The organism is Leptotrichia sp. HMT-225, assembly GCF_030644325.1.
Taxonomy (GTDB): Bacteria; Fusobacteriota; Fusobacteriia; order Fusobacteriales; family Leptotrichiaceae; genus Leptotrichia; species Leptotrichia massiliensis.
In genome coordinates this window covers 922,740-1,038,082 of sequence record NZ_CP130323.1, presented here as the reverse complement: position 1 = coordinate 1,038,082, position 115,343 = coordinate 922,740, and the positions used below count along the sequence as shown (strand labels likewise).

Sequence of the window (115,343 nt, the reverse complement as noted above, 5' to 3'; positions counted from 1 at the left end):
TGCCCTTAAATTCATTTATATTTACTCTCATTAACAGTTTTTACAAAAGTTTTTATCAGGTATAATACAAGCCAACCTTTTACTAAAAATCCCATAGTAACCTTTCTAGAAGGATTAAATAACCTATATATTAAAAAAATTAATGTTAAATCTATTGCAATTTTAAAAATTGAATACATCAGTATAACAACTCCTATCATAGATTTTATTATATCTTGAGGTTCTGGCATTGGATTTCTTGGATCCTTTATCATATCAATCACTTCCATTCATTCTTTACTTTAAGTATACCACAAAAATTTTTAAATATATAAATTTTATCTTTCCAACTCGTCTAAAACTTCTATATCTTCCATTCTAAAATTACCACTTATACCTCCTAAATTTTTATCATAATTTGCACCATTTAAACTGTTACTTTTCTTTTTCCTGTTCCATTTTTTTATACTTACTTGTCGTTTTTCAGACAATCTTTTTTTCTTATCCAACACTTTTATGGCTTCTATATTCTTGATAATTTTTTTAACTTTTTCCCTTTCCTGAACTTTAGAATTGCCATTTTTTAAAAGTTCATCTTGTAATTTTTTTTGAATTTTTATTTCAATATTTTCTTTTCTTGCCTCACAATCCTCCTTTATTTTTACTTCTCTTTTCAACCAGTCCAAGTAATATTTTTGCTCACTTATATCCAAATTTTTGTTAAGTTCTTTTTGCAATCCTTCTATTTTAATTTTACTTTCTGCAATATTTTTCTCCAATTTTGAAAATTCATAATTTGAATATTTATCTTTTATCAAAGTTTCCTGACTGACTATTTCCTCATTTTTATTTAACTCCTTTATCAAGTTTTTAAGTTCTCTTTCAATTTTATTTATCTCTTTTAGTCCATCTTTTTCATAAATAAATTGCAAATGATTTATATTATACAGTCCATTTTTTTCATCATTATATTTAATATTTTTCTCTTTTAAATTTTCATATATCGTGTCTTTTTCATCTTCAAAATTTGAAATTTTCCTTAAATATTTTTCCCTAATATTTTCAACTCTTTTATCAAAAATATACTTCTTTTTCCAGTTATTCTGAATTTCATTTCTTAAACTTTCTAAATTTTTTAAATTCTTTTCTTTTGTAATTTTTAAATATTTTATTCTATTTTTATCTTTTGTATTTTTTAGTTCCTTGTCAATTTTTTTGTTCTCATTCAGAAATTTATAGTACTTTTTATCCGTCATCAAGTTGTACACAGTATTCTCAATTTTATCTTTTGACATCTTCTTCTTTATATCTCTTACACTCTCTTCTAACCCCCTCAGTCTTTCCAAATTTTCTAAATCTCCTATTTTATCTCTTTTTAAATCTTCATACTCCCTTTCTAGTTTTTTCAATTTTTCAAGCAGTTTTTTCATTAAATCTGTTCCAGCTTTTAAAATTCTGCTTTTAATAAATATTCTCTTCTTAACTTTTTCCTTATCACTTAATTCACTTTCTTTTCTGTATAAAATCTTTCCATCAATATTTATTGCTTTACGATTTAACTCATAAACTTTCTTATAGTCATTATTATTTTCTGCATCCCTTTTCTGATCCTTTAATGATTTTGCACTTACTTTCTCAAGTCCTTTCTTTTCAAGTTCAAAATTTAAAAATGTTTCCCATTCTTTCCTTATACTTTTTAATGTACTTCTTTCTCTCCATTTTTTATCCTTTTCCCATCCGCCTTTTTCTATATTTTTAGAATTATATCTCTTAAAATATTTATCCTTATCTCTTTTAATATCATCTATTTTTCTTTCAAAAAACACTATATGCACGTGTGGTTGCATATCCCCATCAAAACTTTTTGGATTGTGCATTGCATAGTTATACACATATTCTTTTCCAAAAAGATTTTTACAAAAATTATCCACCATCTTTTTATTTTCTTCAGGAGTAAACTCTCTCGGTAATGAAATTTCAAGTTCCCTGTACAGATTAGAATTTTTTCTTTCATAAGTTTCTGCACATTTCCAAAAGTCTTTAATATCGCCAAACTCTTCTGGAAGATTCCTTACTTCCTTAAAAAGTAAATCCTCTTTTTTACCATATTTTTCATCTCTGTTTATATAATCCAAATGTGCAGTAGGCGGAATATATTTACTACCTCTTTTACTTTTTTTCATTCTAAGATAAAATATTGCCACAATTATGCCTCCGTATTATTTTTTATAATCACGTATTTTATATATTTATCATTTATGAAAAAATTTCTATCTAATAAAATATCACAATCTTTAAAGTTTATATCAGTATCCGAAATATTTTCAATTTTATACATCCATATTTCATCATTTCTATACAGCTTCATATTATATTTTCCTATTTTATTATCACTTACCTTTATCATTTTCATAATTTTTACAAACTTTTCTTCACTTATATATTCCTTTATTTTTACATCATTTATTTGATTGTTTACTATTAATCCCACATTTCTCTTAAAAATATCTATTGTTTCATTTATCCTTTTTTTAGGTAAAGTCTTGTAAAAAAAACATATATGCTCTTTTCCTGTCGTTGTCCTTAATAATCTTATATCATATATTTTCATATATCCCTCCCAAATTATTTTTAAATATCTAAACATTCCTTTTTCTCTTTCACTTTTTTAATCTTCTCATAATTACAAAAACTAACCATAACATACATTACGATTAGTTTAGATTTTATTTTATTCTGATATACATTTTTTTGATTCAAAAATTCTTTTTAATTGCTCAAAATCATATTCACCATACTTTTCATTTTCCACTTCTAAAGTAATAACATTCCCTCCCCTCAAAAATAATTCTATTTTAGTATCATACATTCCTCTTGCTCCTCGATACATCATCAATTTTAATCCTTTCCTTAACTCTCCAATTCGCCTTATCCCTATTAACTCACTAGAAGCGATTATAAAATCTTTTAAATATATATTTCCATTTGTATATTTCACTCTTTCTTTTCTTAATTTTCCAGAAAAGTCAAATCCAGCTTCTGTTACAAATTTCTCATAATTTTTGTGCATTTCACTAAGCGATTTATATTTTTCCTGAATTACTTCTCCTGTAATTAATTTTATATTTAACTTAAATATTTTAAACGAAAACGGATTTCTTTCAATTTTTTCAATATCATTTACATCTATTATTCTATCATTAATTTTAATTTGTGTTTTATTATTTAATGTATTATTTATTATATTCATATATCATCATCCTTGTATATAATTTTGAATTTTCTCACGTGTGAGAAAACCGCTGTCTACTCTTTTTTTCTATTATTCCCTTCCTACTTTAATTTTTCCATTTTATCATCTCCCATTTTCATTTTTTCTTCAATATCATTAATATTCAATGTTCCTAATCCCAACGTTCTTAACCCTGTTCCGATTACTACGTATCGCTTTTTATTATTGATTGTAACTTCTGTTATATTTTTTGATTTTTTCATTTTATTTTACCTCAAATCTTTTATTTTCTTTTTTTCTTTTTGTTCACCCCAAGTTATCAGTGACATAATAAATATAAAAAGACCTAAAAGACTAATAATTACTATAAAAGACATATTTTTACCTATCCTTTCCTATATTTTTTTAACTTTCACAATTTATCCCAAAATCTTTTATTCATTTCTTCATCAGATACTCCATAAACTTTTTGAATAATTTTTATAAAAATGAAAATCATTATAGCAACTGTCAAATATATGGTAACTATGATAATTGTTGGTAAAAAAGTTTCAATCCAAGTAATTTTTAAATAATTATTTTTCGATATAATTAAAATTACCTGAATTAGTAAATAGACACTGTTTGAAGTATTAAATATTTTTTTATTTTTCTCTTCATTTGTTATCACTTCCTTTCATTTTTTATTTTTCTCTTCATTTGTTATCACTTCCTTTCATTTTTTATTATTGTCTTTCAACTTTTAATTTTCTCACACGTGGGAAAAACTATACTTTTGATAACTATATTTATTTACAATATTCTCCAATTGCATAATTCCCCAATTTATCTTCATCAACTTTATAAATATTTTTATTCTCAAGAACAACATAAAAATTTTCGCCGTCATTTTGACTATATATTTTCATAACTTTATTTGTTCTGCATATATCTAAGATTTCCTGCTGTCGTTTTTCCTGAACATCTTGGCTATTTTCCTTCCTTCTTCTTAATCCAGCCATTTGAAATGATATTACAACAAAAACAACTATAGATAGCCCTGATATTATTGAAATTCTAATATTTTTTTTCATTATTCCTCCCAAATTTTATTCTTCTTTTTTCACATTTCTTCTAAAATTTTTTTTAATTCTTAAATTCCAGCTAATTTTATATCAATACTTTCTATGTACATTGATACAGCTGTAAATCCAATCAATATCACTCCCATTACTCCACTTAATATAATTTTGATTACCAGATCTTCAGTTATAAAAAATGAAAACGCAAACATAATAGCCAACATATATCCTAAAACTCTGTCTATCAACTTATTTATAATTCTTTTTATCTTTTTACAATTCTTTTTCAAAATCATTATTTTCACCTTTCAGTTTCTTAATTTCAAATTCCCATTTTTCTATATTTTTGCGTGCTTTCTCAATTTTTTCACTTAATTTCTGTATTTTTTCATCAAAGTTAATTTCTGTTTCTTCCTTACCTTTTTTCTCTATTTCCTTAATTTTTTTAGCAGATTCAGCAGGATTTTCAAGAATTTCTACAATCTCCGCCTCTTCGAGCTTATCATTGTTTTTCTTTATATATTCCAATGTCCTAACACTCGCTTCTGCAATCGCAGGATTCCTATATTTTTCAAACTGTTCCCACCTATTAATTTCACGATAAACCATATTCTTATCAAGCCCTAATGAAGTAAACCAGGCTACAAATGTTCCTGTCCCGTGATTTGACAAAATCTCCTGAACTCTTTTCAACTTTCTCCCCATTTCAAGAGCCTTTTTTGCCATAAATTTCCCAATTTGCCGTATATCCTCCTCAGTCTGAGTTACTTCCCTTATAACCCTTTCATCAGTTATCTCATATTTATCAAAATCAAAATCGCTATGATAACTTTCAACTTCCATTTTCCGATTTTTATTAATATTTAACAGTTCCTGTCTATCCATAATACCTCCTATCAAAAAATTACTGACAATTCAAATAACTGTGATTTAATTTTTTACACAGTTATTAAATTGTCATTGTCCTATTGATTTTCCGACACGTGAGAAAATTCTTTCTATTCTTTATTTTTATAAACTTCATTATACAAAAATTCATTCACTAAATTTTTATAATCTATTGCCGCATTACTGCTCTTCTTAAAGCTAAATATATCTTTATGCTTTTCCATCGAATTTAATATATTTGCATCTTCTCTCACATAAATATCCGAATACATTTCTTTTAAAATCTCTTTCATTTCCAAATGTACTTTTTTAAACACTTTTGTATTTTCCTTCACTTGCACAAAAAATATTTTATAAAGTTTAATTTTCGGATTATCCATTTTTGAAATTTCCATCATTTCAAGTAAATCCCTAAGTCCATTCGTATCTATAAACGAAACTTTTGAAGGTGCAAAAACATAGTCTGCTACATTTAAAATCCCTTTGACTGTGTTATTCACAGTACCTTCTGTATCAATTACTATAAAGTCATATTCACTAAAGTTTTCAAAAAAATCCTTAAATATTTTCAGTTGCTCCTGTCCATTTTCATCCCCTTCCCTTTTGAAAAATTCATCAATTTGATTAAAGTAAATATTGCTGATTATTATATCCACTCCATTTTTTTCATTTATATACTTCTCCTTGTCTACCATTCCCAAACTGTCATAGCACTCCTTTAATGCTTCAAAAATCGTATTATCATTTTTTATGTTAAGATACGAAGCTATCGCTCCTCTTGGATCTGTATCAATTAATAAAACTTTTTTCCCTTTATTTTTTAGTGCATATGCAATATTTATTGCACTTACCGTCTTTCCTGCTCCACCTTTTGGATTTACTATACTTATTATTTTCATATTATTTCCTCCTGAATTTTTTTATTATAAATTCATTTTATTTCCATTTCTTCTAACTCTACAAGTGATTTTCTTAATTCTTTTATATATTTAACAAATCTAATTGGATCAACTACATAAAAGAAATTTTTCTGAGTTTCCTTCTTTTTAACTGCATAACCTATTGGCTCACCATCAATTAAAAGTGTTCCTTCTTGTAAATTTACCCTTACAAAATCTATTGATTCCCCTATTAAAGCCGCAACTTTTTCTAAGTCAACATTTGCACTCATTTTATTTTCCTCTCTTTCCAAAATTCTTCAAATAATTTTTTTCCTATTACCTTTCTTCTACTTTCCCACACAAATTCCAATGTATCCAATTTCTCACGAAATCTGTCTAACAATGCATCATTTCCCTGTGTATCCATAAAATCAGCAATTTCTTCCTTGCCTAAATTTGTTGATATAATAATACATTTTTCCTTTTCATAGAAAAAATTAAATATCGTATATAACTTTGACTTTCCCCAAGTTTCTGATATATTTTCTTTTCCCAAGTCATCTAGTATTATCAAATCCGCTTCAAGTAAGTCCTTAAAAACCTTTTCTTCAGTTAAATTATTAAAATTGCTGAAAGTTGACTGGATTCTTTGATAAATCCCATTCAAAGTCGTTCGGTAAACTTTATAATTATTTTTTAGCAACTCATTGAAAACACATAGACTGTAAAAACTTTTTCCAGTCCCTATCTCTCCACACAAATACAAACCTAGTCCTTTATCCTTAGCTTCTTTAAAATGTTCACAATAATACTCAAGTTTCTGTTTGATTACATTTTCTTCTTTCGATAATATTTCAGAATTTTCAAAAACATATTCTTTCCATCGGACTGGTAAACTTGAAATATTAAGAAAATATTCAATTTTTTTCCATAATTCCTGTTGTCTAAGTTGTCTACTTGCTTGTATTGTTTCTTTTAACTTTCCATCAGAATCCGTACTCTTTTTTTTCTCCTGCTGATTTTGGTTTTGATTTTGAAATTTTTTTATCCTGTTTTCTGCCAGTTGGCTTAACTTCATCATAATAAGCTCCTTCCATTATCTTTATAAACTTTTCCTCATTCAGAAAATCATCAAATGATATTTTCCAATTTGATTTATCAGTTCTTCCAAGTAAAAAATTTATATTCTTTATTTTAAACATTGTTTCTAAAATTTCCTCTTGAGTATATTTCTCAAGTAATTCAGACAATTTTTTCTTTCTGTTCTCCGTAAAAGATTTAATTAAACTTAATTCACATTCTTTTGCTAATTCATTCCACTTATCCATAAAGAGAGAATAAGTATTTAATAACTTAGTATTTAATTCTTTAGTACTTAATGTATTAGTCTTTAATTGTCCTTGTTTATCAATCTGCTGTTTTTTAGTTGATTGATAATCAGTAGGTTGATTTTTAACCTGCTGTTTATTAACTTTCTGTCTTTTATCTTCTGGTAGCGGATATTCATAAATATTATAGACATATTCAATTCGTTTAGTTTCAGATTCATTTGGTTTTATCATATCAATTCTTAAATATCCAAATATTTTCAGTTCTTTTAATGTTGTTTTTACAGCAAATTCATTTTCTTTACAGATAGACACTAATCCTGATAAAGAATAATCCCAATCTGGTGGAAGACTTAACATTACTGTTAACAATCCTTTTGCTTTCAAAGACATTTTCTTTTCTTTTAAATGAATATTTGAAATAATTGTAAAATTTTTATTTTTATTTATTCTAAATGTAGACATTTTTTATCCTTTCTAATTAATTTTGTTTTACGTTTTGCGTAACAAAATTAGTAAAAAAAATTTCAATAGGATTTTTTATCTCTAAAAATTTTACTAATTCATCCACTTCTCTTATTTCAAGTGCATTATTTTTTATTTTTCTTCTTAGTGTATTCTCTGTTATTTTAAGTCTTTTAGCTATATCTGATTGTTTTAATCCTTTAGATATATATGCAGCTTTAAAAAGATTTTTATTTATCATTTTACTTCTTCCCTCCCTTTTTTATATTTTATTACTTTTTACGTAATAAATATATCATATTTAAAAATATAAGTCAATACTTAAAACGTAATTTTTTGATTTTTTTTGTTAAAATTTATTGCATTATAAGAAAATTATAGTATAATAATAATAATAATAAATACTATGAGGTGTGATATGAAAAAAAATACTGAACTTTCAGATATTGAAATCGAACGAGCAAAAAAGTTAAAAGAAGCACGAGAAAAACAGGGTCTAAGTTTACAACAGGTTTCAGATAAATTAAAAAAGTATTCTACTTCTGTATCAGCTGCAACACTACAAAGATATGAAAGTGGTGAGATTTCAAGAATACCGATTAAAAGAATTACTGCCTTATCAAAAATATATAACACTACTCCTGAATATTTATTAGGATTTAAAGATGAGGATAACTCTATATCAAGAGATAACTTGACTAAACACAATATAGCATTTTTTAAAGATAAAGATATTAGCGATGAGGATAAAAAGAAAATGATTGACTTGATGCAAGAATTTTATTATAAGCAAAAATATGAAAATGAAGATAAATAATTTTGTAGGTGTATTGTATAATTAAGTGCAATGTCTAAATATATATAAAAAAATGTCCGATATAAGTAAAAACTATATATAATAAAAATATCTTATTATATTATTCACTTATGAAAAACTATATAAAAGAACAAATAAGAATTTTGATGCTTCTTCATAATACAAAAGATATACATTTCTTATGTAAGCACTATAAAATTCATATACTATACGGTAATTTTCTCTTTAAAGGAGCTTTTTTTATTGATAAAAATAATAAAGACTTTATTTTTTTGAAAAAAGGATTATCTTCTCAAGAAGAAATCGATATTTTAATACATGAATTTGGACATTTTATATTACATAAGCAATATCTATTAAGTCGGAGAAGCAGATAAATACAATGATTTAATGGAAAAAGAAGCCAAGTCATTCATAAAATATTTTAAAGAATATAAACTGAAATAACATTTAAATTTATTTTGGTTAATTATAATTAAGAGGAATTAATATGGGTAGAAAAAAAAGAAGAACTCGAAAATTAAATGGTGCAGGTTCAATTACTAAATTATCTGGAAAAAGAAATAAGCCTTGGATGGTTAGAACCCCAGGAGAAATCCAAATTGATGGTACAATAAAAAGAACAGTTCTTGGTTATTATACCACATCAGAAGAAGCTGAAATTGCTCTTGCCAAGTATAAAATAATGCCATTTAATATCGATGAGAAAAATACTACATTAAATGATTTATGGAAAATATGGTATGAAAAAAAACAAGCCGAAGTTACAAAAAGATCTCATGAGAGATACTATAAATCCTATAACTTATATTTGTCACATTTAAAAAATAAACCTATAAGAGAGTTGACATATCATGAATTACAACAAGCTATCTCAGTTCCTGTTAAAGGAACATCAAAATATTTAAAAACTTTATTGAACAAAATATACAAAATGGCTATGAAAAATAATATAGTTGATAAAGATATTTCTGAATTATTGGAAATTAGCCAGAAAAAATCTGTAACTAGACCTGTTAAAGTTATTGATATTAAAACCATTAAAAAAATTAGAAAATATTCTAATGAAAATAATTGTACAAATAAGTTAAAAAAAATAGCAGATATGACTTTAATAATGTTGTATACTGGTATGCGATCTGGAGAAATCAGAAGCATTAAAAAAGAAAATATTTTTTTTAATGAAAATTATATGATTGGAGGGATAAAAACAGAAGCAGGAAAAGATAGAATTATTCCAATACATCCTAAAATAAAAGATTTAATTATTTTCTATTATAATGAATTTCCTAATAAGGATTTTTTATTTTCACAAACCAAGTCTAAAAAAGCCTTTTCAGAAGTTACTTTTGTAAATAATTTTATTGAATTTCGAAATTTATTAAACTTTACTAATAATAGACATGCTTGTCGTCATACATTTATTACAGAATTAAAAAAATTAAATGTTACGGAAAGTAAAATTAAACGAATAGTAGGACATAAATCATTAGACGTTACTGATGGAGTTTACACTCATTATAGTCCTCAAGATTTATTAATTGAAGTAAAAAAACTGGACTATGGTGACTAATTTATTTGTTACCAATTTGTTACCAGTAGTCCTATTTTATCTCCATTTTTCTCAATTTATTTCAATTCAAAAGCCCCAATAAACCCTTTAAATATCGGATTTTTCTAACAACCCTACTACCTCAATGTGAGGAGTAACCGGGAACATATCCACCACCGAACACCTAACCAGCCTGTACCCAAATTCCTCAAACTTCATCAAATCTGTCATCAAAGTTTTTGGATTGCAAGACACATAAATAATATTTTTGGTATTGTATTTTACCAGCTTTGTTATAGTTTTTTCACCTACTCCAGCACGTGGCGGATCCAAAATTAAAATATCTGGCTTGATTCCATCATTATCAAACTCATCCAATTTTGCAAAAACATCTCCTGCGATAAAATGTGCATTCTGAATATTATTTAATTTTGCATTTTCATTGGCTTTTTCTACCGCCTCTGGCACTAATTCGATTCCATAAACCTGCTTTGCCTTTTTTGAAACAATTTGCCCAATTGTACCAGTACCACTAAATAAATCAAAAACTATTGCTTCATCAATTTTAATATTTTCAATTTCTTCAAGATATGTTAAGACTTTTCCATATAATTTTTCGACTGTCTGGGAATTTGTCTGGAAAAAGCTGTATGGACTGATTTTAAATTTTAATCCAAAAATTTCCTCTGTCAAATCACGTTCTCCATACAAAATCGTTTCACTTTCGGAAATAACCATATCCGAAAAATTATCATTAAATGTGTGTAAAATTCCCGTAATTTTAAAACCATCATCTAAATTTAAAGCTAACAATCCTCCCTTAAATTCCTTTTGAAATTTTTCCTTTTCTATCTCACTAATTTGCGTCGTTGTTACAATATTTACCAAAATCTGTTTTGTGAATTCTGCTTTTCTAATTACAAGATTTCTAAAAAAACCTATATGATCTAGCCTATGATAAAAATCAAAACCTGTCTTTTTACAAAATTCATTACAAAAAACATAAATTTTATTAAAATTATCATCCATTAATTTTAACCCATCAACTTCTACAATGTCGTGAAAGCTATTTTGCTTATGAAGCCCTAAAATTATAGGCCCTCCTTTTGCAGCATTTCCAAAGCTAAATTCCATCTTGTTTCTATATTTATCAGGCTTTACACTTCTAACAGGCTCTTCAAAAATATAATCATACTTAATAATCCTGTCTAAATCTTTTTTTATATACCCTGCCTTTATTTCAAGCTGTTCATCATACGTGTAGTACTGGTAGTTACATCCGCCATTTTGCCTTTCAATATCATCATAAATCGCATTTTGTCTCCCAGCAAAGTCAATAATTTTACAATGTATCAGCTCATACTTTCTCCGTCTTTTTACAAAAATTCCCTCAACAACTTGATTTTCTGCAGCATTAATATTCACATAAATTTTATTTTCATCAAAAAAGCCATAGGCTCTGCCCTTAGTATCGAGATTTACAATTTTTAACTGTATCAAGTCTCCTTTTTTCAAACTTTTCTTTTCCGTTTTTTCCATTAATTTCTCCAATTTTCTAAATTATCATTTTTACTTCTCTTTTATATACTTTTCCAACCTCTTTATAGCCTCTTCCAATACTGGAATATCATGCACAATTGAAAATCTTACATATCCTTCCACTTGAAATGTAATTCCAGGCACAATCGCAAGTTCCGTCTTTTCAAGTAAATCAAGCACAAAATCAAATGATTTCATATTTTTAAATTTTTCAATATTCTTATAAGTTGCAAAAACATAAAATGCCCCTTTAGGTTTTAAACATTCAAAACCTAATTTTTCTATCCCATTTACAAAATATTCCACTCTTTTTTTATAAATTTCAGAAATTTTCGTTGTATCGGAACATTTATCAAGGGCTGCAATCGCTCCATATTGTGACAATGTTGATGCGCTTGTCACGTTATACTGACTGACTTTCTTCACTTGGTTCTGTAATTTTTCATCGGCAATAATATAGCCTAGTCTGTAACCTGTCATTGAATGTGATTTTGAAAATCCATTAATTATAATGAGCTGTTCCTTCAATTCATCAGAAAATTTTGCAAAGGAAGTAAATTTCTCAAAAGTAATCGCTGCATAAATTTCATCACTTATCAAATAAATATTTTTATCTTTCAAAAATTTGACAATTTTAACCATTTCTTCTTCTGCAAGCGTAATTCCAGATGGATTATTTGGATATGTCAAAATTATTAATTTAGTCTTATCAGTAATATTTTTTTCTAAAATTTCTTTTGTCAAAACAAAATTATTTTCTTCCAAATCAACAAATTTAGTTTTAGCCTCAGAAATCGTAATTAATGGCTCATATCCCACATACGCAGGCGTCGGAATAATTACTTCGTCATCTTTTGCTAAAATAGTTTTCAAAACCGAAGCAAGCCCTTCTGTAGAACCAACTGTGACCAAAACATTTTGAGCATTATAATTTCCCAAAAACTGCTCATTGTAGTATTTGGCAATTTTTTCTCTTAATTCTGGCATCCCTCCTACAGGAGAATATTTTATTCTACTATTTAAGGCATGATACGCCACAGCCTCTTTAATTTCCTGCGGAACATCAATATCAGGCTCCCCAATTGTCATATTTATCACATTTTTATAGTTTACCAGTCTTTCATGAATTTTTCTAATATCAGAAATTTCAATTCCTTCAATAATTGGATTTATATACATTTAAAAACCTTCTTTCTTACTTTATATTTCAGATTTATAACCAATTATATCATATTTTCAGTTTATTTTATAATTTTTATTAAATTTTCCATTGTCATTTTACACTTTTTTTGATAAAATTAAGATGTAAATTTAATTTGAAAGGAAATAAAATGGATAATAAAAATCAGCAAATAATTGATGCTAATATGATAATCAAGATTATTTATAAAAATAAAACTTTAATTGCTTTAACTGCAATAATAGTCGTAATACTTTCTACAGCTTTTGTCTTTGTAAATAAATCTTTTAAATCAGATATTACCCTTTATGGTAATGATAAAGTTCTTACTGAAATTGGAGAAAATTCACAATTTTCACTAAACTCTTTTGATTTCTACTCTTACTTGAAAAAAAATTCAAAAACTTTGAGAAATATAAATTTGCCAGAGGATAAGTTTTTTAAAGAAATGTCAACAAGATTAACAGCACAGTCTGAAAATAACGATCCCACAGTAAAGGTAAAATTTACTACAAATAACAAAGCAGAAGGTGAAAATTTCGCAAAAGAATATCCATCACTTGCTCAAGGCTATTTGCTTGAAAGAAAAAATAACTTTCTTAATACACAAATAAAATTATTAGAACAACAATATAACTTTTTAACACAAAACATTGATGTGCGAACTACAAAAGATTCGTTAACAGACACATTAATATCAAGACTTGCATATTATCGTTTATTAAAAAATGATTCAAACCCAGTTGTTAAATATGTAAATTCAACAACAAAACCTGCATTGAATAAAAAGTTAGTTATAGCTGGTTCATTATTCTTAGGATTATTTTTAGGAATTTTGATTGCCTTTATAAAAGAATTTTCTACTACATTAGATTGGGAAGATATTAAAAAAAGACGAAATTAACAAAACTAAAGGGATTATCTCATACTTTGAGGCAATCCCTATTTTTATTTTTTACTAATTTCAATTACTAAAATTGTTAACCTATTTCAACCATCTTTCTCTTTCTTTTATCAAAAGTTACCATTTCAGTAATTCCAAATTTCTTTGCATATTCACCAGCTTCTTTTATTTTCATTCCAACATGTTCAGAATAATGCGAATCACTTGACAAAATCACAGGAATATTATATTTTTTCACATACTCCATAAAATCTCTATACGGTGTGATTTCCTTAATCGGATACCGATAAAACGTTCCCGTATTTATATCCACAACCATATCATTTTTTTTCAAGCATTTAGCCGTACGTTCAAGTAAATTATCAACATCTTTTTTTTCTGGAATATTTTTAAATAATCTCAAGTTAAACGGATGCCCTAAAATATCATACATTCCTGTATTTGCCACATCCTCAATCTCTTTTGCATAATCTTTCCAAATCTGCACCAAATTCTCATCTGTAAATTTATGCCTCAAAGCACTAAAATCAAATCCCCAGCCCTTAATAAAATGTATTGAAACAATCAGATAGTCAAAATCATATTTAGACAATATTTCCTTAACTTTCTCCTGATTTTTAAAATTACACACTTCAATCCCAAACTTTACTGGATATCCCTTTGATTTCAATTTATCTATAAAATCTCTGTATTCATCCAATGTATGGACAAATTTTGTTTTCTGCTCAAGCCATTTTTTCTGAAACTTCCCAGTTTCACTCTCATCCAAAATCAGCTCATTATAATACAAATCCTTAAATTCCTTAAATCCATGAGTGTGTTCCGTTATTCCTATTTCAAAAAGCCCCATTTCCTTTGCCTTTTCAAAAAACGGATTTACATAATCCTCATCATAACTCCCATATTCAAAATGCATGTGATAATCCACTAACATAATATTCCCTCTCTTTCTATACAATTAATTTCTTTAATTTTGAACTTATACAGTTAAGTTTAATTAACTAATTATAAATTTTAAGTCCATATTTAAAGAGTTTTATTATATTTTAAAATAAAATCACATATAAAGAAAAAAGCCATTCCAAAATTTATTATTTTGAAACAGCCTTTCTTTAAACAAAAAATTAATTAATCGATTATTGAGAAATTACATTTGTTGCTTGAGGTCCTTTTGGTCCTTCTTCTACATCAAAGCTTACTTCTTCACCTTCGTTAACTGTTTTGAATCCTTCTTTATTGATTTTTGAGAAATGCAAGAAATAATCATTTCCATCTTCTCCTGAAATAAATCCGAATCCTTTTTTGTCGTTAAACCATTTTACTTTACCTAACAAAGTATTACCTCCTAAAATTTTATACCTCAAACAACTGTTACTGTTACAAATATATATTTTTTGTTACACTTACTTGCTTTTGGTTATCTGCAATTATTATACCACACTTTTTCAAAAAATCATAGCCCTTTTTTTCAAAATTTTAATTTGTTTTAAGCAAATATTATAAAATATTTCTTAAGTATAATTTTTAACAAATATTTATCATTACAACCCTTGTAATTTATCCAAAAACAATATAAAATATATATTAAGAATTAACTGAAAAGGACGTGGTAATTTATGAATTTAAAAAAACAAATATTAATCAGTTCATTTGCAATATTGACAATAATGAGCTGTGGAAAAAAAGAAGCGGTTCAAAATGAAGATCAGGATGAAATTCAAATTGAACAGCAAAGTGCTGATGCTACAACTAATAATACTCAGTCTAACCCAAAGGAAGCACAGCCAGTTGTAGAATCTTCTGAAGCTATTGACGAAAACGCTAATAATCAGCCTCCTTCTCAAGTAAAACCTGAAGAAGTAAAAACTAGCCATACTTTACAGCATGTAGACAAACTTATTGGTAAGGAAATCCCAATGGAAGATAGAATTCTAGTCTTTTCTAAAGAAAATAACCAATATAAAATAACTTACAAAGGTGAATCTGAAAATGGAATGCAAGTAGATACCAAAAATCTGACTTTTAATGAAAAGAACGACAGTTTAACAGATGGAACATATACATTTAAGCTAAACAAGAATAAATTAGGTTTATATTCTGGAAATCAATTTATATTCACAGTCGATTAATTCCATTAAAATTAATTTTTAGAAATACACTCGAGCAGGTAAATTATATATTTAACTGTCTGAGTGTTTTTTATATTCATTTTTTAAAATTATACTCAAACCTATTTAAAATTAAACTATAAAAATTATATAAATTTAGGGTTTTAGTAAAATAATCATAACTTCTAAGTTAAGTTTTAAAACAGTTTTACTATAGAAAAGTATTGTAAACTTTTTTATAAGCTTTAGTGTTTCATTTAGTTATCTAACTACATCTTTTGAAATTAAAGTTACACTTGTAAAATTTAACTTTTTATTCAATGGTAATTTTCCTTGGAACAACTCTCTTTTTCTGAATAATTTCCCTATCTTTTCCCAAATTATCCAAAATTTTAACTAGATATTGGTAAAGCTCTTCATTACTATAATTTTTCTGTTCCATCTCCAATTTTAAATTAATATAGGCAATTATAATATCTCTTTCCACACTTTCATTTAAACAATTTACATAAAAATTTACATCATAAATATCTAAATTTGTTTTTTTGGAAGCCTCTTTACCAAATAATTCCAAAATTTTAGGATGAAGTGTCCCTAATTCATGTTTTGAAGAATATTTTGTATTTATCAGTTCCAGCAAGTTAAAATCACGCCTTAAATCTTTAAAGCTATTGTAATCATTTCTAAGTTCTGCTCCAACTCTTGTAATAAATCTCGTTATTTCAATTTCTCCGATTTTTTTTCTCCCAGTATTTTCAACATTTTCATAATTTATTTCTAATTGATTGTATAAATCAAATCCCGTTTCAACATCATCTTCATTTTTTATTTCAACATTTTCTCCATTATTTAAAATTTCTAATGAAAAATCTGCACTTCTAACATAAAATTTTCTTTTCTGAAAATCTGAAAATAGATTTAATTTCAAAATATATCTATTCTCAATCTCAGGCATATCAAATTTATAATCTTCATTCATCCAAAAAATTTTACCGCCATATTTCACAATTCCTTTTGTTACTGTCACTTGTTTGCTTTCTGCATCTGTAAAAAGATTAAATCCCGAAATTATCCCGTCTTTTCTATCCAGATATAATAGTTCTGTCAATTCTACGGGATTATCCCTCAATAAATCAAGTGCCTGCTTACTTATCACCTGCCCATGCCCAAATATTGGATACTTATTCTCAATCATCTTTCCCCCATTTTTTTATCTTACTAATTTTTATTAATTTCAACTTGTAAATTTTTCAAATTTCCTGCAAAAGTTATATTTAACTGGCAAATACCATTATCCACATCAATTATATGGGATAAGTCATCCCCTTTTTGCATAATTCCATTTACAAATTTTGTATCTTTTAACCAGACTGATTTTTGACTTTCAGGATTTGTGCTGAAAAACATATTTAACTTATCTTCCTTAAAGTCTGTCGTTGTAAATCTTAACGTTCTTTCAATATACGTCGTTGTAAGCGTCTTATAAAGCGGTTCATAGCCTCCATCCAGATTTTTTAACAAAGTTCTTGCTTTATACACAACTATATTCCGTATTTTTTCACGTGCTACATTTGCATTATCTGATGAAAATACAAATCCATAGTTAAATTGATTTATTCTATCCTTTATTGTATTTGTAAATCCTGATATTTCCTTAGACATTGTTGTTTTTGTATGATAAGAATTGTCTTTTTCCTCAATATCAAAACGTACTCCCGGATATTGCGGAGATACGTTTGCAAACCTTTCCTTTAGGTAATTTGGACATTGTGTGGCACCAATTATCCCAGCCGCCACATAAGCCGCATCAACATACACACCTTCTATCCAGAATTTTAACAAATCTTCCTGTTCTTTTGAAAGTGATACCCCTGTTTCTTCTTCAAATTTCATTTTATAATCCAGCATAACACCTGATTTATCCTTTGGAATTATAGTAAAATTAGGAATTACTGGTATTAAATATTCAGAATATTTTTGATTTTCCAACATTTGAGTCTTTTCAATATATTTATCCACACCCATTGTAGCAAGATTGTCAAACGAAGTTTCAGGCTTCCCTTCAAAATTAAAAAATACTTGAACTCTATATTCTGCCAGCACAGTCATTAAATTTGTCAAAACTTCAACTGTATTTTTCTCAGTTTTCTCATCTTTTTTACTCCCCATAAATCTTTCACGAACTTTTTTCTCAGATTTTTTCATCTCCAAATCAACATTCGGATAAATACCAAACCATACTGTATTGTCAAAATCATTCTTTTCATTAGTTGTGTTCAAAAATGCTCTCAATTTCTCTTTATTTCCAGCCTTTACAATCATTTCAGGCTTTACATTTGTAATCAAAAGCATTGGTTTCATAAGCCCCATTCTCACATCATACTGCTCAAAAAACATTTTCACACCCAATATTTTTTCTATCAGAGGTTTCGCAATTTTTATAAAATCCTCCTGTGCCGATTTATAAAACGCCAAATAATTGTTATAATTTTCAACTTCCTGCTCAGGATTAACATCCACAAATGTCTTTGCAAGCGGCACAAATGTTCTGACAACTAAATCGCTAATATATTTATTCGGCTCATCTGTCACATTTTCATAGTCATCCCTAAAAGCCTCAACTAGAGCCGTCGTATTTTTCTCTTCAATCATTGCAAGAGCCGTCTGATTTTCCTGCTTATACTCAATTACTTCAAGCTCCCCTTTTTCTCCCACTTGAAGCATTCCAAGCTTTATTTTCTCTGACTTAAAATTATTCGTATCACTTCCGATTAAAAGCCGCGTTTTTATGTCTTCAATCGCAAGTGGCAACATTCCAAGCACATTACTGTAATTTTCTGAAGCCTCCTCAAATTTTGAGTTAAGTTTATCCCCTAATTCCAGTTTTTTAGGATTCTCATCATCCAGTTCTTCGTATTTCTGATAAATATACGCAATCTCTTTTCTCGTCTGCTTAATATCCTCGATAACCTTTTTCGGTGAAATTAACTCCAAAATATTTTCAAACTTAAAATCCACATTCCTGTTTCCTTGCGACTTTCTAGCCTCAATCAAAGTACTAAGCATCTTAAAAAACGTATTCCCATTATTAATCTTAATTTCTGTCACAAGATCCTCAGGCACTCCTTCCGGCTTTTTCAAAATATACTTAATGCTCTGACTCTCTGCATCAAAATAACTGTACACCTTTGGATCAAATTTTTCCAGAAACTCCTCAAAGCTTCCAACCAAAAGATGCCTGTTAATCTCAATAACATTCTCATCATCCAACGAATCCATATCCCTCGCATCATTAATAATGGTCAATATATCCATTTTCTCTGGATTAATTTCCTCAAATAAAATCGTTCGATTAGTCTGATTTATAACATTCTTATTCCCCATTTTTCCTTTAAAGTTATTCTTAGAATTATATAAAATTAATTACTGGCTATCAACTTTTTGCAATTCATTTAAACTACTTTTATACAATATTCCAAATAACTTTATTTTCCCCCTTCTTTTATTTTTAATTTATTTTTAATTATTATAATAATACACTATAATTAAATTTTTGTCAATATCATTATTTTCAATTTACATCATATATTTTAACTTCGTTCAAATTTTCAAGCGAATATTCGTATATTTTACCATCATCATAAATATAAAATGTTCCTTTATAAATTGCTATATCTGTATTTTTATAATCTTTAATTTTTATCTCCTTTAATATTTTTTTATTTTTGTCTATTATCACTATTTTGTTATTTTTCAACAAATAAATAAATCCAAAAATACTATCCGCTTCATTTTCAAAAACTTTATTATTTCGATTTCCTTCTCTAGCTAGCCATTCTTCTTCTGAAATCCCTTCCATCTTTGACAATTTATCCAAAACATTATCAACACTTATTAAATTGTATTTTTTATCAATTTCATAATTTCCGAATTCTAAATTATATGTTAAATATCTTAATACAATTTCAATATCTTCAATATTAAAATTTTTTTCTAATATTTGATAAAGCTGTTTTTCTTTAGGATGTATTTTTTCTTTATATCTTTCAATATAATTCCCAAATATTGATAATAACATATTATTTGTATATCCATTATCTGCCAATAATAATGGAATTTCTTTTTTTCTCATTTCAATTAATAATTTCATCATTTGAACAACTTTTTCTTCTTGAGTTAAATTTTTAAATTCTTGTAATTCAAAATCAATTTTATAATTTTGAAAATTTTTTTCTTTCAAATGAATATACTTATCCAGTTCTCTATTTTTAGTATTTATTGAAGATATTTTCAAATATTCATTAATCATATCCCAATAAGAATACTCACTATTAAATTTTTCAAGATTAATGTATTTTTTTTCACTATAACTTTTATTTTCCACTTTTTGTTTCTCCTCTTTTACAAAGTTTGCTTTTCCATCATATTTTTGTATATCTTCTTTGTTTTTAGCTTGACAAGCAACTAATAAAAACAATAAAATCCATATTTTATTCTTCATTTCGTCTCCCATAAAATCACTTTATTTATTTTTTAAATTCATTTGACACTTTCAGCTTAAATTTTCTTAATACTTCGTGATTTTTAAGTTTTTTCCCTTCTATTTGACTAGTATATTTTATAATTTTTTCCATAAACTTAAAAGATTCTGACTTGCCACATCTATGCAATAATCCATCTTTATAATAGCTTTTAGCGATTATTAAACAGCCAACTGAACTTCCCCTGCTTGTGCCAGGATGAATTAAAATCCACCTTTCCTCATGAATTAACACTTTTTTATTCAATATTTTATGAAACATACCCCTATTATCCTGTTGATGATTATATACTCCTATTGCCCAGTAATTTCGAGGATCTTCTCTATAATGCCACCTTAATTCATGTGTCCCTGCAATTATTCTTTTTTTTCTTAACATTTCAACTGTATCAGGCCCTTCTCTTTCGATAATATAGCCATTATATCCTTCTACTTTTTTACCACTTGGATCTAATATACTAAATTCAGATAAAGTTGATAATTTTGTTTCTTCTATTCGTCTGACACTTATTGTATAATATCCTTGTACTCCAGTATGCGGACATGTTTTACAACTTGTAACTGTTTGGAAACTTTTAGTATTATTTTGACTCTTAGCATTGCTTTCGACTTTTGTATTCTTAGTAACAGATTTTGCAGTACTAGATTTTGAATTCAAAATATTTGACCGATATTTAGCTGTATCCTCTTTTATTTCCATTTTAGAAGTATTATCAGTTTTTTTCTGTGCAGTATTATTAGATTTTGATGAACTATGAGTCTCATCCCACACCCCTTGACTGAATGGACATACTGCCACACTTCTCCCATTTTTTCTTATTCCATTTAAAATATCATTTGCAGTTGGAGCGTGTTTTATAGATGTATAAAGCATTTTCCCAATTCCAATCCAATTTGCTACATCTGATGATTTTATTCTTTGTTTTGGAATTGTTTTTGTCTGTCTTACATTGCTTTGTATTTTATAGTTCTGCAATTTTATCTGTCCCGTATTTGTGGTATTTATATCGTTATTTAATTCTGATTCGATTAATCTTTTGGAATTTTCTGTTATAGTCAGATTTCCAGCCCGCATTAAATAACCATAAGTTATTACTGGAAGCATTTTTGCAGAATAAAAATTTTTTCTTTCATAATCACATAGGCTTAATCCGTGATTTTTTACTACTCCTTTTGTATCAAATTTAGGTGCTGATTTTTGTTTTGTTCTTTTATATGCTTCTTTAAAAGCAGAAAATATCCTTTGCCTTAAATATTTTTCCTTTTCTGAAGTAATTTCCTGATTTGCAATTTGCATTTTTGCCTTATTTTTCATTATGAAATTTTCTTTATCTTTCTTTTCGGAATCAGTTAATTTTCTCATTCCAAGCATATTTTTTACATCTTTTGTAAAGTAAGAACGCATATCATTCGTTGCTCCAGCTTTATATTTTTTCCATTTAGCATATTTCTGTGCCTCTTTTTTTAGTTGCGTCTGCATAAAATTATTATTTATATCACTGCAAATATTTATCAGCAATCCGTATTGACAATCTGCATCTCTTACTGCTTCTTTAACTTCTTTAGTTTTGGTAACTGCTGTTCCGACTTCTTTTTGTCCAGCATCATCAATACTTATGATTCCACCGTGCATGCATTGTATAGTAGAAATATCCAGTAATGCAGGCCTATCTCTTACTTTCACATCTGTATTTTTCTCCCATGTCCCTATTAATGCAGGCTGGCAAGTTCCAATAGCACTACACGATTTAAAAGGCTGAATATTTGTGTCATTTATATTTGCCTGTTTTGCTCCTCTAAGCATAACTCTATCTTCATTTATTATTAACCTGCTTATATCCTTTCCAAGCGTACACTTTAACATGCAGTTAGTATTTACAAACAATTCTCCAGTAGGATTTATAATATTCTGCAAATCATAAAATGATTTATAAAACGAATACAAGTCCATTGAATCAATATTTGATGCATAATCTCGCAATTCTTTGCTATCTTTAAATAATCCCAAAACAATGCCTTTATCCTTTTCAAAGTCCAAATTATCCCTATAATTTTCGTAAACTTCATCTATCAAATTACTTATTTGCCTAATATTCGGTACTTTTATTGCTGATTTTGAAGTTATCCAGTCATTAAGAACAGTTGTCACTCTTATATCTTTTCCAATTTTTTCAAGTCTGTCAAATAGACCCATTTCGCTTTTTGAAGGCAAATCTATTCCCTTCTGTTTTTTTATATACCATAACAAGTAATTTCTAACTATGTTACTATCTCTGTATTTGTGGTTATCAAAATACTTAATTTCATTTTCTTCCTTAAATCCAGTCTGAACCTTCAAAAATTCAATTATTATATTATCAATCAGCCTTCTTGACAAAGGAAATTGCCTAACTCCGTTTTCATCCATCAAATAACTTTTTTCGTATTCCAACTCATTTTCTCCAAGTTCTCGTATCAAATTTTCACACCTTGTCTTTTGCAATTCTGATGGTTGTTTTTTATTAACTTTTATAACAATTTCATCAATATCCTTTGTTCCTTGCATGTATTTATCATATTTTTCAGGTAATTGATTTTTTTCAATCTTAACTTCCTCATCTTTCACATGTATCTGAATCACACCCTGTATTTTATCCACATAATCATTTTGCTTCTTAAATTTATTTACAGGCTTTTTATCAGGAAACTTAACATATTTTGCTGAATATTGACTAAGCACGTATTCCAGCGACTCTATGCTAGTTTTATTTGGAATAGGGTACGAATAAATATAATAAACTATATCCTGTATCCGTAAAACTTCATTATTCTCCTCTCTTCCCCTCAAAACATCAAACCCATGCTGTCTTATTACATTCCCAATGTTTTCGTTGTCTTTTGTTGCCTCATCATACATTTTCAAAATAATATTTATATCTTCCTTATTTTCTTCCAGTACCTTTTTTCCAGTCTTAGTTTCCAAATATTTTACATAATCCTGATTATAAAGATTTTCATCTTGAAATTTAGCCTGCAGTCTCTTTAGAATAGACTCTTCAGGATTTACAAAGGCTAATTCAGGAGCTTTTCCATTTTCAGATCTGTCTCTTTTATACTCTTCGCTATCCCAAACTTCCTCAAATTTTTGTCCATTAAATGTGAATACTCCCACTTTGCTGGTATTTTCAACATTTTCTATTTTTGTATTATTTGAGGTTGAAACAGGTTTTTGCATTTGTACTGATTTTGATTGAGAATTATTTGAAACATTATTTTTAGGTTTCTGCTGAACTGCAGCCTGTTTATTTATATTTTTATTATCAGTCTGAGTATGATTTTTCTCCACAACTTTATGCCCAACTTCGCAATTATCCTTGAATCCAATAATCACTGATAAATCATGTCCTGTTAAATTTTCAGCATAAAGCAGAGAAGGCATAGAATTTCCATCTACTGGTATTCCCCATACTCCTTTAAAGTTATTTTCTAAAGCATTAGACATTGCACCTTGTCCACATAAATGTGAGGCAGCAAGCATTCCAGATGATGTAAGCAAAAAACTTTTCCCTCTTAAGTCTTCTGCTTTATATCCCTGATTTCTTTTTTTCATTATTATTGTTTTTACTTTTGTTTCAGAAGCAGTTACTTTTCCTGGTGCTTTGTAAACTGCATTTTTAGGAACTGCTATATTTTTACAAATTTTATCCTTATGTTTTTTCAAAGTTGCCCATCTCATTTTTACAGAACGCATAATTACTTCATCTTGTGCTGCTGGAGTATTCAAAAAACTTTGTTTTCCTGTTAACTTCCATTTTGTGGCACCTTCACCAATAAATCTGGCATTTGCCCAAGTTGATCCTTTTGGAAGCCATCCCATATCCATCAAAACATCTGTTCCTATTTGATATTTTCCAATATAGTATTTTTGGTCTGCTAAATCATATTTTCCTCCACTTTCCAGCTTAGCTAATTTTTCAAAAAATTCAACCGCACTATCCCCAATATCTACCCCATTAAATTTCCTGTTTATCACAATTAATTTCCCCCTTTTAATTCTATAATTTTCCTAAAATTAACTTTATCAATTCAAATGAAACTATCACATCCTCTCTTTTATCTTAAAACTTCTTATTTATAATTAATTTTTATAAACTATTTTAACTGGCTCTTATGTATATACCCCTTCATATAATATCCTCCATCTTTATTATAAAAATAAACATATTTCCATCCTTCTTCATTTGAAATTTCCTCAACTGCTACATTATTTGCTAATTTATGAATTATTGAACTGTCTGTACCATAACTTTCCCTTACATTAACAACATTTTCCTTTGAAGCCGTAATAAAAGTTTTACCTGTTCTCTTAGATGATATTACTCCAAAATCCCTAAATTCTTCCCTCCACATCTGCTCACTTTTCATATCTGTTATTGCATAATTTACCGCACCACTTGCTGCAACTATTGATAAAAATAGATTATCTCCGTCAATACTTTCTAATTGTGAACTTAGATATGCCGTATCACCTGCAATTTCTTTTCCATTTTTCATAAAAACTATTTTACTATTTGACTTTCCAGCATAAGCATACGGCAATGAAATAACATATATTTCATATTGTTTATTTTTAAAACCTTCCACCGTTTTTATTTTATGCTCTTCTTCGTCAATCATCTTATTGTAATCTTTTATTGTTTCTTGAATTTGTTTTGGAACTTTATCTATTGAAATTTCTTTTACAGAAAGACTATTTACAATTTTAACAGTTTCAAAACTATTTATTTTACTTTCAAATTCTGAAAAATTAGGATATTTTGCTACATTTTCTCTCTTTGCAGTAAGTTCTGGGTGCCTTTGCTCAATAAATATTTTTTCAGGAATCATAAAATTACGATAATTTTCATATACATAATCCACTATTTCTTTTGGAACTTCACGTAATTCCAACCTTTTTAAGTTTTTTAATCGAGAAATTTCCTCAACTCCATTTTTTAACGGATTAAAACTTACATCCAGATGTTCCAGCTTTGTTAATTTTCCAATTCCCCGAATATCGCTTATTTTATTGTTATGTATCCATAGTTCCTTTAAATTTGGTAAATTTAATAACGGTTTTATATCTTCTATCTGATTAAAATTTATTTTCAATACTTCTAGCTTCTTTAGATTTTCCAGTAATTTTACATCTTTTATTTTATTCCAACGTAAATCAAGAATTTTTAAATTTTTGTAATTTGTAATGCAGATTATCTCTTCCAATCCTCTATTTCTCAATTCTATTTTTTCAACATTAATATTATACTTCCCTAGTTCTGTACAGCTTTTTTCACTTTTAAACCCTGTCTGAATTTGTGACATTTCTTCCTTTATGTTCTTACTTTCTTTCAATTCTTCACTATTACTGTTACTACACGCCATAAATACTATGAAGATTAGCATTCCAATTGTTTTTTTCATTTTACCTCCTAAGTATATTATTGTTTTTTGATTAACAAAAAATTTATCTTTTTTAATTTTTTTATATTTATTCATTTTATTTTAATTTATATAATAATAACTTATGTTTTTACTTTTGTCAATAAAAAAAATAATTTTTTAAAAAAAATTTTACATTCTTTTAAAAAAATGCTTGTAATTATAGTAAAAAAGTGATATTATTAATTTAGAAATAAATTTAAAGCTTCAGGGCAGGGCGAAATTCCCGACCGGTGGTAAAGTCCACGAGTTGTTTTTATTTTAAATAAAATGAAAACGACATGAACTGGTGTAATTCCAGTACCGATAGTTATAGTCTAGATGGTAGAAGTGAAATTGTTGGCTGTTTAAAATTAGTTTTTGATTTAATTGTGTTTTATATGCAATATTTTAAAATAATTTTGATACATTCAGCATTAATTAAATTATATTATATATCATCTACCTTTTAAATATCAAAAAAAGCCTTGAATCATAACGTTCTTGGCTTTTTTGTTTTATTAGCAAATAATGTTTTTAAATTTTATTTTTTTATTTAGTATGTCAAACCTCTTTGAAACCAGACTCATAAGTTATGATTTTTGTTTTTAAAGAGAATTAAAATATAGATAACGAGAGGATGATTTGAAAATGAGAACTTTTGAAGGAAAATTTGATGGAAGAGATGTAAGAATAGCGATTGTGGCTGGAAGATTTAACGAGTTTATTACTTCCAAATTAGTTGGCGGAGCTTTGGATGTATTGAAGAGAAATGATGTTTCTGAAGAAAATATTGATATTGCCTGGGTTCCAGGAGCTTTTGAAATACCACTAATTGCAAAAAAATTAGCAAATACACAAAAATATGATGCTATAATTACTCTTGGAGCTGTTATAAAAGGTTCTACACCACACTTTGACTATGTTTGTTCAGAAGTTTCAAAAGGAGTTGCCCAAATTTCATTACAAAGTGAATTACCTGTAATTTTTGGAGTTTTAACTACAAACAATATTGAAGAAGCTATTGAAAGAGCTGGAACAAAGGCTGGAAATAAAGGTGCAGATGCTGCATTTTCTGCAATCGAAATGATTAATTTAATAAAAGAGATCGGATAATAATTTTAGATGCCTAATTCATAGATGGAGATGAATTTTATGATAAAAGAAGATGTCTTAGATTATATAAAAGAAAAATATGATATAAATCCAGAATATTTATTTTCGCAATTTCCAAGTTATTTTGTATTTAGGAATAAGAAAAATTGGATTTCTATAGAACTTTCAGAAAATATTGATAAAGATGAAACTATAAAATTAATTGACAGAAGTTATGAATTAATAAAAGGAAAATAAAATGAATGAAAATATTGATGAAAAATATATGCGAATGGCAATTGAATTGGCAAAAAAAGGTGCTGGATCGGTAAATCCCAATCCAATGGTTGGAGCTGTTGTCGTTCAAGATGAAAAAATCATTGGAACTGGCTATCACAAGTATTTTGGAGGACCTCACGCCGAAGTTTACGCTTTGGATGAAGCTTCAAAAAATTCTAAAGATTTATCAAATGCTACGATTTACGTTACATTGGAACCTTGCTCGCATTATGGAAAAACGCCGCCTTGTGCAGAAAAAATTGTAAATTTGGGACTAAAAAGATGCGTTATCGGCTCATCTGATCCAAATCCAAAAGTAGCTGGAAAAGGTATACAAATATTGAAAAATGCTGGAATTGAAGTTACTGAAAATATTTTGAAAGAAGAATGCGACAAAATAAACCAAGTGTTTTTCAAATATATTATGACAAAATTACCATATTTATTCTTAAAATGTGCGATTACTCTAGATGGAAAAATTGCTACAAAAACAGGAAATTCCAAATGGATTACAAACGAAGCTGCACGTGAAAAAGTGCAATTTTACCGAAATAAATTTATGGGAATAATGGTTGGGATAAATACCGTCTTAGTCGACAATCCAAGTCTTACTGCGAGAATTGAAAACGGTGTAAATCCATACAGAATAATTATTGATCCACATTTAAAAACTGAAAAAGATTATACTGTTATTAAGGAAAATATTGATGAAAAAACAATAATTATTACATCAGAAAAAAATAAAAATTCTGAAAAGCAGTTCGATTTTTCTGAAAATAGCAAGGTTAAATTTGTATTTTTAAATGGTACAAAATTCAGCTTTAAAGAAATTCTTGAAAAAATCGGAACATTAGGAATTGACTCAATTTTGCTGGAAGGTGGTCAATCTCTTATTTCACAGGCATTTGAAGAAGATGTTATTGATGCTGGGGAGATTTTTATTGCTAATAAAATTTTAGGCGATACTGAAGGAAAATCTTTTATTGCTGGATTTGATAAAAAAAATATGAATGAATCTATCGTTTTGAAAAACGTAAAATATAATGTTTATGGTGAAAATGTTGGAATGGAATTTTTACAAAAAAGTTATAGCTAGTAGATTTGTTATAGATATAATCTAACTTTACACTATCATTTTAAATTAAAAGTACTATAATTTAGAATAAAAAATTAAAAATCAGGAGAAAATTATGTTTACTGGTTTAGTTGAAGAAACTGGAAAAATTATTGATATTGCAAAAAAAGCTGCAAGTATCGAAATTACAATAAGGGGAAAAAAAGTTGCTGAAAAAGCAGAGATTGGAGATAGTATCGCTGTAAATGGTGTGTGCCTGACTGTTACAAAACTAAATGGAAACGACTTTACTGCCGATGTGATGTTTGAAACTATTGAAAGAAGCGGCTTAAAACGTGCTAAGGATGGAGACATTGTCAATCTTGAAAAGTCACTTACACTTACGACTTTTTTAGGCGGACATCTTGTAATGGGAGATGTTGACTGTGAGGCTAAAATTGTATCAATCACAGATAAAGGGATTGCAAAAGTATATGAATTCCAACTGGATAAAAATTATAAAAACAATATGAAATACATTGTTGAAAAAGGACGTGTAACGATTGACGGAGCGAGCCTTACAGTAATTGATGTAGACGATAACGCTGGAATTTTCTCGGTTTCACTTATTCCACATACGATTGAAAATATTACCGTTGGAATGAAAAAAACTGGGGATTTTGTAAATATTGAAACAGATTTGTTTGGAAAATATGTTGAAAAAATATTAAAGTTTGACAATTTTGAAAATACAGAAAATAAAGGTAAAAAATCCAATTTAACAATGGAATTTTTACAAAAACATGGATTTTAATTAAAAATATAAAATAAGAAGAAAGAAGTGATTTTAAATGTCAGAAAAAAAGATGAATTTTGACAGCATTGAAGCTGCCATTGAAGATTTAAAAAATGGTATTCCAGTAGTGGTTGTTGACGATGAGGACAGGGAAAATGAAGGGGATTTTGTAATTCCGGCTGATGCAGTAACTTATGAAACTTTAAATTTTATAATTAAGGAAGCACGTGGTCTTATGTGTGTCCCAATGTCCAAAAAACGTGCAGAAGAGCTTGAACTAAACCCAATGGTTCAGCACAATACTGATTATTACGGAACTGCTTTTACAGTGTCAGTTGACTCGCTGGAAGGTACAACTACTGGGATTTCTGCAGGCGATAGATTAAAAACGATAAAAGACTTGGCAAATCCTCTAAAAACTGCAAAAAACTTTAGAAAACCAGGGCATATATTCCCGCTAATCGCACGTGAAGGTGGCGTTCTTGAAAGAAAAGGACATACTGAGGCTGCTGTTGAATTATCTAGGCTTGCTGGATTTTCTGATATAGGCGTAATTATGGAAATTTTAAAGGAAGACGGGGAAATGGCTCGTCGAAATGATTTATTTGAATTTTGCCAAAAACATAATTTAAAATTAATTACAATTGATGATTTGATTGTTTACATAAAAAAAAACGAAAAATTAGTTAAAAATGAAGCAATTGTTGATATTCCAACACAATTTGGAAATTTTACTTTTGCAGGTTATAGCGATGAAATCGAACATAAAGAATATATTGCAATTATGAAAGGTGAAATAAGAAATAAAGAGAATGTTACTGTCAGACTTCACTCTGAGTGCCTAACAGGTGATGTTTTTGGTTCAAGACGGTGCGATTGTCAAGAACAACTTCATAGAGCCTTATATGAACTGGAAGAAAGTGGAGAAGGTCTTTTAATCTATCTACGTCAAGAAGGACGTGGAATTGGTATTTTGAACAAATTAAAGGCATATAAGCTTCAAGATGAAGGCTATGATACTGTTGAAGCAAATCATAAATTGGGATTTTCTGATGATTTAAGAGATTACGCTGTGGCAGCACAAATTATAAAAGATTTAGGAATAAAATCTATTATTTTAAAAACTAATAATCCAAAGAAAATTGAAGGACTTGAAAAATACGGAATTAAAATTACTGGACGTACAGAAATTGAAATTACTGCAAATGATGTGGATAAAAGTTATTTAAAAGTAAAGAAAGAAAAAATGGGACATTTATTGAAACAAAATTTTTAACTTACAATTATTTTTTATATAAAACAATACAATTTATATATAAAATTAATAATTTCTAATAACATTTTTTCCAAAGCTATTGCATTTCTTTGTTTTTAAAGGTAAAATTATAACAATACTTAGAAAATACAAAATTAGGAGGAATATTTATGAACTTGTGGATACTTATAGGTATTGTTATTATCGTAGTAGGATTCACTTTAAAACTTGATGTTCTGGCAGTTGTACTTGTTGCAGGAATTGGAACTGGATTTGCTGCCCATATGAACTTTGGAGAAATTCTTGAAATTATTGGAAAGGCTTTTGTTGACAATAGACTTATGTCCATTTTTCTGATTAGTTTGCCTGTTATAGCTATTTTAGAAAGATATGGGTTAAGAGAACGAAGTGCAACACTCATTGAAAATCTTAAAAATGCTACTGCTGGTAGAATTTTAGGACTTTACATGGTTATTCGTTCAATTGCGAGTGCTTTATCAATTAGAATCAGTGGACATGTGCAGTTTATCCGTCCTCTTATTTTCCCAATGGCTGAAGCCGCAGCAAAATCTCACAAAAAAGAGGAATTGACTGAAAAGGAAAATGAAGATTTAAAGAGTTTAAGTGCCGCTATTGAAAATTATGGTAACTTTTTTGCACAAAACATATTTATCGGTGCATCTGGACTTTTATTAATTCAAACAACTTTAAAAGAAAATGGATATGATGTTACATTAGAAAAATTGGCTCTATTTTCTACTCTAATTGGAATTGTTGCTATAATATTTACATTTATTCAAGTGTATATATATGACAAAAAAATAAAAGCAGGAAAGGGTGGGGATAAATAATGGCATTAAAAGAAACTTTAAGCAATATAGCAGAAATTATTTATATTCTTTGCGGACTTGTAAGTGTTGCCACTGCAATTAGAGGATTAAAAAATGAAAAAGCCAAAATTGGAACATTCTTATTCTGGTTTATTCTAGGAATTACATTTATTTTTGGAAAAATTATTCCATATAAAGTTACTGGTGGATTACTTATCATTTTAGCTTTAATTACTATTACAAAACAATTACAAATAGGAAGTTTTGAAAATGTAACTGCTCAATTTAAACTTGCACAAAGTGAAAGATTAAAAAACAAAATTTTTATTCCTGCAATATTAATAGGTACTGCTGCTTTTCTAATATTGCAATTTAAAATCGGAAAAACTGCAATTCCACCTGCAATCGGTATCGGTGGTGGATCTCTTATAGCACTTTTAGTTGCAATGCTAATTATCAAACCAAAACTTAGTGAAACAACTGACGATACGTCAAAATTACTTATGCAAATTGGAGCAACTGCTCTTTTACCACAACTTCTTGCCGCACTTGGTGTTGTCTTTACAAAAGCAGGAGTTGGAGATGTTATTTCTCAAATTATATCATCAGTAGTTCCACAAGGTAACATATTTATCGGAATTGTTATCTATGCTATCGGAATGGCTGTATTTACTATGATTATGGGAAATGCTTTTGCTGCATTTTCAGTAATTACTGTTGGAATCGGTATTCCATTTATTTTAAAACATGGTGGAAATCCTGCTGTTATTGGTGCTCTAGGAATGACTGCTGGTTACTGTGGAACTCTTATAACTCCAATGGCTGCAAACTTTAATATCGTTCCAGCTTCAATACTTGAAATAAAAAATAAAAATGGAATTATTAAGACGCAACTACCTATGGCTTTAGCATTATTCGTTGTTCATATTATTCTAATGCTACTTTTATTTGGAATAAAATAATTGTCTGAAAGGAGAAAAAGTAAAATGAAAATTCTTGTAACAGGTTTTGATCCATTTGGAGGTGAACCAGTAAATCCTGCTATCGAATCAGTAAAAAAACTGCCTAATGAAATAGCAGGGGCACAGATTATAAAACTTGAAATACCAACTGTAAGAAAAAAATCTATTGAAAAAATTGAAAAAGCTATCGAAGAACACAATCCAGATGTTATATTATCAATTGGACAAGCTGGTGGAAGATTTGACATATCTATTGAACGTATTGGAATAAATCTTGATGATTTTAGAATCCCAGACAATGAAGGAAATCAAACTATTGATGAACCAATTTATCCGGATGGAGAGAATGCTTATTTTGTAAATTTACCTGTTAAAGCTATGGTTAACAACATTCACAAATATAATATACCTGCCTCTATTTCTTATACTGCTGGTACTTTTGTATGTAACCATGTTTTATACGGTATCCTTTATCTTGTAAACAAAAAATACAACAATAAAAGAGCAGGATTTATTCACATCCCATACCTTCCTGAGCAAGTTGTAGACAAAAAAAATATGCCATCAATGGACTCAAATACTGTTGTTAAGGGATTAACTGCAGCTATTGAGGCTATTGTTGAAAATAATGAAGACATAAAAAAAGTAGGTGGAGCTTTACATTAAGGTAAATTAAAATATGGACTATTTAATTAACTTAGTCCGTATTTTTTTATACTTTTTAAATCTAAAAAATAATAAGGCAATATAAAAATCTGCCTTAATAAAATAAACTTAAAGCAGATTTATAACTTTTTTTATTTTAATATCACAAAAATTACTTTTTTAATCTTCTATAACTTTATGAGTTTCAAAAATTCTCTCCATTGTCTTTTTGAATGTTGGAGAACCTACTAAATCATATTGCTTTTGTGTAGGTCTTTTACATACTGCCGCATAGTAAAACTCATGGATTTTATCTTTTCCTCCATTGATATCACGAAGTCCAGCTTCACCTAACATTTCATTAAATTGTTTAATACCCTTTTGTACTTCTGCCAAAGTATGTGTCATTTTCTTACCATCTTTTATGTAGCTTTCTTCCATAATCATAGATCCAATTGGCACACAAGCGGCTACTTCCTGACCATCTTTGTTATAAAATTCTGTCCATTCTTCTTCACTCATAAACAGCACACCTCTTTCATCCCTAGAAGGTTCTGCTACTCCAAAAACTGAAAATGCCAATAATCCCAATAAAATAAGTTTTTTCATTTTAAATCTCTCCTTTTTATAATTTTTTAGTAATTTTAAATAATTTTATGTTCTTCTAAGGTAATTATACCACATGTTTTACAAATTTCCAAATCTTAAAACTTATACTTTAATAATGATTTTTCTATTTCCAGTAAGAATTAATCAATTCCAAAACAGGATCATCCCTATCTTCATTATAAACTATATAATCAATAAATATCTGCTCTACTTCGGAATTATTCTTCATTTGAAATAAAATATTATAAATCATTAATTTTAAATCTTTATCAATTTTATGATTTAATGAATTTTTAGCATATTTTATAACAATTTTCTGTAATTTTTCGAGACTTTCTGTATACATCAAAATATAAATAATTTTTTTCATCATTTTCTGACTATTTTCATCAAAAATATTCACATATTTTTTTATTAATTCATCTGTTATTTTAAATTCAAAGTTAATTGAAGCATTTACAATATTTGCATATTTTTCAAGAGATGGATAATTTTCTACAGAATCTAAATATTTATTTTCCCATTTACGTTTATTCACTCTTCCATCTTCCAATTTTATTTCATTTAATTTTTCTATCTTCATTTCATTTTTTTTAAACGGCAAATATTTTTTAGGAACATTTTTAGATGTTACTTTTTCGTAAAGTGAAAAGAAATACAATTTATCTACCCACTTACCTTTTTCAGATTCCATAAAATAACCAGCTTTTTTTATTAATATACATTTTAAAGGTTTTCCAAGTAAAGCGGCAGCACAGGCTTTATGATGTCCATCAATTATAAAATTTATAAATTCTCCACAATTATACACAATAGCTCTAGGTTCGTTATCGCTCATTTTTTTTAATTTTTCAATATAATAATCAACTCTTTCAGAATTATAAGCATCCGTTGTCTGTGTTGGATATAAATATACTGGCTGTCTTCCGATATAAGTAAAATCATCATCCCTCAGACATTTCATAGCTGTTGCTGGATTTAAAACCAAATCATTAGGAACATTCCAGAAAAAATTTCCATTCCCATCAGTTGGATAACATTCCACATCGGCAATCATATAAAATCCATTATTTAAAAGTTTTAACAAAGGAGTTATTGTTTCTATAGAATCTTCCAATGAAATAAAATCCGAGTTTATTTTTTCCTGTATTTCTAAAATTTCTTTACAATTTGCATTTTCTATTCCATATCCTGTTGCAAGCAAACATTCTATTGTAGAAATATAATAGTCTGTATTTATTTGAATTAATGGAATATCATTTAATCTTATTTGAGCAAGATAACTATTTTTTAGATCCTCAACTTCTTTGTAAACTTCTTTAAGTTTCCCTGCACCATTTATATAAACTACTTTTGAATTTTTTATATTAATTACCTCAGATGTGTCAACTGCCATATCTAGCAGTTCAACTGACAATTTTTCCTTATTTTTTCCCAAAAACATAATTTATCACCTTTTTTAAATATTTATAGATTTATTATACCCCAAAATAGTTTAAATTCCAAAATCTACCTTTACATTCTTTTTAAATAAAGTTATAATAATAAAATAATACTAAATTATGGAGGATTTCAAAATGAGAAAAAAGATTTTTTTAATTTTACAATTTTTGTTATTTTCAGTTATTTTAAGTGCTGATAATGCTCAAACTTATAATAATTTTGAAAAATTTAATGTGAGAATGTCAACTGCAACTTTACCTTTTACAACTGTTGTTAATGCTTCTAAAGACAAAGAAGCATACTTTGCACAGTTAAATGCTGGAAACTATTTAGCTTTTATTCCAACACGACTTGCTATTATTAATTACTATGAATTTTTTTCTGATGTGTTAAAAAAGGATTTTAAAGTTTATGAAACAAATAAAAAAGGGAAAATAAAATATTCGAGCGATGTGATTCGTTATGATGAAAATGATTTTTACTCCAATTATAAAAAAAATGTAAAATCTGACAGAGCTGAATCAAAAAATAATTTAAACATAGTAGGAGGCGACACTAAACTAATAAGTCCAGATACTTACAAAATAACAAATTATGCAACAGATAGAGGATTTTTAGTAGTTATTCCAATGAATATGGCATTTTATGTAAAACAAATAAATGATAATAAATTTATCTGGTCGCTTACCAATGATTTCAAAAAAATAGAATACACTTTTACTCTTGAAAACAATAAATTAATAGTAAGAAATAATAAAAACCAGATTACTTTTACAATTTACAAAAAGGACAATTCATTATTTTTAGAAGAACCTAAAAATATATGGGAATACAGAGTTAATAAAGATTTATCTCAATTTGAATATTATAAAAATTCAAAACTTACTAGTACAGAAAAATATCAAATTACCAATTAATTTTTTTGTAATAAATATTTGATATTTACACAAAGATATTCAAAAAACTATTGCTAAAAATTCAAAAAAAATATACAATATAAGCATTACACTACAATAAAAATTAAATATAGAAGGAGAAAATATGAGATTATCAAAAGCATTTTTAAAAACATATAAGGAAGCACCAAAAGAGGCTCAAATTGTGAGCCATCAGCTTATGCTTAGAGCATTTATGATTAAGCAGCTTACGAGAGGGGTTTATACTTATTTGCCATTTGGGTATAGAGTTCTTAAAAAAATAGAGAATATTACGAGGGAAGAAATGGATAGAGCCGGGGCTCAGGAACTTCTTATGCCTGTACTGCAGCCCGCTTCACTTTGGGAAGAATCTGGGCGTTGGTTTGCTTATGGGCCTGAACTTATGAGATTAAAAGACAGAAACGAAAGGGAATTTTCGCTTGGACCTACTCACGAAGAGGTTATTACAGATATTGTAAGAGATTCGATTTCATCATACAAGGAACTGCCTTTTAACGTTTATCAGATTCAGACAAAATTTAGGGATGAAATGCGTCCAAGATTCGGTCTTATGCGTGGAAGGGAATTTGTGATGAAGGATGGCTACAGCTTCCATTTGACACAGGAGTCGCTTGATGAGGAATATTTGAATATGAAAGACACTTATTCAAGAATTTTGGAAAGAATGGGACTTAATTACAGGGCAGTCGAGGCTGATACTGGTTCTATTGGAGGTGATGCTTCGCACGAATTTATGGTGCTTGCAGAAAGCGGAGAAGATGATATTTTATACAGTGACTCTTCAGATTATGCGGCAAACGTTGAAAAAGCAACAAGCATTATTGAATTAAAGGAAAGCGATGAAGAAAAACTTCCAAAAGAATTAGTCGAAACTCCAAATGCAAAAACAATTGAAGAGCTGGCTAATTTCTTTAATATCCCTAAAGAAAAAACTGTAAAGGCAGTAATGCTGAAGGAAGTTCTTGAAGATGGGGAAAAATTTGTGCTAGCCCTAATTCGTGGAGATTTGGATGTAAATCCTATAAAATTAAAAAATGTAATTGGAGCTTCTACAGAACTTGAAATGATGAGCGAGGAAGAATGCGAAAAATTCGGACTGGTTGCTGGATATGCAGGCTCTTATGAAAAAAAAGAAGGCTTATACGTTGTAATTGACGAAACTGTAAAATATGTAAGAAACTTTGCTTTAGGCGCTAATAAAGCTGATTACCACTATGTAAACGTAAATATTGAAGATTTGGCATACGACTTAGTTGCAGATATCAGAACTGCAAGAGCTGGAGATCTTTCCCCTGATGGAAAAGGAGTACTAAAAATTGCACGTGGAATAGAAGTTGGGCATATTTTCAAACTTGGGGAAAAATATTCAAAAGCCCTAAATGCTACTGTTCTTGATGAAAATGGAAAACAGGCAGTTATGAAAATGGGATGTTACGGAATGGGAATGTCAAGAATCATTTCAGCCGCAATTGAACAAAACCACGATGAATACGGTATAATCTGGCCAAAAGCAATAGCCCCTTACCACGTTGACGTAATAATTGCCAATATGAAAGACGAAACACAGGTAAATATAGGTGAAAAATTGTATAATGAACTAAATCAAAATAAAATTGAAACTGTATTAGACGACAGAAATGAAAGAGCAGGATTCAAATTTAAAGATGCCGACTTAATTGGTTTCCCATTAAAAATAGTTGTTGGAAAAGGTGCAGCTGATGGAATGGTGGAAGTGAAAGATAGAAAAACTGGGGAAAGTACGGATGTAAAAATTGAGGAAGTTTTAAAGTTTGTGAATAACTTTATGGCTGAGTAAAAATCTTTGACACATAAATTCTATATCTAAGAAGAATGTACATTATGTGCAACAGATTAAAATACCTGTTTAAAAGGAAAAATATTAATTAGGATTGGGAGAAAGAAATGAAAATATTGAAAGAAAAGTTAAAAAACAGTTATATCTCTATTCTTGATTATTTCAACGAAGCATTTAAACTATTTTGGTATTTTATAAAAAAAGAGAAAAGGTGGATTTTTTTAATTTTTTCTATTTTATTGATTTCTGCAATGTTGGAAAATAAACTACAAACTGATGTGGAATTAGATTTAAAAGAAAATACTAAATATATATTTTATAATCATTTTTTAACATACCCACTATATGCAACATACTGGGTTTTATACAGAAAAATTATTTTTAAGCTGACTGATAAAAAAGAAAACTATAATATTTTAAAATCTTATATAAGAGCATTTATTACAGTAATTATAATTTCAATACCTATTTTAATTATAACGATATGCAATTTTTATATGAATTTTTTTCAATATAATTATTCTTATCTATTATTTCTATTAACTAGTCAAATATTATTAATTACATTAATTTTTACAGCCATTATGGTTTGTGTATTTATTTATTTCTTACAAGTTCATATGTCAAAAGATTTATCTTTGAGAAAAACATTGAAATACACTTTAAAAGTTTCCAAATCAAACAGATGGCGATATATAGTTTGTTTTTTAATTGAAAATATTGCTTTTGTTATTATAAAAGAAATAATTAAAATAGTAGTAGCGTTCTTTATAATTGGGTTGCATATAGACATTAAGAACATAGGAATGTTAGTATTTAAAGTATTTATAGAAAATTTTGTCCCAGCCTTGTCCGCAATATATTCTATATCTTTAATATCCATTATTTTTGTAAATGTCGATTATCAAAAACAAAAAGAAAATATAAAATAAAAAATAGTTAGAGGTGCAAACAAAATGGAAAATATAAATTCTAAAAAAATAAAAAATATAGTATTTGATTTAGGAAATGTTTTAATAAAATTTGATAAAGAAACATATTTAGAAGAAAAATTACCTAAAGAAAAAAGAGAGGCATTTCATGAAAATGTAATTAATACAAAAGAATGGTTAATGCTTGACAGGGGAACTTTGACTTATCCTGAAGCTAAGAAAATTTTTAAGGAAAGAAGTCCACATTTGGCTACTGAAATTGATAATTTTTTTGACAAGGATTTTTTTGAATTGTTAAAGCCTATAAAAGAAAATATTGAGCTTCTTTACAAATTAAGAGATCATTATGAATACAAATTATATGTGCTTTCAAATTTTCACAAGGATTCATACGAATATGTCTTTAAACACAACGATTTCTTTAAATTATTTGAAGGCTGCCTAGTTTCATGCTATTTCAAGCTTTTAAAGCCAGAAGAAAAAATTTATGACACTCTTCTTTATGAATTTGGCTTAATCCCAGAAGAAACTTTGTTTATTGATGATGTGAAGGAAAATATTGAAGCCGCTGAAAATAAAGGAATCAGAGGACTTCATTTACCAGATTACACTAAATTAGAAGCAGAGTTGAAAAATATTTTGAAAATTTAATAAATTTAAAAATCAGAGAGTTACCTCAAACATTAGATTTGAATATTTTTCTGATTTTTATTTTAAATTTCCTATTGACTTTGTGAAAAAATACACTATAATATTATTAAATAAATTTAAATTTTATAGGAGATGATTTTTTATGACAAAAATTATTAATTCACCATCAAAATACATTCAAGGAAAAAATGAAATTGCCAATTTGGCAACTTATTACAAATTACGTGGTAACAGCGGAGCATATCTTTTAGTAGATAAATTTATTTTTGATAATTTTAAGGATAAAATTGTTGAAAGTTTTGAAAAAGAAGGCGTAAACTACCATATCGAAGTTTTTGGCGGAGAATGTTCAAAAAATGAAATTAACCGAAATATTGATATTTTAAAAGAAAAAAAATGTGATGCAGTATTTGGAATCGGTGGAGGAAAAACTCTTGATGCGGCAAAAGCAGTATCATATTACGAAAATATTCCTGTCTTCATCGTTCCGACAATTGCTTCAACAGATGCACCATGCAGTGCTTTGTCAGTAATCTACACTCCAAATGGAGAATTTGAAGAATATCTGTTCCTAAAGGCAAATCCTGATATGGTAATAATGGATACTGATGTAATCGTAAATGCACCTGCTAGACTTCTTGTCGCTGGAATTGGAGATGCACTTGCCACTTACTATGAAGCCAAAGCCTGTGTTGATTCAAATGCTTCTTCAATCGCTGGAGGTGGCATTACAAAAGCTGCTATTGCAATCGCAGAATTGTGTAAAGATACTCTGTTCCAAGATGGTTTAAAAGCTAAAATTGCGGTGGAAAATAAAGTAGTTACACAAGCTGTTGAAAATATAATCGAAGCAAATACTTATTTAAGTGGAATTGGATTTGAAAGTGGAGGACTTGCGGCAGCTCACGCTATTCATAATGGACTTACAATTCTGGAAGAAGGACACCACATGTATCATGGAGAAAAAGTTGCATTCGGAACAATTACGCAATTAGTTCTAGAAAACAGATGTCTATGTGAAATCAAAAAAGTTGTAGAGTTCTGTAAGAGTGTAGGGCTTCCAACAACATTGGATGAATTAGGAATGGGAAGTGTTTCTAAAGAAAGACTGTATGAAGTGGCAAAAGCAAGTACAGCCGAAGGTGAAACAATCCATAATATGCCATTCAAAGTTACTGCCGATGATGTTTTTGCTGCAATATTAGTAGCAGATGAATTGGGAAAAAACTAATCTTTATTTCTTTTCTTGCTTAAATTAGCTTAAAATTTTCAAATAATTTTTGGAGTACTTATACTGTACTCCTTATTTTTTCTATAAATTAAAAAACTTGGATTTCATAAATTGATTATTACTTTCCAAGTTTTTATATAATTACTTTATTAACTTCTATTTAGCTTCAGTATATTCTTTTGCTATTTCTTCAATTTTATATTCTTCTGAAATTTTGTCTATTAATTTATTTCTTTCTTCAATAGCTCTGTTATTTACCAATGCGTTAGCAATTTGTTGGTATGCACTGTTTGGTGTTACATTTCCTAATTTTGCTTTTTCATTTTCATAAATTTCAGCAATTTCTTCTTGAGTAACTTTTACATTTTTTCTTACTTCTAAGTCTAAATAATAATTGATGTATACATTATCTTTAATAATTTCAAGATCATCTTTGTTATTTTCTTCAAAGTTTGATTCTTCCATTTTTTTAGCAATTATTTTTCCAACAATTAAAGTTTTTAATACTTCAGAATTTCCTTTAGAGAACAATACTTCTTCTTTAGTAATTTCTACTTTATCTTCCATTTCTTCAACTAATTTGTTTAATTCTTCAGCTTCAAGTGTAACAAGTTGTTGATTTAATAAATCTCTTTGAATAATTTCTCTTGCTTCTGAAAATGGAATATTTTGTGCATCAAAATTTGCTTTATTCTCAGTATATAGTTTTGTAACATCATTTTCATTTACAGAAATTTTATCTTCAATTGCTTTTGCAATAAAGAATTTGTTTTTTTCATTTTTAAAGAAGTATTCAAATTCTTCTTTTTCTTCTTCATTGAAGTCATATTTTTTAGCTGTTTCTAAAATTGCTTTATTAATTAAAAGTCCTTTTATTTCTTCAGCATTTAGCCCTCTTGCTTTTTCTTCTTCAGTCAAAGCTAATTTAGTTTCATTTTTTTTAGCCATTTTTTCTCCTTATTTTTAATAATTCCTATTTATTTTTTTTAACCTTTACTATTTTACACTATTTTTAAAAAAATTTCAAGGAATTTTCTCATTTTTTCTTATTTTTTAAATATAATTTATAAAACAGTAATAATTTTTATATTTTTAAATTTCTTTAATTTTAAAGGCTTTCTAGATCTTTTTTAATAATTTTAAATTATATTTTTTTGTAAAATTTTAATTTCTATAATTTATTTATAATCTATTTTTTCAACATTCTACTCAAAAATTCCTTAGTTCTTTCATGTTTTGGATTTTCAAAGATATTTTCAGGCTTGTCGTCTTCCACAATTACACCTTGATCCATAAACACAACTCGGCTCGAAACATCATGGGCAAAATCCATTTCATGCGTCACTACAATCATTGTAAGTCCACTTTTTGCTAAGTCTTTCATTACTTTTAGAACTTCTCCAACCATTTCAGGATCCAACGCCGATGTCGGCTCGTCAAACAGTAAAACTTCTGGCTGCATTGCCAATGCTCTTGCTATTGCCACCCGTTGTTTCTGACCACCCGAAATTTGGTTTGGCTTTGCGTGAATAAAACGTTCCATTCCTACTTTTGCCAAAAACTCTCTTGCTATTTTTTCAGCCTCGTCTCTTGACTTTTTCAGAACTTTCATTTGTCCGATTACACAGTTTTCTAAAACACTCAAATTATTAAACAAATTAAACTGCTGAAATACCATTCCTACTTTTTCCCGCAACGTAACAAGCGACACATCTCCTGCCATTGCATCTTTTCCATGAATTAAAACTTGTCCACTTGTAGGCTTTTCAAGCAAGTTTATACATCTTAACAGTGTTGATTTTCCACTTCCAGACGAACCGATTATACTTACAACTTCCTTTTCATGAACATCAAAGTTTACATCCTTTAAAACTGTTCTCTTTCCAAAATCTTTTCTAATATTTTTTATTTCAATAACTTTTTTACTCATTATTTCTCCTCCCCATTAGCATCATCCAAAATTTCAAAATGTTGAGGTCCGTCAATTCGTTTTTCGATTTGTTTTAAGATTAATGATAATGTAAACGTTAAGAAGAAGTAAATCACGCTTGTTATAATAAATACTTCATAATAACGTGAGTAAGTTCCCGCAACAGAATTTGAAATAAAGAACAGTTCAGTAACACTTATTACATTTAATACAGATGTATCTTTAATATTTACAATAAGTTCATTTCCAATCATTGGTAAAATATTTCTAAACATCTGTGGAAAAATAATACTTTGCATCAACTGAAAATTCGTCATTCCAATAGCTTTTGCCGCTTCAAACTGTCCGTTATCAATGGAATCAATCCCTCCACGTATAATTTCACTCATATATGCACCTGTATTTATTGATACAATAAACAGTGCTGCTACCATTGGTGACAGATTAATATGAAATACTTGTGATAATCCGTAATAAATTACCATTGACTGCACTATCATTGGGGTTCCTCTAAATACAGCAATATAGATTGAAGAAAGCCAGTTTAAGAATTTTAATCCAGTTTTTTTATACTTATGAGACTGTCCATCAATTTCTGCTTCTGAATACCTTAATAATGCAACCAGTAATCCAATGAAAAATCCAACTACTGTACCCGTAATTGAAATATATAGTGTTGAAACTGTACCTTTGACAAATGTCATCCATTTATTTTTAATAAAAAATATTACCCATCCAAAAAATGAATGTGAGGCTTCATTTGGCTGATTTTGTATAGACTTTTCCATAATACGTTGACGTACTTTAGGAGTTAAATCTTCATCTAATATTTTATTGATTTTTTCCTCCAGCTCTGTATTTCCCAATTTCATTCCAATAGCTACATTCACTTCTTCTGTATCGTATTTAAATCCTGTATTTTTATCAAATGAAATGAATTTTAAATTAGGATTTGAAAATTGAGCCGCCATAGCTCCCGGTCTTTCTGATATGTATCCGTCTATTTTCCCTGAATTTAATGCTACTATCATAGCGGGAAAACTTTCCATTGCAGTTTGCTTCTGTACACCTTTCATCTGATCAATAACATCATAGTGAAGTGTGTTTAATTGCCCTGTAATTTTTGCTCCTGTAAAATCATTAATTGATTTGGCATTTGCATATTTTCCATTTTTTTGCACAACTACTACTAAATCTGATTCATAATATGATTTTGAAAAAGTCAGGCTTTGCCGTCTTTCAGGCGTTGCGGACATTCCCGCTATAACTAAATCAACTTTTCCAGAAGTCAGTGCAGGGCCAAGCAATGCTTCCCATTTCGTCTTTACAATTACCAAATTTTTATTCAATTTTTTTGCAATAACTTTGGCTATTTCAACATCATATCCCCCACAATAACCTCCATCAACTTTTACAGCACCATTTTTAGCATCATTTTGAAACCAGTTGAAAGGAGCATATCCACACTCCATCCCAACCTTTATATCATCACTGTAGCCTGTTATGAAAGTTGCTGCAAAAACTAATAATATTAATATTTTATTTCTTATTGTACTAAACATATTTTATTATAATGCTCCTTTTTTTATTAAAGTTTCAGCTATCTGAATTGTATTTGTAGCGGCACCTTTTCTTATATTATCTGCCACAACCCACAAGTTTAGAGCATTATCCGCTGAAAAATCTCTTCTAATTCTTCCAACATAAACTTCGTCAGTATCCTGAGCATTTATAGGCATTGGATAAACATTATTCTTACCATCGTTTTGTAATATAACTCCTTCTTTTTCCTCAAATGCACGAATTACATCTTCTAATTCAAATGGTCTTTCTAATTCGACATTTACAGATACTGCATGTCCATATCTAACTGGTACTCTCACACAAGTCGCAGTTGCTTTTAAATCTGGCAAGTTTAATATTTTTCTAGTTTCGTTAATCATTTTTTCTTCTTCTTTTGTATATCCATTATCTAAGAAAACATCAATATGTGGCAATGCATTAAATGCAATTTGATGAGGATACCCTTTTGAAGGATCTCCTTTTAGATTAGCTTCCAAATCATCAAGTCCTCTCTGTCCAGAACCTGCCACAGCCTGATAAGTTGAATAGATTACTCTTTTTAATCCATATTTTTCTTGTAAAACTTTTAATACAGGCATTACCTGAATTGTTGAGCAATTTGGATTTGCAATGATTCCTTGATGATTTTCCAGTGCTTCTGGATTTGCTTCAGGAACTATTAACGGAATATTCTTATCCATTCTCCAAGCACTGCTGTTATCAATAACAACTGCACCTTTTGCCTTAAATTTTGGAGCATATTCAAGTGATACTCCTCCACCAGCCGAAAATAAAGCCACATCAATATCATCAGCTATTGTGTCATCTTTTAGTTCAATAACAGTATATTCTGTTCCATTAAATTCAATTTTTTTACCAGCTGAATTTTTCGAAGCATAAAGGTATAATTTTTCTACTGGAAAGTTTCTTTCCTTTAAAACTTTTAAAAATGTTCTTCCAACAAGCCCTGTTGCGCCAACAATTGCTACTTTGTAATTTTTCATTATTTTTCCTCCTAAAAACTTTTTGATTAAGGTTTATCTACCTAAGAATTAATTATTTTATTATTAATTACCCTAAATCTAATGTATATATAATACACTATTCTCGCGTCTTTTTCAACATGAAAAATAAAATAATAAAAAATATGTATCTAAAAATACATATTTCTTAAATTTTATTAAACTTCTCTTATTCTCACACCGTATTTAAAGTATTTATTCCAGTATGTATTTTCCAAAGTCGAAATTACAACTCCTTTAGACGATGAAGCATTAATAAAAAGTGTGTCTCCTAAATAAACTGCTGTATGATTATTTTTCTCATCTGGTCTAAAAAATACAATATCTCCAGGTTTTAAATTTTCTTTTGAGACATGAGCACCCATTTTAATTTGCTGTACAGTTCGTCTTGGTAATTCATATCCATATACTTCACGATACACTCTACGAGTTAAAGCTGAACAATCCATACCATACTCTGAATCTCCACCAAGCTCATATTTAGTTCCTTTCCAGTTACTATATGATTTTAACAATTCATTTTGTAATTTCATTGTTTTCTTTTCACTAAATGTTCCACTTTTTAATATTTCTTGATGTTTTCTTTTTAGTTCAGATAGTTTTTGTAATACTAATTGTGAATTTGGCATTGAACGATCTACTAACTTGTTTTCATCAAATAACTTTGTTACTCTTAAATTGTCTATACTTTCATCTATATAAGCATTGCTATTTTTATTTGATTTTTCTACTTTAGTAGTTTCTTGTTTTGAATATTTTGTTTCATTCTCGTTAGTATTTTTTTTCTTTTGCACAACTTCAATAGTAATGTTTTCATTATCTACATTATCTGATGTTGAAAACTTATTATCGTTGTTCCTTTTTTTGTTACCACTTGCACTTTCATTAACTCCTTTTGTTTGCAACCCTGTACATCCTACTGTTAATAACATACAAGTCATTGTTATTGCTGATTTTCTTACCATCTTTACGACTTTCTCCCTTCTCAATTTTTATTTTGAATCAATTATCAAATTTACAGGTCCATCATTTTCAGAAATAATTTTCATATGTTGCCTAAACTCCCCTGTTTCAAATTTAACACCTATTTGTTCTAACTTTTGAATAAATTGATTATAAATTTTTTCTGCTTTTTCAGCTGGTGCTGAATCAGTATAGCTTGGTCTTCTCCCTTTTTTTGTATTTCCATAAATCGTAAAATTACTTACAACCAATAATTCTCCATTTATATCCTTCACTGACAAATTCATTTTGTCATTTTCATCATTAAAAATTCTTAGATTCAGTAATTTATCAATACAAAAATCAATATCTTTTTCAGAATCTTTATTGGAAACTCCCACATATGCAACTATTCCCTTATTAATTTCTCCTTTAAATTTATCATTCACAAATATTTTTGCATAATTTACTCTTTGAATTATTATTTTCATTTTTTCCTTAATTCCATATCTTTAAATTTAATAGTATCTTTTTTCTACACCAATTGTAGTATCAAAAGAATGACCAGGATAAACCTTCACATCTTCATCTAATGCTAATAATTTTTTTAACGATTTTCCCATTTGAATTGGATCACTTGTAGGTAAATCTACTCTCCCATAAGTTCCAGCAAACATTGTATCTCCAGAAATTAACACTTTGTTAGCTTTATCATAATAGCAAATATCCCCTCTACTATGCCCTGGAGTTTCGATTATCTCAAAATTAAAAAGTCCATTGTTAACATTTTCTTCAGTTACTTTCCCATTTTTCCCTAATTTATCATTCTCTTTCAAAGTTATAATCTGAGCATCACTGCTTAACTCAAATTCTCCTTCCCTCCATGCCAATAGCGACAATTCTGGATTAAACAAAAATTCATACCCACCTTCACTTATATAAATTGGAACTTTCTTATATTCCAATACAGAAGGGATTCCTAGAATGTGATCCCAATGTCCATGAGTTAAAAGAATTGCCAATAAATTTAAGCTATTATCCTTGATATAGTCAATAACTTGTGTCATTTTTTCTTCCCCAGGATCTACAATATAACAGTCATTTTCATAAGAAATCACATAACAGTTACTTTGTGCTGCATTGTCATTCAAAAATCTTCTTATCTCCATCGTCTCTCCTTAGTTATCCGTAATTTTTTTTATAAATCAATATTTTATTTAATCATGTGTACATCCATTTGCGGATACGGTATTTCAATACCTTCTTTATCAAATTCAATTTTTATTATTTCGTTTAATTTCAATTTTAATGTTAAATAATTTTCACTCCTTGTGTAAACATATACATAAAAAATTATGGCTGATTCTCCCAATTCCCCAACACCTATTACTGGTTTTTTGGAAGCTAAAATCAATTTTTCATCATTGTTATAAACATTTTGTCCTATTACTGTACTTTCTAAATCTTCCATTTCATCATCAACTTGATCATTAGAATTTTTACTTGCTTCTTTTTCAGCTTCTTGCATTTTTTTCCTTGAAAAAATTGTTGAAAAAAGATTTATTTTAGTCTTTTCCTTTGTTTCCAATATGCTATTTTGTAATTTTATTAATAAGTTTTTTCTGCTCTCAGTTTCTTGAATCTCATCCATTGTTTCCATATTAATAATTTGTTCTAAAATTTTTTTTACTTTTTGAATATCACTGTTGTAGGAAACTCCGATTCTCAAATCCAGTCTACGTTCTCCATTTTGCTTAATATTTCTGATTTCAGTATTTGTAATTATTCCGTTGGGTATAATTACAAGTTCATTTTGTGGATTTAACATTTTTGTATAAAACAATTCAATTTTCTTTACTGTACCAAGATAATTGTTATATTCGATTGTATCTCCCACCTTAAATGGCTTAAATGTCAAAATTATAAGTCCACCGCAGAAATTCCCTAAAGTTTCTTTAAACGCAATCCCTAACACAATTCCAGTTGCTCCTAAAAAAGTCGTAATAGAAGTTGCATTTATACCAAGAATTCCTATTGAAACATAAATTAAAATAAAATAATACAAAATAGAATAAATTGAAATCAAAAAAGAAGCAAGACTTTTGTCTGTATTCGCTTTCTCTAATATAATTTTTAGTATTTTTTCAACTCTATTTTTAAATACCTTTCCTATTTTTATAATTAAATAAATTATAAATAGTTTAAACAGATTTGTTTTCAAAAACTTAATTGTATTATCCCATTCTAAAAATTTTTGTAATTCCTTCATAGTTTCTCCTTTTTAGTTCTAGATTAAATCCATTTTAAAATCAAACTCAAAAATTATCACTAAATACTGTTATTTATGATTTAAAAAAGCTTATATACAGTATAAGTTAAAAAAATTTGAGTATATTTTGAATATTCAATGAAATCACTTAAATTTTTCACAGGCTTTTTATTATATCATGTTTTTTTTATTCTGTCTATGAAAAAATATAATAATTTCAATAATGTAAAAAATATATCAAATACTACATTTTGTAAATAAAAAATGTGACAAGCATTCTTTACACTTATCACATCTTATTATTTTATTTTTTTGTAAAATATCCTATAAATTCAAGTTTCTTTATACTTTCAGGTAAGTATTCTGAAGCCTCAATTTCTGTTTTTTTCCCATCCATTGTCGTTCTATAAATAGGTGTTTTTGATAATTCTTTCAAAATTTCTGATTCTGGTTTTGGTTCTGATAAAATATCAGCAACTATTACATCAACATCGTTTAAATCACTTATAATTTCATTTCTAGAATTTGCTATTCCAACTATATTGACTCCTTCTCCGACAATAAGAGTTCTCAAATAATTTCTAAATGTTTCTGGTATATAAACTTTGTTTTCTTCATAAAGCACAGTTTCATTTTCAGAACAATAAAATTTTATTTTACCATTAATCATACTGTTCAAAATAAATTTTCTCAAGTTTGCAATAATTTCTTTTTCTTTATTTTCTTCACTTTTATCTTGTGTTTTTAAATTTTTCCATATTGTCATTCCATCTTGAACTCTAAAACTTTTATTAGGGTTTTTTACTAATTCTAACATAATAGCTTTTATATTTTCTTCATTTATTGTTTCCAATTCTCCTTCTGAATATTTTAATGTGAAAAAGAATGAATCTAATATCTCGTTTGGAAAACTTTCAGTAAAATTAAGTTTTTCCGCTTGGCTTTTTTTACAAATTAAAGATCTTCTAAATTTAGTATCAAGTATATAGTCAAGACATTGCTCTTTTATAACATGATCTCCTTGTGAAAGTTGTTGCAGTTTTTGGACTGTACTATCATTATAAACACTTGCGATTGAGAGTCTTAACGCAACATCTGATATATATTCCAAATTTTCTTTTCTTACTAAATCCACAAATTCATGTAAATACATTGGCTTGTTAAAATCTTCAAGATATTCATGAGCCACATAATAATCTTGCATATTTAGAATTTCTTCAATTTGTCTAATAAAATCTCCTTTTTTTTCAGAGATGTCGTTATAACTTTTCATCTGATCTGCTACAATTGAAATAAATGCTTTTCCACGTTGATTTTTATCTCCAAGTGCAACTTCTGGAAAATATTTATTTGCATAAAGCATCATTTCACGTATTTTATCAGGTTCTTTCCATCCAGGATATGTATTGTAAGAAATATATGCAATTCCTTCTTCTGTAAGATTTTCATTACATATTTTCAGAATTTTTTCCTTTACATTTTCAGGAACCCAAGAAAATACACCATGAACAATGATATAATCAAATTTCCCAAACTCTTCATTTATGTCTAAAATGTTTTTTTCAATTAATTTTACATTTTTCAAACCAATTTTTTCAATTACTTCATTTCCTTTTTTTACTTGTTCTGCTGTCAAATCAATACCAATATATTCAGATTCTGGATTATAAAGTGCTTGTGTTATAATATTTCCACCAAATGATGATCCTAATTCCAAAACCCTCGCTTTTCTTGAATCTTTTGGCGTCAATCCATATAAACGTCCATATGCTTCTAGTAACGCTGGAATAGTATAATTAAATGGATTAGATTTGTAAAGCAGTTCGTTATATGTATTTTTATTTTCCATAATTTTTACAATAAGAATAATTTGAGGTACAGTTTTCTATTTCTGTTTTTCAAACCATTTTCTTATTATCTCTCCTTTCAATATTTATTATTTAATTTTTTTATTTCAATATATTTAATATTCATATTATGTTTACTCAAAAACATTTGTTCGAATTCTGTTTTAATATTCTCATTTACTTTCTCTGAATTATGTAAATCACGTGTATGGTAAACAATTTCATAATTTTCAAGTGTTTTTACTAATTCCAAAACATCCTCATAATACTTTTCGTGATCTGTTTTAAAAAATAACTTTCCGTCTATTTTTAAAATAACATCTAATTTAGAAAATAATTCCTCATTTATAACTCTTTTTTTCTCTTCACCTTCCCAAGGATCAGGGAAATTAATATATACACCCGAAATTTCATTTTTACCAACAAAATCTAGTATCGTTTCTCCTCTTTTTCTGACAAAAAGAATATTTTTTAACTTTCTTTTTTTAGACTTTTTTGCTCCAAGAACAAGCCGTTTAAATCGTAATTCTAATGCAATATAGTTTCTATCTTTAAATTTCTCTGCATTCTGTACAGTAAAATTACCACTTCCACAGCCAATTTCAAGATAAATATCATTATTATTTCCAAAAAATTCATTCCATTTTCCACAATATTTATCTACATCTGTATTATTGTACATCAAATACTCAGGAAATTCAAGCATTTCACACATATATTTGTTATAATTTTTTTTTGGCTTTTCAAAAAAATATTTCCAAATTTCCTGTTCATTTATAATTTTGCTTTTTTCTGCATTTATTTTTTTGAATTCATCATTTACTTTTTTTATATTTTCTCTCTTTTTCTTTTCAGCTTCTGTTATTTCAATTTTTTGTCCATTTTTTCCTATAACTTTAATTTTATTTTCCATTTTTTAATTACTTTCCTTAAACTTTTATTTTTATAATTTTTAAATTTTTTTTTGCAATTTAACTAATATATTTCGTTCAATATTTTATCAATTTCATTATTTTTTTCAAAAAACTCTCTTGTGTCAATATTTTCAGATTTTTTCAAATATTCAATAATTTCATCTTTATTTTTTACAATTCCCACAAATCCTAGTTCTTTGGCGTCTTTTACTATTTCTTCTATATTCTGAAAATATTCACCAATAATTGGCTTTTTCCCATAATACAACGGCTCTAGAATAGAATGCCCTCCAATGTCAACAAGTGTCCCGCCAACAAAAACAAAATCTGCTAGCTGATAAAAATCTGTCAAGACTCCCATTTTATCAACTACAATTATTTTTTTCCAATCTTGAGTTTTAAAATTTATTTTTTCTTTTTCAATTTGTGTAATTAATGAATAATCATCTTTTGAAAACTTTTCTAAAATAATATTCTCAATTTCGCCAAGTCTCTCCAGATGTCTAGGAACTAGCACTAATTGATATTCATTATCAATATTTATCATCTTAAAGACCTCGAGCCAGATTTTTTCCTCATTAGGACGCGTACTTCCACACACGATTACTTTCTTATTTTTATCTATAATTGTATCCAAATAATATTTTTTCTGTTCGTTAGAAATTTTATTATATTTAATTGAATATTTTAAATTCTTGTAAACTTTAATTTTATTTTTATCAATTCCCAGCCTTTCATATCTTTCCTTGTCTGGAATACTTTGGACCATTATTTTCGTAGCACAATTTAATGTTTTTCTTATAAGCCATCCAAATTTTAAATACGACTTCAATTTCTTTTCAGTCAGCCTTCCATTTACGATAAATAATTGACCATTTTTTTGAGCGAAATAATACAAATTTGGCCAAATTTCAGTTTCCACAACTATTGTTTTTTCTATTTTATATTTTTTATAAATTTTTTTCATTGCAAAAAAATCATCAAGTGGAAAATAAAATATTTTTACATTTTTATCTTCAGAATATATTTTACTAACTGCAGAAAATCCAGTATCCGTCATAACAGAAAGTATCACCTTTTGATTTTTCTCACCTTTCCTGGCTTGTAATATTTTTTCAATTAATTCTTTTGATAAATTAAATTCTCCAACTGATGAGAAATGAACAAGTATTGCTTTTTCATTATTGTTTAGGAAATTGTTATTTTCCATTTTCTGAAACAGACGTGTTTTAAAAAAATTTAATAGTTTTTTATTGAAAATTGATAAAATCATTATTATAAAATATAACAAAACTCTTAATAAATTATATAAAATCATATTTTTCCTATCTGTAAATTTTATATTTTATGCAAAAAGACTATCTCTTAATGATTTTTCATTTAGAAATAGCCTTTCCATTAGTTTGTGAAGTAAAAATTATTTTCCTTCTGCTACGCTGTCAGCTAATTTTTTACCTACTTTAAACTTAACAACTTTTTTTGCAGGTATTTTAATTTCTTTTTTAGTTTGTGGGTTAATTCCTGTTCTTGCTGCTCTTTTCTTTACTTCAAATGTTCCCCATCCAACAAATTGAACTGAATCTCCTTTTAATAAAGTTTTTTCAACTGTTTCTAAAAATTGGTTTACCAATTCTTCAGATCTTTTTTTAGTTTCTCCAGTTGCTTTTGCGTAAGCATCTACAAATTCTTTTTTTGACATATTAATCAAACCTCCAATTTTTTTCTTCTTGCAAATTACTAGACTATTATACACTATTTTAAATATTTGTCTAGTGTTTTTTTTAAAATTTTTCATTTTTTTCTATTTTTTTACATTTCTATGGATTTTCTAATTTAAAAAAAATACAAATTATGCTAATTTTTATACTTAAAAAAATTATATATATGGATAAAATAAGTTTTTGTTTTTGAATTAAATTTATATTATCGTATAATAATTTTTATAAAAATACAAATTAAGTATTCGAATAATTAATTTTCTAAACTTATTTACTTAAAATATAATTTAAAACTAAAAATTGATGTTATTTTTTAACTTCAATACTGTTAATTTTTTTTCTTACTATATTCAAAATTTCATTTTTTACTTCCTCAATATTTTTAGAAGTTGTATCCACTTCAATTGCGTTATCCGCCTTTTTTAATGGACTTTCTTTTCTTGTAGAGTCAATTTCGTCCCTTTTCAAAATATTTTCATAAATTTCTTCAATTCTAACATTTTCGCCTTTTGCAACAAGTTCCTTGTATCGTCTATTTGATCTTTCCTTCGCATCTGCCACCAAAAATATTTTTACATCTGCATTTGGAAAAACAACTGTCCCAATATCGCGTCCATCCAGAATAACATTTTTTGATTCTGAAAATTTTCTCTGTAAATCCACCATTTTCTCACGAACCTCACGTATCACCGCAATATCAGATACATTTTCCGAAACAACAGGCTTTCTAATTTCCTCACTCACATCAATATCATCCAGATAAAAGCCATTTTCCTTAATGTCAATGTTCAAATTATCCAGCATTTTTATAATTTTGTCTAAATTACCCAAAATCCCATCATTTAAAGCCTTTAACGTAACAAGCCTATACATTGCCCCTGTATCAAGATAAACAAGTCCCAGATCCTCTGCAATCAATTTTGCGATGGTACTTTTTCCGCTTCCAGCAGGACCATCAATAGCAATTATCATATTTTCCTACTTTCTATTTTATTATTTTTATTCCATTTTCTATTTTTACATTTTAATTATTTTAAAATTGAAAATTTTGACTATTTCACAAAAATAACGAGATTTTTCAACTTTAAATCAATTAGTTTTTATATTTAAAAACAAGTGACACCCAGTTATTTTTTTCTTTTCTGTCAATTTGTTCTAAATTATAATTCTCAGCCTTTTTCACAAATGTCTCTTCTTTTTCGCTCAAAATTCCAGAAAAAATAACAGTTGCACCTTTTTCTAGAGTTTTTTCTATATCTTCAAGCAATTTTTCCAAAACATCCACCAAAATATTTGACACAACTAAATCATATTTTTCACTGACATCATCTACCAAATTTCCAATTATCACTTCAAAATTATCATTTATATCATTTTTAGAAAAATTTTCCAAAACCACATCTCGAACTTTTTCATCAATATCAATTCCAACAACTTTGTTCACACCTAATTTTTTCCCAATTAACATTAAAATACCTGAGCCACACCCTATATCCAGTAATTTCTTTTTACTTTTGCAATATTTTTCCAAAAACTCCACACACAAAGATGTCGTTTCATGTGTACCTGTCCCAAAAGCAAGACCTGGATCAATTTCAATTACAATTTCATTATTTTCTGGTTCATACTTATCCCAACTTGGTTTTATAACAATATTGTCAGTTATGTTTACAGTGTGAAAATATTTTTTCCACTCATCTTGCCAGTCTTCGTCATTACATTTAGCTGTATAAATTTCATACATAAACTCTGCATCTGAGTTCTGAAATTCGTTTAAATTATTAAAAATAATATTTAATTTTGTATTTGCAAATCTATTGTCAACAATGTATCCAATAATACTCCAAACCTCATTTTTTAGAGAGAAATTAGCATTATAATCAAGTACATTTTCAGAAAAATAATCAATAACTTCTATCTGTTTAATTCCAATTTCATCAAACATATTTACTAATTTTGTCTTCGTTTCTTCTAAATTATCTGAAAAATAATCTACTTTTACTTTTATCCATTTCATTTTTTTATTTTCCTTTTTTATATTTCGTCATATCCCATATTTAAACGTTTAATTGATACTGCCTTGCCAGTCTTTTCATTTACTTCCAGTTCAATACCATTAATTCTTAAATTTTCTTCACATACAGAGTATCTTGTTGGCATTCCATCCTTAAATCTTTGTATACTTTCCCTTCTATTCATTCCTAGAATACCATCATGTCCTCCAGTCATCCCTATATCTGAAATATAGGCAGTTCCTCCAGGTAAAATTCTCTCATCTGCTGTCTGTGTATGTGTGTGTGTTCCGTACACTGCCGACACTTTTCCAGACAAATTCCAACCCATTGCCTGCTTTTCTGAAGTAGCTTCTCCATGAAAATCAAGAATAATGATATCCGTTTCTTCCTTAATCTTTGGTAAAACTTCCTCTACTGCCAAAAATGGGCAAGCAATCGGAGGCATGAATACTTTGCATTGTGCATTTATAACTGCCACTTTCACTCCATTTTTTTGAACAATTGTATAACCGTTTCCTGGTGCTTCCTTCGTATAATTTATTGGTCTAATCAGATTTTTTTGCTCATTGATATAAGCGTAAATTTCCCTTTTATCCCAGCTATGATTTCCAAGAGTGATAACATCTGCTCCTCGCTCAAACATTTCCTTTGCAATCTTTACATTTATTCCAAATCCACCAGCTGAATTTTCTCCATTTACAATGATAAAGTCATAATTTTGTCTTCGTTTTTCCAAGTATTTAAACAATGTAGTTCTGCCTGGTTTACCGACAATATCACCAATTATTAAAAATTTCATGTAAAATCATCCCTTTGCGTCTCAAATTTATCTAATATTTATTATACTACATATTATCATTTTTTTATAGTTTTTCTTAATTTATTTTTTCTATATTTTAATTTTTCAATTTTAAGCTTATTTTATTATAAAAAGAGCCCCCCAGAATAAAAATTATCTCAAAGATATTTTTAACGGATAAGCTCTCTTTTTAATTAGTTTTTATTTATTTTGCATATTCTACAGCTCTAGTTTCTCTAATAACCGTAACTTTTATCTGTCCTGGATATTGCATCTTTTCTTCAATTTCTTTTGCTACATCTCTAGCAAGTATCGTAGCTTTATCATCATCAATATTATCTGGATGAACAATTAATCTTAGTTCCCTACCAGCCTGAATCGCATACGAACTTTCAATTCCTTCATGGCTATTAGCAATTTCTTCTAATTGTTCCAGACGTTTTAAATAATTTGATAATGTTTCACGTCTTGCTCCTGGTCTTGATGCTGAAATAGAATCGGCTGCTTGTACTAACACAGCTTCTATGCTTAACTGCTCAACTTCATTATGGTGAGCTTCTACAGCATTTATTACAATTTCACTTTCTTTTGAAAATTTTCTTAAAAACTCTCCACCGTTTAAGGCGTGAGAGCCTTCCTGCTCGTGTGAAAAAGCTTTTCCAATATCATGCAGTAATGCTGCTCTTTTGGCTATATCTACATTTGCTCCTATTTCTGCTGCAAGAGCTGCCGCTATATGTGCAACTTCTATTGAATGCTGTAAAATATTTTGCCCAAAAGATGTTCTGAATTTTAAACGCCCAAATACTTTTAATACTTCCCGTGGCAATGTTGGAATTCCAACTTCAAGAATTGCCTGTTCTGCTGCATCCAATATGCTTTCATCTACTTCATGCTGTGCTTTTGCTACAACTTCCTCTATTTTTGTTGGGTGAATACGTCCATCTGAAATCAGTTTTTCAAGTGCGATTCTTGCAACTTCTCTTCTAACACCATCAAATGATGATAAAACAACTGCTTCAGGTGTATCATCAATTATTAAGTCAACTCCTGTTGCTGCTTCTATGGCTCTAATATTTCGCCCTTCACGCCCAATGATTCTACCTTTCATTTCCTCACTTGGAAGTTGAATAACAGAAATTGTTGAATCAACCACATAATCCGATGCTGCCTTACCAATTGCAGTAGAAATAATTCTTTTAGAAATTCTATCTTTTTCTCTATCAAGATTATATTCATAGTCTCTTATTAATACAGCTTTATCATGATCCAGCTCATTTTCAAGTTTAGTTAAAATGATTTTTCTAGCATCTTCCTGAGTAAGTTCAGAAATTCTTTCAAGTTCTTTTTCTTCATTTGCAATCATTTCGTCTAATTCTTTTTCTTTGCGAGATAATTTTTCACGATATTTTTCTGCTTTTGCTTCTTTCTCTTCTAGACGTTCCATTTTCGTTTCTAATGTTTCTTCTTTTTTTGCAATTCTTTCTTCTTTTGTAGCAAGTTCTGATTTCATTTTTTTTATCTCGTCATCTGCTATTTTTTTCTCATTTAATAATTCTTCTTTTACCTTTAATGTTTCTTCTTTCCTAAACGATTCAATTTCTCTTTCAACTTCTTTTTTTGATGTCTCAAGTCTTCTTTTAGCATCAATGATTTTTAATTCCAGTTCGCTTAGTTCTCCATATTTTTTCTTAAATATTGAACTTCCAAAAAAATAAGCTATAAAAAAAGTCAAAAAAGAAAAAATAACAATCAACAGAATAGTTATTGATATGTGCATTTTTCTCCCTTCTTATTTTTTTTCAGCTACATTTGAAATCTTCCAAGTATTACCATCTGTTTTCTTCCAAGTTAATTTATAATAATTACTTTCTGTTGCAAAATTAATTACCATTAGGCTATTTGCCTTATTATTTGATACGACATTTACATCAGAAAAAACAAATGTCAATCCCGAAAGATCGTATTCTTGCATTTTTTTTACAATAATATTATTTTTAAATGTAGGTAAAAAAATTTCTTTTAATTTATCATATTCATTTAAGCTGGCAGCTTCTTTCAAATCTTCAGTAACTTTCATTATCTCAGTACTAATAACATTTGTTTCTGCACGAGACATTTTGTTAGTAGAAGCAGTTAAACTAGTACAGCTTGTAAGAATTAACAAAATAAATAGACATAAATATTTTTTCATATTTTCCTCCAAAAACTTCGTCATTTAATTTTATCACAATTTTTCCACATATTCAAGTTAGAAAAAATAAAATTTTTGCTTTTTTTCGCTTTATTTTTTCTTATTTCTCCATCTATTATGCTGCCACATATACTGCTCTGGATATTCTCTAATGATTTCTTCAAATTCATGGTAAATTTTTTGCATATTATACTGCATTGTTTCCTTCAATTTTGCTTGTTTTTCAATTTCAATAATTTTTTTATTCTTGACATGAATTACATCTCCATCAAATATAGCATAAGCTAATACTATGGGTATCTTATGTTTAATTGAAAGTAACACAGGTCCTGCTACACCAGTCGTTTCTCTTCCAAAAAAAGTTACATTCACATCTTTTCCATAGTGATCTGAAGCCAGTGCAATGATCGATTTTTCATTTATTGCACTTCTTAGTGCATCACTATCATGTAATGGTAATGAATTAAGCCCTCCTTTTTCACGCCATTTGGTCATCAAATCATTGATTTTTCTATTTTTCTGATTTCTAAATACTGCATAAAACTTTCTAATATTTCTCATCTTACTTCCAGCTTCAAATCCACCTAAGTGAAGTGACACTATTAATACAGCCTTTTCATTATTCTCACAAGCCTGTTTCATAATCTCATCATTTTCCACAACTGTATTGCCATTCTGTGTAATTTCCTCCAAAAAAATGGAAGTCATAATCATTTTTCCCATTGTTTTATAGGATTCTTTCGCAATTCTTTCTATTTCTTTCTCATTTTTTTCAGGAAAAGCATTTTTTATATTATCTATAGCAAGTAATCGTCGTTTTTTTATAGCATAATAGGCAATTATTCCAAAATTTTCAAAAATTTTATATCTCATTTTAAGAGAAAAAATTGACAAAACTTTTTTTAATAAAACAACAAAAAATCCTGTTATTTTCTCACTTACTTTATATTCCATTTTATTTTTAAACTCCTTAAAATTTATTTTTAAAAAAAGAGCATACATAAAATACGCTCTTTTATCTTAATTACTATTTTCTAATTCCTAGTTTTCCGATTAATTCTCTGTAATCGTCTACGTTTCTATTTTTAATGTAGTTTAATAATCTTCTTCTTTTACCAACCATTTTTAATAATCCTACTCTTGAGTGTACATCTTTAGGATGTGTTTTCAAGTGAGCTGTTAAATGGTTGATTCTGTCTGTAATCAATGCTACTTGGACTTCAGCAGATCCTGTATCTTGTGCGTTCTTACCGAATGCTTCAATAATTTCTTTTTTTGGTTTTAATGCCATTGTATTTCCTCCTAATAATTATTATTTAAACCAAGAATATAGCGGCAAACTTATATTCATAGTATAAATTCAAGTGTTATTCTATCACATATTTCTTTTTTTGTAAAGAATTTATTTTGCAAAACTAGCTGTTAATGAATCAAAATCTACAGGTAACTCAAGAGTTTCCTCAACTTTTTCATTATTTATTTTTACATTAAATGGAAATCCTGTAACATTAAATCCTCTTGCAATTGCACCACTTTCATCATAATATATTGGGAATGTATATTGATTATTTTTTACATAAGTTTGAACCTTTCCAAGGCTTGATTGATTATTTGTGAACACGACTACAACATTTACTTTATCTTTATTTGCATCATAAAATTTTTGTACTTCTGGCATTTCTTCTTTACAATGAGGACACCATTCAGCCGCTACAATGAATAATGTTTTTTTACCATTATTCAGTATTTTTCCACTATCAATTGTTTTACCATTTAAGTCCTTTAATTCAAAATTAGGTACTTTTCCTTTTCCATCCACATCAATACTAAATTCCTTTGAACTTCCACAAGATACTACAAATAGTAGAAGCAAAGACATCATTACAATTATTTTTTTCATTTTTTCTCCTTAATTTATTTTTTGTTGTTCAAAACAACATTTTACTATACAAGTATACACTATATTTATTAGAATTTCCTATAATTTACCTAAGCTAAAAGATAATATTGAAATAACTTCTGAATCTATTTTTTAATTTGTTAAATAAGCATCAAAAATTTCTCCAATATCATAGCCATTTTCCTTTGCAACTTTGAAATAGAATTTTGATTTCTGCTTGTTCTTTTTGTTATAATAATAAACTCCCAAATTATAAAAAGCTGTCGTATTAAGCTTTGCAGCAGCTTTTAAATTCAAAATTCTTACCATTTTATCAGTTTCAGGATAGTAAAGACTTAAATCAACCATTGAATAATCATCACCGCTATTTGCAAGTCTTTCAAGTATTTTTTTTGCTTCTTTACTTTGTTTTATTCCTACTTCTTCAGCTTTTGCAGGATTCTTACTTGTTTCCATATCTTCCAAGATATAAGCAAGTTTATAACCTGCAGAAATTGAACCCAGCGAATATGCCTTATTGTAAATATTTCTAGCTTTTTTTATTTCCTTTTGAGTTTCGTATAAACGTCCCAGATAGTTCATTGAATCAATGTCGTTTTTATTTGCAGCTCTCTGGTAAAATTCTTCGGCTTTTGTAAAATCTTTTAAATTTTCATAAATAAATCCTTTATACCCTAAAATAAGAACTTCATCAGAATTTGTATCATCTAGTATTTTTAATGCCAGATCATAGTTCTTTTCGCCTTTTACAAGCCTAGATGCTAGCTCAAATGCTGCTAAATAATATTTATTTTGTGAAAATACCTGATTATAAATTTGTACTGCTTCTTCTTCCTTATCGTCATTTTCCAAAAGTTTTGCTTTTGCATAAAGTGCTGGTGAATAATTTTCAGACAGAAAATCTTTTAGGATGTCGTATGCTTTTTCAGGATTTGAAACTTTTTCTAAAACTAATGTTCCTAATTCCTTTTTTTCTTCGGTCGAAATCGTTCCCTCATTTAACTTTTTATTTAATTCTTCTATACGCTTATAAAAATTCATCATATTTTTATTATATTCATAAGAATAAAGAGCATAAATTTCTCCAGCATCTTTACCTTTTTTTAAATATTCCTGTGCTTTTGTAAACTCCAGTTTATTTTCGTAAATATTTCCAATCATATAATACGCTTTTATATTCCCCTGCTTTGTTGCACTTTCAAGTAAATCTAGAATTTGAGTCTCATCTCCGTTAGTCTGCTGCAATAAAAGTGCCTGATAATATTCGGCAATCCCTTTGCTTTTTTTCATATATCTATTAAAAAACATTGTTCCATTTTCAGCAAGATAAGTGTAGGCAAGTCCGTAAATATCTTCATTTCCTAATTTTGCTGATTCATTCATATTTTTCATTATATGTTCGTAGTCTTTTTTTTCTAAAATTCCAATAAGACTTTTTTCAAGTGCATCATAACCTGTATCAGTTTTTGAGCAAGATACTGAAAACAATAACACAAATAATATATTTATCCATTTTTTCATATTTTTATCACATTTCCTATTCGTTTAAAAATTGTTTCCCCCGCTTTTTTGTTCTTTTTTTAGTTTACAAATTCAGATTCATACTCAAACTGTTTATTTTACAGTTGTTCCAATTTTTACCTCATCATTTATAACTACCAATTTTGTTTTTTTCTTTTCTGTAGTTGTTAAAAGCATTCCTTGTGACAATTCACCTTTTAACTCAACTGGATTTAGATTTAATACAGCCTGTGCTTTTTTTCCAACTAATTCCTGCTCATTTGGATACCATTTTGCAATCCCAGAAATAATCTGTCTCTTATCTTTCCCCGTATTTACAATGAATTTTAACAATTTATTTGCATTTTCAATTTTCTCTACTTTTTCAATTTGAACAACTTTTATTTCAATTTTATTAAAATCCTCTATTGTAATTGGATTTTCAATTTTCAAGTTTTCGTTATAGTCTTTTCTAGGTTCCTCTTCCAGCTCAATTCTTGGGAACAATGGAACTGCTTCATTCAATTTATTTCCAGTAGGATAGCTTTTCCATTCTTTTATGTCGTCCAGATGTAATTTTGTCACATCCTTGTCAAGTCCTAGCTGATTTATCATTTTTTGTGCAGTTTCTGGCATAAATGGCGAAATCAGCACTGCAATTTTGTAAAGTGAATCAACTAAGTTATACATAACAGTTGATAGCCTGTCTTTTTGGCTTTCGTCCTTTGAAAGTTTCCAAGGCTCACACTCATCAATATATTTATTCATCCTTGAAATAAATTTCCAAATGTCTTTTAGTCCTTCAGAAAATTGATAATTATTTATATGTTTATCTAAATCAGTCAATGTACTTTGCCACAATTCCTTAACTTCAATATCAAAACTTTCTTCAACTTCATTTAACACAACTTCTGAGTTAAAATATTTCTTTTGCATTCCAATCGTTCTATTAAGTAAATTTCCCAAGTCGTTTGCCAAATCGGCATTTATTCTCTGAACCATTGCCTTTTTAGAATAATCGGCATCCTGCCCAAAAGTCGCCTCTCTCATCAGATAATATCTAAAAGCATCCAATCCGTATTTTTCAACTTCTTCCTCTGGATTAACAACATTTCCAAGTGATTTTGACATTTTTTCACCTTCTACAGTCCACCAGCCATGTGCTGCAATCGTATTAGGCAACTTTATTCCAGCTGACATAAGCATCGCAGGCCAAATAATAGCATGGAATCTCAAAATATCTTTTCCAACAACATGATTTACTGTGCCTTTTGTCCAGACATTTGCAAATTCTTCAGGGTCTTTAGCAAATCCCGCTCCAGTCAAATAATTTGTCAAAGCGTCAAACCAGACATAAATTACATGCCCTTTTTCCAGCTCTAATGGTATTCCCCAATTAAAAGTCGTTCTTGAAATTGATAAATCCTGCAATCCTTGCTTTATAAATGCGATAACTTCATTTTTTTTACCTTCTGGCTTGATAAATTTAGGATTCTCTTCAATATACTTTAATAATGCATCTTCATATTTTGACAACCTGAAAAAGTATGAAATTTCCTTCACATCAATAACTTCTTTTCCCATATATTTTCCATCAACTAATTGATTTTCAGGAACAAAAGTTTCTTCTGAAACGCAATATTTACCCCAGTATTCACCTTTGTAAATATCTCCATTCTCATTGACTTTTTTTACAATTTCCCTGACACTGTTAATATGCCTTTCTTGAGTAGTTCTCATAAAATCAGTATTTGAAATATTTAATTTTTCCCACAAAGTTGTAAAATTTGATGACATTTTATCCACCCATTGTTGAGGTGTATATCCATTTTTTTCTGCTGCTTCTTGAATTTTTTGTCCATGCTCGTCCACTCCAGTCAAAAACTTAACATCATATCCTGTTAATCTTTTATATCTCGCTACCATATCACAAATTATTGTTGTATACGCTGTTCCCACGTGTGGTGCCGCATTAGGATAGTAAATTGGCGTTGTTATGTAAAATGCTTTTGACATATTTTTCCTCCCTCTAATTTTATAATTTATCAATATCTAAAAACTTATCTTTTTATTTAAAACTTTCTTCATTAAATTCAATATTCTTATTTTTGTTATATTTTTCACTGTAAATTTCAAATGCCTTATTTCCAGCCTGATGTATTTTTTCTTTTACTAATTTTATTGACTCTTCTAAAGTTGTTTCCTTTGTTAAGTAAAATGGCTCTGCAACATAATGAACACATCTAGAAAATGGAACAGGTATTTCAAGTTTGTCCCACATATTCTTAAAAATCCACTTTTTACTGCAATAGGAACTGACTGGAACGATTGGCATTCCTGTTTTCTGTGCTATAAAAATTGCCCCTGCCTTAGGCTCAAAAATAGGTCCTCTTGGTCCGTCTATCGCAATTCCAAGTGTATAATCTTTTTTAGCATATTTCATAGCTTCTTTTAAACTTTTTATGTTATCTCTATTCGAGGATCCTCGAATAAGCTCATTACACTCTCTTTTAAGAAGTTCAGCCAATATCTCACCATCTTTTGACGCACTTACAATAGAGGCTTTTTTCTTAATAATTCTGGTGGCATTACACACTGTAAAAATTTTTCTATGCCAGAAAACGATAATATTTGGACTATTCATTTCTACTCCATCCGCATAAAAATATTCCTTTCGTGTCATAAAACTAAGTATTCTATATACACTGTGAAGAATTGCACCTAAAAATTTATATTTATTCATTTTTTCTCCCATTATTTTTAAATAATACTCAAATCCCTTAATAAATTCATAGTTTAGGATTGAGTAAAATAATCATAACTTTTCTTAATATTTTTAGATTCTTAAAAATTTATTTAAAGATTATTTGAAATAACATTTTTATATTTGCATTTTAAAATGTTTTGCTATTTCTGAAATTTTACTTTCTATCACTTCGTTAGTTTCATTTTTTCTATAATTATCATCAAGTCTTGTACAAAGCAAAGTTGCATAACCAAATAAAAAGTACCATATTTTATTTACAGCTTTTTTGGCTTCTTCTTCCTCCAACGCTGGAAAACTTTCCAATAAATTTTGTTTTGTCAAAAGTTCATTTAACGTTTCTTCATAAAGTTTTTCAAATCTTTCTGTTGTATCTAAAAAAATTGTCCTAAATAATTCCTTTTCTTCTCTTGCAAAAATTGCAAAACCAATCGCACCACTCAATATTTTTCTTTCAGAATAATTTCCATATAAATATTTTTTTAATTTCTCTTTACACACATTTATAATTTCTTCCTTTAATTCATCAACTGTACTAAAATTAAAATAAATCGGTGCTGTTGAACATTTCAAGTAATTAGCAATTTTCCTGACACTAATATTTTGAAACCCCTCTTTTTTCATCAATTCATATCCCGCCTCAATCACTACTTCCTTCGTAAATTTAAGCCTAGACATATTTTCTCCTTTTCAGATTTCCATTTGTTTATAATTTTTATACATTAATTTTTTCATAAATGCAAAATTTCCAGCCATCATAGTTTTCTTCTGTCAAAGTTACCCATTTATCCAACTCTATTTCTGGAAAATAAGCATCTGCCTCAGTATCAGAAAAATCAATATGGCTCATATAAATCCTTTTTATAATTCCCATTTCAAGAGATTTTTTGTAAATCTCCCCTCCGCCAATAATAAAAATCTCTTCTGTAAAATCTTTATAATTTTCAATAACTTTTTGAAAATCATCATAAAACTCCAGCTTCGTAGTTTCATTTTCATATTTTTTTTTATCTTCTTTAAATTTCTCATCTGTTTTAAAAAAATCCCTAGATAAAACTATATTTGTTCGATTTGGTAAAGCCCTACCTATGCTTTTATAAGTATTTCTTCCCATAATAACAGTCTTTCCTGTTGTTATTTTCTTAAAGTTTTTCAAATCTTCAGGAATATGCCACAAAAGCTGATTATTTTTCCCAATTTCATTATTTTTCCCAACAGCGACTATTAAGCTAAACATAAACATCACCTTTCTGCTGTATCTTATTTTTTATACTAAAACTACTCTAAAATCCAAATAAGAATTTAATTTGATTTCCACTTAGGTTTTAAAGAAGTTTTAGTATAAATTTTTGATTAAACCGCAACTTCAAATTTAATTACAGGATGGCTTTCATAATCTTCTAACGTAATATCCTCAAATGTCAATTCATTAAATGGCTTATCTGCAATCTTTATTTTTGGAAGTTTTAACGTTTCTCTCGTCAATTGCTCCTTTAGACCTTCAATGTGATTTTCATAAATGTGAGCATCAATTATTGTGTGAGCAAATTCTCCAACTTCATATCCACATTCTTTTGCAATCATCATTGTAAGCAATGAGTAACAAGCCAGATTAAATGGTATCCCAAGTGCAATATCTCCGCTTCTTTGAGTCAAATGGCAGTTAAGTTTATTACCAAGAACATTAAACGCAAAAGTATAATGGCATGGTGGCAATTTACTAATTGTTGCATTCCCTGGATTCCAAGCCAAAACTATCATTCTTCTTCCATTTTTGTGATTAGGATTTGTTTTCATTTCCTTCAAAGTGTCAATAATATACTGAATCTGGTCAAATACAAGCTGTCCATTTTCTTCTCTAGTTACCCAAGGATTATTTTCATCAGCAAAAACTTCTCCATCTAATGAAATTTCAGGCACTGGATACCTTCTCCAGAATCTTCCATAAGCTGTTTCGAGTCTTCCTTCCTCATCCGCCCAAGCATCCCATATTTTCGTCTTTTTTCGCAAGTTTTTAATATGCTCTTCTCCCGATAAATACCAGAACAGCTCGTACAACATCGAGTTAAAATACATTTTTTTTGTTGTTAAAAGAGGATAACCCTCGCTTAAATCTACTTTATATGAATAAGCAAAAGTAGAAATTGTATCAACTCCTGTCCTATTTTCTTTTTTTATTCCATTGTCAAGCACATACTTAACCATATCCAGATATTGTTTCATTTTCTCTCCAATTCTATTTTTCTTACCTATTTTAATTTTATAAGACTTAAATTAATATTCAAAACCATTCTGTCTTAAAGCCTCAAACAGAACAATCGCCACAGCATTGGACAAATTCAGCGAACGTCCAAGCGGAAGCATTGGGATTGTAATATTATTTTCCTTATATTTATTTAATATTTCTTCTGGTATTCCACGTGATTCAGGCCCAAACATTATATAATCGCTGTCATTGAATTTTACGTCTGTGTATCTTTGTTTTGTTTTTGTTGTTGCAAAATAGATTTTTGCATTACTGTTTTCGATGTTTTCCTGCCAGAAGTGTTCCCAGTTTTCCCATACGAAAAGCTGTACATCTTTCCAGTAGTCTAGTCCTGCACGCTTTATTTTCTTATCATCCAGTTCAAAACCGAGAGGTTTTATTAAATGTAATTTTGTGTTTGTTAAGACGCAAGTTCTTCCTATATTTCCTGTATTTACGTGAATTTCTGGATTTAATAGAACTATGTTCATTTTATCTACCATTCTTTCTATTTAAGTTTATTTTACCATACAAATCTATTTATTTCATCAATTTTTTGTAATCTTCCAGTTTTATTCGATTAGAAGTGATTTTATTTAATTTTTTGGTAATGTTATCTCCTCTATCAAAACCACCAAATCCTATTTTTGAATTAATGTGGGTAATTGCTATGGCAAGTGCATCTGCGGCATCATCAGGCTTTGGAATTTCTTCCAATTTTAATATTAATTTTACCATTTCCTGAATTTGTTTTTTTTCAGCTCTACCATAACTTGCAATTCCCATTTTTACTTGAAGCGGAGTGTAACTGTATAAATTCAATTTATTTTTCTGCCCTACTAAAGTTATGACTCCACGAGCCTGTCCAACTTTTATTACTGTTTTTTGATTTTTAAAGAAAAATAAGTCCTCGATAGCCATATCAGTCGGTTTCCATAATTTTATTATATTTTCCAATCCATCATAAATTTTTTCTAACCTTATTGGCATATCTTCATCTTTATCCGTAAAAATACAGCCATAATCAAGTGGCGTATATTTTCCATTTTCATAATCTACAATGGCATATCCCACTATCGCTGTACCAGGATCTATCCCCAAAATTCTCATATTTCTCCTAGTCTAAATATTGTGTTTTTTATTATATCATACTCAACGGATGTATGCAAATTTCACTAAAAATTTTTTTCTATATAATTTTTGGCATAATCCACATAACTGTTCAAATCAATATCAGCATAATTGTCAAATTCATCTACACTCGTTTCGACCTTTTTTACTTTATAAAGACTACTGTTTATATCACCAAATCCGTATTTTTCATAATATTTTTCTTGTTTTTGAATAACTACTTTGTTCATTCCAGTTGTAGCAAAATATAATCGGTATTTTCTAAATTTATCAAGGACTTCCTTGCTTTCAAACATCATTTCTCCGTTTTTATCACAAGCGTAAATATCTTCGTAAACCGATGCATACATAAAAAATATATCTGGATTTTTTATAAAAATTTCCTCTACAGCCGTCATCACATCTTTTTTTTCCCAAAAATATAATTTAAGCACTTCTGCTATCCATATATGATTTTTTGGCATAATCAGCTTATTGTAGCGATATTCATTTGTTCCCTTTACTTTATCCTTTATTTTATACAAAATGGAATTTTTATTTTTCAAAAAATTATCTACATCAGTTATATCAAAAATATTGTTATACTTCTCATTTATTTGAATTTTTATTTTATTTAAAATTTCATCATTTACATTTGTTATAAAAATATTATTTTCTGATGTTGCAATTACATCTATATTTTCTTTTGTGAAAACTCTTTTTATCCGTTTTACAATACTTGTCCTGTATCTATTTAGTATATCTTTTGAAAATGAAGACTTTAATAAAAGTTCTTCTGGTATCTTCTTTATTATTTTTTTATCTTTTCCAGAAAAAAGTTTATTGTCAATGAGCCATTCGTATAAATAGTCTTTTTTTATTGATAATTTGTAAACTTTTTCCTGCAAATAATTATTATAGTCATTCATTTTCATTTTAACTGAATAATTTATTTTTGGCTGACTGGAAGAAGAAGTTTCACCATGTAAAAGCAAAGTTATTAATTTATCATTATTATAATTTAAATATTTTATTTTCTTTTTAAGCTTCATATTGTTACTGTAACTTCCATTTGTAATTATATTTAAAAGATTTTCCTTTTCATCCCAGTTACTTTTTTCTTTTATTATAAAATTGTACATTTTTTCTGTTGCCAGTACATCCTGCAGGCAATAGTCAATCACTTTATCCACAATTTCATCATATATATTTTTTTTAATTACGTAATTAAAATTGGCAAAATCCTGTTCCTCAATATTATCCCCACAATTAAACTCAAATCCTTTTACACCTAGATTCAAATTATATTCATAAGCCAAGTCATACGAGTAAAACTCATGGTTTTCATTCTTATACTCATCCTTTGGCATGTTCCTTATTATTTTTAATTCATTATTTAATTTTTTCCTGTTTACATTTGTATTTCTATATTTTAAAAGATTATTAATTACAATATCATCAAATCCGTGTCCTGCATAGGAAATTAGCACATTTTTAGAAACTATATCGTAAAAAAGTTTTTTCTGACGGTTAAAATTATCTGAGTCAATAATCAGGATTTTATCATCATTTAATTTTTTTAACACAACACAAAAATAATTTGGAAAAACTTCAATATCAAATACATATTTATTTGACTTCTTCATATATTATTATCACCACTTCTCAGTTCTGAACATTACAAAAAATATTTATCCCTTTTTAAATAAATCCTATCCCCCCGAATACTTACAATTTTCACAATTCCCTTAAATTCTCTTACATTTGTGTTCTTATTTCTCACATATATCTTAAATTTCTGATTTTCTCTTACATTTGCCCCTTTACTGGCTTCTTTGCTTATATTTTCAAATTTTTTAAACGTGTCAATTACTGTCATCCCATTTTTTAGCTTTCCATACTTCACATTTGAAACATTTATTCCGTAATAGTCCAGCACATACTCTATTTCTACAAAACAAACAATTTCCCGAATTTTTTCAGCCCTTGTATCTGAATCACTTTTTGTAGCCCAGAAAGACTCATTTTCTGTTTTTCCTTCCATAAGATTCTTCAATTTATCAATTTCAGCTTTAGCCTTTTCCAAAGTAATCGCATCTTCAATCTCAAATCTTCCAATTTTAGTTCTCACAAGTCTTGTCATTGTGGCAAAAACTCCCAATTTTTCTCCAATATCATAAACTAATGAACGGATATAGGTACCACTACTAACTTTTGCATAAAATGAAATTTTAATATTTTGAGCATTTTCTGAATTTTTATCTGGACGCATTACCTTTATTTCTCTAATTTCTGATATTTCTACATTCCTTTCGGCTCTTTCCACTTCAATCCCTTTTCTTGCCAAATCATAAAGCTTCTTCCCGTCAATTTTTATTGCGGAATACATTGGAGGAATTTGCTTTATCTTGCCTTTAAAACTGTTTACAGCCTGTATTATTTCAGAATCACTTATATTAATTTCAGAAGTATATTTTTCAACAACTGTCCCTTCTGAATCATAAGTATCTGTCTTATAGCCAAGTTCCATTTCCACATAATATTCCTTATCTTTTTTCATCAAACTGTCGGAAAATTTTGTGGCATCATTAATCATAACAATCATAAGTCCCTCGGCCATTGGGTCAAGGGTTCCAGCATGTCCAACTTTTTTGGCCTTTATCACTCTTTTCAGATGATTTATCGCCCCAAACGAACTTATCCCTTTACTTTTATTTAAAAGTATCAGTCCATCCTTTGTAAAATTCTTCTCCATTTTACTCCTTCCTATACCCGCCATACTGCTTACATTATCGGTGAAATCAGCTTAAACACAGAATTTCTTAGACGTTTAAAAAAAGTAACCTTTTTCAGCCTTATCTCGTCAAACCTTTCACACACTTCCAAATCTTCTATGAACTGTCCCTTTAAATCTCTGCTGATTTCTTGATTATAAAATACCGAGTTTACTTCGTAATTTATTTCAAAGCTCCGCATATCAAAGTTGCATGTTCCAAGTGTTGATATTTTTTCATCCACAATAATATTTTTACTGTGTAAAAATCCCGCTGTATAACGGTAAATTTCAATGCCTGCTTCAATTAATTCCGCAAAATAAGTTTCTGCTATCCAGTAAGGCATTTTCTTATCCGGCACTCCTGTAACCATTATCTTTATTTTTACTCCCGAAAGAGCCGCCATCTTTAACTGTGAAATCAAATCAGTGTCGGGAACAAAATAAGGACTTTGAATCAGCACTTCCTCCTTCGCCGTTGCAATCATTTTAGAATACAGATATTTCAAAGTTGTCCATTCGGTGTCAGGCCCGCTTGAGGAAACCTGCATCAGATATTCCAGTTTTTCTTGCTTATCTATCGGTTTTTGCTCTTCCAGTTCGTGAACTGCCTCTTTTTTTATATCTTCAATAAAATCGTCTTTTCCACCGCTGTTTAGCCAATCTGTAACAAAAATTGCTAGATGCTGCCCAATTATTTCTCCTGTAATCCGAATATTCGTATCCCTCCAGCTGTCAAATCTCTTTCCACCGTCTATATATTCCTGCCCTACATTCATGCCGCCAGTATGCACTATATTATTGTCAATCAAAGCTATTTTTCTATGATTTCGATAGTTCATCTTGGAAATAAAAAATTTAACATCTAAAAACCATCTTATCTCAATTCCAGCGTTTCTAAGTTCTTTTTTATATTTTCTAGGCAATTTCCAAGTTCCTACTCCATCAAAAAGAAGTTTTATTTTAACTCCTTCCTTAGCCTTTTTCAAAAGTGCATTTTTTATTCTTTCCCCAAGTTCATCAGCCTTCCAAATAAAATATTCCATATAAATCGTACTTTTTGCATTTTCTATATCACAAATAATCGAATCAAATGCCTCTTTTCCATGAAAAAACAATTTATACGAATCATTATTGGTCAAAAAAGTACCTTCAGCCTCATACAGCATTTTTACAAGTTCACTTTGCTGACTGCCTAAATTAATATTTTTTATCATTGTATCAATCTGATTCCGTATTGTAGCTTTTATTTCTGCTTCAGTCATTTTAGCTGTGTTTCCATCCACATTTTCAAGACGATTATAATAAAAAAAGTCCTGCGATCTAAAAATATCCGATACGTCCCGCTGCATAAAATTAAAAATCCTTGAATACAGCTTTTTTTCTTCCCCCTTCATCTTCTTAGAAATTATCTTATTCCTTCTCCAGTTAATCCCAAACAAAAGATACAAAACCGCTCCACCAAGTGGAAATGTAAAAATTGTAAAAATCCAGGCAAGCATCGCATTCGGCGATTTATCCGACAACAGTACCGATACTGTCAAAACAATAATTATCAAATAATGTAGCCTTTCAAATGGAATTATCCAACTTGAAATAATTATAGCCAGTCCATGCAGCATATTATCCTCCTCATTTTTTATTTGTTAAATTAATCTATCTTTTAACATTACATCTATAATTCTATCACTTTTAACAAAGATTTTCAATAATTCTTATTGAACAAATTCTAAAAACATGACATAACGAATTAAAATTAAAAAGTACATAAATTCATGTAAAAAACTGTTCATAATTTATTTAATTAGTTAATTTCCTTATATTAAAAATTTAAATTCCAGCTATTTTTCCATTCCTTCCACTCTTTCGGAGTTACTGTTGCTAAATCAAAATCTTTCATAAAATCATACGGATCTTTATATTTTTCAAGCGGAGTTATGTCTATTAATTCTTTTGGTGCTACTTCATTGTCAATTTCCAAGTCTATTCCGTGATATAATGCTATTTTGGCGTATATTATGACATATACATGCAAGTAAAATTCATAGTTTGGATTATTATCATTTGAAAATTTTCTTGCCACTTTCTGTTCCATCATTCCATCTATCGCTTTTTTCATCCCATCAATATTTTTCTCTGCCAGAGCCTTTAAAAATTCATAATGCAGTTCTCCGTATTTATAATAACTGTCTTTCAATGGTTTTTCCAAATATGCGGCACATCTTTTTTTTACTTCTTCAAAATCTCCTCTTATTGCATGAAGAATTACACGAATTAAGAAAAATGTTCCATAATCATTTTTTAAATAGCCATATTTATTTTTTTTACTATCATAATCATCAGGCATTATCATATCAATATTATTTTTGAAAAATGTTATAAAATCTGGATTATTAGACATAAACATTTCAAACATTTGAGAAGCTTGAGTAAACAGCCTATTACTTCTACTACAACCCAATATTAATAATTTTCCACCTATATGGCAATTTAATCTGTGTTTTTTTATATTTTTTTCAATTACTAAATCTATTGAAGAAAATTTATTATAATAATTAGATAAAGTCCACATACAAGCAAATTGATCCCCTTTCTTATTTTCTATATATTTCAATTCATCTTTATCAAAATCTTCTTCTTTTCTTAAAAAACTTGAAATTAAACTAATTCCCTTTTCGTATTTTTTCTCTCCTGCTAATATGTTTTTCATAATTCTTTCCTTTCTCATTATTATTTATTTTGTATTTCTACAGGTATAAATATTAAATCCTCATTATTTTTATCAACACCAATCCATCCTATTTTTATTTTCAAAGATACCTTTTAATTTTAAATCAAATATCTTATACTAAACCCCATTTAAATAACTAATTTATTACAAACTTTTCCAATAAAGGATAAAAACCTAGTATTTCAAAATAATTAAAATATTTTTTTTAATAAACCGGCGGAGCTTTTATTTGTTCAGCTACGACTGTTTGACGACTGCAAGGAGGAGTTTCGGAGGTGGACAAATAAAAGACGGAGTCTAGCCATAGGTTGTAGGATTTGCGGCAATGAGCAATCCTACGAAAATAAAAAAGACAACTTCAAGTTTCCCTAAAGTTATCCATTTCATTTAAAAATTATTCTCCAAAATAAGCTATTGCTTCAATTTCCACCAAAACTCCTTTTGGCAATTTGTCTACCGCAAAGGCTGATCTTGCTGGATATGGTTCAGTAAAGTATTCTGCATAAATGTTGTTTACTGCTCCAAAGTCGTTGATGTTGTCTAATAATACAGTTGTTTTTATAACGTTTTTTGTTGTTAATCCGTTGTTTTCTAAGATTGCCTTCAAGTTTTCAAGAACTTGTCTTGCCTGTTCTTCTACTGTAACAGCTTCAATTTGCTGATTTTCAGGATTTATTGCAATTTGTCCTGAGATGTACAAAAAGTCGCCTGCTTTTCTAAAGGCTGAATATGGTCCAACTGCTTCTGGTATTTTTTTCATTTCTTCCTCCTAATTTTTCGTATTTTTTAAATTTTACAATTTTATTCTATCATATTTTTTCAATATCAAAAAGATTTTTCTTTCACTTTGCTTACTATTCCCAAAATTATTATTCTGGCGAATATCCAAAGTTTATAATGTATCTCCAGCTTTCTCCCGAAACTTTTGCAAATCCAAAATAAAGCGGAATTGACAAGGCTTTTACTCCAAACCCAAATTTATAGCTTTCCTTTTCTTCAGTTCCAAATCTGTAGCTTTTTTGAGAAATGTTTGCTCTTGAGTAAGTTGTATCTAAATATACAAGTTTTGATACATTATATTGAGCTTTTAGGCTTCCAACAAAAATACTGTTTCCACGAATTTTATCTGCTGGCATTCCAGCAAATTCTAATGAATTGTCAGCTGTTCGGATTCCTCCCATTTTTGGTCTGTAAGTTTCTGGAATATTATCCCCATAAGATGTTAAATATGCTACTTTTGGGCTAATTGTAATTTTTTCGCCAATAGGTATATTAATTTCTCCACCTGCACTTAACGAGTTAAATTTAGCCTTTTTTGCATTTGCTAATGTATATTTTGAAAATAAATGCACTCCTTTTGTTGCAAAGTTTATACTGTCTCTTATGTCGTAATCTAGCTGGGCTTCAAAGTATGGGAATGATTTTCTTACATTTTCAGCATTATTCTGATGTTTTGTCACATCTGAAATCTGATAGCCTCCACCAATTGAGAATAACAGATTTTTATACATTTCAAATCCAATTCCTGCTCCAATTTTGAATTTTCTGTTTTCAAAGTTGAAATATCCGTTATTGTATTTCTGATTTTTTATAATATCACGTTTGTATTCAAATTCGCTGTAAATCAAGGCTTTCGAATCTTTTCCAAGTTCAGCGGTAGCCTTACCTCTTGCCCCATATTCATTTGCAACCGTTCCAGTTACTGAATATCTGACATTCGTATTATTTATAATTTTACTTCCCTGAAAACCAACATTTACTGTTGCCAAGTCCTCGTTATTTATATTTCCCGAAAGTGTCAAATAGTCACTCGGTTTTTCCTGCACATTTATTACTAAATCATTGTCCTTCACTTCGTAATAAACCGTTGTAAAATCACCATTTTGATAAATATTATTAATTATTTCCTCCATATCCAGCCTGCTTAAAACACCAAGTTTTTTAGGCAAAAATTTATCAAAATATGCTTTTTTATATTTTTTGTTACCTTCTATCACAACTACTGTAATATTGTACTCATCGCTCCAAGTCCGTCTAAACTCTTTCCGTTTTTCCTCCAGCTTTTCATAAAGTTCAGGATTTGATAATTTTCTGATTTCATCTATATTTTCTCTCGCTATTTTCTCTCCAGCCGCAATAAGTTCTTTTACCTTTGAAAAATCATAAGACTCAAATTTTTCCAAATCTGGTTTCATATATAAATCAAGCATACGAATTTGACGCTCCACTTCCTGCCTTCCAGCAATTGTTGTGGAATCTGTAATTACGTCAACCAAATTCATTTTATTCTCATCTCTTTTTGTAAATCCGTCTCCTACATTCACTCCAATTGTATAATCTGCTCCAAGCACCTTCACATCCTGCACAGGTAAGTTCCGTGTAACTCCTCCGTCAATGTAAAGCCTTTTTCCATCCCGAATTGGTGCAAAAATTGACGGCAACGATAAACTTTCCCTAATTGCCGTTGCAATCGAGCCTTTATCAATCATAACACCTTCTCCAGATTCCAAATCAGTAGCAACTGCCGCAAACTTTCTCGGAAACTTCCTAAAATCCTGTATTCCAATTGCTCCATAAAAAATTTCATTCAGCCTTTGACTAGCAGTTTTTCCCCCAACGACTCCACTAGGTAATTTTGGCATAAAATTTTTCATTGGAATTACCGTACTATTCCTATCTTCAATTGAATTTCTTATAGCCCCCTTGTCCTTTCTCTCGATTTTATCGCTAAAAAGTCCCAGCCAATCCATGCTAATTGCAATTTCCTCAATTTCCTGCGGAGTATATCCGACGCTATACATTCCTGCAATAATGCTTCCCATACTCGTTCCAGTCGCATATTCCACAGGCACCTTCTCTTCATCCAGAACCTTCAATATTCCAATATGAGCAAGCCCTTTCGCTGTTCCCCCACTAAGCACCAGCCCAATTCTCTTATTCTCCTGAAAAGCTATATCTTTTTTATTTTCTAATTTTTTTTCTTTGTTTAAAATATTCCTGTCCAATTCTATTTTAATTTCATTTTCCAAAACTTCTTTTTCGCTGTCTTTTTTACTTTCCATCAAATTTTGTTCATCTTTTTTTAGCACAAAATAATTTTCATCTTTTAGGCTTTCAGAAATCCCAAAACTATTTACCAAAAGAAAAATAATTAAAAACAAAAAACTTTTTCTTTTTTCAGTCATTTATGTCATCCTCCTCTTTTATTAAACTTAATTTATAAAAATTTATCTATAATCATTAATACAGTTCACTTTTTAATTTTGTATTAGGCTGTTTGGTTTAATAATTACTTTTTTATTTATTTTTTTAAATAATTGACTCTCTAGTCATTTTACTATAAGAAAATTTTATTTCTCTTATAAATTCACTAAAGTTTTGAGTAAATTATAATATTTCAAATAATTTTTCAAGTTTATTTACTTCATACTTCGGAATAATCCCAGTATCATTCACATTATTTCGTAAATTTACCCAGCAAGTGTCAATTCCAGCGTTTTGTCCACCTTTTATATCTGCTCCTAATGAATCACCTATCATTATAACTTCAGATTTATCCATTATTTCAAAATAATTCATTGCATATTCAAATATTCGTTTATCAGGTTTATTTACACCAACTTCATCAGAAATGATAATTTTATCAATATATTTAGCTATTGTTGAATTTTCTATTCGCGAATGCTGTACTTCTTTTATTCCGTTAGTTACAATTCCAACTTTGTATTTTGAATGTAAGTATTCACACAGTTTTTCAGTTGCTTCAAATGGAAAAATCCCTTCTCCCAGTTTTTTCAAGTATAGCTCGCTCATTTTATACGGATCATATTTCAAATCAAATTCTCCAATTATTTTTTCAAATCTTACAATCTTTAATCTATCCTTATCCACAGCCCCTTTTTCTAAATCCTTCCACAACTGGAAATTCACATCTTTGTATCTATCTTTTATCTTTTCATAAATTTCTTCTTTTTTATCATTACTTAATTTACTTTCCACAAAAAATCCTAATTCTTCAAAAGTGTTCCTAAACGCTGTTTTTTCAGTTTTTGGATAATCAAAAAGTGTATCATCCAAGTCTATTAATACAAGTTTGTAGTTCATTTTCTGCTCCTTTATTTATTTTATCTAAAATATTCCCATCATTTTTTAATGTTTTTTAAAATTTCTTTTTTTCAGTTTAGGCATTGGAATATACCATATTGACAATGAAATAAATCCTATTATTAGCATAAGCATTGGATTAAATAGACCTATCACAAAAGAAGAAATTTGTAAAATCGTTGTTATTTTGTGTCTTTTAAGGCTTATTACTGTTTTCTTTAGCTTTATATTCTCAGGATCTGCTTTCACAAGTTCATTACAAAGCCACGAATAAATAGTATTTTCTCCTAATAGAAAAAATATATACACACATTCCACCAAATAACTGTAAGGATTTTCAGAAACCCACAATGTTATATATGGAAACAAAGTATTTAAAAACAATAGAAGCATCTATATTTTAACTATTTTAGAATTTATTTTCTCAACCTTGTCAAATATCATATGATGAGTATCCCAAAATATTACAAACAGCGTAAATGTAGTTATATATGCAAAATAATTCACTCTATTTTCCCAAACGGCTGCCAATGTTGTACCTTTTATTTTAGGCAGCTCCAATACCAAAACTGTTATTATAATCGCTATAACTCCATCAAAAAAGCCTACTAATCTGTCTTTTTTCATCTTACTACTTCTCCTTTCATTTCAATCCATAATAATAATTATACTAAAAAGGACTAATAAAATCCAGTCCATGTATTATTTTTTGATATTTTAATTTTCAATATCAGCTGATACATATTTTTATTAACTAAAAAACTAGCAGTTAAACTACAAAACTGAAAAACATCGAAAAAAGTTATCCAATTATACAAAAAACTTATTAAATTTGATGGATAAAATAAAAAAAAGTCTATTTTCTATAACAACTTAATGTTTTTTAAAATAGACTTTTGATGTTTATTTTTATTTCAGAATTATTCTCCTTCAGGTAAAACAAATCCTGCTATTAAATATGCGATTGCTAGTGATCCGCCTGTAATAACTGCTAATACAACTGCTATTATTCTTATTAAGTTAGAATCTTTATCCATGTATTTTGCAAGTCCACCACATACACCCATTATTTTTTTGTCAGATGCTGATTTTGTTAGTTTTTTTTCCATTTTTCCTCCTAAATATTTTTATAAATGAAATTTCAAATTCTTTATTTTACATACATTATATCATATCCCTTATATTATGTAAATTATTTTTTATACTATTCCCCATTTAATATGTCTATCTGCACTCTTTCCTCAGGGTACTTAGCCTGTTCAACCTTCTTTTTTCTCTTACGTAGCTTTTTAGGCTTTTCTTTGGCATTGTCCTTCATTTTCCTTATTATCTTGCACATTGAATCGTATGTAGGGCTGTAGCCTTCCTTTCTTGCTTTGACATAAACTTCTGCCAGCCCTTCATAGCCAAATTTCCTGTATTTTTTCATAACCAGTTCTATTTCTTCTTGCGTGTGCTGGTTTGGATGGCTTTTAGGTCTTCTGCTTTTTGGCAGAAGAGATTGGATTGTGCCGTCATATCTGTCTCTCCAACGTTTTATCTGCTGACGTGATGTCTTATAATTCACTGCTGCCTTTGAATTATTATTATGTTTTATTGCATACTCAATTGCCCGTTGACGAACACGGTATATTTCTGATATACTACTCATATGAAAGGTTTCTCCTTAATGTGGTTTTGGTTGGCTTACATTATATCAGAAACCTTTCTTTTTTTGTATATTCTTGTCACATATGTATTATCTCACAACATAAAATTAATTGAGAAATGCTTTACATGGACACACTAATATGGTATTATATAAGTAAAAGTGATAGAGGTACATATCGTAAAAAAATACAGGTCGTTTTATCAATAACTTAGAAATTTTAAAATTAAATAAAGGAGTGTGCTGTCATGAAATCTATGAGAAGGATTTTTTTAGAAATAATATTTTTGTTAACCTGTATTAATACTGCAGTTTTTGCAGGAGCTGAAGAATGTTCAGTATCAAATGCAAAGTTTCAAAAAAATTATAGCCCTATTAGCCATGCACTTCTTCCAAATAATGTATGGAGAAGTGAAAAGGAGAAGGAACTTTTCTTTAATTGTGTTCGTGCAGAGAAAAAATTTGTTTATGAAATAATCGGAAAAGATATTTCTATGCCATTAACAGTTAATATGCCAGTAGAGTTGGGACCTGACGGAACAGGTTCGTTAAGGTCGGGAAACACTCGTGATTTAAAAGTATATCCTGTTGAAGTCGAAGTTGAACCTGGTAAAGAGTACATAGCTATAATTCAATATTTAGGGTCAATGTCGTATGCCGCTCTGATACCATATTATTCAAGTGATGCCGTAGAGTTTATAAACAATAGGCAGGATATTTATGCTGGAGCATGGCATTTTTATGTTTATGATAATGGAACAGTGTACTATCCTAAATATTGGGATAGCATAAAGTTTAAAGTAAAAACGAAATACTCTAATGGTAAACCTGTTAAAAAGGCAATTGTGCGATTTATTGTATCAACTGCATATATGGAACAGCAAAGCAATAGTTTATTCGCTATAATGGAAACAACACATATAGGTGCTTCACAATTCTTAAATACACCAACTAAACAGGCAACTTATATTGATCCAAATACTCATAAATTTTATTAGTCAATCTAATAACACACCAGTACTGACCTCAAAAAGGTAGAAAAGAAATTTTTAATACAGGAAACTATAAAATATATGTATGTCTTTTTTGTGTTTAATGTAATAAAAATAAAATATAATTTAACAAAGAAAAATGTATATGATATATTCTCAAATTTGACAGTTAAAACCTCGAACTCTAACAGTATCAAGAGTTTGAGGTTTTTAAAATTTTCTACTTTTTATACTATTCCCCATTAAAACAAGGGAGTTTTTATAATTCTGTTTAGCAAGGGGTCAAGATCCCTTGTCAAAAAGTAAATAAGTGGTATGACTACAATATTTCTATTCTTTTATAACAAAAAAAAGAAGCTGAACTCAAAATTTTAATCATTTTGAGACAGCTTTTTTTGTCCTACTTTATTATTTCTAAATTAGGTCCTGGGATATGGTAAATCATTACTTCTGCTGTCCCCATACGTTCTTGACTATTTACTACGGTTAATTCAAGGTGTCCTTGTGTCCCCGGTAAGATTTCTACTATATGTAACAAACCTTCTTTATTACCAAGCATATTGTATGGTCCATTATTAAAAATTCTTTTTACTGTTTTTATTCCAAATCCCCATTCTAAGCCTTTTTCTTCATGTTCATACATAGCACTTACACTGTGTGTTCTAGAACTTGGATTAACCCAAATTGCATAATAACCTGGATCCAAGAATTCATCTATTTCTATTTTTGTTTGACCCATTCTAAGTTCTTTATCGTAAATAGGTTCTGCTTTAAATCTAAATATTCCTGCATCTATTTCCTCATATTTACCAGTTATAGGAAGAGCTTTTCCTCTTTTAGTAGTAGACGTTACCTTAGTATCAAGATACTCTTCACTTGTAGCATCTAAAGTTTTAGAATTAACATTTCCAGACTTAGCTGCCTTGGAATTTGATTTTTTTGTTTCATTATTCTGTGTTTGAACTTTCCCATCCATAACATCATTTACCGCTTTGTTGACCTTTCCAGAAATGTTAGTTTGTACAGTATTCGCTGCACCATTTACTATTCTTTGTCCAAGATTTGATAGCCACCCTGCTTGAACAGGCACTGCTAATACAACTAATGCTAAAATCCCAAATGCTTTTTTTGTCACTTTTTTCACGACACTCAGCTCCTTCTTTTAATAAAAAATTTTTAAATTAGTAATAAGACGAACAGTATTTTCCCATGATGTGTATTTCTATTATTTTCTTTTATATAATACCATATTAGTATAGTTATGTAAAGTTATTTCTAATATTCTTTTTTTAAAATTCTAATGTTAAAAGTTCTTCTTCTAGAAAATATTCACATTTTCGCAACGAAAAAAAAATACGCCAAATTTATGACACATTTTCATATTTATTCTTTCTCTTTATGATACTGCCATACTTTTTCCCTTGTTCACTTTTAAATGCCCGGTAAAAAGAAGATATTTCCATATATCCAATCAGATAGGACATTTCATCTCATAAAAACACTTTTCACAATCTAAATTTCTTCCATCGTCAAATCCACAATATTCCCTTTCACTACTTCAATCAGCTTTTTTGTTTCCACTTCCATCTGTAATCCTCTTCTTCCAGCTGAAACCATTATTTTGTCAAATTTTTCAACTTCCTTGTCAAAAAAAGTACTGAACAGTTTCTTCATTCCCACAGGAGAACAGCCTCCACGAATATATCCTGTTTCCTTCTCCAGTTCTGAAAGTGGCAATAAATCAATATTTTTCTCCCCACAAGCCTTCGCCACTTTCTTTAAATCCAGATGGGCCTCTCCATGAATCACACAAACGTACAAATTCTTACTTTTTCCCTTTAACACAATAGTCTTAAAAATCCTATCCGCCAATTCAGGCAACTTCTCAGCAGCACCAAGCCCTCCGCTTTTATCCTCACTCCACTCATAAGTATGAATAATATATAGAATCTTCTGTTTATCCAGCTGTCTTAAAGCATTCGTCTTTGCAATTTTTTCTTTTTTATGTTTCATTTTATACCCCCATAACCACATTTTTCCTTATTTTCTTAATTAAATTGTACTTTATTTTTTTTCAAAAATCAAATTTTTTACTCTGACTTATAGTTTTTATTTATTCAAGTTTATGAAATAGATTGTTGTTTATAAATATTTTCTATAAATTTGCATGTTTCTTTTTTTTAAACATAATAAAATTGTTTTATTAAAACTAAAAATCACAAAAAATTTTATTAAAATAAAAATTAAAATAAAAAAATATTAATCAAAATCATAAAATATTTGAATTTTTTTAGAATATTGACAAATATACATATATATGATATAAATAAATGTCTAATAGAGACGCCCCATCTCTACATTTAGACTTCTTTCATACAAAAAAACGAGCACACGGCTCGTTTTTATTTTATAAATTAGCATTTAAACAAAAAATTAATAAAATTTAAAAAATTTATCATAAATATTTAGGAGAATGGAATTATAAGATGAAAAGAGAAATAGCGATAATTGGAGGTGGCGCTTCAGGTTTTCTGACGGCGATTACTGCAAAGAAAAACGGAAGGGATGTTGTCATTCTGGAAAGAAAGGACAGAGTTCTAAAAAAAGTGCTTACAACTGGAAATGGACGATGCAACTTGACAAATGTGAATGCTTCCAATAGAAATTATTTTGGAATTGAAAAAATGAAGCAGCCTATTGAGAAAATTTTAGAGAGTTTTACTTCACAAGATGCAATGAGATTTTTTGAAGATGAAGTTGGGATTATTTGTAATGAAGAAAACCGTGGTAAAGTTTATCCACTTAGCGGACAAGCTGCATCAATTGTAGATGGACTTAGATTTTATGCACAAAGTCTTGGAATAGATATAATTACAGACTTTTATGTTACAAAAATTGAGAAGGAAATGTTTGATTTTAAGATAATTTCCGAGGATAAAAGACAGATAATTGCCAAAAAGGCAGTACTTACAACTGGTGGAAAGTCTTATCCTGAACTTGGTTCAAACGGGAGCGGCTATGAGCTGGCAAAAACCTTTGGGCATACTGTTACCGAATTAACGCCTGTTATTGTACAGCTAAAAGCAGAAAAAGAAAAAATTAAAGGTTTAAAAGGAATTAAGTCGGATGTGGAAATTACAGCTTTTGGAGAAAATAGAAACGGTGAAAAGGAAAAAATCTGTACTTATGATGGTGAACTGCTGTTTACTGATTTTGGCATTTCTGGAAATGTGGTTTTTAATATTTCATATGTTTTCCCAATTTACAGAAACGTGGAATTTGAAATTGATTTTATGCCAAAATTTACTTATAATGAAATTTTTGAAATTTTAAAAAAACGTCGGACAATATTAAAGGATTTTACAATGGAACAATTTTTTAATGGAGTTGTCAATAAAAAACTGGGACAATTTTTGACAAAATCGGCAGGAATTGAAAAATTATCAAAAAGCATAAATGAACTTACAGACAACGAAATTCACAAAATTTGTACAACTTTAAAAAAATATAGAATAAAAATTATTGATACAAATGGCTTTAAAGCAGCTCAAGTTACCGCTGGAGGTATTCCTTTAAGCGAAGTAAATCTAGAAAATTTAGAATCAAAAAAAGTTAAAAACCTTCATTTTGCTGGTGAAATACTGGATGTTTATGGTGAATGCGGCGGATTTAACTTACAATGGGCGTGGACTTCTGGATATTTTTTAGGAAAAAATCTTTAAAAAAAACGGTATAATTTAATACTAAATCCCATTTAAATAATGAATTTATTACAAATTTTTCTAACAAAGGATAAGAACCTAGTATTTCAAAATAATTAAAATATAATTTTTTGTTTTTAATAAACTGACGGAGCTTTTATTTGTTCAACGACTGGAAGGAAGAGTTTCAGATTTGGGCAAATAAAAGTCGTAGTCTAGCCATAGGTATTGCGTTGCAATCTTGCCACAATTTTAATTATCAGGATAAACCTTTACTGCAAGATAAGGATTTGCGGCAATGAGCAATCCTGCGAAAAAAAGAAAAAACATAACAAAAATAGTAAAAACTGATATTAAATAAAATAATCCAATACTAAATCCCATTATAAAATAGGAACTATGCTAAGAACAAAAAGTTTTAATTCTTTACTAACAATAGTATATAATTCAAAATTTATTAAAAATTCACTATTTAAACGGGGAATAGTATAAATAGTATTTTATTTACTTGATAACAAGAAAATTTAACTCCCTTGCTAAAATGAATTTTTAGCAAATTTACTATTTAAAATGAAAAATAATATTACAAACTTTTAAAAACAACTAAACTAAATAAGGAGAAAAATGATTAGAATAAATAATATAAAAATGCCTGTAAAACACAGCGAAAATGATTTAAAAAAAACAGTTTACAAACTTTACAAAATCAGTGAGAATGAAGTAAAATCATTTGAAATAGCAGGACAGGCGATTGATGCTAGAAAAAAAGATAATGTTGTATTTGTTTATGCAGTGGATATTTCCTTTAACTTTGATGAGGAAACGGAAAAAAAAAGATTTGAAAATGTAAAAAATGTGCGAAAAATTCAAAAAAAACCTTATTCTACGGAAAAAATTGAGAACTTTACAGAAACTGAAAATGTAAAACGTCCTGTTATTGTTGGAAGCGGTCCTGCTGGAATTTTTGCTGGACTTGTGCTTGCCGAAGCTGGATTAAAGCCAATTATCATTGAGCAGGGAAAAAATGTAGATGAGCGTGAAAAGGATGTCTATAATTTTTTCAAAACTGGAAAACTTGATAAATATTCAAATGTACAGTTTGGAGAAGGAGGAGCTGGAACATTTTCAGATGGAAAATTAAATACGAATACAAATAATTTTCGGATTCAGAAGGTTTATGATGAATTAATTCTCGCTGGTGCTGATCCAAAAATAAATTATATGTCAAAACCTCACATTGGAACTGATAAATTAATCGAAATAATGCGTAAAATTAGGTATAAAATCGAAAGTCTTGGGGGAGAATACCGTTTTAGCACAAAACTTGTAAAAGTAAACTATGAAAAACCTGATTCTGAAAATAACAAAATAAAAAGCATTTTAGTTGAAAATGTAGAAAATTCTGATGAAAATAAAATTTATGAAATTCCAACAAATATTTTAGTTCTCGCAATTGGACATAGCGCAAGAGAAACTTTCTTTATGCTGAACGAAGAAAATGTGGCAATGGAACGGAAAACTTTTTCGGTAGGAGTCAGAATTGAGCATCTTCAAAGCATGATAAATTACTCACAATATGGAAAATTTGCTGATAAATTGCCAGCCGCAGAATACAAATTAAATGTAAAGACAAGCAATGGACGTGGAGTTTATACTTTCTGTATGTGTCCTGGAGGTGTCGTTGTACCATCTTCAAGCGAAGAAGGCAGACTTGTCGTAAATGGAATGAGTTATTCACAGAGAGATTTGGAAAATGCAAACTCTGCAATTTTGGTAAATGTATTTCCTGAAGATTTCCCAGGAGAAAGTGTTCTGGCTGGAGTTGAATTTCAAAGAAAATTGGAAGAAAAAGCATTCGAGCTTGGCGGAAAAGATTACAAAGCCCCTATTCAGCTATTTGGCGATTTTGTAAATAATAAAATCTCAACAAAATTAGGAAAAGTAAAGCCAAGCTATCTGGCAGGCTACAAATTTGCAAACTTAAATGAAATTTTTCCACAATTCATAAACGATTCCATAAAAGAAGGAATTACCTTAATGGATAAAAAAATAAAAGGTTTTGCTAATTATGATGCAATTCTGTCAGGTGTTGAAAGCCGTAGTTCATCTCCAGTGAAAATTCCTAGAAATGAAATATTTTTCTCAAATATCGAAGGACTTATGCCTTGTGGAGAAGGCGCAGGCTATGCAGGTGGTATTATGTCGGCAGCAGTTGATGGGATAAAATGTGCAGAGTATGTGATTGAGTATTATCAAAATAGTTTATAAGCTAAAGGGGGTAAAAATGAAAGAAAAATTAACATTTTTTGATTTTTGTTCTGGAATTGGTGGAGGAAGAATCGGAATGGAATCAGCAGGATTGGAATGTATTGGACATAGTGAAATAGATAAAAAAACTTCTGAAACGTATGAAAAGTTTTTTAAAGATAATAGAAATTATGGAGATTTAACAAAAATTGATTTAAAAAAACTGCCTGATTTTGATGTATTATTAGCAGGATTTCCTTGTCAAACTTTTTCTATTGCTGGAAAAAGAGAAGGGTTTAATGACAATAGAGGTATGATAATTTATTCTTTAATACAAATTATAAAAGAAAAAAATATAAAATATTTTCTTCTTGAAAATGTAAAAGGATTAATTAACCACAATAAAGGACAAACTTTAAAAACTATTAAAAGTGAATTGGAAAAAATTGGATATAATTTATATATAAAAGTTCTTAATAGTATTAATTTTGGCGTTCCTCAACTTCGTGAACGAGTTTATATTGTTGGATTTAGAAAAGATTTGGATAATTATAATTTTGAATTTCCTGAAGAAGAAAAAACAACTTATACTTTAGAAAAATATATTGACAAGCAAAATAATTCAGAACTTGATAAAAATGATGAAACTTTTAATAAGTATCTTAAAAATAAATATAACAGCCAAAAAAATTATAGAGTAGAAGATATTTTAACTTGGGAAAACAGTGTTATTGACTACAGACAGTCTGATTTACGAAAATATGATGGATTCTTCCCTACTTTAAGAACTGGAAGACACGGATTACTGTATATAAAAAATGGAAAGTTAATGAAATTAAACGGATATGAAGCTTTATTACTACAGGGATTTCCTAAGAATATAGCAGAAATAGTAAAAAAAGATAACTTCTTTACAAATAATAAAGTTCTTTCTCAAGCTGGTAATGCAATGACTGTAAATGTAATAACAAAAATAACAGAAAAATTATTAAAATCAATAGAAAATACAGAAAAGAGGTATAATGGAAAATTATTTGGCTGAAAAAGGTTCAAAAATAGCAAAAGATGGATTTAAAAATGAAAAAGATGTAGCAAATAAATTCAATAACTGGAAAAATGACAAAGAAGCAAAAATTTGGCTAGTAACAATGGGATATGAAATTTCTGATATTGAATATGTAAAAGCTACTATTTTAAGTGGTTATAAAGCTGATTTGAATGTGCGGATTCAAATTAAGCTGAAACAAAATTTTGATATTGAAAATATTCAAGTAAAATTAGTTAGTAATAAAAAAGGATTTAACCAAATTGATAAAAGATGGTTAAAAAATTACAATGATATGTGGAAATTTCCTAATAATATATATAAGTTATTACAATATTTTACAGGAGAAATTTTACCTTATAAATCTGGAAGAAATAATAAAAGAATGTTTTTAGATGAGTTTGATAAAAATGATAAAGATTTATTGCTACAATGGTTTGATAATAATAAAGTATTAATAATCTCTGATATTCTAAGAGGAAGAGGAGAATTTTGTGCAGAATGGGTGTTAGTTGTTCAAAAATCTTATATTACAAGATGGATTTTAAAGAATATAAATGCTGTTATAAATCATTATTTTGATAATGGGAAAGTTGAGATTAGTCCAAGAGGTTCCTTAAAAATCGGAAAAATAACTATGCAAAGAAAAGGTGGGGATGGTGGTAGAGAAACTGCCAATATGCTCCAATTTAAATTAGATCCAACAGAAATATTTAATATAGATTAAGCTAAAATTTTTGATTTTTACCATTAAATATGCTATAATTTCAACATCTTTAAGATATATTTCAAATAACTTCAAACTTGTAACAATTAAAAATCTATAGTTGTTTGAACGAGGGAGGAAATTATGTTTTGTACTTTAGTATGCTGTATGGATGGAAGATTTATTCATATTTTAAATGAATACATTAGAGGTAATTACAGATACACTTTTGTGGATACTATTACTGATGCGGGTGCTGTAAATAAAATAGTTAATGATGAGGATTATTTAAAAAGCATAGAAGATAAGGTGGTTTTAATTTCGGTTAATAAACATAAATCTGATCATATTTTTGTGGCAGGGCATAGCGACTGTGCTGGTTGTCCTACTGATGATGAAACACAAAAAGGTTATATTCGGCAAGCTGCTGAGAAAATGCACAACGATTTACCTCATGAGGCTGTTACTGGGCTTTTTGTCCATGAAAATGGAGAAATTGAAATTTTAGTTGATTACGACATTGATGATATTAATTAATTGAATTAATAAAAAATAAAGGAACTGCTATTAATTGGTAGTTCCTATTTTATTTAAAAAAATATTTTTAATATTATTTTTATTTGAAATTTAATAATAATGTTTAGCATTTAGCATTTTTTCAGCAATCTTGTAATTTGGCATATATCGTTCGATATAATTGTAAAAACCTTTTCCGTGATTTGGATACTTTAAATGTGTCAATTCATGTAAAACCACATATTCTATCTCAAAAGGAGTTCTTTTTATAAGCTCCGTATTAAGATTTATATATTTTTTTACATAATTGCACGAGCCCCATCTAGTCTTCATAGGCTTTATTGCGACTTTTTCCACATGCTCATCCAATATTTTCAGCCATTTTTCCATAAATTGCGGAAATAATTTTTTTGCATTTTCAAAATACCATTTTTCCATAATTTTTTTCTTTTCGTCAGTATTTTCCAAAATGTTTTCATTAACTGTTAAAATTATATTCGGATTTTTTTCATTATTTACTAAATTCACGCCATTAAAACTCCCAGTTTTCACAGTTAAATTGTATTCTTTTCCCAAAAATTTATGAATTTCGCCAGTTTTGTACTCAAATCCCTTCTGTTTTTCCTTCACATCTTCAACTTTTTTCAAAACACTTTTTATCCAGCCTTCTTTAGAACGGATAAAATTTTCGATGTAATCACGATGTAAATTCATTGGCACAGAAATATAAATTTCCATATTGGGCTTTATTCGTAAATTTATATTTTTTACTTTTTTTCTGTGAACTTCATAACCTAAAATTTTCTCTGTTTTCATTTTTTACTTTATTTTCCTCTTACATTTATTTTTATTAAATCTCTAACCTGTCTTCGACTTTATAAATACTTTTCTTGCGTTTTCCAGCACATCCTTCTGAAGCTTATAAGTAACCAGCTTTAATGCTTCCTCATAAGTACACCATTTAAAATCCTCAATTTCAAAAGTATCAATGGTAACCTCTTCATCTTCCGTAATTCCCATAAAAATTGTAACTTTCTTAATAGTTTTCTCATTTGGAATATATTTTATTTCTCTTTCAAAATTAGGAATTATTTTTATTCTTACATTTGTTTCTTCAAGAACTTCACGAATTGCTGTTTCTTCCTTAGTTTCATCCTTTTCGATATGCCCTTTTGGAAAGCCCCAGTTACCATTGTGCATTTTCACAAGCAGAATTTTTTCGGTATTTTCATTAAAAACAATTGCACCGCACGAATTTTCATACTCAAAGTTATCATTTAATTTGTAATGCTTGACAACATATTTTAATAATGCTTCTTTCTCGTTCTCAATTTCATCGCCAAGCACAAGCTCATACAATCTATTTTTTACTTCTCCAATCTCGCGGTTACTAAATTTAAGATTTATCAAATCAATCCCTGTTATATCTAAATCATTAAACTGTGGTATTTTACCCTGTTTCTTTATATTTTCAATTTTTTCCCGAAAATTTTGTAAAATCTCTTCATTTTCTTTTTTTGTCCTAAGTCCTTTAGAATTTAAGTCTGCAGAAAATAAATTAAAAAGTCTTTTTAGATTTTTTTCTTCCATTTCAATAATCAACTTTTTCAACGTCTTATCTGAAACATCTTGATAAATTAACATATGATTTTTTACAATTTTTTTTACTGAATTTATAAAATCATTGGATGCCTTGAGCTGTTTTAACTCTTCTTCTGCGATTAATGCACTTTCCTTTTCATGTCCATAAAAATAAAAAATACCTTTTGCATCAATAATTTTTACATTTATTTTCCCCAAATCGTGAAAAAGTGCCGCAAATCTAGTTACCAAATCATAATCACAAAGATGAATAACTTTTATAATATGATTAAACAAGTCGTCTGGATGATTGGGATTATTCTGATCAAAATTGTAAGCATAATAAAATTCGGGAATTATCATTTCTAAAACCCGTAATTTTTTCATTTCTATAAAAGCTTTTTTAACAAATTTTCCCATAAGAATTTTACTTAACTCGTCAAAAATTCTTTCTTTAGATATTTTAGTCAAAAATTTTCTTTTTTTGTAAATGGCTTCAGCTGTTTTTTTATCCAAATTAAATCCTAATTTTGAAATAAATCGAAAAGCTCTTAAAATTCTAAGAGCATCTTCTTCTATTCTCAGCTTTGGCTTCCCTACAAATCTTATCACTTTCCGCCTAATATCCTGCCTTCCCCCATACAAATCAACTATTCCAGTCTGTTCGCTGTAAGCAATAGAATTTATCGTAAAATCCCTTCTTGCCAAATCTTCTTGAATGGTTTTTACAAACTTAATATCTTTTGGATATCTGCTGTTGTAAACTCCTGTTTCTTTACGGAATTTTGCTATTTCATAGCTTTTTCCATTAACATTTATCATAAGAATTCCAAAATGAGCTCCCATTTCTTTTGGATTATAACCAGCAAAGATTCTTTTCAATTCTGAATATTCTATATCAGTTGCAAAATCATAATCGCCAGGATCTTTATTTAGAATTTTATCTCTAACTGCTCCACCGACAAGAAATCCTTTTCCATTTCTATTCAGTTGTTCCAATATGAATTTTACATCATCATCCAAATTAAATTGCATCCCAAATATGTCCTTTCAATCATTTTTTCTGTACTTTCATAGAATAATTCATTTCCAAATTTATTTTGTTTTATAAACTTGCTCTAAAATACATAGTTCCATTTTTATTCTTAGTTTGGTATACTCAAAACTCTTTTATTTTTTTCTTAATTTTGCAATATAAAAGCCATCCATGTATTTATTTTTATACGAAATATAAACTCCCCCAAATTCATCTCTTATATTTTCAATATTTTCAGGAATCTCTACTTCCAAAATTTCCAAATCCTCATATTTTTCGAGAAAATACTGAATATTATTAGTGTTCTCATTTTTAGAAAATGTACAAGTGCTGTAAACTATTTCTCCACCATTTTTCAAAGATTTATATGCACTTTCAAATATTTTTTTCTGAAGTTTCTTTAAATTTTTTATATCATTTGCAGTCAGCTCATATATTTTTTCAGGCTTTTTCCGAAGAACTCCAAGCCCACTGCAAGGCATATCTAAAAGTATCTTGTCAAACATTGTGTCTAAATTCTCAATTTGTGTAGCATCATTTAATTTTACTTCAAAATTGCTGTAACCATATTTATTTTTAAGTTCATTCAATAATTTCACTTTATGCTCGTGAATATCAGTAGAAATCAACTTTTTCGGATTAAACAGCTGTAAAATTGCAAGGGATTTTCCACCAGGAGCAGAACAGGCATCAAGCACAGTTTCTCCATCTTTCACGCCTAAATTTCTCACAGCCAGATAAGACGAAGCATCTTGAATCACAACATCCCCATTCTTATAAATTTCCGTATCAAAAATATTCGCATTTAATAAATAATAAACTTCCCCAACAGAAAATAAGACTTCTGTCTTAATATTTTTCAGCAATTCCTCAAATTTCTCACTCGTAATTTTATTCTTATCAAATCTAACTGACAAATAACTTCTTTTTTTATAAGATTTTAGCATTTCCAAATAATCATCAGGATAATCAATTTTCATCTTATTCACAAACCATTGCGGATACGACAAAACAATGCTTTCCCTGTTATCTTTCGGAATTCCCTCATCAAATTTTTCTTTATTTTTCAAAATCGTCTGCAAAGTTGCATTCACAAATCCAACTTGATGTGCATTCAAAATTTTTGCAATCTCCCCAGCCTCAAAAATAACTCCCGCATTATCCGATTCCATGAAAAACAATTGAGCAACCGAAATTCTCAAAAGCTGTTTTATCTTTCTCTTTTTTACATTCCTAACACTTTTCCCAATCAGATAATCAATATAAATCAAATTTTTTATCACAACATTTATCACATTTGTAATAAACATTTTTTCTTTTTTTGTATAATTATTTTTAGAAAAATAGAAATTTAACTGGATATTACTGTATTTCCCATTCTGAATTTCATCCAGTAAATTTACTATATCTAATTTTATATTCTTTTTCTTTATCAATTTTTTCCTCTCTTATTAAAAAAAACTTTATTTCCATTCCCATTTTTCTATTTCCACATTTACATCCTTATCTGCAAACACACTTATTCCATCTGCATCTTTTTCAGGGAATATTCTTGATGAAAATACTTCCTGTCCGCCGTTAATAAACACTTCCACAGAAGAATTATCTACAAACACAGTAAGTTCCAATTCTGAAATATCTCCTAAATAAACTTTTCTTAATCTTTTATCAGGCTGTTCACCTTTTGTTCTGTCTAATACAAATTTTTTATCATTGTAATCAAATTTTAAAACTGTTTTACTACTTTTACCAGTTCGTAATTTTAATCCAAAATCAGAATTAAAATCACTAAATTTAGCTTTTAACTCATAAGTTGCTCCTGTTCCAATTTTAACTTCTCCAGCTACTTTTCCACTAAATTCAATTTTTTCTCCACGGATGCTTTCCATTTCCTTTATCGGAACTTGATAAAGTTTTCCATCTATTACTTTAAGTTCTCTTGGTAAAGTTAGGCAGTGAAGCCATTCATTTTTTACAGTTGGAAAATCTTCTTCTTCTGGAATTCCCATCCAGCCTACAATAAGCCTTCTTCCTTTATCATCTTGCATTGACTGTGGTGCATAAAAGTCATTTCCTCTGTCAATTTCCACAAAATCTGATAAAATTTCAAATTCAGGTTTTTCGTAATCTAATTTTCCAAATAAATATCCTGTCTGATATTTGTTATTATATAAATCTCCTTCTGGTTCTAGCCCTTGCGGTGAAAATACCAACAAATCTTTAATTTCTCCAGTTTTTTCATCTTTTAGCTGAAAATAGTCAGGGCATTCCCACATAAATCCAAAGTCTTTAATCTTTCCATGATTTGCTCCTGCAATTTCCCCTTCAAACTTCCAGTCTTTTATATTTTCTGAACCGTATAAAACTGCTTTTCCTTCCAAATCTTCACTTTGAATACCAATTACCGCATAAAATTTCCCATCTTTTTTCCAAATTTTTGGATCTCTTATATGTCGAGTGTATCCGTCAGGCTGATTTATAATACTTGGCTCCCATCTCTCAAAATTTTCTCCGTCGCTTGAAACTGCTAGGCATTGGTAAGATTCCCTATTTCCTTCGGAATCTTTCACATTTCCTGTATAAAATAAATAAAGTTTGTCGTCATCCACAATAGCACTTCCAGAATAAACTCCATCCTTAGAATACCAGGTATCAGGACGCAAAGCTGTTTTCAGCCTTTCCCAATGTAATAAATCATCACTTACACTATGAGCCCAAGTTTTATTTTTATGATTAGTTCCCAATGGATTCCATTGATAAAACATATGATATTTTCCATTAAACTGCGAAAATCCATTTGGATCGTTAATTAATCCCACAATTCCTTGAATATGATATTTTTGTCGCCAAAAATCTTTTTCAACAATTTCTTTTTTCTCCAAAATTGATTTTTCCTCATCTTCTCTAACTTTAGTAAAATCCATATTTCAAGCCACCTTTCATATCATCAAATTTTTATTATCTATTTGCGTTTTTTTTATTATATTATCTATTTCCAAACTTTTTTAATCTCAAACTTTTAAAAATTAAGTAAATTAAAAATTAGAGAAAATCTCTCAAATTTACTATATTTTACCATATTTTATTGCTTTTTCCAAATTTTTGCAATTCTATTTTTAAATTATTGTTATTTTTTTTATAATTTTGGAGCTAAAAAAATAACTTTTGATTTAGATTTGCACTTTATTTGAATTTATAGTATAATGTTGCATTACAAAAAAAATTTATAGTGAGGTGAATTATTTATGGTTAAAATTAACATGGATATGATTCAGACAATTGGTCTAGCAGTTATTTTATTGTTAATTGGAATGAAACTTAGAAAAAAAATTAAATTTTTTGAAAAATACTGTATTCCAGCACCTGTTATTGGTGGTTTTTTATTTTCAATACTTGTTTTTATTTTAAGACAGACAAATATAGCTGAAATAAAGTTTACTGATACATTGCAAAAATTCTTTATGGTTATGTTTTTTACAAGTGTAGGATTTAACGCAAGTTTAAAAGTATTGAAAAAAGGTGGAAAAAAGGTACTTATTTTCCTATTTGTTGCAGCAGGATTATGTATTTTACAAAATGCTGTTGCAGTTGGACTTGCAAAATTTGTAGGACTTCCGCCATTACTGGCACTAATGACAGGATCTACTCCAATGACTGGAGGACATGGAACATCCGCCGCTGTAGCTCCAACAATTGAAGCTCTCGGTCCTGCATACAAAGGAGCAAATGCTATTGCCATTGCTTCTGCAACTTTTGGTCTTATTGTAGGATCTGCTATGGGAGGACCTATCGCAAGCAGACTTATTAAAAAACACAAATTATTGCCTGAACATTTTGTAAAAGACGGTATTCAGCATGGAGATGAAGATATTGATGAAGAAGTGTTAAAAAGACAAAAGCCTTATCTTGATGGTGAACGATTTTCAATGGCGTTTTTCTATATCTTAATTGCAATGGGAATTGGTTCGTATTTATCAATCTTTATTGATTATCTTATGAGTTTTACAAATTTTGAAGCACATTTCCCTGTTTACATTGGACCAATGATTGTTGCTGCAATTATTAGAAATTTATCAGACAATGTAAAGGCTATGAATGCTCCGACAAAAGAAATAAGCATTCTTGAAGATGTGGCACTTAGTCTATTTCTTTCAATGGCACTAATGACACTAAGATTATGGGAATTAATTGATTTAGCATTGCCTGTAATTATTTTATTAGTTGCACAAGTTATATTGATTTATTTCTATCTGAACTGGATAACATTTAAAGCAATGGGGTCTGATTACGATGCAGCAGTAATGGTTTCAGGACATTGTGGATTTGGACTTGGAGCAACTCCAAACGGAATTTCAAACATGAAAGCAGTTACAGAAAAATATATTTACTCAAAAATGGCATTTTTCGTAATTCCAATTGTCGGTTCACTATTTATTGATTTTGCCAATATCAGTATCATTACAATATTTACGCAGTTTTTTAAATAACCTGAAAAAAAGAAGAATAGCTTTTATTAGTTATCCTTCTTTTTTTATTAATTTAACTATTATACTCAAAATCTAAAATATCTTTTCTAATATCCCTTATCAAGAATTTTACCAAATTATCCGATTCTGTTTGAATTAAAAGAAACAATCTTGCCAGTATTTTCCCAACAAAAACTTTTGTTATCTGATTCATTTCATTTAAAGCATGTTTTTTTAAAAAGTTTGTCAAATCATCTGCTTTATTCAGGATACCGCTAACAGAAATACTTGAAAATCGTCTATCTGAAATAAATCTTTCATAGATTGTCGAATTTTTATCTACTCTAATTCCTTCCTTCTTCTCCACAGCCGTAGCTTTTGAAAACTGATCATAAATTTCAGCATAAAGCATGTCGTTTGGACCTTCAAAGATAGTAAACGGTCTAAAATCAATTGCCACATTGCTCATCGGATGCCCAGCTTCAAATCCTTTTGCCCCCAATAACTTTTGTGCTGTTTTTGCAGCATTGTATGTGTACTCAGTAGCAAGACTCTTTATAATATTTGCTTCCATAAGTTTGTCTGACACCGATTTTTCAGGATAAACATTATTGCAAGTGTAATCATACATAATTTTTGACACGCCGTAAGTCGTTTCTATTTCGTCCAGCTCCCTTTTTACAAACGGAATATCAGCTTTGGCATATTTTTTTATATTTTTTACAATATATTCCATAATTCCATGAGTCATGCCAACCAGCTGCAACCTGCTTCGAATAAATATATTTTGAAATTCTCTAAGGCAATTTGCTTTACTTTCTGAAAGTTTTATTACATATTTTGCAGGAATTTTTGCATCTACATGATTTACAGCATATCTCACTGCTTTCAGCCCTTCTGAATTTAACACATCATAAGTTATATATTTTCTTGGAACTAAAATTAAGCTAATTACTTTTGAAAGTTTTCCTTCTTTCTTTTCCTTTGCTGCAATTAATAAAAAATCACTTTGAGAATTTCCTTGCCAATATTTATCAGCTTTAACATGAATTGTATTTTCATCAACATATTCATAGTAAGACTGCATTTCTTTTGCTATGGCAGATCCAGAAGTTTCAGGCTCCGTTATAGCTAGTCCTCCACCTTCTCCGTTAAATATCATTTCCAAACCTTTTTCAATCTGCTCCTTATTTCCATATTCAATTAGCGGCTGTAATACTAATGCCCCTTCAATCCCAGTTCTAAGAGTAACTGGCACTCCATAACTTCCAGCTATTCTAAGAACTTCCTGAATTTCAAATTGACTATCCTTTCTTCCTCCAAATTTTTCAGAAAGAAAAGGTAATAAGAGTCCACGTTTTTTTATACTTAACCATTTATTTTCTGATAAATAGTTCATTAGATTTATCTTCTCAATATTTCCGTCTGAAAAAACATCGTTAAACACCTTTTTTATATTAGACAAAAATTCTTCCGTATTCATTTTTAATAAATTTTCATTTTTAAATTTATTCATTTTTCTCCTCCTAATCAAGTAGTTACAATCAAAATACTTTGATTATAAAATAATTTGTTTATATAACAACTGTTATTATAGCACATATGAAAAGAAATAACAATTCCTAACAAAATTACAATCATATAATTTTTAAATTTATCACAAAATAAAAAAGCAGCCAATATAACTTCTCTGTTTACTGGCTACTCTAATTCTGTTCAAACTATTATCAACATTCTAACTTTTATTTTTTGTTTTTATTTGTAGTTGTACTTGTATTTTTTAGATTTACGGTTTTGGTAGTATTAGTGTTTATGTTTGTTGTAGAAGTTTTTGGTGCTTTTGGAGTTTTTGAATTTCTGTTTGAAATTGCACCTTTTATACTTCTTCCTATACTATTTCCTAATGATACCCCACTATCCATTACCATTCCTACAGCTCTTCCATCTGCACCTCCAATTACTCCACCTGCCTGTGCAAAAGTACAGCTAATACAACTAGAAGCAATAATTGATGTTAACAATAAAACTTTAATTTTAGATTTCATAGTAAATCTCTCCTTTTTTACAGTAATTAATTTTCTATTATTTTCAATAGTATAATATCACATATTTTTTATTATGTCAATACCATTTTATAAAAAAGTTTAAAAAAACTTTTATTTTAATATAGTATTTAATTTACCGTATAAATATTGACTTTTTTTATTTTATTTGTTATAATTATATAAATAACAGAATATTTTTAAATTCTATAATAATTAGTTTGATAGGTTTGTTAAAAAAATCAAATTTAATTTTTAAGTATTCAAATAAGAGATTTTTATTTAAATTTTAAAAAATTACTTGTTGTTAATAAATATTTTTTCATAATTATATGTTTTTTCTTTTTGTATAAGCAAGGGAAATCAATCGCCATTTCCCTTCATTTCGCAATAATAGTTATTCTAGTATATTTAAATAATAATATATTAAAGAGAATGGCGAAAGTGCTACGCACTAACCCTGGCTCGTCTAAGCATTTTTTTGAAATATTCCCAAATAAAATTTGGGAAAGTAGTTTAAACCTTATTATTTGGATAAAACCTTGATTACTACGAAAACGAAACTCGCTAACGCTCACTTTCGCAAATAAAGTTTAGAACAACTCTATAAAATATTTTTGCTATAAAGCTTTTGGCGAAAGAAACACATAAATGTGTTTAGTCGTTTTCATTCCAAAAAAATCACGACATTCTACATTAACTTATAAAAATTATATATTTAAGTTCTTAAATTGGGAAAATATTAAATAAGTAAAATTTCGTTAAAGGAAAAATAACTGTCTGAGCGTAGTTTTTACGAAGCGAGTTTTATTTTTTCTTTATAAAAAAGTTTTGCGTAAAGCGGGGTTGTAAGGGCATGGCGTCTGATGCCCTTACGTTATAATTTCTAATTTTTACTATTAAAATACGAAATAATATTAAATGTGAAGATACAAAATAATAAAAAATAATATAAGGAGTGATATTTTATGAAAAACATTTTTAAAATTCTGATTTTAATTTTAGTTGGGGTAAGTGTGGCTAGTTGTGAACTTTTTAGTCCAAGTTATTGGAATGATGTAAATAGACGTAGAGAAGAAAGAGGAAGAGAATGTTACAGAGATCGTTATGGTAATTTTTACTGTGAAGATACAAAATAATAAAAAATAATACAAGGAGTGATATTATATGAAAAACATTTTTAAAATTCTGATTTTAATTTTAGTTGGGGTAAGTGTGGCTAGTTGTGAACTTTTTAGTCCTTCACGATGGGAAGAATATAATCGGAGCCGAGAAGAAAGAGGTAGAGAATGTTATAGAACTAGTAGTGGTTATTTTTATTGCGAAGATACAAAATAATTGAAAAAAGAAAAACTCCAGTCTAATAAACTAGAGTTTTTTTATTATAAACCAAGTACATCTTTCATTGTATACAGTCCTACTTTTTTTCCAGCAAGAAATTCTATAGCTTTAACTGCACCGTCTGAAAACATTTTTCTTGATAATGCTTCGTGCTTTATTTCTATAATTTCGTCATTTTTTGCATAAATTACGGTATGTTCTCCGACTATATTTCCGCCACGTATAGCGTGAACTCCTATTTCTTTTTCAGCACGTTTACTGTGCCCTTCTCTTCCATAAATTGTTCTGTAGTCTTTTCCATCATTATCCAGATTTTCCTTGACAACTTCAAGTAAAGTATTCGCTGTACCGCTTGGTGCGTCAATTTTTCTGTTGTGATGCTTTTCAATTATTTCAATATCAAAATCCTTTAATAATTTTGTCGCAAAGGCTACAATTTCATTTACGATATTTACTCCAACTGAAGTATTTGTTGCTTTAATTATAGGTATTTGCTTTGATGCTTCCTGGATTTTTGCAATCTGTTCTTCTGAATGTCCAGTTGTAGCAATTAGAACTGGAACTTTTTTATCAATTCCCGCTTCAAGTACATCCTCCAGCAAACTGAAATGTGAAAAATCAATAATCGCATCAAAATCTACATCTTTTTCCTTCAGATTTTCAAAATCCCCATTTCCAAGCGGGTCAACCAGCCCAGCAAATTCATTTCCAGAATTTATTACTGATTCTTTTACATACTGTGCCATAACTCCAGCACCATACACTATTATCTTCATATTTTCTCCTTGCAGTTGTTAAAATTTTGTATAAATAGTTTTACTATAAAAGACCGAAAGTCTCGGTCTTTTCTTCTGATATTTCTATTATTTGCTTTAAATATGTTTTATTGCTAATTTTTATTCTGCACGAATTACTTCCATACGGTAACCATCTGGATCCGTTACGAAATAATAATGTCCAGGTTTACCAGGCAAGCCCATAAGATCTGTTGTCTTGTATCCCATTGCCTTATGTTTTTCATTATCTCCTTCCAAGTCATCCGAAGCAATTGCCAAATGTGAAAAACCATCACCAATTGTATATGAACCGTGACCGTAATTATAAGTCAGCTCAATCTCAAAACTTTCTCCTGGAAGAGTCAAATAAACAATAGTAAATTTATGTTCTGGAAAATCTTTACGTCGGTCTTCCTTAAATCCAAATGCCTTTTCATAAAATTCGATAGATTTTTCTAAATTTTCTACACGTAAACAAGCGTGCAGCATATTTAACATAGCCATTTTGAATCTCCTTTAATCTTAATTTTTATAAAAACATTTATAAAAATGTTCTAACTGCTTCTTGAACCACCCATATCCAGTCTAAGATTTGGAAGTTTTCCTTTTATCACTTTTCTTTCGATTAATGATTCTGAAGCTCCTACTTTTGTCAATCTTTCTATAACTTCGATTATAAATTCATTATTTTCATCCACATCATAATCTGCAGGTACTCCTAAAAGCTCTCTTCCTTCTGGTGTTGAAACTGGAGTATTTATATATTTTATAAGCTGATTTGTGCTTGAATCGAATTTCACTGTTCCCCATACTAAGTCAATATTATCAGAAACTTTATCATTTGGTGCGATTGCTTCTACTGAATGTGCTACTTCTGAAAAGTTTCCATATTGATCTTCATATCCGATAGATGCTTCATAATTTTGATTTACATCAATTTCAGTAATATAATGCGAACCAATTCTTTCATGTCTTATAATTTTTCTATATTCGTGTCCGTTTTTAAATATTTTTATAACTACATTATCAATAACTCCGTTATTTGTAGCTAATCTTTCATAGGTGTCATCACGAATTTCCCAATAAATGTATAATGTTGTAGGATTTTTTGGCATTAGGACAAGTTCATCTGTAAAATACGATGCTGGTAATGGAGCCTTGTCAAAGTAAATATCTTCGTGATTTGATTTACCGTCAAATTCCACACCTTTTGCAAATTTTGAACGGTTAATTTCAGTTTCTACGTATCTACGTCTTATTTGTTCTGACGAAATTTTTTCATAATTAAAATCTAAAGCTGTAAAAATTCTTCTATATTTTCTACCTAGATTTCCTACTAATTTTCTATCAGCAAAGTTTCTGTAAAACGTTCTGCTTCTTTTAATAAAAAAGTATTTTATCAAAATTTTCTCAATAGTTTCCCTTTCGATAACTTCCATTGAAATAAATCTTTCTAATTTTTTCAATTCTTTTTTATTTCTATTCCCAACTAATTTTTCATTAACATAATTTCTATAAAATGTTCTCGTTCTATTTTTTTTCAATTGCTCCATTCCCATTCCACCTTTACATTATTTTTTATTGTTAAATTTATTCAAATATTAGTTTAAAAATATAGATTTACCCTTTGATTATTCAATTAAATAATCTTTTATTTTTTAAATTATTTTACTTTTTATTTATTTTAGTTAAATTAACTATTTTACTTAAACTAAAAAATGCTTAGACAAGCGAGGATTCGTGCGTAGCAGTTTCGCCAAAATCTTCAGATATTATAATTTGAAAAATTGTCATAACTAATATTGCGAAAAAAAGGGGATGATAACTGTTCCCCTTTACTTCATAAAAAAGAAAAACAGATGAATTATATAAAAAATATTTAACTGAATACTCTATGATGAATCTTTTAATTTTTAGAGTTTAAACAAATTTATTATAATTAAATAATCAATTTTAAAATTAATTAACTATATTTTATACATATTATACCACATTTTTTAGAATTTCAAAATTTATTTCCTGCTTAAATTGTTTTGAATCCGTTTTTTTGAGCCTAAAATATCCTGATCTTCTTTTATTTTTTGTTTTTTTGCTCTTTCAATGGCAACTTCTCTTGCCATCCGTTCTGCTTCTGCCTTAGTTGCTTCAACGATATTTACTCCCAAAATAACAACTTTATCCTGACGAACTTCTAGAAATCCTCCTTCCAGATAATATGTCATTTCCTTATTATCCTTTTCACGAACAAGCATTTCCCCAGCACCAATTGGTGTAATGTAGTTAATATGCTTTGCAAGTATTCCAATATCTCCACCTTCTGTACGTAATTTTACAAATTCAACAGGCTTTTCAAAAACCAGCCTTTCTGGAGTTACTGCTTCCAAAATAAATTCCGTTGCCATAAAGCCTCCTTCCATTCCAAAGTATGCTTATTTTATCTAAACTTTCTCATTAGACGTGTTCGATAACTTAAGTTTTTTTATTTCCACAAGGGGTCAAGACCCCTTGCTTCAGAATATTTGTTTTATTAAATTATAAGCACATATAGTTAGTTGTTGAACAGGTCTATTGGAAAACAGGGAAAACATCGTCCCTGTTTTCATTACACATTATTTTAAATTACTCGCTCATCAATTCTCGTGCTTTTGCAACTGCATCTTCAATTGTTCCAACGTATAAGAATGCCTGTTCTGGCAAATCATCATGAAGTCCATCCAGAATTTCTTTAAATCCACGAATTGTTTCCCTTAAAGGTACATATTTACCTTTCATTCCTGTAAACTGTTCTGCTACTGAGAAAGGCTGTGAAAAGAATCTTTGGATTTTTCTAGCACGATTTACTGTTAATTTATCATTTTCATCCAGCTCATCCATTCCTAGAATTGCGATAATATCTTGTAATTCCTTATATCTTTGTAATACTTTCTGAGTTTCCCTTGCAATTTTATAATGCTCATTCCCAACAATTTCAGGCTCAAGTATTCTTGAAGTTGAATCAAGCGGGTCTACTGCTGGATAAATTCCAAGCGATGCAATTTGTCTTGACAATACTGTTGTTGCATCCAAATGGGCGAATGTTGTTGCTGGTGCCGGATCTGTCAAGTCGTCTGCTGGCACATATACAGCTTGTACTGATGTAATTGACCCTGTACTTGTCGATGTTATTCTTTCCTGCAAGGCTCCCATTTCAGTTGCCAAGTTTGGCTGGTATCCTACGGCTGACGGCATTCTTCCAAGTAGAGCCGATACTTCTGATCCTGCCTGAGTAAATCTGAAGATGTTATCAATAAATAAAAGTACGTTTTGTCCTTCCTTATCTCTAAAATATTCCGCCATTGTAAGTGCTGTAAGTCCTACTCTCAATCTTGCTCCAGGTGGCTCATTCATTTGTCCATACACTAATGCTGTCTTATCAATAACTCCACTTTCTGTCATTTCGTTATATAAATCACGTCCCTCACGTGTACGCTCTCCAACTCCTGCAAATACAGAAAGTCCTCCATGCCCTTTCGCAATATTGTTAATCAATTCCTGAATTAATACTGTCTTTCCGACTCCTGCTCCTCCAAAAAGTCCAATTTTTCCACCTTTTAAGTATGGAGCAAGTAAATCTACTACTTTTATTCCTGTTTCAAGTATTTCAGAATCTGTTCCTTGTTGTTCAAATGAGGGTGCATCTTTGTGGATAGATTCCCTTAACACATCTGCATCCAATTTTTCACCATCATCAACCGCTTCTCCAAGCACATTGAAAATTCTTCCTAATGTCGCTCTTCCAACTGGAACTTGAATCGGGTTACCAGTATCTACAACTTCCAGTCCACGTCTTAACCCTTCAGTTCCAGACATTGCAACTGCCCTTACAACATTATTTCCGTTGTGGGCGTGAACTTCAGCTACTAATTTTTCTCCGTTTTCCTTATACACTTCAAGCGCATTATAAATATCAGGCAATTTTTTTTCAAATTTTACATCTATAACCGGCCCAATAACTTGCACTAATTTACCTTTATTCATTAGTTACCTTTAACCTCCTTCTTAGTTTATTCTCAAGTTCTTCAGTTTAAAAATAAATTACTGTACTCCTAAAGAACCGCCAATAATTTCTGTTAATTCCTGTGTTATTTTTCCTTGTCTTTCACGATTATACTGCACTTCCAAGTTTCTTATCATTTCAGCGGCATTATCATTAGCCTGTTTCATTGCTGACATTCTGGCTGAATGCTCACTTGCCGAATTTTCAAGTAAAGACTGATACAATTTTATATTCAGAACTTGTGGCACAAATGAATTTAACACTTCTTCCTCTGACGGATCAAACACATATTCCTTTGTTGGCAATCCTTCCTTTTTTTCTATTGGAAGCAATTTTTCCACTTGAATATTATACTCAATTGCTGATACAAATTTAGAATAAATCATATAAACTTCATCATAAAAATCGTTTAAATAAAACTGAACTACATCTTCACTGATTTTTTTACCAGTTTCAAACATTGTTTCTGGAATCATCTGCGTATACTCACTATCCACATTAATATCCCGATTTTTACAATATTCCTTAGCTTTTCTTCCAATTGTTACAACTGACACGTCTTTTCCTTCTTTTTCAAATTTCTTTCTCATGCTTTCCAGCCTTCTAAAAGTATTTGAGTTAAAACTTCCACATAGCCCACGATCTGATGTCATCACAATAATGCCTACTCTTTTGACTTCTGACTTCCCATCAAAAATTACAAATTTATTTCCTCTAAGGCTTGCGACCAAATTGTCAAAAGCTTCATTTACAGCACGTGCGTAACTTCTTGATTTTAAAGTTAAAACTTGAAATCTCTTAAACTTTGTAGAAGAAACAATATTCATCGCATTTGTGATTTGACTTGTACTTTTTACACTGTCAATTCGCTCTTTAATTTCCTTCATATTTGCTGCCATACTATTTCACCTACTTTACCAGACATATTCACTCTTAAAGCTAGTAATAAACTCATCAAGTTTATTTTTCAGCTCATCATCCAATGATTTTTTTTCACGGATTTCATTTAAAATATTCTCATCATTTCTAAGTGCTTCTATTATATCCTTTTCAAATGTTCTAACTTTTTCAGTCGGAACATTGTCAAAATATCCATTTGTAACACAGTAAAATGAAATAACCTGTTCTTGAACTTTGAATGGAGTGTATTGCGACTGTTTTAGGACTTCCATAATTTTAGATCCTCGATTAAGCTGATCTCTAGTCGCCTTATCCAAATCCGATCCAAATTGCGTAAATGCCAAAAGCTCATTATATTGTGCAAGTTCCAGTTTTACTTTTGAAGCAACCTGTTTCATAGCTTTAATTTGTGCCGCTCCTCCAACCCGTGATACAGAAACTCCTGCATTTATGGCTGGTCTAAATCCTGAATTAAATAAATCTGTTTCCAAGAATATCTGTCCGTCTGTTATTGAAATAACATTTGTCGGAATGTATGCCGAAATATCTCCAGCTTGTGTTTCTACAATCGGAAGTGCTGTAATTGAACCTCCGCCTAGTTTATCGCTTAATTTTGCGGCTCTTTCAAGAAGTCTTGAGTGAAGATAGAAAACATCTCCAGGATAGGCTTCTCTTCCTGGTGGACGTTTTAACAATAGCGACATTTCACGGTAAGCTACCGCATGTTTTGATAAATCATCATAAACTATCAGTACATCTTTTCCCTGATCCATAAAATATTCACCCATGGCAACCCCTGAATATGGTGCCAAATATTGAAGTGGTGCAGATTCCGAAGCAGTTGCCGCAACAATGATTGTATATTCTAAAGCCCCTGTTTCTTCCAGTTTTTTATAAATTTGTGCGACTGTAGATCTTTTCTGTCCAATTGCGACATAAATACATATAACATCGTTATTTTTTTGATTTATAATAGAGTCAATCGCAATTGCCGTCTTACCAGTCTGTCTGTCTCCAATTATCAATTCCCTTTGTCCTTTTCCAATCGGAAACATTCCGTCTATTGCCTTTATTCCTGTCTGCATAGGCTGTGTAACAGGTTTTCTTGCGATAATTCCCGACGCCTGTCTCTCAATTGGCATATATTTATCAGCTGTTATTGTCCCTTTTCCATCAATAGGATTTCCAAGTGCATCGACTACTCTTCCAAGCAGCTCATTTCCAGCTGGAACTTCAGCTACTTTTCCCAATCCTTTTACTATACTTCCTTCTTTTATTCCTTGTGTTTTTCCAAAAATTACTGCTCCAATGTTACTTTCTTCCAAGTTTAGTGCCATTCCGACAGTTCCATTTTCAAACTCCAAAAGCTCTCCTGCCATAGCATCACTTAATCCGTAGATTCTAGCAATTCCATCTCCCACTTCCAAGACTGTTCCAGTGTTAGAAATATCCAGTGAACTTTTATAATTTTCAATTTCGCTTCGGATTATTTTACTTATTTCTTCTGGCTTGATTCTCAAAGAAAAGCACCTCCGTTTCTAAAAATTTTTCTTTATTTCCTCAATCTGATTTTTTATTGAACCGTTAATAACTTCATTTCCAATTTTTAAAATTCCTCCACCGATTATTTCCTTATCAACTTTAAGATTCAAAACGATTTTTTTACCATATTTGTTTTCAAGTTTTTTTATTAACTGTTCTCTTTGCGTTTCCGATAGCTCCTTTGCAAATATAGCAGTTATTGGAAGTTTATTGTTTTCTTCGTAGTAAAGTTTTAAAAAATATTCTTTTATATCACTGACAAGGGATAATCGCTGTTTTCTTACAATATATTTTATTATTCCAAGTGCTTCTTTTGTCACATGATCAAATGATTTTTCTAAAAATTTTTCTTTTTCTGGAAATTTTTTCAAAGGATCTTCCAAAATTTTTCTAAATTCCTCTTCTTCCTCGTAGTTTTCCATAAGAATATTTAATACTTCCCGAACTTCATTTATATTGTCAGAAGATTTTGCTATATTATAAATTGCCGCTGCATATCTTTTTGCAATCTCATCATTAGCCATTCTAATCTCCTATCTCATTAATAAACTTATTTATAGTTTCATCTTGTTTATCATCAATATTTTCTTTAATGATTTTTTCTGCAAGTTCAACTGCCATTTCTCCAACTTCCTTTTGAAGTTCAAATTTGGCATTTTGTCGCATTTTTTCAATATCAGCTTCTGCTTTCATCATCATTCTTTCACGATTGCTCATAGCTTGTGATATAACCTGATCTTTTCTGTCATCCGCCTGTCTTTCAGCTTTTATCAAAATGTCATTAGCACGTCTTTTAGATTCTTTTTTCAGTTTTTCCATTAATTTTTTCTGTTCTTCCAGTTTTTCCTTTTCGTTCTCAACTATTTCCATTTCAGACAACGCTAATTTTTTTCTGTCCTCAAGCACTTTACCAATTTTTTTTGCAAAAGCTCGTGAAAAAAAATAGATTAACACTATAAAGTTTATTATTTGAATAGCCATCGTAAAATCGATGTTTACTAATTTTGCTCCTTCATTCATTTTTTCTCCTTAATTTACATTAACCCTATTTTGTTTCTTTTTATTCTTACTTTATAATAACTTTCATAACAATATTATTTTATTTTTTCTGATTCTAAAAATACTGGATATTTTTTATTATCCTTTTAAGAAAATCAATAAGAAAGCTATTACCAACGCATAAATTGCTGATGATTCTGTAATTGCAAGCCCTGTGATTAATGTTTGCATAATGTCCTGTTTAGCTTCAGGCTGTCTTGACACTGCCTCTACTGCATAACCAGTTGCTATCCCTTGCCCTAATCCTGCTCCAATTCCTCCTACTGCTGCAATTCCTGCTCCTAATAAAGCTGCCGCTTGAACTATTCCTTCCATTCTTTAATCCTCCTAATTTATATTATTTTTTATTTTCTTTATTTTAAAAAACTATATTTTAATTATAATTCTCTTATTTATACAAAATCTTAATTTCGTTGACTTTGAACATATAAAAGAACTACAGATCTGTTTTTATTCCTCTTCTCCCAATGCTTCACCTATATAAACTGATGAAAGTATTGTAAATACAAATGCCTGTACTATTCCAATAAATAAATCCAAATAAAGCTGTATTAACATCGGCCATCCAACCGAAAATGAAAAACTTCCCTTTAGCATATTATTTGTCATTGATTGAAGTAATCCACGTCCAACAAGACTGTATAGCAGTCCTACAATTACAAGTCCCGCAAGCATATTTCCAAAAAGCCGCATTGAAGTATTTAACACTTTTGAAAAAATATCAACTACATTTAATGGAAACATAAACCACATTGGCTCAAACAATGATTTTATATACCCTTTTAGACTTTTTTGCTTTATAGAAACTGCCAAAAAGACAACAATTACAACAAGTGATAATCCAATTGTAGTATTTGGATCTGCTGTTGGCGTTCTAAAAAACGGTTTTACCGTTCTAATTCCATTTTCCTTTACTGCCATCATAATAAACGGAAATAAGAAAGTACTTAAATTTGAAAACATTATAAATGCAAACAATGCCGCAAAAAACGGTATATAAGTTTTTTTATGTTTTCCAAAAGTAGTCAAAAAAGTATTTTCAATAAAATGATAGTATTCTTCCATAACAATCTGCATTTTTCCAGGTTTTTCGACACTTATATTCTTTGTTCCAGCTCTTACAATAAATATAATTATAATCATAATTGCCCATGTATCAAGAACTGTCTGACTTAATGAAAATTTAAAGTTCCCAAAAACAAAATTAAAATAATGCGGTGCTTCTACAACCGAACTTGGAGACTCAAATTTTACTGGTAAAAATGTCGAAATAATTGATAAAATAACATTTACAACGACCATCATAAGAAATAAGAATCCCAAAAATTTAAAAATTTTATTTTTCATTATCTCCCTCCTTTCTCTCAACTTTGAGCAAAGATTTAATATTCTTTGTTACATATAATCATTATACTCCAATTAAATTCATTTTGCAAATTTTATTCTTATTCAATTTATTCCTTTATTTAAGCAATTTTCTCTGTATTTTCCCATACCAAATAGCAAATTAATTAAATCACTTTCTTTTTGTTTTTCTCATTGCCTCCTTCAAACAGTACAATTAATTTATCATTTTTATTTAATCTAATCTTCTTATTCTTGCTTACATTTAAATGAACACCATGATCATTTTTCTTTTCCACTCTTTCATCCATATCTCTATATCCTAATAAAATAGTTCCTTCATTTGCTACAATTGTAGAAAGTTCTTTAAAAGTATATTCTCTGTCAAAATTTTCAATATAGTTATCTGCTGAAAACATATAAATTTCACAGCCTTCTCCGCTAAATAATTCGTCAAAAACATAATAAAGTCTTTTTTCTTCAGACAGCTGACTAATTACTGAACTTATTATCGTATCACTTATTATATAATCAGATACTTCCGTCAATTCCACAATTTCTCTATTCTTTTCATCACATATTTCAATAACAATACTTTTTTCTTGTAACGAACATTTATTATTTTTTTCAAGCAATTTTTTTATCAGTAACATTGTAAGCATTGATTTGGCATCCTTTTCCTGTGTTTCAAGATTATCATAACCTAAAATTATAATGTTCTCATAACTTTCAAGATTAAACTTTTCTCCAACATATTCTTTTTCAGAAACTCTGTAATCCGTAATATCTTCATTCGTTACATTTTCAGAACCAAAATTATCTTTTAAGTGTTTTTCTACTTCCTCATCCATTTTTGCAATTATATGAACTTCTGAATCTGTACTCACATATTCGTATAATTCATTAATTATTTTATATATTCTTTTGTTATATCCTAAAATTAATGTCTTACTTTTAGGCAAAATTACATCTTCCATATCACTTTTCCATTGAAATTTTTCTATTTTTAACTCTTCAAAATGGAATTCAGGATAACCATCATCAGACTGAAAAAGAATAAGCTCATCTCCTTCCTCTATTACACATCCTATATTTTCACCATCTATTATATTATTATTAAACTTTTTGTAAGGATTTAAAATTATATTTTTTTGTATTCCTGATAACTTGCCCTCTGCCATTTCTGTTTGATAAATTTCTTTCAAATTATTTTTATCCAAATTTTTCTTACATATTCCTAGTACAATACTTGTAGTACAATTTAAAGAAATTTCTTTAAATGTTTTACCTATGAGTCCTTTTCCAGCTTTAGAAAAGTAAATTTTATCATTATCATAACTTAAAATTTCTGTCGCAATGACACTAAAACCTGGTTGTCTACTTATTTGTGCTGTAATCCGTGATAACCATTTCTCAGTTGGAATATATAATATATTTTCATTTTCTTCATTTTGGAAACAAAAATCCATCAACTCTTTATTGCGTTCATCTTTTATTTCAGTAATTATTTTCTTTGCTTTCTTTCTCAACGCTAAAATACATTTTATAGTATTTATATCTTCTTTATCTTCCTCTGAAGAAAGTATAATTACTGATTCTGCATTTTCAGGATGAACTATGTTTAAATCATCCGTATCTATAATGCTTCCTGAACGACAATAGATTTTAGTTTGATAAATTTTATGACTTTTTTCACCTAGTGAATTATGAAAATTTTTTAAAAGCTCTTTTTGATTTATTCTTAAATTTATTTCATCTTCCATTTTTATTTTATCATTTTTAGAAAGTATCACTATTTTTTTATTTCTATGATTCGCATTTGAAATAACAAGTTCACTTATTATATTAAATATTGTTGGATTCCATCCTAAAATGAGAGTAAAATCTTTTTTTACAATCTCTGTCTTCCCTTTACGAATTTCAATAAACATATTCTCAAGTCCTGTTGTTAAAGCCCCAACTAATGCCCCAAAAATTAATGCTCCAAGTAATGTTACTATAGCAGCTATTATTCTATACCCCCATAATTTAGCGTTTTGTAATCCACCTGGATCTATTACACGTAAAAAATTTTGCCAAATTGCTTCAATTAAACTCAAGCTGTCAGTTTCATTATTAGGTTTTAAATCCATCAGCACTAGCATGACTGAAAATATAATAACTATCAAAATCATTGTTACTGCTAACCATGCTATTATTGATACGGTTCCTTTTGATAATGTTTCTTCTAACATCCCTTGTATTTTATTTTTCAATTTAATTCTGTTAAAAGAATCGTATTCCTTTTTCATAAAATTTTTCTCCTATTTTTTAACCAAATTTTAATTATATTAAAAATATTTCTCATTTTTTTGATTAAATAAAAAATAATTCAACAAAAACTCATATAAATTTAAGTATAGCATTAAAGTTTTTACTCAATTTTATAATCTATAATATTAAAAAATTAAATTTATTTTTATATTTATACTCTATATTATATCCAATTTTTTATTTTTTTCAAACTTTATTCAAATTTTTTTATAAATTATTGAAAAAATCAGTATCACCAAAGTCATAACAACTTCAATAATACTGATTTTTTCTAAATTCAGATACTAAAATTCCTGATTGCCATTATTAGAATAAGGTCCTTGTGCCAAGCTGTTTGTAGCATTTTTAGGATTTGTCAGTAATGATTTGTAGCTAAAGAATATACTTCCTTTTACTTCTGGGTAATTTCTGTTGAAATTCACCTGATTTATTAATTCTTTTGCATTTTGCCAATCATTAACTTTGTATGCGGCTTGTCCGATATAAAGGTCTGTTTGCGTTTGCCCTGCATATTTGCTCCACCATTTTACAAGCGTATTGTACTCAGCTGATTTATGCCCTTGATTCCAGTAAATTTGTGGTGCCACGTAATCTATCCAGCCTTTATTCATCCATAATAAAATATCTGCATATAAATCATCATAATTTTGAACTCCAGCTTTTGTTGCAGAACCTCTTGACGGATCAGTGGAAGCATTTCTCCATACTCCAAACGGACTTATTCCAAATTCCACATTTTTATTTTCTTTTTTTATAGAAGTATGCAATTTTTCAACTAATTTATTTACATTATCTCTTCTCCAGTCTCCAACTGATGCAAATTTACTTCCATATTTCTGATACTGTGCAGAATCTGGATATTCTTGATTTTTAACTTTGTATGGATAAAAATAATCGTCCATATGAACACCATCAACATCATAATTTTTCACAACTTCAACAATACTATTCACAACATAATCATTAACTTCAGGAATTCCTGGATTTAAGTATAATTGCCCACCATAAGCCACTGTCCATTCAGGTTTTTTACGTCCAATATTATCTTTTGACAATCTGTCTCTTGAACCTGATGTAGAAAGTCTGTATGGATTAAACCATGCATGAAACTCGATTCCTCTTTTGTGCGCTTCTTCTACCATGAACTTTAACGGATCGTATCCAGGGTTTATTCCTTGTGTTCCTGTTAAATACTCAGACCATGGCGAATATTTAGAGGGATAAAAAGCATCAGCTGTTGGTTTGATTTGTACAAACACAGCGTTCATATTCCATTTTTTTACATTGTCAAGAATTGTCAAAAATTCTCTTTTTTGCTGCTCTACGCTAAGTCCCTTCTTAGATGGCCAGTCAATATTGCTTACACTTGCTACCCATACTCCTCTTAATTCGCTGTTTCTTGTTACTTTTTGATTATTAACTTTTGACGCATTTTGGTTGTTTCCCATTATAATATTAGAGGCATTTAATGTCGCCGCCGTTAAAACTGTAATTGCTAATAATGATATTTTTTTTAAAATTGATTTCACCAATATCTCCTTTCTGAATGTTAAATCTTCAATATCATTTTAGTACATTTTTCCTAAATTTTCAATACATTATCCTTATTTTTTTACATTTTTTCAATTTTTCTTATTCTTCTCCCAAAGTTGCCACCATAACCGCTTTAATCGTATGCATTCTATTTTCAGCCTCATCAAATACAACAGAATTTTTACTTCTGAACACTTCATCAGTAACTTCCATTTCCTTAATTCCGTACTTCTTTTCAATTTCCTGTGCAACTTTTGTATTCAAGTCATGAAATGCAGGAAGGCAATGCATAAACAAATAGTCCTCCTTTGCGTGTTTTACAAGCTCGCTATTTACTTGATAATATGAAAGTCTATTTATTCTCTCATCCCAGACATCGTAAGATTCTCCCATAGACACCCAGACATCCGTATAAATCACATCTGCATCCTTAACTCCACCAATTCGGTCATCGGTAAATGAAACACGCCCTCCATTTTCTTCAGCCAGTTTCAAGGCAGTTTCAGCCAGTTCCTTATCTGGAAAATATTGTTTCGGAGCAACAATTGTAAAATCCATCCCAAATTTTGCCGTGCCAATCATAAGTGAACTTGCCATATTATTTTTTCCATCTCCAAGATACGCAAACTTAATTCCCTTCAAAGTTCCCTTTTTCTCTAAAATAGTCAAAAAATCCGCTAAAACCTGTGTCGGATGAAACTCAGTCGTAAGCCCGTTCCACACAGGTACTCCAGAATATTCCGCCAATGCTTCTACCAAATTCTGTCCATATCCGCGATACTCAATTCCATCATAAAATCTTCCCAAAACTTTTGCAGTATCCTCAATCGACTCCTTATCATCCATCTGAGAAGTAGAAGGCCCAATATAAGTAACATTCGCCCCCTGATCATAAGCCGCAACCTCAAAAGCACATCTAGTCCGTGTCGAAGTCTTTTCAAAAATCAATGCAATATTTTTACCAGTCAACTTTTTCTCTTCAGTCTTATTTTTCTTATCTTCCTTCAATTTTTTCGCTAAATTCAATAAATATTGTAATTCTTCTGTTGTAAAGTCTAATAATTTTAAAAACGAACGTCCTTTTAACATGCCTTTACCTCTTTTCTTAATTTTTATTTTTTATTCTAAAATACTCATCTAACACATTTTTTTCAATTTCCTTCAATTTTTGCACATTTTCAACAATTTTTTTATTCTCTCCAACATACCGAATCAATTTCATATTTTCATCAAAATAGTACCTCTTTTCAGAAATTTTTGATTTTCTGCTGTCAAAAACTTCTCCAACTTTCATATTATCTCTTTTATACCATTCAGCGTTCACATAATACGGAACATTATATTTTTCAGTTTTATCAAAAATAAAATAAACTTTCCCATTTTTTACATAATACTCTGTCGTTCCTCTCCAGGTTTCACCAAAATATTCAGTTATAATTTTCTTAACAATTCCATTTTGAAAATAATATCTTATAACACCACCCTCTATACTCTGTTCATCATCTTCAATTTCCTTCACAATATAATTCTTTATAGCACTAGTACTTGCATAATCTTTCCTAATTTGAGCAATCTTACTTTCAACATTTACATTACCAAAATTTACCAAACTTACCAAAACAACTATTATCACACTTTTTCTAAAAATTTTCATAAAATCTCCCCTTTAAATTATAATTTTTCATTTATTCAATATAATTTTACCTCAATAACTTCTAATTTACAATATTATTTAAAAAAAAATTAAATTTATTTTAAAATTTTGTCCAAAATTAAAATTGCCTCATCAATTTCTTCCTTGCTCACATTAAATGGCGGAAAAAATCTTACAACGTTATTTCCAGCTCCAACTAACAGCAGACCATTTTCCAATGCTTTTAAAACAACATCTTTTCCCAAGACTCTGCTTTCATCAAATTTTATTCCCAAAAGCAGACCTTTCCCACGAATTTCCTCAATAAAATTATATTTCCCCTTCAATTCTTCCAATTTTTTAAGAGAATACTGCCCTTTTTCCACAACATCCTTTTCAACCAGTTTATTGTCAATCAATTCATGTAAAACAGCATTTGCAACAGCACAGACTAGCGGATTCCCTCCATAAGTTGAACCATGATCTCCAGGCTCTAAAACATCGTTTGCCTTGCCCTTTGTAAGAGCTGCTCCAATTGGAACACCGCCACCAAGCGACTTTGCCACAGTGACAATATCTGGAATAATCTCAAAATTTTCATAAGCAAACAATTTTCCAGTTCTTCCCATTCCGCATTGAATTTCATCAAAAATTACAAGTGTGTTATATTTTTCACTCAACTCCTTTATCGCCTGCATAAATTCGGGTGTTGCACTTTCCAGCCCACTTTCCCCTTGAATCGGCTCTAAAATTATGGCTGCTGTTTTCTCGCCCACTTTTGCCTTCAAATCTTTCACATCATTAAAATTACATTGTGCAACATTGGAAATCAAAGGCTCAAAAGGTTTCTGATATTTAGGCTGTCCTGTTACTGCCAATGCTCCTGTTGAACGTCCGTGAAATGAATTTTTCATATAAATTATTTCAGTTTTGTCAATGATTTTATTTCCATTTTCATCATACGATAAATTATTTCCATATTTATGAGCAATTTTTATTGCCAGCTCAATTGCTTCTGTTCCACTGTTCGTAAAAAATACTTTCTCCATCGCACTGTTTTCTGTAAGTTTTTTTGCCAGCTCTAATTGAGGCTCGCTGTAATAAAGATTTGAAATATGTATCAATTTTTTACTTTGTTCAGTCAAAGCATTTATAATTACTGGACTTGCATGCCCCAGACAGTTTACGGATATTCCCGATACAAAATCTAAATATTCATTCCCTTCATTGTCATAAATATATGTTCCTTTTCCTTTTTCAAATATTTTATTATAACGGTTATACACATTTAATAACATTTTTCTTCCTTCCCTTCTAAAATTTAATTTATTTTTTTATTAAAGTTCCAGCTCCTTCCTCTGTAAACAGCTCCAATAATAATGAATGTTCCAGCTTCCCATTTAAAATAACTACATTTTCCACACCATTTTCAATCGCATCTAGGCAAGTCGTAACTTTTGGCAGCATTCCACCACTAATAATTTCTCGTTCAATTAAATCGTTCACTTTTTTCACATCAATTTCATCAATAAGCGTCTGCTTATTATTATAATCAAGTAAAATTCCATCAACATCTGTCAAAAATACCAATCTATCTGCCTTTAATTTCCCAGCAATCGTGCCTGCCACATAATCGGCATTAATATTGTATGTCTGACCATTCTTGTCAATTCCAATAGATGAAATCACAGGAATCACATCATTCGACTCCAACAATTTTATTACTTCCGTATTAATTTCCTTAATTTCTCCAACAAACCCAATATCAATCTTCTCTCCATCAACTTCAGCAAACTTCTTCTCAACAAACACCATATTCCCGTCTTTTCCACTAAGTCCAACAGCTTTTCCACCATATTTATTAATATCCGCAACAATTCCTTTATTTACTTTCCCAGAAAGCACCATTTCCACAATCTCCACAGTTTCTTCATCAGTCACACGATTTCCATCAATAAATTTGCTCTCTTTTCCAATTTTTTGAAGCATTTCATTAATCTCAGGCCCGCCACCATGCACAATCACAGGATTTATCCCAACATATTTCATAAGAACTATATCTTGAATAAACTGCTCCCGTGCAACAGGATTGACCATCGC

116 protein-coding genes and 1 riboswitch (1 of these 117 only partly in view) are annotated in these 115,343 nt (G+C 29.0%); of the genes, 27 read left to right on the top strand and 89 right to left on the bottom strand.

Features of this window, described 5'->3' with window-relative positions; all coding sequences use genetic code 11:
* Positions 1-11: 11 nt before the first annotated feature.
* The 14 genes from QU666_RS05140 to QU666_RS05075 form a co-directional block, all read right to left on the bottom strand.
* Positions 12-254: a hypothetical protein gene (locus QU666_RS05140; RefSeq protein ID WP_036071617.1), complete on the bottom strand. Its 243-nt coding sequence runs from the start codon at positions 252-254 to the stop codon at positions 12-14.
* Positions 255-317: 63 nt separating this feature from the next.
* Positions 318-2,183, bottom strand: coding sequence for a MobA/MobL family protein (locus tag QU666_RS05135; RefSeq protein WP_021769932.1), 1,866 nt, complete (start codon positions 2,181-2,183; stop codon positions 318-320).
* 2 nt (positions 2,184-2,185) lie between these two features.
* Positions 2,186-2,590: a hypothetical protein gene (locus QU666_RS05130; RefSeq protein WP_036071620.1), complete on the bottom strand. Its 405-nt coding sequence runs from the start codon at positions 2,588-2,590 to the stop codon at positions 2,186-2,188.
* Between the two features lie 120 nt (positions 2,591-2,710).
* On the bottom strand, positions 2,711-3,229 hold the full coding sequence (locus tag QU666_RS05125) for a hypothetical protein (RefSeq protein ID WP_021769935.1): 519 nt from the start codon (positions 3,227-3,229) through the stop codon (positions 2,711-2,713).
* A gap of 83 nt (positions 3,230-3,312) precedes the next feature.
* Positions 3,313-3,474, bottom strand: coding sequence for a hypothetical protein (locus tag QU666_RS05120; protein ID WP_021769936.1), 162 nt, complete (start codon positions 3,472-3,474; stop codon positions 3,313-3,315).
* 149 nt (positions 3,475-3,623) lie between these two features.
* Positions 3,624-3,881, bottom strand: a complete 258-nt coding sequence (locus QU666_RS05115) for a hypothetical protein (protein ID WP_021769937.1) — start codon at positions 3,879-3,881, stop codon at positions 3,624-3,626.
* Between the two features lie 118 nt (positions 3,882-3,999).
* On the bottom strand, positions 4,000-4,284 hold the full coding sequence (locus tag QU666_RS05110) for a hypothetical protein (RefSeq protein ID WP_021768783.1): 285 nt from the start codon (positions 4,282-4,284) through the stop codon (positions 4,000-4,002).
* Between the two features lie 59 nt (positions 4,285-4,343).
* Positions 4,344-4,568 carry a hypothetical protein gene (locus QU666_RS05105; protein ID WP_021768784.1) on the bottom strand — a complete coding sequence of 75 codons (225 nt, stop codon included), beginning with the start codon at positions 4,566-4,568 and terminating at the stop codon, positions 4,344-4,346.
* Positions 4,546-5,157: a hypothetical protein gene (locus QU666_RS05100; protein WP_021768785.1), complete on the bottom strand. Its 612-nt coding sequence runs from the start codon at positions 5,155-5,157 to the stop codon at positions 4,546-4,548. Before QU666_RS05100 ends, QU666_RS05105 begins: the two co-directional genes overlap by 23 nt.
* Before the next feature lie 113 nt (positions 5,158-5,270).
* Entirely contained in the window at positions 5,271-6,059 is a 789-nt protein-coding gene (locus QU666_RS05095; protein ID WP_021768786.1) for a ParA family protein, read from the bottom strand.
* 32 nt (positions 6,060-6,091) lie between these two features.
* Positions 6,092-6,331 (bottom strand): hypothetical protein, encoded by a 240-nt coding sequence (locus QU666_RS05090; protein WP_021768787.1) that lies wholly within the window; start codon positions 6,329-6,331, stop codon positions 6,092-6,094.
* Positions 6,328-7,122, bottom strand: coding sequence for an ATP-binding protein (locus tag QU666_RS05085; protein ID WP_083378202.1), 795 nt, complete (start codon positions 7,120-7,122; stop codon positions 6,328-6,330). The genes QU666_RS05090 and QU666_RS05085 overlap by 4 nt, the downstream gene beginning before the upstream one ends.
* Positions 7,028-7,834 (bottom strand): hypothetical protein, encoded by an 807-nt coding sequence (locus QU666_RS05080; protein ID WP_021768789.1) that lies wholly within the window; start codon positions 7,832-7,834, stop codon positions 7,028-7,030. The genes QU666_RS05085 and QU666_RS05080 overlap by 95 nt, the downstream gene beginning before the upstream one ends.
* 16 nt (positions 7,835-7,850) lie before the next feature.
* On the bottom strand, positions 7,851-8,075 hold the full coding sequence (locus QU666_RS05075; RefSeq protein WP_021768790.1) for a hypothetical protein: 225 nt from the start codon (positions 8,073-8,075) through the stop codon (positions 7,851-7,853).
* Between the two features lie 177 nt (positions 8,076-8,252).
* Between QU666_RS05075 and QU666_RS05070 the strand changes: the two genes are divergently transcribed.
* From QU666_RS05070 to QU666_RS05065, 3 genes are all read left to right on the top strand, one after another.
* Complete coding sequence (locus QU666_RS05070; RefSeq protein ID WP_051285795.1) at positions 8,253-8,651, top strand: helix-turn-helix domain-containing protein; 399 nt, start codon at positions 8,253-8,255, stop codon at positions 8,649-8,651.
* A 110-nt stretch (positions 8,652-8,761) separates the two neighbouring features.
* A complete protein-coding gene (locus tag QU666_RS11780; protein ID WP_036070348.1) occupies positions 8,762-9,028 on the top strand; it encodes an ImmA/IrrE family metallo-endopeptidase in 267 nt (88 codons plus the stop codon).
* A gap of 113 nt (positions 9,029-9,141) precedes the next feature.
* Entirely contained in the window at positions 9,142-10,224 is a 1,083-nt protein-coding gene (locus QU666_RS05065; protein WP_021768796.1) for a tyrosine-type recombinase/integrase, read from the top strand.
* Positions 10,225-10,311: 87 nt separating this feature from the next.
* Here QU666_RS05065 and rlmD read toward each other — a convergent pair whose 3' ends face one another.
* Together rlmD and QU666_RS05055 are read right to left on the bottom strand one after the other, a co-directional pair.
* Positions 10,312-11,742 carry a 23S rRNA (uracil(1939)-C(5))-methyltransferase RlmD gene (gene rlmD, locus QU666_RS05060; RefSeq protein ID WP_021768795.1) on the bottom strand — a complete coding sequence of 477 codons (1,431 nt, stop codon included), beginning with the start codon at positions 11,740-11,742 and terminating at the stop codon, positions 10,312-10,314.
* Positions 11,743-11,772: 30 nt separating this feature from the next.
* Positions 11,773-12,921, bottom strand: coding sequence for a pyridoxal phosphate-dependent aminotransferase (locus tag QU666_RS05055; protein ID WP_021768794.1), 1,149 nt, complete (start codon positions 12,919-12,921; stop codon positions 11,773-11,775).
* A gap of 152 nt (positions 12,922-13,073) precedes the next feature.
* Between QU666_RS05055 and QU666_RS05050 the strand changes: the two genes are divergently transcribed.
* On the top strand, positions 13,074-13,826 hold the full coding sequence (locus tag QU666_RS05050) for a hypothetical protein (protein WP_021768793.1): 753 nt from the start codon (positions 13,074-13,076) through the stop codon (positions 13,824-13,826).
* A 76-nt stretch (positions 13,827-13,902) separates the two neighbouring features.
* Here the strand turns inward: QU666_RS05050 and QU666_RS05045 are convergent, their stop codons facing one another.
* Entirely contained in the window at positions 13,903-14,760 is an 858-nt protein-coding gene (locus tag QU666_RS05045) for a histidinol-phosphatase HisJ family protein (protein WP_021768792.1), read from the bottom strand.
* Positions 14,761-14,962: 202 nt separating this feature from the next.
* Positions 14,963-15,160, bottom strand: a complete 198-nt coding sequence (locus tag QU666_RS05040) for a cold-shock protein (RefSeq protein ID WP_015769847.1) — start codon at positions 15,158-15,160, stop codon at positions 14,963-14,965.
* A 282-nt stretch (positions 15,161-15,442) separates the two neighbouring features.
* Between QU666_RS05040 and QU666_RS05035 the strand changes: the two genes are divergently transcribed.
* Positions 15,443-15,955: a hypothetical protein gene (locus QU666_RS05035; protein WP_021768791.1), complete on the top strand. Its 513-nt coding sequence runs from the start codon at positions 15,443-15,445 to the stop codon at positions 15,953-15,955.
* Positions 15,956-16,247: 292 nt separating this feature from the next.
* On the opposite strand, the gene QU666_RS05030 is transcribed toward QU666_RS05035, so the two are convergent.
* The 5 genes from QU666_RS05030 to QU666_RS05010 form a co-directional block, all read right to left on the bottom strand.
* Positions 16,248-17,129, bottom strand: a complete 882-nt coding sequence (locus QU666_RS05030; RefSeq protein ID WP_021768278.1) for a hypothetical protein — start codon at positions 17,127-17,129, stop codon at positions 16,248-16,250.
* Between the two features lie 23 nt (positions 17,130-17,152).
* Positions 17,153-19,318, bottom strand: a complete 2,166-nt coding sequence (locus QU666_RS05025; protein WP_021768277.1) for a hypothetical protein — start codon at positions 19,316-19,318, stop codon at positions 17,153-17,155.
* A gap of 187 nt (positions 19,319-19,505) precedes the next feature.
* Positions 19,506-20,435, bottom strand: coding sequence for a hypothetical protein (locus QU666_RS05020; RefSeq protein ID WP_304984874.1), 930 nt, complete (start codon positions 20,433-20,435; stop codon positions 19,506-19,508).
* Positions 20,436-20,460: 25 nt separating this feature from the next.
* Positions 20,461-24,486, bottom strand: a complete 4,026-nt coding sequence (locus QU666_RS05015) for a PAAR-like protein (RefSeq protein ID WP_021768980.1) — start codon at positions 24,484-24,486, stop codon at positions 20,461-20,463.
* Positions 24,487-24,605: 119 nt separating this feature from the next.
* Positions 24,606-25,913, bottom strand: coding sequence for a leucine-rich repeat domain-containing protein (locus tag QU666_RS05010; protein WP_036070576.1), 1,308 nt, complete (start codon positions 25,911-25,913; stop codon positions 24,606-24,608).
* A 217-nt stretch (positions 25,914-26,130) separates the two neighbouring features.
* Positions 26,131-26,268, top strand: a riboswitch (FMN riboswitch).
* A gap of 293 nt (positions 26,269-26,561) precedes the next feature.
* Here QU666_RS05010 and ribE point away from each other — a divergent pair.
* The 8 genes from ribE to pcp all read left to right on the top strand — a co-directional run bounded on the left by ribE (position 26,562) and on the right by pcp (position 32,847).
* Positions 26,562-27,026 carry a 6,7-dimethyl-8-ribityllumazine synthase gene (gene ribE / locus QU666_RS05005; RefSeq protein ID WP_021768440.1) on the top strand — a complete coding sequence of 155 codons (465 nt, stop codon included), beginning with the start codon at positions 26,562-26,564 and terminating at the stop codon, positions 27,024-27,026.
* A 39-nt stretch (positions 27,027-27,065) separates the two neighbouring features.
* Positions 27,066-27,263 carry a hypothetical protein gene (locus QU666_RS05000; RefSeq protein WP_036069987.1) on the top strand — a complete coding sequence of 66 codons (198 nt, stop codon included), beginning with the start codon at positions 27,066-27,068 and terminating at the stop codon, positions 27,261-27,263.
* Position 27,264: 1 nt separating this feature from the next.
* Positions 27,265-28,380 carry a bifunctional diaminohydroxyphosphoribosylaminopyrimidine deaminase/5-amino-6-(5-phosphoribosylamino)uracil reductase RibD gene (gene ribD, locus QU666_RS04995; RefSeq protein WP_021768442.1) on the top strand — a complete coding sequence of 372 codons (1,116 nt, stop codon included), beginning with the start codon at positions 27,265-27,267 and terminating at the stop codon, positions 28,378-28,380.
* A gap of 94 nt (positions 28,381-28,474) precedes the next feature.
* Positions 28,475-29,152, top strand: coding sequence for a riboflavin synthase (locus QU666_RS04990; RefSeq protein ID WP_021768443.1), 678 nt, complete (start codon positions 28,475-28,477; stop codon positions 29,150-29,152).
* A gap of 37 nt (positions 29,153-29,189) precedes the next feature.
* Positions 29,190-30,410: a bifunctional 3,4-dihydroxy-2-butanone-4-phosphate synthase/GTP cyclohydrolase II gene (locus tag QU666_RS04985; protein WP_021768444.1), complete on the top strand. Its 1,221-nt coding sequence runs from the start codon at positions 29,190-29,192 to the stop codon at positions 30,408-30,410.
* 149 nt (positions 30,411-30,559) lie between these two features.
* On the top strand, positions 30,560-31,240 hold the full coding sequence (locus QU666_RS04980) for a DUF969 domain-containing protein (RefSeq protein ID WP_021768445.1): 681 nt from the start codon (positions 30,560-30,562) through the stop codon (positions 31,238-31,240).
* Positions 31,240-32,181 (top strand): DUF979 domain-containing protein, encoded by a 942-nt coding sequence (locus QU666_RS04975; RefSeq protein WP_021768446.1) that lies wholly within the window; start codon positions 31,240-31,242, stop codon positions 32,179-32,181. The genes QU666_RS04980 and QU666_RS04975 overlap by 1 nt, the downstream gene beginning before the upstream one ends.
* Before the next feature lie 24 nt (positions 32,182-32,205).
* Positions 32,206-32,847 (top strand): pyroglutamyl-peptidase I, encoded by a 642-nt coding sequence (gene pcp / locus QU666_RS04970; protein WP_021768447.1) that lies wholly within the window; start codon positions 32,206-32,208, stop codon positions 32,845-32,847.
* Between the two features lie 159 nt (positions 32,848-33,006).
* Here the strand turns inward: pcp and QU666_RS04965 are convergent, their stop codons facing one another.
* Both QU666_RS04965 and QU666_RS04960 read right to left on the bottom strand, forming a co-directional pair.
* The gene (locus QU666_RS04965) at positions 33,007-33,435 is read right to left on the bottom strand and encodes a hypothetical protein (protein ID WP_021768448.1); all 429 of its coding nucleotides are present in this window, start codon (positions 33,433-33,435) and stop codon (positions 33,007-33,009) included.
* Between the two features lie 124 nt (positions 33,436-33,559).
* On the bottom strand, positions 33,560-34,879 hold the full coding sequence (locus tag QU666_RS04960) for a hypothetical protein (protein WP_021768449.1): 1,320 nt from the start codon (positions 34,877-34,879) through the stop codon (positions 33,560-33,562).
* Between the two features lie 133 nt (positions 34,880-35,012).
* Between QU666_RS04960 and QU666_RS04955 the strand changes: the two genes are divergently transcribed.
* From QU666_RS04955 to QU666_RS04935, 5 genes are all read left to right on the top strand, one after another.
* Positions 35,013-35,795 carry a hypothetical protein gene (locus QU666_RS04955; RefSeq protein ID WP_036069990.1) on the top strand — a complete coding sequence of 261 codons (783 nt, stop codon included), beginning with the start codon at positions 35,013-35,015 and terminating at the stop codon, positions 35,793-35,795.
* A 124-nt stretch (positions 35,796-35,919) separates the two neighbouring features.
* Positions 35,920-37,632, top strand: coding sequence for a proline--tRNA ligase (locus tag QU666_RS04950; RefSeq protein ID WP_021768451.1), 1,713 nt, complete (start codon positions 35,920-35,922; stop codon positions 37,630-37,632).
* A 107-nt stretch (positions 37,633-37,739) separates the two neighbouring features.
* Positions 37,740-38,564 (top strand): hypothetical protein, encoded by an 825-nt coding sequence (locus QU666_RS04945; RefSeq protein WP_304984873.1) that lies wholly within the window; start codon positions 37,740-37,742, stop codon positions 38,562-38,564.
* A gap of 24 nt (positions 38,565-38,588) precedes the next feature.
* Positions 38,589-39,215, top strand: a complete 627-nt coding sequence (locus QU666_RS04940; RefSeq protein ID WP_021769441.1) for an HAD family phosphatase — start codon at positions 38,589-38,591, stop codon at positions 39,213-39,215.
* 142 nt (positions 39,216-39,357) lie between these two features.
* On the top strand, positions 39,358-40,446 hold the full coding sequence (locus QU666_RS04935; protein WP_021769442.1) for a glycerol dehydrogenase: 1,089 nt from the start codon (positions 39,358-39,360) through the stop codon (positions 40,444-40,446).
* A 156-nt stretch (positions 40,447-40,602) separates the two neighbouring features.
* Here the strand turns inward: QU666_RS04935 and QU666_RS04930 are convergent, their stop codons facing one another.
* From QU666_RS04930 to QU666_RS04740, 39 genes are all read right to left on the bottom strand, one after another.
* Complete coding sequence (locus QU666_RS04930) at positions 40,603-41,394, bottom strand: hypothetical protein (protein ID WP_021769443.1); 792 nt, start codon at positions 41,392-41,394, stop codon at positions 40,603-40,605.
* 241 nt (positions 41,395-41,635) lie between these two features.
* The gene (locus tag QU666_RS04925; RefSeq protein WP_021770326.1) at positions 41,636-42,376 is read right to left on the bottom strand and encodes an amino acid ABC transporter ATP-binding protein; all 741 of its coding nucleotides are present in this window, start codon (positions 42,374-42,376) and stop codon (positions 41,636-41,638) included.
* Positions 42,376-43,938, bottom strand: a complete 1,563-nt coding sequence (locus QU666_RS04920) for an ABC transporter substrate-binding protein/permease (RefSeq protein WP_021770325.1) — start codon at positions 43,936-43,938, stop codon at positions 42,376-42,378. The genes QU666_RS04925 and QU666_RS04920 overlap by 1 nt, the downstream gene beginning before the upstream one ends.
* Positions 43,939-43,944: 6 nt before the next feature.
* Complete coding sequence (locus QU666_RS04915; protein WP_021770324.1) at positions 43,945-44,943, bottom strand: aspartate-semialdehyde dehydrogenase; 999 nt, start codon at positions 44,941-44,943, stop codon at positions 43,945-43,947.
* A 176-nt stretch (positions 44,944-45,119) separates the two neighbouring features.
* On the bottom strand, positions 45,120-45,926 hold the full coding sequence (locus QU666_RS04910) for an NlpC/P60 family protein (RefSeq protein WP_021770323.1): 807 nt from the start codon (positions 45,924-45,926) through the stop codon (positions 45,120-45,122).
* Between the two features lie 27 nt (positions 45,927-45,953).
* Complete coding sequence (dtd, locus tag QU666_RS04905) at positions 45,954-46,394, bottom strand: D-aminoacyl-tRNA deacylase (protein WP_021770322.1); 441 nt, start codon at positions 46,392-46,394, stop codon at positions 45,954-45,956.
* Positions 46,395-46,421: 27 nt separating this feature from the next.
* Positions 46,422-47,072 (bottom strand): MBL fold metallo-hydrolase, encoded by a 651-nt coding sequence (locus QU666_RS04900; RefSeq protein WP_021770321.1) that lies wholly within the window; start codon positions 47,070-47,072, stop codon positions 46,422-46,424.
* Positions 47,073-47,116: 44 nt separating this feature from the next.
* Entirely contained in the window at positions 47,117-48,172 is a 1,056-nt protein-coding gene (locus tag QU666_RS04895) for a mechanosensitive ion channel family protein (RefSeq protein ID WP_021770320.1), read from the bottom strand.
* Positions 48,173-48,476: 304 nt separating this feature from the next.
* Positions 48,477-50,021 carry a methyltransferase regulatory domain-containing protein gene (locus QU666_RS04890; RefSeq protein WP_021770319.1) on the bottom strand — a complete coding sequence of 515 codons (1,545 nt, stop codon included), beginning with the start codon at positions 50,019-50,021 and terminating at the stop codon, positions 48,477-48,479.
* Positions 50,022-50,098: 77 nt separating this feature from the next.
* Complete coding sequence (trmB, locus tag QU666_RS04885; protein ID WP_021770318.1) at positions 50,099-50,932, bottom strand: tRNA (guanosine(46)-N7)-methyltransferase TrmB; 834 nt, start codon at positions 50,930-50,932, stop codon at positions 50,099-50,101.
* A 62-nt stretch (positions 50,933-50,994) separates the two neighbouring features.
* Positions 50,995-52,143: a 3-deoxy-D-manno-octulosonic acid transferase gene (locus tag QU666_RS04880; RefSeq protein WP_232218491.1), complete on the bottom strand. Its 1,149-nt coding sequence runs from the start codon at positions 52,141-52,143 to the stop codon at positions 50,995-50,997.
* Positions 52,144-52,350: 207 nt separating this feature from the next.
* Entirely contained in the window at positions 52,351-52,632 is a 282-nt protein-coding gene (locus QU666_RS04875) for an HU family DNA-binding protein (protein ID WP_036072076.1), read from the bottom strand.
* Positions 52,633-52,957: 325 nt separating this feature from the next.
* Positions 52,958-53,623, bottom strand: coding sequence for a (d)CMP kinase (cmk, locus tag QU666_RS04870; RefSeq protein ID WP_021769404.1), 666 nt, complete (start codon positions 53,621-53,623; stop codon positions 52,958-52,960).
* Positions 53,624-53,744: 121 nt separating this feature from the next.
* The gene (gene prmA, locus QU666_RS04865; protein WP_021769403.1) at positions 53,745-54,668 is read right to left on the bottom strand and encodes a 50S ribosomal protein L11 methyltransferase; all 924 of its coding nucleotides are present in this window, start codon (positions 54,666-54,668) and stop codon (positions 53,745-53,747) included.
* A 17-nt stretch (positions 54,669-54,685) separates the two neighbouring features.
* The gene (locus QU666_RS04860) at positions 54,686-55,465 is read right to left on the bottom strand and encodes a TIGR00282 family metallophosphoesterase (RefSeq protein WP_021769402.1); all 780 of its coding nucleotides are present in this window, start codon (positions 55,463-55,465) and stop codon (positions 54,686-54,688) included.
* A 205-nt stretch (positions 55,466-55,670) separates the two neighbouring features.
* Positions 55,671-57,245, bottom strand: coding sequence for a ribonuclease Y (gene rny, locus QU666_RS04855; RefSeq protein ID WP_021769401.1), 1,575 nt, complete (start codon positions 57,243-57,245; stop codon positions 55,671-55,673).
* A gap of 12 nt (positions 57,246-57,257) precedes the next feature.
* The gene (locus tag QU666_RS04850; protein WP_036071057.1) at positions 57,258-57,659 is read right to left on the bottom strand and encodes a hypothetical protein; all 402 of its coding nucleotides are present in this window, start codon (positions 57,657-57,659) and stop codon (positions 57,258-57,260) included.
* A gap of 90 nt (positions 57,660-57,749) precedes the next feature.
* Positions 57,750-58,613, bottom strand: coding sequence for a lysophospholipid acyltransferase family protein (locus tag QU666_RS04845; protein WP_036071063.1), 864 nt, complete (start codon positions 58,611-58,613; stop codon positions 57,750-57,752).
* 73 nt (positions 58,614-58,686) lie between these two features.
* Positions 58,687-58,950, bottom strand: coding sequence for a 30S ribosomal protein S15 (rpsO, locus tag QU666_RS04840; RefSeq protein WP_021769398.1), 264 nt, complete (start codon positions 58,948-58,950; stop codon positions 58,687-58,689).
* Between the two features lie 111 nt (positions 58,951-59,061).
* Complete coding sequence (locus tag QU666_RS04835; RefSeq protein WP_021769397.1) at positions 59,062-59,559, bottom strand: TlpA disulfide reductase family protein; 498 nt, start codon at positions 59,557-59,559, stop codon at positions 59,062-59,064.
* 132 nt (positions 59,560-59,691) lie between these two features.
* Positions 59,692-61,080, bottom strand: a complete 1,389-nt coding sequence (locus QU666_RS04830) for a tetratricopeptide repeat protein (protein ID WP_021769396.1) — start codon at positions 61,078-61,080, stop codon at positions 59,692-59,694.
* 93 nt (positions 61,081-61,173) lie between these two features.
* Complete coding sequence (gene metG / locus QU666_RS04825; protein ID WP_021769395.1) at positions 61,174-63,075, bottom strand: methionine--tRNA ligase; 1,902 nt, start codon at positions 63,073-63,075, stop codon at positions 61,174-61,176.
* Positions 63,076-63,127: 52 nt separating this feature from the next.
* Entirely contained in the window at positions 63,128-63,802 is a 675-nt protein-coding gene (locus tag QU666_RS04820; protein WP_036071055.1) for a lysophospholipid acyltransferase family protein, read from the bottom strand.
* Between the two features lie 138 nt (positions 63,803-63,940).
* Entirely contained in the window at positions 63,941-64,501 is a 561-nt protein-coding gene (locus QU666_RS04815) for a TetR/AcrR family transcriptional regulator (protein WP_021769393.1), read from the bottom strand.
* 37 nt (positions 64,502-64,538) lie between these two features.
* Positions 64,539-65,060: a dihydrofolate reductase gene (locus QU666_RS04810; protein WP_021769392.1), complete on the bottom strand. Its 522-nt coding sequence runs from the start codon at positions 65,058-65,060 to the stop codon at positions 64,539-64,541.
* A gap of 116 nt (positions 65,061-65,176) precedes the next feature.
* A complete protein-coding gene (gene thyA / locus QU666_RS04805; RefSeq protein WP_021769391.1) occupies positions 65,177-66,046 on the bottom strand; it encodes a thymidylate synthase in 870 nt (289 codons plus the stop codon).
* 51 nt (positions 66,047-66,097) lie between these two features.
* Positions 66,098-66,559, bottom strand: a complete 462-nt coding sequence (locus QU666_RS04800; RefSeq protein WP_036071052.1) for a tRNA (cytidine(34)-2'-O)-methyltransferase — start codon at positions 66,557-66,559, stop codon at positions 66,098-66,100.
* 49 nt (positions 66,560-66,608) lie between these two features.
* A complete protein-coding gene (gene ruvC, locus QU666_RS04795; RefSeq protein WP_021769389.1) occupies positions 66,609-67,178 on the bottom strand; it encodes a crossover junction endodeoxyribonuclease RuvC in 570 nt (189 codons plus the stop codon).
* Between the two features lie 65 nt (positions 67,179-67,243).
* Positions 67,244-68,824 carry a hypothetical protein gene (locus QU666_RS04790; RefSeq protein WP_021769388.1) on the bottom strand — a complete coding sequence of 527 codons (1,581 nt, stop codon included), beginning with the start codon at positions 68,822-68,824 and terminating at the stop codon, positions 67,244-67,246.
* Positions 68,825-68,856: 32 nt separating this feature from the next.
* On the bottom strand, positions 68,857-69,933 hold the full coding sequence (truB, locus tag QU666_RS04785) for a tRNA pseudouridine(55) synthase TruB (RefSeq protein ID WP_036071050.1): 1,077 nt from the start codon (positions 69,931-69,933) through the stop codon (positions 68,857-68,859).
* A 29-nt stretch (positions 69,934-69,962) separates the two neighbouring features.
* On the bottom strand, positions 69,963-71,573 hold the full coding sequence (cls, locus tag QU666_RS04780; protein WP_021769386.1) for a cardiolipin synthase: 1,611 nt from the start codon (positions 71,571-71,573) through the stop codon (positions 69,963-69,965).
* 200 nt (positions 71,574-71,773) lie between these two features.
* Complete coding sequence (locus QU666_RS04775) at positions 71,774-72,661, bottom strand: Imm49 family immunity protein (RefSeq protein WP_232218454.1); 888 nt, start codon at positions 72,659-72,661, stop codon at positions 71,774-71,776.
* Positions 72,662-73,076: 415 nt separating this feature from the next.
* A complete protein-coding gene (locus QU666_RS04770; RefSeq protein WP_006803498.1) occupies positions 73,077-73,442 on the bottom strand; it encodes a Rid family detoxifying hydrolase in 366 nt (121 codons plus the stop codon).
* A gap of 109 nt (positions 73,443-73,551) precedes the next feature.
* A complete protein-coding gene (locus QU666_RS04765) occupies positions 73,552-75,867 on the bottom strand; it encodes a patatin-like phospholipase family protein (RefSeq protein ID WP_021769384.1) in 2,316 nt (771 codons plus the stop codon).
* Positions 75,868-76,069: 202 nt separating this feature from the next.
* Positions 76,070-76,786: a YjjG family noncanonical pyrimidine nucleotidase gene (locus QU666_RS04760; protein WP_021769383.1), complete on the bottom strand. Its 717-nt coding sequence runs from the start codon at positions 76,784-76,786 to the stop codon at positions 76,070-76,072.
* A 45-nt stretch (positions 76,787-76,831) separates the two neighbouring features.
* The gene (locus QU666_RS04755; RefSeq protein WP_021769382.1) at positions 76,832-77,179 is read right to left on the bottom strand and encodes a hypothetical protein; all 348 of its coding nucleotides are present in this window, start codon (positions 77,177-77,179) and stop codon (positions 76,832-76,834) included.
* Complete coding sequence (locus QU666_RS04750) at positions 77,180-77,413, bottom strand: TMEM175 family protein (RefSeq protein ID WP_021769381.1); 234 nt, start codon at positions 77,411-77,413, stop codon at positions 77,180-77,182.
* Between the two features lie 293 nt (positions 77,414-77,706).
* Positions 77,707-77,895, bottom strand: a complete 189-nt coding sequence (locus QU666_RS04745; RefSeq protein WP_021769380.1) for a PspC domain-containing protein — start codon at positions 77,893-77,895, stop codon at positions 77,707-77,709.
* Between the two features lie 95 nt (positions 77,896-77,990).
* Entirely contained in the window at positions 77,991-78,437 is a 447-nt protein-coding gene (locus tag QU666_RS04740) for a helix-turn-helix domain-containing protein (RefSeq protein ID WP_304984872.1), read from the bottom strand.
* A gap of 254 nt (positions 78,438-78,691) precedes the next feature.
* Here QU666_RS04740 and QU666_RS04735 point away from each other — a divergent pair, with 254 nt between their 5' ends.
* Complete coding sequence (locus QU666_RS04735) at positions 78,692-79,432, top strand: hypothetical protein (RefSeq protein WP_021768941.1); 741 nt, start codon at positions 78,692-78,694, stop codon at positions 79,430-79,432.
* A 394-nt stretch (positions 79,433-79,826) separates the two neighbouring features.
* Here QU666_RS04735 and QU666_RS04730 read toward each other — a convergent pair whose 3' ends face one another.
* Together QU666_RS04730 and ybaK are read right to left on the bottom strand one after the other, a co-directional pair.
* Positions 79,827-80,561, bottom strand: a complete 735-nt coding sequence (locus tag QU666_RS04730) for a hypothetical protein (protein WP_304984871.1) — start codon at positions 80,559-80,561, stop codon at positions 79,827-79,829.
* 377 nt (positions 80,562-80,938) lie between these two features.
* Positions 80,939-81,439 (bottom strand): Cys-tRNA(Pro) deacylase, encoded by a 501-nt coding sequence (gene ybaK / locus QU666_RS04725; RefSeq protein ID WP_036070527.1) that lies wholly within the window; start codon positions 81,437-81,439, stop codon positions 80,939-80,941.
* Positions 81,440-81,912: 473 nt separating this feature from the next.
* Here ybaK and QU666_RS04720 point away from each other — a divergent pair, with 473 nt between their 5' ends.
* The 5 genes from QU666_RS04720 (at position 81,913) to QU666_RS04700 (ending at position 87,662) form a co-directional block, all read left to right on the top strand.
* Entirely contained in the window at positions 81,913-83,148 is a 1,236-nt protein-coding gene (locus tag QU666_RS04720) for an NAD(P)/FAD-dependent oxidoreductase (protein ID WP_021768945.1), read from the top strand.
* A 603-nt stretch (positions 83,149-83,751) separates the two neighbouring features.
* On the top strand, positions 83,752-85,395 hold the full coding sequence (locus tag QU666_RS04715; protein ID WP_021768947.1) for an NAD(P)/FAD-dependent oxidoreductase: 1,644 nt from the start codon (positions 83,752-83,754) through the stop codon (positions 85,393-85,395).
* Positions 85,396-85,411: 16 nt separating this feature from the next.
* Positions 85,412-86,416 carry a DNA (cytosine-5-)-methyltransferase gene (gene dcm / locus QU666_RS04710; protein WP_036070530.1) on the top strand — a complete coding sequence of 335 codons (1,005 nt, stop codon included), beginning with the start codon at positions 85,412-85,414 and terminating at the stop codon, positions 86,414-86,416.
* Positions 86,397-87,146 (top strand): hypothetical protein, encoded by a 750-nt coding sequence (locus QU666_RS04705; protein ID WP_021768949.1) that lies wholly within the window; start codon positions 86,397-86,399, stop codon positions 87,144-87,146. Before dcm ends, QU666_RS04705 begins: the two co-directional genes overlap by 20 nt.
* Positions 87,147-87,269: 123 nt before the next feature.
* Positions 87,270-87,662: a carbonic anhydrase gene (locus tag QU666_RS04700; RefSeq protein ID WP_036070533.1), complete on the top strand. Its 393-nt coding sequence runs from the start codon at positions 87,270-87,272 to the stop codon at positions 87,660-87,662.
* Positions 87,663-87,752: 90 nt separating this feature from the next.
* Here QU666_RS04700 and QU666_RS04695 read toward each other — a convergent pair whose 3' ends face one another.
* From QU666_RS04695 to QU666_RS04680, 4 genes are all read right to left on the bottom strand, one after another.
* A complete protein-coding gene (locus QU666_RS04695) occupies positions 87,753-88,457 on the bottom strand; it encodes a M48 family metallopeptidase (protein WP_021768951.1) in 705 nt (234 codons plus the stop codon).
* A gap of 42 nt (positions 88,458-88,499) precedes the next feature.
* A complete protein-coding gene (locus tag QU666_RS04690) occupies positions 88,500-90,257 on the bottom strand; it encodes an NUDIX domain-containing protein (RefSeq protein WP_021768952.1) in 1,758 nt (585 codons plus the stop codon).
* Between the two features lie 135 nt (positions 90,258-90,392).
* Positions 90,393-91,694, bottom strand: coding sequence for a 16S rRNA (cytosine(967)-C(5))-methyltransferase RsmB (gene rsmB, locus QU666_RS04685; protein WP_021768953.1), 1,302 nt, complete (start codon positions 91,692-91,694; stop codon positions 90,393-90,395).
* Positions 91,695-91,721: 27 nt separating this feature from the next.
* Positions 91,722-93,182 (bottom strand): sucrose-6-phosphate hydrolase, encoded by a 1,461-nt coding sequence (locus QU666_RS04680; RefSeq protein WP_021768954.1) that lies wholly within the window; start codon positions 93,180-93,182, stop codon positions 91,722-91,724.
* Positions 93,183-93,503: 321 nt separating this feature from the next.
* On the opposite strand from QU666_RS04680, the gene gltS reads away from it, so the two are divergent.
* Positions 93,504-94,745 carry a sodium/glutamate symporter gene (gene gltS / locus QU666_RS04675; RefSeq protein WP_021768955.1) on the top strand — a complete coding sequence of 414 codons (1,242 nt, stop codon included), beginning with the start codon at positions 93,504-93,506 and terminating at the stop codon, positions 94,743-94,745.
* Between the two features lie 52 nt (positions 94,746-94,797).
* Here gltS and QU666_RS04670 read toward each other — a convergent pair whose 3' ends face one another.
* Positions 94,798-96,240, bottom strand: coding sequence for an acyl-CoA dehydrogenase family protein (locus QU666_RS04670; protein ID WP_021768956.1), 1,443 nt, complete (start codon positions 96,238-96,240; stop codon positions 94,798-94,800).
* Positions 96,241-96,466: 226 nt separating this feature from the next.
* On the bottom strand, positions 96,467-96,769 hold the full coding sequence (locus tag QU666_RS04665) for a hypothetical protein (protein WP_021768957.1): 303 nt from the start codon (positions 96,767-96,769) through the stop codon (positions 96,467-96,469).
* Between the two features lie 965 nt (positions 96,770-97,734).
* On the opposite strand from QU666_RS04665, the gene QU666_RS04660 reads away from it, so the two are divergent.
* Both QU666_RS04660 and QU666_RS04655 read left to right on the top strand, forming a co-directional pair.
* Positions 97,735-97,905, top strand: coding sequence for a hypothetical protein (locus QU666_RS04660; RefSeq protein WP_304984870.1), 171 nt, complete (start codon positions 97,735-97,737; stop codon positions 97,903-97,905).
* 28 nt (positions 97,906-97,933) lie between these two features.
* Positions 97,934-98,104, top strand: coding sequence for a hypothetical protein (locus tag QU666_RS04655; RefSeq protein ID WP_021769426.1), 171 nt, complete (start codon positions 97,934-97,936; stop codon positions 98,102-98,104).
* 44 nt (positions 98,105-98,148) lie between these two features.
* Here QU666_RS04655 and dapB read toward each other — a convergent pair whose 3' ends face one another.
* The 17 genes from dapB to argB form a co-directional block, all read right to left on the bottom strand.
* Entirely contained in the window at positions 98,149-98,883 is a 735-nt protein-coding gene (gene dapB / locus QU666_RS04650; protein ID WP_021769427.1) for a 4-hydroxy-tetrahydrodipicolinate reductase, read from the bottom strand.
* 120 nt (positions 98,884-99,003) lie between these two features.
* Positions 99,004-99,387, bottom strand: a complete 384-nt coding sequence (locus QU666_RS04645) for a VOC family protein (RefSeq protein WP_021769428.1) — start codon at positions 99,385-99,387, stop codon at positions 99,004-99,006.
* A 50-nt stretch (positions 99,388-99,437) separates the two neighbouring features.
* The gene (locus QU666_RS04640) at positions 99,438-100,436 is read right to left on the bottom strand and encodes a DUF4912 domain-containing protein (RefSeq protein ID WP_036071114.1); all 999 of its coding nucleotides are present in this window, start codon (positions 100,434-100,436) and stop codon (positions 99,438-99,440) included.
* A gap of 459 nt (positions 100,437-100,895) precedes the next feature.
* On the bottom strand, positions 100,896-101,285 hold the full coding sequence (atpC, locus tag QU666_RS04635) for an ATP synthase F1 subunit epsilon (protein WP_026746987.1): 390 nt from the start codon (positions 101,283-101,285) through the stop codon (positions 100,896-100,898).
* A 217-nt stretch (positions 101,286-101,502) separates the two neighbouring features.
* Positions 101,503-102,900 carry a F0F1 ATP synthase subunit beta gene (gene atpD, locus QU666_RS04630; protein ID WP_006803459.1) on the bottom strand — a complete coding sequence of 466 codons (1,398 nt, stop codon included), beginning with the start codon at positions 102,898-102,900 and terminating at the stop codon, positions 101,503-101,505.
* Between the two features lie 57 nt (positions 102,901-102,957).
* Positions 102,958-103,818 (bottom strand): ATP synthase F1 subunit gamma, encoded by an 861-nt coding sequence (gene atpG / locus QU666_RS04625; RefSeq protein ID WP_021769430.1) that lies wholly within the window; start codon positions 103,816-103,818, stop codon positions 102,958-102,960.
* Positions 103,819-103,833: 15 nt separating this feature from the next.
* Entirely contained in the window at positions 103,834-105,339 is a 1,506-nt protein-coding gene (atpA, locus tag QU666_RS04620; protein ID WP_021769431.1) for a F0F1 ATP synthase subunit alpha, read from the bottom strand.
* An 18-nt stretch (positions 105,340-105,357) separates the two neighbouring features.
* Positions 105,358-105,885, bottom strand: coding sequence for an ATP synthase F1 subunit delta (gene atpH / locus QU666_RS04615; RefSeq protein WP_021769432.1), 528 nt, complete (start codon positions 105,883-105,885; stop codon positions 105,358-105,360).
* Between the two features lies 1 nt (position 105,886).
* Complete coding sequence (atpF, locus tag QU666_RS04610; protein ID WP_021769433.1) at positions 105,887-106,381, bottom strand: F0F1 ATP synthase subunit B; 495 nt, start codon at positions 106,379-106,381, stop codon at positions 105,887-105,889.
* A 117-nt stretch (positions 106,382-106,498) separates the two neighbouring features.
* Entirely contained in the window at positions 106,499-106,735 is a 237-nt protein-coding gene (gene atpE, locus QU666_RS04605; protein WP_006803454.1) for an ATP synthase F0 subunit C, read from the bottom strand.
* A 135-nt stretch (positions 106,736-106,870) separates the two neighbouring features.
* Entirely contained in the window at positions 106,871-107,767 is an 897-nt protein-coding gene (atpB, locus tag QU666_RS04600; protein ID WP_021769434.1) for a F0F1 ATP synthase subunit A, read from the bottom strand.
* Between the two features lie 164 nt (positions 107,768-107,931).
* Positions 107,932-110,055, bottom strand: coding sequence for a hypothetical protein (locus QU666_RS04595; protein ID WP_021769435.1), 2,124 nt, complete (start codon positions 110,053-110,055; stop codon positions 107,932-107,934).
* Positions 110,056-110,361: 306 nt separating this feature from the next.
* Positions 110,362-111,606, bottom strand: coding sequence for a glycoside hydrolase family 10 protein (locus QU666_RS04590; protein ID WP_021769979.1), 1,245 nt, complete (start codon positions 111,604-111,606; stop codon positions 110,362-110,364).
* 103 nt (positions 111,607-111,709) lie between these two features.
* The gene (gene argF / locus QU666_RS04585; protein WP_021769978.1) at positions 111,710-112,699 is read right to left on the bottom strand and encodes an ornithine carbamoyltransferase; all 990 of its coding nucleotides are present in this window, start codon (positions 112,697-112,699) and stop codon (positions 111,710-111,712) included.
* 16 nt (positions 112,700-112,715) lie between these two features.
* Positions 112,716-113,264 (bottom strand): hypothetical protein, encoded by a 549-nt coding sequence (locus QU666_RS04580; protein WP_021769977.1) that lies wholly within the window; start codon positions 113,262-113,264, stop codon positions 112,716-112,718.
* 95 nt (positions 113,265-113,359) lie between these two features.
* The gene (locus QU666_RS04575) at positions 113,360-114,541 is read right to left on the bottom strand and encodes an aspartate aminotransferase family protein (protein WP_021769976.1); all 1,182 of its coding nucleotides are present in this window, start codon (positions 114,539-114,541) and stop codon (positions 113,360-113,362) included.
* Positions 114,542-114,569: 28 nt separating this feature from the next.
* A protein-coding gene (gene argB, locus QU666_RS04570; protein WP_021769975.1) for an acetylglutamate kinase crosses the window boundary here: on the bottom strand, positions 114,570-115,343 show its 3' portion. 99 nt of this gene lie beyond the right edge of the window; only the last 774 of its 873 coding nucleotides appear in the window; its start codon lies beyond the right edge, outside the window; its stop codon occupies positions 114,570-114,572.

Excerpts from the sequence above, each read along its gene's own strand:
- QU666_RS04745 (WP_021769380.1), bottom strand. The coding sequence starts at position 77,895 with ATGGAAAAAAAACTAACAAAATCAGCATCTGACAAAAAAATAATGGGT.
- QU666_RS05085 (WP_083378202.1), bottom strand. The coding sequence starts at position 7,122 with ATGATGAAGTTAAGCCAACTGGCAGAAAACAGGATAAAAAAATTTCAA.
- QU666_RS05045 (WP_021768792.1), bottom strand. The coding sequence starts at position 14,760 with ATGTTAGTGGATTATCACATGCATTTTGAATATGGGAGTTATGATGAG.
- rlmD (WP_021768795.1), bottom strand. The coding sequence starts at position 11,742 with ATGGAAAAAACGGAAAAGAAAAGTTTGAAAAAAGGAGACTTGATACAG.
- QU666_RS04980 (WP_021768445.1), top strand. The coding sequence starts at position 30,560 with ATGAACTTGTGGATACTTATAGGTATTGTTATTATCGTAGTAGGATTC.
- QU666_RS04910 (WP_021770323.1), bottom strand. The coding sequence starts at position 45,926 with ATGGTAAGAAAATCAGCAATAACAATGACTTGTATGTTATTAACAGTA.
- QU666_RS05080 (WP_021768789.1), bottom strand. The coding sequence starts at position 7,834 with ATGTCTACATTTAGAATAAATAAAAATAAAAATTTTACAATTATTTCA.
- QU666_RS11780 (WP_036070348.1), top strand. The coding sequence starts at position 8,762 with ATGAAAAACTATATAAAAGAACAAATAAGAATTTTGATGCTTCTTCAT.
- QU666_RS04890 (WP_021770319.1), bottom strand. The coding sequence starts at position 50,021 with ATGGAAAATAAAAATACATATAACGAACTGCTTTACAAATCTAATCCA.
- QU666_RS05120 (WP_021769936.1), bottom strand. The coding sequence starts at position 3,474 with ATGAAAAAATCAAAAAATATAACAGAAGTTACAATCAATAATAAAAAG.
- QU666_RS05020 (WP_304984874.1), bottom strand. The coding sequence starts at position 20,435 with ATGAAGAATAAAATATGGATTTTATTGTTTTTATTAGTTGCTTGTCAA.
- QU666_RS05100 (WP_021768785.1), bottom strand. The coding sequence starts at position 5,157 with ATGGATAGACAGGAACTGTTAAATATTAATAAAAATCGGAAAATGGAA.
- rny (WP_021769401.1), bottom strand. The coding sequence starts at position 57,245 with ATGCACATATCAATAACTATTCTGTTGATTGTTATTTTTTCTTTTTTG.
- QU666_RS04760 (WP_021769383.1), bottom strand. The coding sequence starts at position 76,786 with ATGAACTACAAACTTGTATTAATAGACTTGGATGATACACTTTTTGAT.
- QU666_RS04950 (WP_021768451.1), top strand. The coding sequence starts at position 35,920 with ATGAGATTATCAAAAGCATTTTTAAAAACATATAAGGAAGCACCAAAA.
- QU666_RS05050 (WP_021768793.1), top strand. The coding sequence starts at position 13,074 with ATGGATAATAAAAATCAGCAAATAATTGATGCTAATATGATAATCAAG.
- QU666_RS05065 (WP_021768796.1), top strand. The coding sequence starts at position 9,142 with ATGGGTAGAAAAAAAAGAAGAACTCGAAAATTAAATGGTGCAGGTTCA.
- atpG (WP_021769430.1), bottom strand. The coding sequence starts at position 103,818 with ATGGCAGCAAATATGAAGGAAATTAAAGAGCGAATTGACAGTGTAAAA.
- argF (WP_021769978.1), bottom strand. The coding sequence starts at position 112,699 with ATGTTAAAAGGACGTTCGTTTTTAAAATTATTAGACTTTACAACAGAA.
- QU666_RS04660 (WP_304984870.1), top strand. The coding sequence starts at position 97,735 with ATGAAAAACATTTTTAAAATTCTGATTTTAATTTTAGTTGGGGTAAGT.
- QU666_RS04670 (WP_021768956.1), bottom strand. The coding sequence starts at position 96,240 with ATGAATAAATTTAAAAATGAAAATTTATTAAAAATGAATACGGAAGAA.
- QU666_RS04770 (WP_006803498.1), bottom strand. The coding sequence starts at position 73,442 with ATGAAAAAAATACCAGAAGCAGTTGGACCATATTCAGCCTTTAGAAAA.
- QU666_RS04965 (WP_021768448.1), bottom strand. The coding sequence starts at position 33,435 with ATGAAAAAACTTATTTTATTGGGATTATTGGCATTTTCAGTTTTTGGA.
- QU666_RS04960 (WP_021768449.1), bottom strand. The coding sequence starts at position 34,879 with ATGTTTTTGGGAAAAAATAAGGAAAAATTGTCAGTTGAACTGCTAGAT.
- QU666_RS04790 (WP_021769388.1), bottom strand. The coding sequence starts at position 68,824 with ATGAAGAAGTCAAATAAATATGTATTTGATATTGAAGTTTTTCCAAAT.
- QU666_RS04655 (WP_021769426.1), top strand. The coding sequence starts at position 97,934 with ATGAAAAACATTTTTAAAATTCTGATTTTAATTTTAGTTGGGGTAAGT.
- QU666_RS04850 (WP_036071057.1), bottom strand. The coding sequence starts at position 57,659 with ATGAAAAAATATTTATGTCTATTTATTTTGTTAATTCTTACAAGCTGT.
- QU666_RS05105 (WP_021768784.1), bottom strand. The coding sequence starts at position 4,568 with ATGATTTTGAAAAAGAATTGTAAAAAGATAAAAAGAATTATAAATAAG.
- pcp (WP_021768447.1), top strand. The coding sequence starts at position 32,206 with ATGAAAATTCTTGTAACAGGTTTTGATCCATTTGGAGGTGAACCAGTA.
- QU666_RS04915 (WP_021770324.1), bottom strand. The coding sequence starts at position 44,943 with ATGAAAAATTACAAAGTAGCAATTGTTGGCGCAACAGGGCTTGTTGGA.
- QU666_RS04690 (WP_021768952.1), bottom strand. The coding sequence starts at position 90,257 with ATGCAATTTAATTTGGATGATGATGTAAAATTCATATTGGAACAACTG.
- QU666_RS05030 (WP_021768278.1), bottom strand. The coding sequence starts at position 17,129 with ATGATTGAGAATAAGTATCCAATATTTGGGCATGGGCAGGTGATAAGT.
- QU666_RS04800 (WP_036071052.1), bottom strand. The coding sequence starts at position 66,559 with ATGAACATAGTTCTATTAAATCCAGAAATTCACGTAAATACAGGAAAT.
- trmB (WP_021770318.1), bottom strand. The coding sequence starts at position 50,932 with ATGGAAAATAAAATTAAAGTTATAGGAAAAAATGGACAAAAAATTGAA.
- QU666_RS05000 (WP_036069987.1), top strand. The coding sequence starts at position 27,066 with ATGATAAAAGAAGATGTCTTAGATTATATAAAAGAAAAATATGATATA.
- QU666_RS05140 (WP_036071617.1), bottom strand. The coding sequence starts at position 254 with ATGATAAAGGATCCAAGAAATCCAATGCCAGAACCTCAAGATATAATA.
- prmA (WP_021769403.1), bottom strand. The coding sequence starts at position 54,668 with ATGAAATGGATAAAAGTAAAAGTAGATTATTTTTCAGATAATTTAGAA.
- QU666_RS04900 (WP_021770321.1), bottom strand. The coding sequence starts at position 47,072 with ATGGAGATAAGAAGATTTTTGAATGACAATGCAGCACAAAGTAACTGT.
- QU666_RS04830 (WP_021769396.1), bottom strand. The coding sequence starts at position 61,080 with ATGAAAAAATGGATAAATATATTATTTGTGTTATTGTTTTCAGTATCT.
- QU666_RS04875 (WP_036072076.1), bottom strand. The coding sequence starts at position 52,632 with ATGTCAAAAAAAGAATTTGTAGATGCTTACGCAAAAGCAACTGGAGAA.
- QU666_RS04645 (WP_021769428.1), bottom strand. The coding sequence starts at position 99,387 with ATGGCTATGTTAAATATGCTGCACGCTTGTTTACGTGTAGAAAATTTA.
- QU666_RS04990 (WP_021768443.1), top strand. The coding sequence starts at position 28,475 with ATGTTTACTGGTTTAGTTGAAGAAACTGGAAAAATTATTGATATTGCA.
- QU666_RS04925 (WP_021770326.1), bottom strand. The coding sequence starts at position 42,376 with ATGAGTAAAAAAGTTATTGAAATAAAAAATATTAGAAAAGATTTTGGA.
- QU666_RS04580 (WP_021769977.1), bottom strand. The coding sequence starts at position 113,264 with ATGAAAATTTTTAGAAAAAGTGTGATAATAGTTGTTTTGGTAAGTTTG.
- QU666_RS04705 (WP_021768949.1), top strand. The coding sequence starts at position 86,397 with ATGGAAAATTATTTGGCTGAAAAAGGTTCAAAAATAGCAAAAGATGGA.
- QU666_RS04765 (WP_021769384.1), bottom strand. The coding sequence starts at position 75,867 with ATGACTGAAAAAAGAAAAAGTTTTTTGTTTTTAATTATTTTTCTTTTG.
- QU666_RS05035 (WP_021768791.1), top strand. The coding sequence starts at position 15,443 with ATGAATTTAAAAAAACAAATATTAATCAGTTCATTTGCAATATTGACA.
- QU666_RS05110 (WP_021768783.1), bottom strand. The coding sequence starts at position 4,284 with ATGAAAAAAAATATTAGAATTTCAATAATATCAGGGCTATCTATAGTT.
- QU666_RS04680 (WP_021768954.1), bottom strand. The coding sequence starts at position 93,182 with ATGGATTTTACTAAAGTTAGAGAAGATGAGGAAAAATCAATTTTGGAG.
- QU666_RS04845 (WP_036071063.1), bottom strand. The coding sequence starts at position 58,613 with ATGGAATATAAAGTAAGTGAGAAAATAACAGGATTTTTTGTTGTTTTA.
- atpH (WP_021769432.1), bottom strand. The coding sequence starts at position 105,885 with ATGGCTAATGATGAGATTGCAAAAAGATATGCAGCGGCAATTTATAAT.
- QU666_RS04695 (WP_021768951.1), bottom strand. The coding sequence starts at position 88,457 with ATGAAAACAGAGAAAATTTTAGGTTATGAAGTTCACAGAAAAAAAGTA.
- QU666_RS04975 (WP_021768446.1), top strand. The coding sequence starts at position 31,240 with ATGGCATTAAAAGAAACTTTAAGCAATATAGCAGAAATTATTTATATT.
- QU666_RS04815 (WP_021769393.1), bottom strand. The coding sequence starts at position 64,501 with ATGTCTAGGCTTAAATTTACGAAGGAAGTAGTGATTGAGGCGGGATAT.
- QU666_RS05075 (WP_021768790.1), bottom strand. The coding sequence starts at position 8,075 with ATGATAAATAAAAATCTTTTTAAAGCTGCATATATATCTAAAGGATTA.
- truB (WP_036071050.1), bottom strand. The coding sequence starts at position 69,933 with ATGGAGAAGAATTTTACAAAGGATGGACTGATACTTTTAAATAAAAGT.
- QU666_RS04880 (WP_232218491.1), bottom strand. The coding sequence starts at position 52,143 with ATGGAAAATAACAATTTCCTAAACAATAATGAAAAAGCAATACTTGTT.
- atpB (WP_021769434.1), bottom strand. The coding sequence starts at position 107,767 with ATGAAAAATAAAATTTTTAAATTTTTGGGATTCTTATTTCTTATGATG.
- ribE (WP_021768440.1), top strand. The coding sequence starts at position 26,562 with ATGAGAACTTTTGAAGGAAAATTTGATGGAAGAGATGTAAGAATAGCG.
- QU666_RS04945 (WP_304984873.1), top strand. The coding sequence starts at position 37,740 with ATGAAAATATTGAAAGAAAAGTTAAAAAACAGTTATATCTCTATTCTT.
- QU666_RS04740 (WP_304984872.1), bottom strand. The coding sequence starts at position 78,437 with ATGAGTAGTATATCAGAAATATACCGTGTTCGTCAACGGGCAATTGAG.
- QU666_RS05125 (WP_021769935.1), bottom strand. The coding sequence starts at position 3,229 with ATGAATATAATAAATAATACATTAAATAATAAAACACAAATTAAAATT.
- QU666_RS04920 (WP_021770325.1), bottom strand. The coding sequence starts at position 43,938 with ATGTTTAGTACAATAAGAAATAAAATATTAATATTATTAGTTTTTGCA.
- QU666_RS05095 (WP_021768786.1), bottom strand. The coding sequence starts at position 6,059 with ATGAAAATAATAAGTATAGTAAATCCAAAAGGTGGAGCAGGAAAGACG.
- QU666_RS04940 (WP_021769441.1), top strand. The coding sequence starts at position 38,589 with ATGGAAAATATAAATTCTAAAAAAATAAAAAATATAGTATTTGATTTA.
- QU666_RS04895 (WP_021770320.1), bottom strand. The coding sequence starts at position 48,172 with ATGAAGGAATTACAAAAATTTTTAGAATGGGATAATACAATTAAGTTT.
- ybaK (WP_036070527.1), bottom strand. The coding sequence starts at position 81,439 with ATGAAACATAAAAAAGAAAAAATTGCAAAGACGAATGCTTTAAGACAG.
- gltS (WP_021768955.1), top strand. The coding sequence starts at position 93,504 with ATGGTTAAAATTAACATGGATATGATTCAGACAATTGGTCTAGCAGTT.
- QU666_RS04715 (WP_021768947.1), top strand. The coding sequence starts at position 83,752 with ATGATTAGAATAAATAATATAAAAATGCCTGTAAAACACAGCGAAAAT.
- QU666_RS04955 (WP_036069990.1), top strand. The coding sequence starts at position 35,013 with ATGAGAAAAAAGATTTTTTTAATTTTACAATTTTTGTTATTTTCAGTT.
- QU666_RS05025 (WP_021768277.1), bottom strand. The coding sequence starts at position 19,318 with ATGGGGAATAAGAATGTTATAAATCAGACTAATCGAACGATTTTATTT.
- QU666_RS04860 (WP_021769402.1), bottom strand. The coding sequence starts at position 55,465 with ATGAAATTTTTAATAATTGGTGATATTGTCGGTAAACCAGGCAGAACT.
- QU666_RS04985 (WP_021768444.1), top strand. The coding sequence starts at position 29,190 with ATGTCAGAAAAAAAGATGAATTTTGACAGCATTGAAGCTGCCATTGAA.
- atpC (WP_026746987.1), bottom strand. The coding sequence starts at position 101,285 with ATGGCAACGGAATTTATTTTGGAAGCAGTAACTCCAGAAAGGCTGGTT.
- QU666_RS04835 (WP_021769397.1), bottom strand. The coding sequence starts at position 59,559 with ATGAAAAAAATAATTGTAATGATGTCTTTGCTTCTACTATTTGTAGTA.
- QU666_RS04665 (WP_021768957.1), bottom strand. The coding sequence starts at position 96,769 with ATGAAATCTAAAATTAAAGTTTTATTGTTAACATCAATTATTGCTTCT.
- dcm (WP_036070530.1), top strand. The coding sequence starts at position 85,412 with ATGAAAGAAAAATTAACATTTTTTGATTTTTGTTCTGGAATTGGTGGA.
- ruvC (WP_021769389.1), bottom strand. The coding sequence starts at position 67,178 with ATGAGAATTTTGGGGATAGATCCTGGTACAGCGATAGTGGGATATGCC.
- cls (WP_021769386.1), bottom strand. The coding sequence starts at position 71,573 with ATGCTGCATGGACTGGCTATAATTATTTCAAGTTGGATAATTCCATTT.
- QU666_RS04820 (WP_036071055.1), bottom strand. The coding sequence starts at position 63,802 with ATGAATAAATATAAATTTTTAGGTGCAATTCTTCACAGTGTATATAGA.
- QU666_RS04755 (WP_021769382.1), bottom strand. The coding sequence starts at position 77,179 with ATGCTTCTATTGTTTTTAAATACTTTGTTTCCATATATAACATTGTGG.
- QU666_RS05090 (WP_021768787.1), bottom strand. The coding sequence starts at position 6,331 with ATGAGTGCAAATGTTGACTTAGAAAAAGTTGCGGCTTTAATAGGGGAA.
- ribD (WP_021768442.1), top strand. The coding sequence starts at position 27,265 with ATGAATGAAAATATTGATGAAAAATATATGCGAATGGCAATTGAATTG.
- QU666_RS04640 (WP_036071114.1), bottom strand. The coding sequence starts at position 100,436 with ATGGAGCAATTGAAAAAAAATAGAACGAGAACATTTTATAGAAATTAT.
- metG (WP_021769395.1), bottom strand. The coding sequence starts at position 63,075 with ATGTCAAAAGCATTTTACATAACAACGCCAATTTACTATCCTAATGCG.
- QU666_RS04720 (WP_021768945.1), top strand. The coding sequence starts at position 81,913 with ATGAAAAGAGAAATAGCGATAATTGGAGGTGGCGCTTCAGGTTTTCTG.
- atpE (WP_006803454.1), bottom strand. The coding sequence starts at position 106,735 with ATGGAAGGAATAGTTCAAGCGGCAGCTTTATTAGGAGCAGGAATTGCA.
- atpF (WP_021769433.1), bottom strand. The coding sequence starts at position 106,381 with ATGAATGAAGGAGCAAAATTAGTAAACATCGATTTTACGATGGCTATT.
- QU666_RS05055 (WP_021768794.1), bottom strand. The coding sequence starts at position 12,921 with ATGTATATAAATCCAATTATTGAAGGAATTGAAATTTCTGATATTAGA.
- QU666_RS04930 (WP_021769443.1), bottom strand. The coding sequence starts at position 41,394 with ATGGCTAAAAAAAATGAAACTAAATTAGCTTTGACTGAAGAAGAAAAA.
- QU666_RS04700 (WP_036070533.1), top strand. The coding sequence starts at position 87,270 with ATGTTTTGTACTTTAGTATGCTGTATGGATGGAAGATTTATTCATATT.
- QU666_RS04810 (WP_021769392.1), bottom strand. The coding sequence starts at position 65,060 with ATGTTTAGCTTAATAGTCGCTGTTGGGAAAAATAATGAAATTGGGAAA.
- dapB (WP_021769427.1), bottom strand. The coding sequence starts at position 98,883 with ATGAAGATAATAGTGTATGGTGCTGGAGTTATGGCACAGTATGTAAAA.
- QU666_RS04575 (WP_021769976.1), bottom strand. The coding sequence starts at position 114,541 with ATGTTATTAAATGTGTATAACCGTTATAATAAAATATTTGAAAAAGGA.
- QU666_RS05130 (WP_036071620.1), bottom strand. The coding sequence starts at position 2,590 with ATGAAAATATATGATATAAGATTATTAAGGACAACGACAGGAAAAGAG.
- rpsO (WP_021769398.1), bottom strand. The coding sequence starts at position 58,950 with ATGGCATTAAAACCAAAAAAAGAAATTATTGAAGCATTCGGTAAGAAC.
- QU666_RS05070 (WP_051285795.1), top strand. The coding sequence starts at position 8,253 with ATGAAAAAAAATACTGAACTTTCAGATATTGAAATCGAACGAGCAAAA.
- QU666_RS05010 (WP_036070576.1), bottom strand. The coding sequence starts at position 25,913 with ATGAAAAAAACAATTGGAATGCTAATCTTCATAGTATTTATGGCGTGT.
- cmk (WP_021769404.1), bottom strand. The coding sequence starts at position 53,623 with ATGATAATTGCTATTGATGGTCCTGCTGGAAGCGGAAAAAGTACCATC.
- thyA (WP_021769391.1), bottom strand. The coding sequence starts at position 66,046 with ATGAAACAATATCTGGATATGGTTAAGTATGTGCTTGACAATGGAATA.
- QU666_RS04595 (WP_021769435.1), bottom strand. The coding sequence starts at position 110,055 with ATGAAAAAGGAATACGATTCTTTTAACAGAATTAAATTGAAAAATAAA.
- QU666_RS04750 (WP_021769381.1), bottom strand. The coding sequence starts at position 77,413 with ATGAAAAAAGACAGATTAGTAGGCTTTTTTGATGGAGTTATAGCGATT.
- QU666_RS04775 (WP_232218454.1), bottom strand. The coding sequence starts at position 72,661 with ATGAAAAACATATTAGCAGGAGAGAAAAAATACGAAAAGGGAATTAGT.
- dtd (WP_021770322.1), bottom strand. The coding sequence starts at position 46,394 with ATGAAAATAATAATTCAAAGAGTAAATTATGCAAAAATATTTGTGAAT.
- QU666_RS04735 (WP_021768941.1), top strand. The coding sequence starts at position 78,692 with ATGAGAAGGATTTTTTTAGAAATAATATTTTTGTTAACCTGTATTAAT.
- QU666_RS04935 (WP_021769442.1), top strand. The coding sequence starts at position 39,358 with ATGACAAAAATTATTAATTCACCATCAAAATACATTCAAGGAAAAAAT.
- atpD (WP_006803459.1), bottom strand. The coding sequence starts at position 102,900 with ATGAATAAAGGTAAATTAGTGCAAGTTATTGGGCCGGTTATAGATGTA.